This window comes from Bacillus sp. EB600 (genome assembly GCF_024494385.1).
Taxonomy (GTDB): domain Bacteria; phylum Bacillota; class Bacilli; order Bacillales; family Cytobacillaceae; genus JAEVLT01.
In genome coordinates this window covers 57,672-173,014 of the sequence record NZ_JAEVLT010000009.1, presented here as the reverse complement: position 1 = coordinate 173,014, position 115,343 = coordinate 57,672, and the positions used below count along the sequence as shown (strand labels likewise).

At 38.5% G+C, this 115,343-nt stretch carries 104 protein-coding genes, 4 pseudogenes and 2 riboswitches (1 of these 110 only partly in view); of the genes and pseudogenes, 24 read left to right on the top strand and 84 right to left on the bottom strand.

What is annotated here, in order from left to right:
* Positions 1–461: 461 nt before the first annotated feature.
* Positions 462–1,757, bottom strand: a complete 1,296-nt coding sequence (locus JN080_RS12405; protein ID WP_256236322.1) for an ammonium transporter — start codon at positions 1,755–1,757, stop codon at positions 462–464.
* An 82-nt stretch (positions 1,758–1,839) separates the two neighbouring features.
* Positions 1,840–2,175: a P-II family nitrogen regulator gene (locus JN080_RS12400; protein WP_256236321.1), complete on the bottom strand. Its 336-nt coding sequence runs from the start codon at positions 2,173–2,175 to the stop codon at positions 1,840–1,842.
* Positions 2,176–2,326: 151 nt separating this feature from the next.
* Between JN080_RS12400 and JN080_RS12395 the strand changes: the two genes are divergently transcribed.
* Positions 2,327–2,818, top strand: coding sequence for a DUF805 domain-containing protein (locus tag JN080_RS12395; protein ID WP_256236320.1), 492 nt, complete (start codon positions 2,327–2,329; stop codon positions 2,816–2,818).
* A 114-nt stretch (positions 2,819–2,932) separates the two neighbouring features.
* A complete protein-coding gene (locus JN080_RS12390; RefSeq protein WP_256236319.1) occupies positions 2,933–4,072 on the top strand; it encodes a PrsW family glutamic-type intramembrane protease in 1,140 nt (379 codons plus the stop codon).
* A 249-nt stretch (positions 4,073–4,321) separates the two neighbouring features.
* On the opposite strand, the gene JN080_RS12385 is transcribed toward JN080_RS12390, so the two are convergent.
* Positions 4,322–4,909 (bottom strand): hypothetical protein, encoded by a 588-nt coding sequence (locus JN080_RS12385; protein WP_256236318.1) that lies wholly within the window; start codon positions 4,907–4,909, stop codon positions 4,322–4,324.
* Between the two features lie 16 nt (positions 4,910–4,925).
* Positions 4,926–5,852 carry a zinc ribbon domain-containing protein gene (locus tag JN080_RS12380; protein WP_256236317.1) on the bottom strand — a complete coding sequence of 309 codons (927 nt, stop codon included), beginning with the start codon at positions 5,850–5,852 and terminating at the stop codon, positions 4,926–4,928.
* Between the two features lie 371 nt (positions 5,853–6,223).
* On the opposite strand from JN080_RS12380, the gene JN080_RS12375 reads away from it, so the two are divergent.
* Positions 6,224–7,387, top strand: a complete 1,164-nt coding sequence (locus JN080_RS12375; RefSeq protein ID WP_256236316.1) for an ADP-dependent glucokinase/phosphofructokinase — start codon at positions 6,224–6,226, stop codon at positions 7,385–7,387.
* 178 nt (positions 7,388–7,565) lie between these two features.
* On the opposite strand, the gene JN080_RS12370 is transcribed toward JN080_RS12375, so the two are convergent.
* Entirely contained in the window at positions 7,566–7,973 is a 408-nt protein-coding gene (locus tag JN080_RS12370) for a hypothetical protein (RefSeq protein WP_256236315.1), read from the bottom strand.
* Positions 7,974–8,145: 172 nt separating this feature from the next.
* Here JN080_RS12370 and JN080_RS12365 point away from each other — a divergent pair, with 172 nt between their 5' ends.
* Positions 8,146–8,955, top strand: coding sequence for an alpha/beta fold hydrolase (locus tag JN080_RS12365; RefSeq protein WP_256236314.1), 810 nt, complete (start codon positions 8,146–8,148; stop codon positions 8,953–8,955).
* 84 nt (positions 8,956–9,039) lie between these two features.
* Positions 9,040–9,474, top strand: a complete 435-nt coding sequence (locus tag JN080_RS12360) for a hypothetical protein (protein ID WP_256236313.1) — start codon at positions 9,040–9,042, stop codon at positions 9,472–9,474.
* A gap of 262 nt (positions 9,475–9,736) precedes the next feature.
* Here JN080_RS12360 and JN080_RS12355 read toward each other — a convergent pair whose 3' ends face one another.
* The 4 genes from JN080_RS12355 to JN080_RS12340 all read right to left on the bottom strand — a co-directional run bounded on the left by JN080_RS12355 (position 9,737) and on the right by JN080_RS12340 (position 12,373).
* The gene (locus JN080_RS12355; protein ID WP_256236312.1) at positions 9,737–9,916 is read right to left on the bottom strand and encodes a type II toxin-antitoxin system PemK/MazF family toxin; all 180 of its coding nucleotides are present in this window, start codon (positions 9,914–9,916) and stop codon (positions 9,737–9,739) included.
* Complete coding sequence (locus JN080_RS12350) at positions 9,885–10,118, bottom strand: hypothetical protein (RefSeq protein ID WP_256236311.1); 234 nt, start codon at positions 10,116–10,118, stop codon at positions 9,885–9,887. Before JN080_RS12350 ends, JN080_RS12355 begins: the two co-directional genes overlap by 32 nt.
* Before the next feature lie 164 nt (positions 10,119–10,282).
* Positions 10,283–10,840, bottom strand: a complete 558-nt coding sequence (locus JN080_RS12345) for a transposase (RefSeq protein WP_256236310.1) — start codon at positions 10,838–10,840, stop codon at positions 10,283–10,285.
* Positions 10,841–12,373 carry a YifB family Mg chelatase-like AAA ATPase gene (locus JN080_RS12340; RefSeq protein ID WP_256236309.1) on the bottom strand — a complete coding sequence of 511 codons (1,533 nt, stop codon included), beginning with the start codon at positions 12,371–12,373 and terminating at the stop codon, positions 10,841–10,843.
* 669 nt (positions 12,374–13,042) lie between these two features.
* Here JN080_RS12340 and JN080_RS12335 point away from each other — a divergent pair.
* On the top strand, positions 13,043–13,933 hold the full coding sequence (locus JN080_RS12335; RefSeq protein WP_256236308.1) for an ADP-dependent glucokinase/phosphofructokinase: 891 nt from the start codon (positions 13,043–13,045) through the stop codon (positions 13,931–13,933).
* Between the two features lie 194 nt (positions 13,934–14,127).
* Here JN080_RS12335 and JN080_RS12330 read toward each other — a convergent pair whose 3' ends face one another.
* Together JN080_RS12330 and JN080_RS12325 are read right to left on the bottom strand one after the other, a co-directional pair.
* Positions 14,128–14,553, bottom strand: a complete 426-nt coding sequence (locus JN080_RS12330; RefSeq protein ID WP_256236307.1) for a hypothetical protein — start codon at positions 14,551–14,553, stop codon at positions 14,128–14,130.
* A 361-nt stretch (positions 14,554–14,914) separates the two neighbouring features.
* A complete protein-coding gene (locus JN080_RS12325) occupies positions 14,915–15,286 on the bottom strand; it encodes a hypothetical protein (RefSeq protein ID WP_256236306.1) in 372 nt (123 codons plus the stop codon).
* 1,061 nt (positions 15,287–16,347) lie between these two features.
* On the opposite strand from JN080_RS12325, the gene JN080_RS12320 reads away from it, so the two are divergent.
* Positions 16,348–17,121: a hypothetical protein gene (locus tag JN080_RS12320; RefSeq protein ID WP_256236305.1), complete on the top strand. Its 774-nt coding sequence runs from the start codon at positions 16,348–16,350 to the stop codon at positions 17,119–17,121.
* A gap of 89 nt (positions 17,122–17,210) precedes the next feature.
* Here the strand turns inward: JN080_RS12320 and JN080_RS12315 are convergent, their stop codons facing one another.
* On the bottom strand, positions 17,211–18,353 hold the full coding sequence (locus JN080_RS12315) for a M20 metallopeptidase family protein (protein WP_256236304.1): 1,143 nt from the start codon (positions 18,351–18,353) through the stop codon (positions 17,211–17,213).
* A 14-nt stretch (positions 18,354–18,367) separates the two neighbouring features.
* Positions 18,368–18,645 (bottom strand): annotated as a pseudogene (locus JN080_RS12310) (hypothetical protein).
* Between the two features lie 533 nt (positions 18,646–19,178).
* On the opposite strand from JN080_RS12310, the gene JN080_RS12305 reads away from it, so the two are divergent.
* Entirely contained in the window at positions 19,179–19,454 is a 276-nt protein-coding gene (locus JN080_RS12305; RefSeq protein ID WP_256236303.1) for a helix-turn-helix domain-containing protein, read from the top strand.
* Between the two features lie 247 nt (positions 19,455–19,701).
* A complete protein-coding gene (locus tag JN080_RS12300; protein WP_256236339.1) occupies positions 19,702–20,271 on the top strand; it encodes a competence protein ComK in 570 nt (189 codons plus the stop codon).
* 158 nt (positions 20,272–20,429) lie between these two features.
* On the opposite strand, the gene JN080_RS12295 is transcribed toward JN080_RS12300, so the two are convergent.
* Complete coding sequence (locus JN080_RS12295; protein WP_256236302.1) at positions 20,430–20,579, bottom strand: hypothetical protein; 150 nt, start codon at positions 20,577–20,579, stop codon at positions 20,430–20,432.
* Positions 20,580–21,213: 634 nt separating this feature from the next.
* Between JN080_RS12295 and JN080_RS12290 the strand changes: the two genes are divergently transcribed.
* Positions 21,214–22,032 carry a 3D domain-containing protein gene (locus JN080_RS12290; protein ID WP_256236301.1) on the top strand — a complete coding sequence of 273 codons (819 nt, stop codon included), beginning with the start codon at positions 21,214–21,216 and terminating at the stop codon, positions 22,030–22,032.
* 140 nt (positions 22,033–22,172) lie between these two features.
* On the opposite strand, the pseudogene JN080_RS12285 reads toward JN080_RS12290, so the two are convergent.
* From JN080_RS12285 to JN080_RS12275, 3 genes and pseudogenes are all read right to left on the bottom strand, one after another.
* A pseudogene (locus JN080_RS12285) lies at positions 22,173–22,346 on the bottom strand (magnesium chelatase domain-containing protein); the annotation flags it as partial.
* Positions 22,347–22,758: 412 nt separating this feature from the next.
* Positions 22,759–23,016, bottom strand: a complete 258-nt coding sequence (locus JN080_RS12280; protein WP_256236300.1) for a hypothetical protein — start codon at positions 23,014–23,016, stop codon at positions 22,759–22,761.
* Between the two features lie 836 nt (positions 23,017–23,852).
* Complete coding sequence (locus tag JN080_RS12275; protein ID WP_256236299.1) at positions 23,853–25,391, bottom strand: glycosyl hydrolase family 28-related protein; 1,539 nt, start codon at positions 25,389–25,391, stop codon at positions 23,853–23,855.
* A gap of 253 nt (positions 25,392–25,644) precedes the next feature.
* Here JN080_RS12275 and JN080_RS12270 point away from each other — a divergent pair.
* Positions 25,645–26,762: pseudogene (locus JN080_RS12270) on the top strand (IS3 family transposase).
* Here the strand turns inward: JN080_RS12270 and JN080_RS12265 are convergent.
* The 21 genes from JN080_RS12265 to JN080_RS12165 all read right to left on the bottom strand — a co-directional run bounded on the left by JN080_RS12265 (position 26,721) and on the right by JN080_RS12165 (position 49,713).
* On the bottom strand, positions 26,721–26,846 hold the full coding sequence (locus tag JN080_RS12265; protein ID WP_256236341.1) for a hypothetical protein: 126 nt from the start codon (positions 26,844–26,846) through the stop codon (positions 26,721–26,723). The pseudogene JN080_RS12270 and the gene JN080_RS12265 sit on opposite strands and share 42 nt — an antisense overlap.
* A 615-nt stretch (positions 26,847–27,461) precedes the next feature.
* Positions 27,462–28,499: an SDR family NAD(P)-dependent oxidoreductase gene (locus tag JN080_RS12260; protein ID WP_256236338.1), complete on the bottom strand. Its 1,038-nt coding sequence runs from the start codon at positions 28,497–28,499 to the stop codon at positions 27,462–27,464.
* Positions 28,474–29,934, bottom strand: a complete 1,461-nt coding sequence (locus tag JN080_RS12255) for a UDP-glucose dehydrogenase family protein (protein ID WP_256236298.1) — start codon at positions 29,932–29,934, stop codon at positions 28,474–28,476. The genes JN080_RS12260 and JN080_RS12255 overlap by 26 nt, the downstream gene beginning before the upstream one ends.
* 255 nt (positions 29,935–30,189) lie before the next feature.
* On the bottom strand, positions 30,190–31,212 hold the full coding sequence (rfbB, locus tag JN080_RS12250; RefSeq protein WP_256236297.1) for a dTDP-glucose 4,6-dehydratase: 1,023 nt from the start codon (positions 31,210–31,212) through the stop codon (positions 30,190–30,192).
* A complete protein-coding gene (rfbD, locus tag JN080_RS12245) occupies positions 31,209–32,066 on the bottom strand; it encodes a dTDP-4-dehydrorhamnose reductase (RefSeq protein WP_256236296.1) in 858 nt (285 codons plus the stop codon). Before rfbD ends, rfbB begins: the two co-directional genes overlap by 4 nt.
* Before the next feature lie 4 nt (positions 32,067–32,070).
* Positions 32,071–32,631, bottom strand: a complete 561-nt coding sequence (rfbC, locus tag JN080_RS12240) for a dTDP-4-dehydrorhamnose 3,5-epimerase (RefSeq protein ID WP_256236295.1) — start codon at positions 32,629–32,631, stop codon at positions 32,071–32,073.
* A gap of 17 nt (positions 32,632–32,648) precedes the next feature.
* Positions 32,649–33,527 carry a glucose-1-phosphate thymidylyltransferase RfbA gene (gene rfbA, locus JN080_RS12235; RefSeq protein WP_256236294.1) on the bottom strand — a complete coding sequence of 293 codons (879 nt, stop codon included), beginning with the start codon at positions 33,525–33,527 and terminating at the stop codon, positions 32,649–32,651.
* Positions 33,528–34,054: 527 nt separating this feature from the next.
* A complete protein-coding gene (locus JN080_RS12230) occupies positions 34,055–35,482 on the bottom strand; it encodes a lipopolysaccharide biosynthesis protein (protein ID WP_256236293.1) in 1,428 nt (475 codons plus the stop codon).
* 28 nt (positions 35,483–35,510) lie between these two features.
* The gene (locus JN080_RS12225; protein WP_256236292.1) at positions 35,511–36,809 is read right to left on the bottom strand and encodes an O-antigen polymerase; all 1,299 of its coding nucleotides are present in this window, start codon (positions 36,807–36,809) and stop codon (positions 35,511–35,513) included.
* Positions 36,810–36,955: 146 nt separating this feature from the next.
* Entirely contained in the window at positions 36,956–37,960 is a 1,005-nt protein-coding gene (locus JN080_RS12220; protein ID WP_256236291.1) for a glycosyltransferase, read from the bottom strand.
* 67 nt (positions 37,961–38,027) lie between these two features.
* Positions 38,028–39,137 (bottom strand): glycosyltransferase, encoded by a 1,110-nt coding sequence (locus JN080_RS12215; protein WP_256236290.1) that lies wholly within the window; start codon positions 39,135–39,137, stop codon positions 38,028–38,030.
* 35 nt (positions 39,138–39,172) lie between these two features.
* Positions 39,173–40,282, bottom strand: coding sequence for a glycosyltransferase family 4 protein (locus JN080_RS12210; RefSeq protein ID WP_256236289.1), 1,110 nt, complete (start codon positions 40,280–40,282; stop codon positions 39,173–39,175).
* A 4-nt stretch (positions 40,283–40,286) separates the two neighbouring features.
* Positions 40,287–41,486, bottom strand: coding sequence for an ATP-grasp domain-containing protein (locus JN080_RS12205; protein WP_256236288.1), 1,200 nt, complete (start codon positions 41,484–41,486; stop codon positions 40,287–40,289).
* 12 nt (positions 41,487–41,498) lie between these two features.
* A complete protein-coding gene (locus tag JN080_RS12200) occupies positions 41,499–42,155 on the bottom strand; it encodes an acetyltransferase (protein ID WP_256236287.1) in 657 nt (218 codons plus the stop codon).
* An 86-nt stretch (positions 42,156–42,241) separates the two neighbouring features.
* Positions 42,242–42,865, bottom strand: coding sequence for a sugar transferase (locus JN080_RS12195; protein ID WP_256236286.1), 624 nt, complete (start codon positions 42,863–42,865; stop codon positions 42,242–42,244).
* An 18-nt stretch (positions 42,866–42,883) separates the two neighbouring features.
* Positions 42,884–44,116: a DegT/DnrJ/EryC1/StrS family aminotransferase gene (locus JN080_RS12190; protein ID WP_256236285.1), complete on the bottom strand. Its 1,233-nt coding sequence runs from the start codon at positions 44,114–44,116 to the stop codon at positions 42,884–42,886.
* Positions 44,117–44,144: 28 nt separating this feature from the next.
* Entirely contained in the window at positions 44,145–45,026 is an 882-nt protein-coding gene (gene galU, locus JN080_RS12185; RefSeq protein WP_256236284.1) for a UTP--glucose-1-phosphate uridylyltransferase GalU, read from the bottom strand.
* 12 nt (positions 45,027–45,038) lie between these two features.
* Positions 45,039–46,865, bottom strand: coding sequence for a polysaccharide biosynthesis protein (locus tag JN080_RS12180; protein ID WP_256236283.1), 1,827 nt, complete (start codon positions 46,863–46,865; stop codon positions 45,039–45,041).
* A 541-nt stretch (positions 46,866–47,406) separates the two neighbouring features.
* Positions 47,407–48,171, bottom strand: coding sequence for a tyrosine-protein phosphatase (locus JN080_RS12175; protein WP_256236282.1), 765 nt, complete (start codon positions 48,169–48,171; stop codon positions 47,407–47,409).
* 101 nt (positions 48,172–48,272) lie between these two features.
* Positions 48,273–48,977, bottom strand: coding sequence for a CpsD/CapB family tyrosine-protein kinase (locus tag JN080_RS12170; protein WP_305473931.1), 705 nt, complete (start codon positions 48,975–48,977; stop codon positions 48,273–48,275).
* Positions 48,967–49,713, bottom strand: a complete 747-nt coding sequence (locus tag JN080_RS12165; protein WP_256236281.1) for a YveK family protein — start codon at positions 49,711–49,713, stop codon at positions 48,967–48,969. Before JN080_RS12165 ends, JN080_RS12170 begins: the two co-directional genes overlap by 11 nt.
* Positions 49,714–49,935: 222 nt before the next feature.
* Here JN080_RS12165 and JN080_RS12160 point away from each other — a divergent pair, with 222 nt between their 5' ends.
* Positions 49,936–50,724 (top strand): SGNH/GDSL hydrolase family protein, encoded by a 789-nt coding sequence (locus tag JN080_RS12160; RefSeq protein WP_256236280.1) that lies wholly within the window; start codon positions 49,936–49,938, stop codon positions 50,722–50,724.
* A gap of 246 nt (positions 50,725–50,970) precedes the next feature.
* The gene (locus JN080_RS12155; protein WP_256236279.1) at positions 50,971–52,194 is read left to right on the top strand and encodes an alkaline phosphatase PhoX; all 1,224 of its coding nucleotides are present in this window, start codon (positions 50,971–50,973) and stop codon (positions 52,192–52,194) included.
* 305 nt (positions 52,195–52,499) lie between these two features.
* On the opposite strand, the gene JN080_RS12150 is transcribed toward JN080_RS12155, so the two are convergent.
* Positions 52,500–52,661, bottom strand: coding sequence for a hypothetical protein (locus JN080_RS12150; RefSeq protein ID WP_256236278.1), 162 nt, complete (start codon positions 52,659–52,661; stop codon positions 52,500–52,502).
* Between the two features lie 46 nt (positions 52,662–52,707).
* Positions 52,708–52,798: riboswitch (cyclic di-GMP riboswitch) on the bottom strand.
* 633 nt (positions 52,799–53,431) lie between these two features.
* On the bottom strand, positions 53,432–53,587 hold the full coding sequence (locus JN080_RS12145; protein ID WP_256236277.1) for a YwzD family small protein: 156 nt from the start codon (positions 53,585–53,587) through the stop codon (positions 53,432–53,434).
* A gap of 201 nt (positions 53,588–53,788) precedes the next feature.
* On the opposite strand from JN080_RS12145, the gene JN080_RS12140 reads away from it, so the two are divergent.
* Positions 53,789–55,039, top strand: a complete 1,251-nt coding sequence (locus JN080_RS12140) for a C40 family peptidase (RefSeq protein ID WP_256236276.1) — start codon at positions 53,789–53,791, stop codon at positions 55,037–55,039.
* Positions 55,040–55,372: 333 nt separating this feature from the next.
* Here JN080_RS12140 and JN080_RS12135 read toward each other — a convergent pair whose 3' ends face one another.
* Positions 55,373–55,729 carry a DUF805 domain-containing protein gene (locus tag JN080_RS12135; protein WP_256236274.1) on the bottom strand — a complete coding sequence of 119 codons (357 nt, stop codon included), beginning with the start codon at positions 55,727–55,729 and terminating at the stop codon, positions 55,373–55,375.
* A gap of 519 nt (positions 55,730–56,248) precedes the next feature.
* Between JN080_RS12135 and JN080_RS12130 the strand changes: the two genes are divergently transcribed.
* Together JN080_RS12130 and JN080_RS12125 are read left to right on the top strand one after the other, a co-directional pair.
* Complete coding sequence (locus JN080_RS12130; RefSeq protein ID WP_256236273.1) at positions 56,249–57,877, top strand: SWIM zinc finger family protein; 1,629 nt, start codon at positions 56,249–56,251, stop codon at positions 57,875–57,877.
* Complete coding sequence (locus JN080_RS12125) at positions 57,870–61,118, top strand: DEAD/DEAH box helicase (protein WP_256236272.1); 3,249 nt, start codon at positions 57,870–57,872, stop codon at positions 61,116–61,118. Before JN080_RS12130 ends, JN080_RS12125 begins: the two co-directional genes overlap by 8 nt.
* 737 nt (positions 61,119–61,855) lie before the next feature.
* Here the strand turns inward: JN080_RS12125 and JN080_RS12120 are convergent.
* From JN080_RS12120 to JN080_RS12070, 11 genes and pseudogenes are all read right to left on the bottom strand, one after another.
* Positions 61,856–62,470 carry an FMN-binding negative transcriptional regulator gene (locus JN080_RS12120; RefSeq protein ID WP_256236271.1) on the bottom strand — a complete coding sequence of 205 codons (615 nt, stop codon included), beginning with the start codon at positions 62,468–62,470 and terminating at the stop codon, positions 61,856–61,858.
* 51 nt (positions 62,471–62,521) lie between these two features.
* Positions 62,522–62,653 (bottom strand): annotated as a pseudogene (locus JN080_RS12115) (IS1595 family transposase); the annotation flags it as partial.
* 103 nt (positions 62,654–62,756) lie between these two features.
* Entirely contained in the window at positions 62,757–63,635 is an 879-nt protein-coding gene (locus JN080_RS12110) for a nitrilase-related carbon-nitrogen hydrolase (protein ID WP_256236270.1), read from the bottom strand.
* Between the two features lie 147 nt (positions 63,636–63,782).
* Positions 63,783–65,264, bottom strand: a complete 1,482-nt coding sequence (locus tag JN080_RS12105; RefSeq protein WP_256236269.1) for a sodium:solute symporter family protein — start codon at positions 65,262–65,264, stop codon at positions 63,783–63,785.
* The gene (locus JN080_RS12100) at positions 65,261–65,461 is read right to left on the bottom strand and encodes a DUF3311 domain-containing protein (RefSeq protein ID WP_256236268.1); all 201 of its coding nucleotides are present in this window, start codon (positions 65,459–65,461) and stop codon (positions 65,261–65,263) included. Before JN080_RS12100 ends, JN080_RS12105 begins: the two co-directional genes overlap by 4 nt.
* A gap of 136 nt (positions 65,462–65,597) precedes the next feature.
* Entirely contained in the window at positions 65,598–66,833 is a 1,236-nt protein-coding gene (locus JN080_RS12095) for a Zn-dependent hydrolase (RefSeq protein ID WP_256236267.1), read from the bottom strand.
* A gap of 43 nt (positions 66,834–66,876) precedes the next feature.
* The gene (locus JN080_RS12090) at positions 66,877–68,502 is read right to left on the bottom strand and encodes an amidohydrolase (protein ID WP_256236266.1); all 1,626 of its coding nucleotides are present in this window, start codon (positions 68,500–68,502) and stop codon (positions 66,877–66,879) included.
* Between the two features lie 305 nt (positions 68,503–68,807).
* Positions 68,808–69,941 (bottom strand): alanine dehydrogenase, encoded by a 1,134-nt coding sequence (gene ald / locus JN080_RS12085; RefSeq protein WP_256236265.1) that lies wholly within the window; start codon positions 69,939–69,941, stop codon positions 68,808–68,810.
* Between the two features lie 246 nt (positions 69,942–70,187).
* A complete protein-coding gene (locus JN080_RS12080; protein ID WP_256236264.1) occupies positions 70,188–71,528 on the bottom strand; it encodes an aspartate aminotransferase family protein in 1,341 nt (446 codons plus the stop codon).
* Between the two features lie 32 nt (positions 71,529–71,560).
* Positions 71,561–73,018, bottom strand: a complete 1,458-nt coding sequence (locus tag JN080_RS12075; RefSeq protein WP_256236263.1) for a CoA-acylating methylmalonate-semialdehyde dehydrogenase — start codon at positions 73,016–73,018, stop codon at positions 71,561–71,563.
* 150 nt (positions 73,019–73,168) lie between these two features.
* The gene (locus JN080_RS12070) at positions 73,169–74,776 is read right to left on the bottom strand and encodes a PucR family transcriptional regulator (protein ID WP_256236262.1); all 1,608 of its coding nucleotides are present in this window, start codon (positions 74,774–74,776) and stop codon (positions 73,169–73,171) included.
* Positions 74,777–75,239: 463 nt separating this feature from the next.
* Here JN080_RS12070 and JN080_RS12065 point away from each other — a divergent pair, with 463 nt between their 5' ends.
* The 3 genes from JN080_RS12065 (at position 75,240) to JN080_RS12055 (ending at position 77,862) form a co-directional block, all read left to right on the top strand.
* Complete coding sequence (locus tag JN080_RS12065) at positions 75,240–76,151, top strand: hypothetical protein (RefSeq protein WP_256236261.1); 912 nt, start codon at positions 75,240–75,242, stop codon at positions 76,149–76,151.
* A 2-nt stretch (positions 76,152–76,153) separates the two neighbouring features.
* Complete coding sequence (locus tag JN080_RS12060) at positions 76,154–76,933, top strand: SH3 domain-containing protein (protein ID WP_256236260.1); 780 nt, start codon at positions 76,154–76,156, stop codon at positions 76,931–76,933.
* Between the two features lie 131 nt (positions 76,934–77,064).
* Positions 77,065–77,862 carry a zeta toxin family protein gene (locus JN080_RS12055; protein WP_256236259.1) on the top strand — a complete coding sequence of 266 codons (798 nt, stop codon included), beginning with the start codon at positions 77,065–77,067 and terminating at the stop codon, positions 77,860–77,862.
* Between the two features lie 14 nt (positions 77,863–77,876).
* Here JN080_RS12055 and JN080_RS12050 read toward each other — a convergent pair whose 3' ends face one another.
* The 6 genes from JN080_RS12050 to JN080_RS12025 form a co-directional block, all read right to left on the bottom strand.
* The gene (locus tag JN080_RS12050) at positions 77,877–78,671 is read right to left on the bottom strand and encodes a DUF3990 domain-containing protein (RefSeq protein WP_256236258.1); all 795 of its coding nucleotides are present in this window, start codon (positions 78,669–78,671) and stop codon (positions 77,877–77,879) included.
* A 251-nt stretch (positions 78,672–78,922) separates the two neighbouring features.
* Positions 78,923–79,129, bottom strand: coding sequence for a DUF1657 domain-containing protein (locus tag JN080_RS12045; protein WP_256236257.1), 207 nt, complete (start codon positions 79,127–79,129; stop codon positions 78,923–78,925).
* Positions 79,130–79,996: 867 nt separating this feature from the next.
* Positions 79,997–80,551 (bottom strand): YitT family protein, encoded by a 555-nt coding sequence (locus JN080_RS12040; RefSeq protein WP_256236256.1) that lies wholly within the window; start codon positions 80,549–80,551, stop codon positions 79,997–79,999.
* A 151-nt stretch (positions 80,552–80,702) separates the two neighbouring features.
* Positions 80,703–81,209 (bottom strand): undecaprenyl-diphosphatase, encoded by a 507-nt coding sequence (locus JN080_RS12035; RefSeq protein WP_256236255.1) that lies wholly within the window; start codon positions 81,207–81,209, stop codon positions 80,703–80,705.
* 113 nt (positions 81,210–81,322) lie between these two features.
* On the bottom strand, positions 81,323–82,006 hold the full coding sequence (locus JN080_RS12030) for a DUF421 domain-containing protein (protein ID WP_256236254.1): 684 nt from the start codon (positions 82,004–82,006) through the stop codon (positions 81,323–81,325).
* Positions 82,007–82,192: 186 nt separating this feature from the next.
* Positions 82,193–82,471, bottom strand: a complete 279-nt coding sequence (locus tag JN080_RS12025; RefSeq protein ID WP_256236253.1) for a hypothetical protein — start codon at positions 82,469–82,471, stop codon at positions 82,193–82,195.
* Between the two features lie 290 nt (positions 82,472–82,761).
* On the opposite strand from JN080_RS12025, the gene scfA reads away from it, so the two are divergent.
* On the top strand, positions 82,762–82,911 hold the full coding sequence (gene scfA / locus JN080_RS12020) for a six-cysteine ranthipeptide SCIFF (protein ID WP_256236252.1): 150 nt from the start codon (positions 82,762–82,764) through the stop codon (positions 82,909–82,911).
* A 187-nt stretch (positions 82,912–83,098) separates the two neighbouring features.
* Positions 83,099–84,502: a thioether cross-link-forming SCIFF peptide maturase gene (gene scfB / locus JN080_RS12015; protein ID WP_256236251.1), complete on the top strand. Its 1,404-nt coding sequence runs from the start codon at positions 83,099–83,101 to the stop codon at positions 84,500–84,502.
* Between the two features lie 727 nt (positions 84,503–85,229).
* Here the strand turns inward: scfB and JN080_RS12010 are convergent.
* The 7 genes from JN080_RS12010 to JN080_RS11980 all read right to left on the bottom strand — a co-directional run bounded on the left by JN080_RS12010 (position 85,230) and on the right by JN080_RS11980 (position 94,114).
* Positions 85,230–85,907, bottom strand: coding sequence for an LbetaH domain-containing protein (locus JN080_RS12010; RefSeq protein ID WP_256236250.1), 678 nt, complete (start codon positions 85,905–85,907; stop codon positions 85,230–85,232).
* Positions 85,908–86,227: 320 nt separating this feature from the next.
* A complete protein-coding gene (locus JN080_RS12005; RefSeq protein WP_256236249.1) occupies positions 86,228–88,447 on the bottom strand; it encodes an FUSC family protein in 2,220 nt (739 codons plus the stop codon).
* A 362-nt stretch (positions 88,448–88,809) separates the two neighbouring features.
* Complete coding sequence (locus tag JN080_RS12000; protein ID WP_256236248.1) at positions 88,810–89,106, bottom strand: hypothetical protein; 297 nt, start codon at positions 89,104–89,106, stop codon at positions 88,810–88,812.
* A gap of 343 nt (positions 89,107–89,449) precedes the next feature.
* Positions 89,450–90,217: a 3-oxoacyl-ACP reductase gene (locus JN080_RS11995; RefSeq protein ID WP_256236247.1), complete on the bottom strand. Its 768-nt coding sequence runs from the start codon at positions 90,215–90,217 to the stop codon at positions 89,450–89,452.
* A 14-nt stretch (positions 90,218–90,231) separates the two neighbouring features.
* On the bottom strand, positions 90,232–91,680 hold the full coding sequence (locus JN080_RS11990) for an acyl-CoA reductase (RefSeq protein ID WP_256236246.1): 1,449 nt from the start codon (positions 91,678–91,680) through the stop codon (positions 90,232–90,234).
* A 14-nt stretch (positions 91,681–91,694) separates the two neighbouring features.
* Complete coding sequence (locus tag JN080_RS11985; RefSeq protein WP_256236245.1) at positions 91,695–92,804, bottom strand: LuxE/PaaK family acyltransferase; 1,110 nt, start codon at positions 92,802–92,804, stop codon at positions 91,695–91,697.
* On the bottom strand, positions 92,801–94,114 hold the full coding sequence (locus JN080_RS11980) for a solute carrier family 23 protein (protein ID WP_256236244.1): 1,314 nt from the start codon (positions 94,112–94,114) through the stop codon (positions 92,801–92,803). The genes JN080_RS11985 and JN080_RS11980 overlap by 4 nt, the downstream gene beginning before the upstream one ends.
* A 153-nt stretch (positions 94,115–94,267) precedes the next feature.
* Positions 94,268–94,375: riboswitch (TPP riboswitch) on the bottom strand.
* A gap of 336 nt (positions 94,376–94,711) precedes the next feature.
* On the opposite strand from JN080_RS11980, the gene yppF reads away from it, so the two are divergent.
* Positions 94,712–94,939: a YppF family protein gene (gene yppF, locus JN080_RS11975; RefSeq protein WP_256236243.1), complete on the top strand. Its 228-nt coding sequence runs from the start codon at positions 94,712–94,714 to the stop codon at positions 94,937–94,939.
* Between the two features lie 303 nt (positions 94,940–95,242).
* Here yppF and JN080_RS11970 read toward each other — a convergent pair whose 3' ends face one another.
* Together JN080_RS11970 and JN080_RS11965 are read right to left on the bottom strand one after the other, a co-directional pair.
* Positions 95,243–96,514, bottom strand: a complete 1,272-nt coding sequence (locus tag JN080_RS11970; RefSeq protein WP_256236242.1) for an SH3 domain-containing protein — start codon at positions 96,512–96,514, stop codon at positions 95,243–95,245.
* A 495-nt stretch (positions 96,515–97,009) separates the two neighbouring features.
* A complete protein-coding gene (locus tag JN080_RS11965; RefSeq protein WP_256236241.1) occupies positions 97,010–97,654 on the bottom strand; it encodes an FMN-dependent NADH-azoreductase in 645 nt (214 codons plus the stop codon).
* Positions 97,655–97,966: 312 nt separating this feature from the next.
* On the opposite strand from JN080_RS11965, the gene JN080_RS11960 reads away from it, so the two are divergent.
* Complete coding sequence (locus JN080_RS11960; RefSeq protein WP_305473934.1) at positions 97,967–98,200, top strand: AEC family transporter; 234 nt, start codon at positions 97,967–97,969, stop codon at positions 98,198–98,200.
* Between the two features lie 237 nt (positions 98,201–98,437).
* Here the strand turns inward: JN080_RS11960 and JN080_RS11955 are convergent, their stop codons facing one another.
* From JN080_RS11955 to JN080_RS11930, 6 genes are all read right to left on the bottom strand, one after another.
* Positions 98,438–99,343, bottom strand: a complete 906-nt coding sequence (locus JN080_RS11955) for a VOC family protein (protein WP_256236240.1) — start codon at positions 99,341–99,343, stop codon at positions 98,438–98,440.
* Between the two features lie 20 nt (positions 99,344–99,363).
* Positions 99,364–99,843, bottom strand: a complete 480-nt coding sequence (locus JN080_RS11950) for an aromatic-ring-hydroxylating dioxygenase subunit beta (protein WP_256236238.1) — start codon at positions 99,841–99,843, stop codon at positions 99,364–99,366.
* On the bottom strand, positions 99,840–101,108 hold the full coding sequence (locus JN080_RS11945; protein WP_256236237.1) for an aromatic ring-hydroxylating oxygenase subunit alpha: 1,269 nt from the start codon (positions 101,106–101,108) through the stop codon (positions 99,840–99,842). Before JN080_RS11945 ends, JN080_RS11950 begins: the two co-directional genes overlap by 4 nt.
* 21 nt (positions 101,109–101,129) lie before the next feature.
* Positions 101,130–102,134, bottom strand: coding sequence for an amidohydrolase family protein (locus JN080_RS11940; protein ID WP_256236236.1), 1,005 nt, complete (start codon positions 102,132–102,134; stop codon positions 101,130–101,132).
* Positions 102,135–102,176: 42 nt separating this feature from the next.
* Positions 102,177–102,953: an SDR family NAD(P)-dependent oxidoreductase gene (locus tag JN080_RS11935; protein ID WP_256236235.1), complete on the bottom strand. Its 777-nt coding sequence runs from the start codon at positions 102,951–102,953 to the stop codon at positions 102,177–102,179.
* Positions 102,954–103,130: 177 nt separating this feature from the next.
* Positions 103,131–103,961 (bottom strand): alpha/beta fold hydrolase, encoded by an 831-nt coding sequence (locus JN080_RS11930; RefSeq protein ID WP_256236234.1) that lies wholly within the window; start codon positions 103,959–103,961, stop codon positions 103,131–103,133.
* A 368-nt stretch (positions 103,962–104,329) separates the two neighbouring features.
* On the opposite strand from JN080_RS11930, the gene JN080_RS11925 reads away from it, so the two are divergent.
* Complete coding sequence (locus JN080_RS11925) at positions 104,330–105,214, top strand: LysR family transcriptional regulator (RefSeq protein WP_256236232.1); 885 nt, start codon at positions 104,330–104,332, stop codon at positions 105,212–105,214.
* Positions 105,215–105,887: 673 nt separating this feature from the next.
* On the opposite strand, the gene JN080_RS11920 is transcribed toward JN080_RS11925, so the two are convergent.
* From JN080_RS11920 to JN080_RS11870, 11 genes are all read right to left on the bottom strand, one after another.
* A complete protein-coding gene (locus tag JN080_RS11920) occupies positions 105,888–106,325 on the bottom strand; it encodes a MaoC/PaaZ C-terminal domain-containing protein (RefSeq protein WP_256236231.1) in 438 nt (145 codons plus the stop codon).
* A gap of 78 nt (positions 106,326–106,403) precedes the next feature.
* Complete coding sequence (gene mbcS, locus JN080_RS11915; RefSeq protein WP_256236230.1) at positions 106,404–107,993, bottom strand: acyl-CoA synthetase MbcS; 1,590 nt, start codon at positions 107,991–107,993, stop codon at positions 106,404–106,406.
* 96 nt (positions 107,994–108,089) lie between these two features.
* A complete protein-coding gene (locus tag JN080_RS11910; RefSeq protein ID WP_256236229.1) occupies positions 108,090–109,103 on the bottom strand; it encodes a zinc-binding dehydrogenase in 1,014 nt (337 codons plus the stop codon).
* Positions 109,100–109,276 carry a hypothetical protein gene (locus tag JN080_RS11905; protein WP_256236228.1) on the bottom strand — a complete coding sequence of 59 codons (177 nt, stop codon included), beginning with the start codon at positions 109,274–109,276 and terminating at the stop codon, positions 109,100–109,102. Before JN080_RS11905 ends, JN080_RS11910 begins: the two co-directional genes overlap by 4 nt.
* A 344-nt stretch (positions 109,277–109,620) precedes the next feature.
* Positions 109,621–109,926, bottom strand: coding sequence for a hypothetical protein (locus tag JN080_RS11900; protein ID WP_256236227.1), 306 nt, complete (start codon positions 109,924–109,926; stop codon positions 109,621–109,623).
* A gap of 240 nt (positions 109,927–110,166) precedes the next feature.
* Positions 110,167–111,066, bottom strand: a complete 900-nt coding sequence (locus JN080_RS11895; RefSeq protein ID WP_256236226.1) for a LysR family transcriptional regulator — start codon at positions 111,064–111,066, stop codon at positions 110,167–110,169.
* Positions 111,067–111,277: 211 nt separating this feature from the next.
* A complete protein-coding gene (locus tag JN080_RS11890; RefSeq protein WP_256236225.1) occupies positions 111,278–112,189 on the bottom strand; it encodes a VOC family protein in 912 nt (303 codons plus the stop codon).
* 24 nt (positions 112,190–112,213) lie between these two features.
* Positions 112,214–112,699 (bottom strand): aromatic-ring-hydroxylating dioxygenase subunit beta, encoded by a 486-nt coding sequence (locus JN080_RS11885; protein WP_256236224.1) that lies wholly within the window; start codon positions 112,697–112,699, stop codon positions 112,214–112,216.
* A 10-nt stretch (positions 112,700–112,709) separates the two neighbouring features.
* Positions 112,710–113,966 (bottom strand): aromatic ring-hydroxylating oxygenase subunit alpha, encoded by a 1,257-nt coding sequence (locus JN080_RS11880; protein ID WP_256236223.1) that lies wholly within the window; start codon positions 113,964–113,966, stop codon positions 112,710–112,712.
* Between the two features lie 15 nt (positions 113,967–113,981).
* Positions 113,982–114,992 (bottom strand): amidohydrolase family protein, encoded by a 1,011-nt coding sequence (locus JN080_RS11875; protein ID WP_256236222.1) that lies wholly within the window; start codon positions 114,990–114,992, stop codon positions 113,982–113,984.
* A gap of 51 nt (positions 114,993–115,043) precedes the next feature.
* On the bottom strand, positions 115,044–115,343 hold the 3' end of the coding sequence (locus JN080_RS11870) for an SDR family NAD(P)-dependent oxidoreductase (protein WP_256236221.1). The gene runs 477 nt beyond the window's last position; 300 of the gene's 777 nt are visible here — the last part of the coding sequence; its start codon lies off the right edge, out of view; its stop codon occupies positions 115,044–115,046.

The following is a 115,343-nucleotide window of genomic DNA, read 5'->3' as shown; positions in this document are numbered from 1 at the left end:
AGAGCTGGATTTAAGACAACTCTCTGCATCTCTCGAATATATCTGGTCATGACAGGCACCTTTATAATCTCGCTCTAAGCTTTGGCCATATTTCAAACAGTAGGTGTTGCAATACCCACTTCTTCTGCCACTTCCTTGGGAGAGAAAGCTCGTTCATACGGTTGTATATCGCGCCGTATATCGCGCCTCCTTTTCTATTACAGGTTTTTGGATCTATTTTGCAAGTCATATCGCCAAGCGATACGAAACAAAAAAAGAGCCGTTCAGCCCTTTTCTTGAGGAACTCTATTAAGGATGACGCAATTACCTCAACAATGAGGTAATGTATCCGTTTAGTAATAACTTAATCTGTATATTGGATCCAATAGTTTGTAAATAATTCTGGAAATCCATAAAATTCGCATGCTTATTTCGGTCCATCTCACTCACTGCTTATTTCAATTCCATCAACTTATTGGAGTTCATTTTAATTTTTCTTTTGTAATGAGTAGGCTATTTTCTAATCCATCTTTTACAGCCGGATGGTCACTAAATCGTTCTAACTCGTTATAAGCGGGAATCCCATGCAGAGCTAAATCTAAACCAACTTCTTCCTCTTCAGCATTGACTCGCAGCCCGACGGTGACCTTTAATACTTTTGCTAATCCATAACCAATAACAAGCCCCCAAACAGAAATAATGACTGTACCCATCATCTGAATCATCAAAAGATGGGTGTTCCCTGTTACAAACAGCCCGTCCTTCAAATCAAAAAGACCGACTGCGATTGTACCGAATACGCCATTAATACCATGGACGGCAACAGCTCCAACGGGATCGTCAACTTTTAGTTTATCTATCGATAGAGTACCCCAAATTACTAAGACTCCGGAAAATAATCCTATGATGATTGCGGAATAGGAATTTACAAAAGAACATCCAGCAGTAATGGCAACGAATCCTGCTAATACACCGTTCATGGTCATACTTGGATCTGTTTTACCAAATCGGAAAGTATTATAAAGCATCGCCGACGTACCGCCTGCAGCAGCTGCTAATGCTGTATTTAATGCGATGGAAGATAGATTGCTGTCGAAGGCATTCAGTGTGCTGCCTGCATTAAAACCAAACCAGCCAAACCATAGAATAAAAGCACCGGCCGAAGCTAGAGGAATACTACTTGGGGCAAAGACATTTGGGCTGCCATCAGAATTAAATCTCCCTTTCCGTGCTCCCAATACAGTTGCAATAGAAAAGGCAGTCCATCCGCCTAAAGCATGTATCACAGTTGATCCGGCGAAATCCTTCATTCCAAGTTTCGCTAACCATCCATCAGCGTTCCAAACCCAATGCCCGGAAATGGGATATACAATGCCTACCACCAAAAAAACAATAATAATATATGTCTTAAACAACATTCTCTCCGCCACAGCCCCTGATATGATTGAAATCACGGCAATGGCAAATCCGATCTGAAACAATACATAAGCGGAAAGCGGCAGATCTGTTGATAACTTCAAATGTTGCGAAGCCCCCCAAAAATCAAAGCTGATCATTCCCTTATAATCGGGTCCAAACATAATACCAAACCCAATCAAGAAAAAGGACAGTACTCCAATGGTTAAGTCTACAAAAATCTTCATTGTAACGTTTACGGCATTTTTAGTTCGAACAAGACCGGCCTCAAGCAAGCTGAAACCACCTTCCATAAACACCACCATTGCCGCAGCTAATACCACCCAGATTGTATTTATAGCAACATTGGGCTCAACACTCATGATGTAAACCTCCCGGAGGTAATTCTCGTATCCACTTTAAAATGAAGATTACGTATTACCGAATTTTTGATCGAATCCCCTTTTAATCCAAATCTTGAATTTCACCAGTTCTAATACTGTGCATTTCTAGAATGGAAGATACAAAAATTTTGCCATCCCCAGCTTCGCCTGTATGAGCTGCTTTGATTATGGTTTGAATCGCTTTCTCAGCCTTAAAGTCTGATAAAATAATTTCCATCTTTACCTTTGGATGTAGATTTATTGTAAATGATCTTCCTCTATAAACTCCTGTTGAAATTTTTTCATGTCCTCGCCCCTGGACCTGTGTCACTGTAAAACTGGTGACATTGATTTCTTTAAGTTCTTCGATCACTTCACGAAGTTTTTCTGGACGAAAGATAGCTTCTATTTTTTTCATTAGTCTCCTCCGATCATTCCTTAAAAGCCCAGTTTTTTTATTATTATTATTAGAATATCCATTTTCCCATTTATAAACATAATACCCAAATGCTATAATAAATAAGCAATAGTACAAATTTACTAAAAATTACTTATTTGGGGGTTAATTAATGCATTTCTTTTTAGACGCTATGACAAAGCATTATGCTGATTTTAAAGGAAGGGCAACAAGACAAGAGTATTGGATGACTGCTTTATTCATCAATCTGATTGCGCTCGTATTTTTAATTCTGTTAACAACGACGGAATCACTTTTTTGGGGTGTATTGTTCTATATTTATTATTTCGCTATTATCATACCAATGATTTCTATGACTACTCGTAGATTACACGATATTGGGAAAAGCGGATGGTTTCAGTTAGTTCATTTTATTCCTATTATTGGTGCTATTCTCTTACTAATATGGGCATGTACGGATAGTCAACCAAATGACAATCAATATGGACCAAATCCAAAGTCGTTTGAAAATAAAGGCTATGCAAGTAATGGATCACCATTTCAAACAGCTGCAACAACAGAAGAAATATTTTGTGGCAATTGTGGTCAAAAAACGCCAGTCGGAAAATTTTGTGTACGGTGTGGAAAAGAATTACAGATATAATTTTTAAAAGGTTATCTTTTTGATAGCCTTTTATTGCTTTTAACCTATCTATTTAACTATCAATCTTCGACAGATCTCGGGGCGTGACACCGAAAAGGAAAGGAGTAATACGAAATGAATTGTGTACAATGTGGTACTGTGTTACCCAATAAAGCAAAACTTTGCTCTAATTGTGGAAACGCTGTTGTGGTTTATGAGGGACATACAGCGAATGGAGGTCCAGAAAAATCACTTGGTTTAAGTGATATTGCGAACAAAATTAATGCAGTGGCTGGAATTAATACCCCTTTAGATATAAAGTTTAAGGAAATCTTTTCGAATGTTTTTGTAAAACATACCGAAGGGGATGCGGAAGAACTTTTCTTTGTCGGCACTGCCAAGACCACCCCAAATATTGAAAATATTGTAGATAGCTGGCCAAGACCGTGGCTTTTTGCCAGGATTTTTTTAGTGGTGGGATTATTATATTTTGGGCTATATATCGGTGTAAAGTACTTCCAAAACATTAACTTTTTGCCGGGGCTTATAACAATGGGTTCCTTTATGGTTCCACTGACGATGCTCATGTTCTTTTGGGAAATGAACGTACCCCAGAATATTTCCATCTATAAAGTGGTGAAAATTTTATTTGGCGGGGGAATCCTATCTTTAATTACCGCCATTTTTATCTATAAAGGTTTTGCCGATAGCACGAGCGTCATTGTGATCGGTGTTGTCGAAGAGTTCGCCAAATTATTAGTCATTGTTTGGTTTTTACGAAATAGAAATTATAACTATATCTTTAATGGTCTTTTAATTGGAGCAGCGGTAGGAGCAGGATTTGCAGCTTTTGAATCTGCCGGATATGCCCTTAAAGTGGCAATGATAAGCAATATGGACAATATGTACTCAACGATCTTCTGGCGTGGAGTTCTTGCTCCGGGTGGACATATTGTTTGGGCTGCACTCTCGGGAGCTGCTATTTGTATGGTTAAAGGGAACAAGGACTTTCAATGGTCAATGTTAAAGGATATACGATTTTTAAGAATCTTTGTGATTGTCGTTTTTCTTCATGCACTATGGGATGTTCCATGGAGTGATACGATGGGAATTCCGTTTCCGCAGATCATTTTTACCATCGTTTCATGGATCATTGCTTTAGGTGTAATGAATACTGGACTTAAAGAGATTTCGAGTTTAAAAGAACAAACTTTACATCGACATGCTTCTAATTTATCCCCATCAGAAATCGAACAGCTTCATGTTCCGTCATAAATCTCTCAAATGAAGATTGCCTGGTCATTCCAGGCAATTTCCATTATCTTTTGTTCCATACTAAGCTTCCAGCAATCGTATCGTGAAAGGCCTGTTTCTTTCTGATATTTACAATTTGTACAAAAAAGTTTCCTTCGGTTTATATTTTGCTGCCGCAACCGGGGCAAAAATTCATTTCAGGGTATTTTTCTTCCTTTCCTTTGAGTGGCTCTAGGTAATCGTAGAAATAATCATAAATACAGTTGATCCTTACTTATTAAGATCTATTCCGCCCATCACATTAGGCTGTGAATCTGCCAGTTTTGAACCTGCCTTGTCAAAAAGGGTTTCCCCGCCGAAAATGTTTGTCTGGGTTTGCCCGATCATTTCACCGGAGTGGTTTGAAATCGTTTCACCGCCCATAACGTTAGGTTGAGTATGGATTAAGGCTGATCCAGAAGCGTCCATTACATCTTGCCCTCCCATCACATTCGGCTGTGAGTGGGCCACTAAAGCTCCAGTAGAATCATGGAAATCTTGTCCGCCCATCACATTCGGCTGCGTATAACCAACTTTCACACCATTATGATAGTAATCTTGACCGTGAAAAACATTTGATTGGGTATGGAGCTGTTCGAATTTATCAACAACGGAATTGTGTGAAAAATCCGCATGGATATCTTGCAATTGTCCATGGGCAAGCATATCTGTATGGAAATCATTTACAAACGCATTATGCCCCAAATCGTGAAAGTCAAAATCGTGAGTATGGTGGACATCACTATACTCATGGTCATGGTTATCTCCAAAACCAAAATGATCACCTAATAGATGAAAGGGGTCAATATCAAATGGCATCTTTATCATTCCTTTATTATTTAAATAAATTTTTTATTCGGTTTGATACTTGCTTGATTTTTTTTCCTTGGGACTCAACCACATATGATAATGTGTTTTCTACCCTCTCTCCAGCTTGGAGAGTCCAAGTAAACTGATATTGAGTGATTATTTCACTTTGGGGAATTTGAATTTTGTTCATTTCTTCTTCTGGCAATCCGTTTGCACGTAACTCTTTATGTAATAGGTTTAAAGATGGCTCAAAACAAAATGATACCGATAAATTTACAGAACGGAGATACATTTCCTTATTCCCGATATTGTCATAGATCAAAGCTAAATAATAAAAATATTCCCCAATCAAGTTTGAATTCGTTTCCGTATCAATAGCATAGGAAATGTAATGAATCGCACTTAAAAGAAAATGATTCTTTTTATCTAAATCTTCTTTTTGAGATAAATAGAATAAACATTTGCCGATCATTAAAAAGTCTGAAGCAGTCGATTGTTTTTCCATCATTCTTTTTCTGGATAGAGATATTGCTCTCTTCAAACATTGGGCAGGGTCAAACTTTTGATACTCATCATCAAGGGTGTTAAGACCGGCGGAAACCCCTTTCGAAACAATAAAACCAACAGGATTATAAACAATCCGTGCTGTACTTACTCCTTTCCTGATTTTGGAGTGAGTAATAAAGCATTCATAGTAAAAAAGCCAGTATAAGGGATCATTTGGAGTCTGTTTTATTTTTTCCTGAAGAATGGATAGTCCCGATGCTCCCTGGACGGCATCGCTAATTAACGTAAGCAACGGGAGGTTAGAGATCTCTTTTTTTATTTTTCTAGCAACATCCCCTGTATCTGTTTTTTGAGAATGAATGTACGGAACTGTTATTCGATTTCCGCAGTTACCGCAGAAGATTGCATTCTCTTTTAGTTGTTTACCACACTGTGAACAGAACAAAATTGGCCACCTTCATTTTTGATTAAAATTTACTATTATTTTACTATAGATTAGTCTAAAATTTCTATAAAATTAGGTAAATGATCACAAGCCGCCTGTCGTACCCCAAAATTTATCGCAGAATGGCGGTTTTGTAGATTGATTTATAGTGATAAAAGAGAGATTAATATCGCAAAGTTTCGGTGGTGACACAGGCACCGATACTCTGTTTAAATATTGCTTATGATTTGTCCATTCACAGTTCCTGATGCTTAATTTTCCAGGACGAGCTGCAATGTACAGGAAAAGTTGGGGAATCTATAAAGGAATGCATTTTTCCATAAGACAAGCATGGAAAATGGCTAGAGCGAAACGTTATGGGAGGTTTCTTTATGAAAACTATCGCTTGTGGATTTACTGCTAATATTGATCTCATTGCTAATCTTTCACAGGTGTTTTATAAAGAGATCAAGGAACATGCTCGCTTTGGTGCACCAAAGGCTGTCATTCATACGTGGGAGGAATTTTGTTCAGCCATTGACTGGAATGTCCAAAAAGGAAGCGGATCAGAGTATATTGTTACGGATCGGGCCATTTTGGAACTTCTTGAGAAAAATTTACATTGGAGGAAAGCGATCGGCGGGGGCGGCCTGCAAGCAGGTTGTGTGGCAAGCTTTGCAGGATATGGTGCATTGGTGAATGTTCCCATTCAGTCGGAGGAAATAAAAGCTTTAGTGGCAGAATATAAAGGGCTTACCCTGTTATCAGATAAAGAAGGTGAAGTTCCTAAGCATTATATTCTTGAATACGAAGCCAAGGGTTCCTTTAACCGAATCATTTTCCGGAAGGAACATGAATATCCAAGAGATATGATTACTACGGAGTTTGTTAAAAAAGTAAGGGAGCAGGATATCTCCTGGATGTTATTGGCTGGATATAATGCTGTGGATGGAAGTAAAGAAGTGGATTCCCTGTTACAAAAGACGATTCAAATGCTGGAGGAACCGGGATACAAAAAGCCAAACGTTCACCTTGAACTGGCTTCGATTTGGTCAGTGGACGAACAGTGGAAAATCATCCGTACACTTGGAAGCTTTGTCGATACGATCGGGGTAAATGAAGACGAATATCAAGAATTACTCGGATTAAAGGATCCGCTGTTAAGCTATGAAGATCATGTCTTACTAAAAATCATCGAAAATGCTTGCCAGAAACTTGGTGTTGCTCATATGATTCTTCATACCAAGGAGTTTTCAGCCATTCAATCGGCTCAGTATCATACAGCCCAGTGGGCAAATGCATTAAAGAATGGAAATCAGTTTGCCTTTTCCCGAGCTGTAACCGGTAAAATTTGCAATGTGGAGACCATCAGGCAACTAACCGCAAGTGCCGGCTTGAACGCAAGAGGTCAGAATCTGCAAGAATTAACAAAAGAACGGAAAGATATCACGATCATCCCTGCCTATATCGGAAAAACCATTAGCACTACCGGATTGGGTGATACCTTCACTGCCGGGGTATTGGTGGAAGCACCCCTACAATTTCACGGATCCTAACCTTCACTGTGAAACAGCCTAGAAGATATGGGGACGGTTCTTGTGTACCTGAAAAGGTACACAAGAACCGTCCCCATATCACCCAAAACTTTTTCCTGATCGTACACATGCCATTCAAATAAAAATTTTATTCCAACGGTAAATATTATGAAGGGACAAGAACCTGTCCCTTAGCAAATTAATCTCCCTTGTAATATTTCTCTCCCAATTTTGTCGCCCAACCCTCACACCAGAAACGATCATATGGAGGCAAGTGATGCCCTTTTGCCTTTTTGTAGTTCCGATAATGATATCGAATCGCAGAAGGTATATTTATCAAAAAAGGCATAAGTACGCCTAACAGTAAATTTTGAAAACTGTGTCCGTATTCGTGGCGTTTTAATTGTGTGCTGGCACTTTTCTGCACAAAGAAGAAACCGCCGAAGTTAACACCGCCCCAATTCTCCCCTGTTTCAAAATAAATCGCATAGCCGAATTTTTGAGGCATGCTGCCCCTGCATATCAATACAATGGCAATGATTGCTCCTATTATGTTTAAAGGTAAACCCCATGTTAATTGTATAAACCAGTATAAATATGTACGCATTTAATTCCTCTATCTCCTTAATCGAAATATACTGTGAGCGAGGGTCTGACCTCAATGTCCTGGGCATTTTAAATCAATTTTCTTCCTCATTTATCCAATTTGATGTAATATATAAATATTGGAAATTAGCAAAAAATTTACACTACTTTAACAAGTCCAAAGGAATGGAAAAATGAACGGTCATAATTACTTCAATGGATTGTACTACGAGGTGAAGGGAACGGGAGAACCCATTGTGTTTTTGCATGGAATCGGCGGAAGTCATAGTATGTTCCAACCCCAGGTGAGACATTTAGCAAACCTTTACAAGATCATCACCATAGATTTAAAGGGAAATGGAAAATCAACATCAGTCAAAACATTAAACTATTTAACGGTTCATATGGATTCAATCTTAGGTTTAATGGCCCACTTAAACATAGGTCAAGCTCACTTTGTTGGATTGTCTTATGGTGGAATTGTTACTCAATATTTTGCTATTCAACACCCTGAAAAAGTGAAAAAGATGATTCTAATCGATACATACGCCCATACTTTCCCTAAGAGCTATGATGAATTCAAATTATTATTATTAGCTGCTAGTTTGTTAATGGTTTCTTGGGTCCCCAAAAAAATATTAAAAAAATATTTATCCCGATTCTCCCCTTATAAAAATTGGGATTTGGCCCAAAGGGAGTTATTACATATTATCGAAACCTTCCGTCCAAAAGATGTAAGTAAACAGTTAATAGAGGTTTTCAATATAAATTTTTTAAGCGACTTAAATCGATTAGAGATACCAGTATTGATAATGGTGGGAGACAAGTTAAAAACCGTTATGAGAAAATCCAAAGAAATTGCGGACCACTTAGAAAACAGTGATTTGTTCGTCGTCAAAGATTCTTTTGACCCAGCGAACCTATGCCAGCCCGAAATCGTGAATTATGAAATTTTACGGTTTCTAAAGGAAAAGGCGCTTGTCAATGCCAGTATAGTACATTAAAGCAATACAGTATTAATATGTCATTTTTATAGTTTCAAACGATGAGCTGACTATATAAAATATTCAACAAAGAGGATTGATTGTATGAACAACAAAGAATTACTAGTTTCTTTATTTGAAAAGGAAATTGGTGAATTACACTCTGAAAGTGGAGATATTAGTTCGAGCGAATTAGAGTTTGTATACAAAGGTAAAATTACTGTGAAGATATTGCTAATTGAAACTACCCCAAATCATTGGTTTATTTATCATGACCTATCCAAAGAAAATCCGTTTTTACTAAAAAAAATCGCTCGAGTATGCGAAAGGATTCAAAGAATAAAAGGAAACAAGAATACTACCTTTAGACTATCAGGAGATTTGGTTGTAATTCGGAAAGAGCTGTTTGTCAAAACAGCAGTTAAAAGTGCCATTCAAAATGTTTTTACTAAACACTTTACTTTGTTTGGAGACAAGCAAGAAAAAAAAGAAAATATCCATAATACCAATATAAAAGAAGATTTAAGTGAAAATCTCTAAGAGGTAAGTGCTCATTCTCATATTAGGAGGCAAAAAACGTCCCCATATCCATGTCCACATCACCAATTCAATTCATAATATAATGACACAGGAAAATTGAAATCGATTGAAAAAGACTATCCAGAGAAAGAAATAAGTAATCAGCTTGTTTTCATGGCCCCATACCGGGCTTTTTTGTTAATTGGATGTAATTATTAAGAATAGGTTTCTGACAAATCCCAAGTCATTAAAAAAGAACACAAGAACCGTCCCTAGTAATTATTCAGTTTTCTTCCTGGCTAGTGATTGCTAAACAAACATATTTACCATATTGCTTATAATGTTCGTCACTACTAATAATAACAGCAGGCCTTTTTTTAAATCCTGGTTTATCGCTAAAAGGGAATGGAACTAGTACAATATCTTGTTTATTATAGCTTATTGTATGCGTCATCCTTTTCATTGTCCCAATCTTCCTTGAGGGATTTATTTACGATTCCATAATAAAGGCTTTCTTCTTCTTGATGTAATAATTCTTGAACCATCTCTTTTATGCTTATAATCCTATTTGCAAATGCATTTTTTTCTTCATTAGATAATGATTTTATAAATTGATTAAGTGCATCAATTTCATTAAAAATATCTTCCTTCTTGAGTGCAGACATTTTTTACACCTCACAAATAAGTTTTTTATTTATTATACCAGCTAAATGGTTAATATATCCTTTTCAGTGATACAAATTCGTAATGCAACAGGTGAAGTTGGGAAAAAATCCAGCAAGCAAGCTTGTTCCAAACCCCCGGAAGGAAGTGTAAATCCTGTGCCAATTCAATCCTTGCTCACAACCAGTAAACTGCTACAATATTTCTCCCGCTTCTGTTTGATTGTCCCTTCATAATAGTCTAAAAGACTATGTATATTCATAAGATAGGGCACGATTGAGTTTGGATATTTAAATAAATAATAGCTGCTCCAGGGGTTGTTTTCTGGAACCTGTACCATTTTGGCTTTTACAGGATTCAAGTGAATATAACGGCTTATTTCTAGCATTCCTTGTTTATCTTCGATGAATTGATCGTAATAACGTTTTTCAAAAACGTGCCCCGTTAACCGATACTTTGTGTTGTAATAATTGGCATAACGTTTATTAATAAGCGACATAAGTTTGGAAAAAGGAACTTCTGGTGAACGGATTTGAAGGTGGTAATGATTGGTCATTAAACAATAGGAGGCGATTTCAAACGGGATTTTTTCAAACAGCTGGACAAGAATATGGAGAAAAGCTTGAAAATCGGATCTGTTTCGAAAAAGCGGATCGCGGCGGTTCCCCCGGCAGACGATTTGATAATAACGATTAGGCAGCCAAATTCTTTTCTGACGGGACATTTACGTTTCCCTCGCCATACTTTGTTGTTTATGGAGTCCCCATCGTCTTAACGTCATCGCTTCCCAAATGGAAGTGTCTGTAATTTCTTCTTCTCCAGCCAAATCCGATATGGTTCTCGCCAACCGAATCATTTTGATTTGCACCCGGTTGCTCCAGTTCTGTTTAGCTGCTACCTTCATGATCATCGCTTTTTGGTCAGCTGTTAAGGGACTTGTTTCATTTATTATCTCAAATGGGATTTTAGCGTTAGAGATTTCAGTTTGATATCGCTGATATTGAAGTTTCCGAGCCTTTTCCACTCTTCTACGGATTTCAATTGAGGACTCTAGTCTTTCTGCCGGCTTGTCCAAATTGACTGATTTCAGCGATAAAAGGATATCAATTCGATCATAAACCGGTCCTGACAACCGATTGCGATAGGTTTGAATTTGCTTTTGGGAACATGTGCAGTAATGAAGATTGGAGCCAAGGTAGCCACATGGGCATGGATTCATCGCCCCAATTAAAATAAAGGATGAAGGATATGTTACGGTAGAATGAGCTCTGCTGATCGTTACCTCGCCTGTTTCAAGCGGCTGCCGTAACATATCGAGCGTCTTTTTCGTGAGTTCAGCTATTTCATCAAGAAACAATACACCACGATGGGCAAGTGAGATTTCTCCTGGCTTTGGCGTTGAACCTCCTATAATGGCAACTGACGATGCAGAATGATGGGGATGTCGATATGGGATTGTTTGGGGTGACATCCGTTTCTCCCCGGCAAGCTGATAAAGACTAAGCACTTCTAGCTGGGCCTGATTTGTTAACGGAGGTAAGATCGACGGAATTGTTTCTGCCATCATGCTTTTTCCACATCCCGGAGGACCGCTCATTAAGACATTATGTTCACCGGCAGCAGCAATTTCTAATGCCCTTTTTGCTGATTCATGGCCAATCACATGGCAAAAGTCCTTCTGCGGCAACTCCATAAAAAGAGGAACTTGATCCTCAAATGGTAATGTAGGGAAGAAAGATAGACTTTCTTGACCTTCTAGGTGTTGGACTACTTCTTCAATATGGTGCACAACGATACATGCCAAATCCTCAAGCATATTGATTGGTATGCTGGGGTCATAAGGCAGATAAACCCGCTTTAGCCCTAACCTCTTCGCAGATAATAGCGCCGGCAGCATCCCTTCTGCTTTTACAACCGTACCATCGAGGGACAAGGCACCAATAAAAGCATTTTCAATTGGAGTTTTTCCTTTTATTACATTTAGTTCCTTTAATGCTGCAATTGCGATAGCCAGATCAAATAGCGGTCCATTTTTCTTTTCCTCAGACGGTGACAAGTTAACGACCACCTTTTGATCAGTCACATCCACATCAAATACGCTAAGTGCCGCTAACACCCGTTCTCGTGACTCCTTTACCGATGCATCTGGCAGACCTACAATCACCATTGATTCAGTACCGGGAGAGATCCTTACCTCCACCTGGACACGATAGCCCTCAAGACCTTTTAAACCAATACTTGATACCTTTTCCGTCATAGAATAACCTCCTACATAGGTTTAGCTTCTTTCAGAAAAGCAATTACAAATGGCTGGTTAAAATAATACTTTTGATTGGAATTTTCAAAAAAAGATTGTGAAAAAAAGAGAAGAATAATTGTGGCATGATGAGTAGATTGAATACGAGGTATGTAAATAAATTTCTAATAACTTACTTTCTACAAAAACAATCATAATCCTGCAAAATTTTAAAAATCACTAAAAAGTTTGGGTGGTGCCTATTATGACTTCTAAAACAATCTTGACCTTTGAATATGATGAATATTGGTATTGCCTGTCCAAAAGTAGACGGAATAACTGTCCATATATCCAACAAAAAGATACAATTTGTAAATGCAGCAACAGTTAATCCGTACAAAAGGCTCCTACTGTATCTCTATGTCATCCAATCATCCAATTCTACTTGCCTATCAATCTTCGACAAATATCATGCGGCGACACAAGTACTGTTGTCATACCATTAGAAGGACGCGAGCCAAACTAGGACTCTCAAATTCTACAAATCTCGACAAAACTCGGGTGGTGACAGGCACCGAAACTTAACAGAGTTTTTCAAAGTTCTTGATTTTGAAAAAGAATTCAACCCTCTCATCCTACAAATCTCGACATATATCGGGGAGTGACAGGTACCGGAACTAGGCAGGTTGTGTGGCAAGCTTTGCAGGCTTCGGTGCATTGGTGAATGTTCCCATTCAGTCGGAGGAACTAAAAGCTTTAGTGTCAGAATATAAAGGGCTTACCCTGTTATCAGATCAGGAAGGTGAAGTGCCAAAGCATTATATTCTTGAATACGAAGCCAGTGGTTCCTTCAACCGAATTATTTTTCGGAAGGAACATGAATACCCAAGGGATATGATTGCTACGATGTTTGTTAAAAAAGTAAGGGAGCAGGATATCTCCTGGATGTTATTGGCTGGATATAATGCTGTGGATGGAAGTAAAGAAATTGATTCCCTTTTACAAAAGACGATTCAAATGCTGGAGGGACCGGGATACAAAAAACCAAACATTCACCTTGAACTGGCTTCGATTTGGTCAGTGGATGAACAGTGGAAAATCATCCGTACACTTGGAAGCTATGTCGATACGATCGGGGTAAATGAAGACGAATATCAAGAATTACTCGGATTAAAGGATCCGCTGTTAAACTATGAAGATCATGACTTACTAAAAATCATCGAAAATACTTGCCAGAAACTTGGTGCTGCTCATATGATTCTTCATACCAAGGAGTTTTCAGCCATTCAATCGGCTCAGTATCATACAGCCCAGTGGGCACATGCATTAAGGAATGGAAATCAGTTTGCCTTTTCCCGAGCTATAACCGGTAAAATTTGCAATGATGAGACCATCCGGCAAATAACGGCAAGTGCCGGCTTGAACGCAAGAGGTGAGAAACTGCAAGAATTAACAAGAGAGCGGAAAGATATCACGATCATTCCTGCCTATATCGGGGAAACCATTAGCACAACCGGCTTAGGAGATACCTTTACTGCAGGGGTATTGGTGGAAGCACCAGTACTATTCAGCGGATACTGACCTTCACTGAATGAAATGACCTAAATTTCCATGCGCCTTGGATTTTGCTGTGAAAGAAGATTAAAACCAGCAATCCTCATGATTCAGCTAAACTCCTAAAGTCCCATTTTGTGCAAGTCATCGACAAATATAGGGGTGTGACAGGCAACGGAACTAATTAGAATAGAAACGGTAGAACTGTCCTTTTGATCTTTTCAGACTTTTAATAGAAGTTTATCCAATGCACGTACTTGATCATAAGCGTTTAATAGATTGTCAGATACCAGTGTTCTTCCATATTCCCAAGCATTCTCTTCGATTTCTGCTAAAAGCTGTTTCTTTTCTTCTTCTTCACCATAATAGAGAGTCTTTAAAACTCGTGTATTTTTCCTAAATTCCAAATAATAACTGAGCTCATGATAAAGAATAATTTTCACAAAGTTTTCATCTGTTTCTTTAATTTTAAAGTTAATTTTAGCGTTATATCCGTTTATTTGGATATAGTTAAACTTTATCGTATTTGTCGATACGTTATAACTCATTGGTGCAATGAGTTTATCGCTGAATTCGACATTTATATTTAGTTTGAGCTCTTGTAATGTATTTTTAACTATTTCCTCAATATCCCATATATAAAGCATTTACTTTTACACTTCCTAAAAAAACATTTTCATCAATCGCAAGAAAACCTTATCTTTCTTCAATTGAACTCTCGATTCTCGTTAGCAGAAATTGTAGTTATTTCCCGGGAATTTGTTGAAATTTGAAAAATAGTGAATTTGAATAGTAGGAATAAAAAATTGTAACAAAAAATGAACCACCCGTTTGGCTCATTTCGCTTAAACGATCTCCAGTGAATTTCACTTGAGCCTCCGGCTGCCTTTGGTAGATCGCCCGATACATTGGACATATCTTAGTGCTCTTCGAAGCAGGTACCAATATTGTTAAGAGATGAAACACTTTGACCTTTTTGTTTTAATTGATCTATCTTAAACAGGCACCTTATTTACGGAATATGAAAAAAAGTCTCTCCCATTTTCCTTTAGGTTTTTGTATCACTTCTTCTAAACGTTTATTAAAATCATTCTGTGAACGCCATTCTTTTATCTGTTCGTCCTTCATATTTTGTATTTCTTTATGTAAAAATTCGTTTATTTGTTTTTCTTGTTGCAGTAATGTTTCGTAATGGGTCCTTTGTTGTTCAGTTAATCTTTCAATTTTAGCATGAGTTTTTTGCGCTGAATTTGCAATATTGGAACTTATAGCATGGTGATCTTGCTGAAGCCGGGAAACAGTTGTTTTAAGGTGAGACATATCGTTTGTCAGCTGGACATTCATTTCACGTGTGGCTGCAAGTTCATTAACTAAAAACATTAAGATCTCTTTTATTTGATTAGGATCTTGGGGTAAGTTGTCAAATGTATCGGATATCGAAATTTCTGTTTCATTGGATCCTTCTAATTTTTCTTTTTGTTGATTCGCAAGGTCTTTGGCTGTATCGTCCAGAGGCTTGTCCGTATCGCTTAACGATATACATTCTTCGATGTCGGATTGTACAAAGATACGCTGATTGCCATCTTTTAAAAATTGATATCCATTTCGCTCTCAAATTTGGCCAATCCTTCGAACAGCGGGTGGCGCAATCTCCACTTCTTCTGCCACTTCCTTGGAAGAGAAAGCCCGTTCATACGGCTGTATATCACGCCGCATTTCGCTCCTCCTTTTCTATTACATATGAAGGGTTTTGGATCTATTTTCTAGTTATATCGCCCAGCGATACGGAACAAAAAAGAGCCGTGGCTTGCTTCAAGTTTGTTTTTTGTTTAGCTGCATATCGCTTAAATAGATCTCCAATAAATCCCACTTATCATTCAGATGCTTTTGGTAGATCGCCCGATACATTATATGTATTGCCGGGCTCTTCAAAAGCGGCACCAAATTCTGTTAAGAATATCAGAGACATATCGTTTGTTATCATATCGCGTATATATCTCCTTTTCTATTAAATATGAAGGTTTTCGGAAAAATTTGGAAGTCATATCGCCCAGCGATACGAAACAAAAAAAGAGCCGTTCATCCCCTTTCTTTAGGAACTCTATTAAGGATGACGTAATGCCCTAACAATGAGGTAATGCACCCGTTCATAATTAATCTATAAAATTGAAAATCAGCAATACGTTCAATGTATCGCTTTTTTCGGGTAAATTCAGGCATCCAAATTCACCCCTTATTTGACTAAAATTGAAAAAATCTCCCTCAAAAATGATTTTTGGCCGCCATTTTAAACAAAAAATCCTTTTTTTGAGCTCAAAATTCATTTTTGGTGATTCGCTAACGTTTCCCTTTCTTTGTATGGTAAAGGTACCCGGAAATACAGAAACAGCGCGCGATCCTGAAAAGAAAGATTGGAAAAATTGAAAGAGTGGTGCAAACTGATGAATTTAAAAGCTGGCAAGATTGATGAATTTGAGGAGTTTTCACAATTTAAGCAGTTAAAAGAATTTAACCGCCATATGGAGATGTGGCTGCTGGAATATCGAGATGCATTCTCGAAAGGTGAGCTGGTTGCCTTTAAACGACTGGTTCGTTTTTCTGCAAAAATCCCAGGAGTTTGCAATGCAAAAATTGGTACGATGCTGAAGGCCATTCATGATGAGTACAACGGGAACGGCATTTCCCGCTCGACCTTTAAACGGATGATTCTAAAGGCTAAGGAATTAGTAATGATCTCCGTCTATGAAACAGGAAGAAAAAATGGTTCACAAACCGCAAACCTCTATGTTTTCAACCGTTTTCCAAAAAATGAACCACCCAAAAAGGAAGAAATGGACCACCCTAAAGAAACTAGTAATCTTTCTGAAACTAAACATCAAGAGACTAAAGAACGTAAGGAAGAACCGTTCCATTTAGATCACACTTTTACAAGTGACCGAGTACCAAAGCCTTTTGTTCAATTAGTCAAATTCTTTTTTCCAGATGCGAAAACGATTGAGGAATACTGGAAAATGACCGAGATTGCAGCTTACAAGAATGTTTGTGAAGAAAACAAAGAAAAAGCATTGGAAGTCGGCATTCTAGCGTTTAAACAATTAATTACTAAAATGAAATCAACCAACATCAAAAATCCGATTGCCTACTTTTACGGAATCCTGGAGCGAAAATTTGATGAGCTTTTTCATGAAGAACTCTATCAAATGTACATTAAATAATATACACGGGTAATATACACGGGGACGGTTCTTGCGCCCCCAAAAAGGTGCATGAGAACCGTCCCCGTGAACTTACCGTGAAAACTTCTTTACTTATAGTTTTTAACGATTTCAGTTAATAATAGGATGGCTTCTGAAAAAACATCTTCATCAATATCAAATTTAGGATGATGATGGGGATACCTGCTCTTCTCTCCATTCATGCCTACAAAGATGAATGCTCCCGGTTTTTCTTGCAAATAATAGGAAAAATCTTCTGATCCCATTACCGGATTGACTAGCTCAAATACTTCATTGCCGAATATGCTCCGTATAATGGATTCAACAAATTCAGATTCCTTAGGATCATTGACTAGTGGAGGCGTTCCAGTGATAAAATTGACTTTACCTATAGCTCCAAATGCCTTGCAAATTCCTTCTGTAAGTTGAACCATTTGACTATGAATGGTACGAACGGCTTCTGGTGATAATGTCCTAATGGTACCAATGATCTTTGCAGAGTCAGGAATAATGTTATAAGTTGACCCTGATTCAATTTTTCCAACTGAAATCACACTGGGGTCCATTGGATTCACTTTACGACTTATGATACTTTGTAAAGATTGGATCACATGTGTTGCAATATAAATGGGATCAACGGTTTCATGTGGCATGGATCCATGTCCTCCATACCCTTGTATGGTTATCTCAAAGTCATCCACCGAGGCCATCATTGGACCAGGTCTTAAACCGATTTTCCCCTTATCTATTCCTTGCCATAAGTGGATACCAAAAATGGCATCGACATTTTTTAAAATACCTTGCTTTACAAGTTTATCTGCTCCACTCGGTGAAATTTCTTCAGCTGATTGAAAGATAAGAACAATATTCGGTTCAATGTCCTGTGTATTTTTTGATATCCATTCTGCTACAGCTAAAAGAATAGCTGTATGGCCATCATGTCCACACATATGGGCAACTCCAGGATTTTTAGAAATATACGTCTTATCCCCTTCTTCAGTAATGGGCAGAGCATCGATATCCGCTCGTAAAGCAACCGTCTTGTTTCCTTTTGTTCCTTTGACAAAACCAATGAGACTTGGTGGCTGAAAGTCTAAAATTTCAATATTTAACGCTTCTATTCGATTGCGAATAAATTTACACGTTTCATATTCTTCTCCTGATAACTCTGGATGTTGGTGAAGATAACGGCGATCTTCAATGGCTTTTTTTACTAACTGTTCATTCATCATTTAAAATCTCCTTCTTAATAAAACGGTCCATCTTGAATTGCCTGTGCAATAACAAGTGCCATTATCGCAATAACAAATTGTATAAGGAAGAATGGTAAATACCATTTAAACCATTTTCCATAGGAAATACCAGCAACCGCAAGCGCTGCAATACTATTACCTGTTGGGAAATGCGATTTGTCATGCCATCTCCAAACTGATCAGCAAGAACTGCTGTTTGTTTGGTTAAAGGTGCCATCAGTGGCATTGTTAAGGCAGCTTGCCCGCTACCCGATGGTACAAAGAAGTTCATGACTAATTGTAACAAAAACAAGAACCGTCCCCATGTCACCAAAATGTCTAAATTTGTTGACTATAGTCAACATCCCAAAAGACCTATCAATAGTAAAATATACCTATATAAGGTTTTTAAGACGTATCCATCAACTCCCCAGACCTGCTTCCTTGCAAAAATCTTTATTACTCGAGCTTGAGCAAGTTTCCACTTTTCGTTATTCACCATCTGCCGAGTGATGATTTTGGATAACTAGAAAAATTTATTCCCCCAGAAAAACCTTGTATATTCATTTTTTCCAAAAAGTTACGAAACCTTCTAAGGAGGTGCAGGAAAATGTTATGAACCTGGTAATTTTGAGCTTTTAAATGAGAAATAAAGTAAATAAAAAATGATTGTACAAGGTACGGCTTTTCTTCTGGCTTGACGTAGATTAAACGTTGTTTTTACTTAATACTAAATGTTTACCTAAGGAAACATTTGTTGCGTATAGTGCGTAGAAGAAAAGGACTAATCATTATGTAATGTTCTCAAAAAGGAGACTACTACCCTTGAAAGACAAAGAGTCTATTTTCATCGGCAACGTCATTATACGATTAAGAAGAGCAAAGCCAATGAACCAAGAGGAACTAGCTTTTCAAAGCGGACTTGATCGATCATCCATGAGTAAGATTGAAACAAACAAAAGCGAGCCAAGTCTCTGGACCATTTTCTCTCTTGCTAACGCTCTAGGAATGAAACCATCAGAGCTAGTAAAAGAAATTGAGGAAAATGTAGATTTCGATTTTTGTCCAGAAGGGGATCAAAATTTCAAACCAAAGAAATGAAACCGTATAGAGTTCTATTTGTTTTGAAAAAACTGTAGCAAACTATCCTCATTGCTCGTTCTCGTAACAAAGATACGATCAACTAGAATATCAAAATCAGTATCTTTTATTTCTCAGCTTTCTAAAAAAGGCCCTTAAATTGACATTTCTATTTTAGGTACTTAAGCTTGCGGAAATCCTTAGTCATATCAAGATGCGCTTTTCCGAAAATCTTTCAATAAAGCAGATGCAGGAGTTGATCCGTTTGATGATGGAAGATCATTACTTTATTAATCAATTTATGATGTACATGACAGGCTTTTACGACCGGAATGGAAAGACATGTACGCTTGTCAGAGAAGTGGACGGGATTTTTGTTGTGGACAAATCCCCCATCGAAATTCTCGAATTTAGTATTAAAAAGGTCGGTTTTAATTTAAAAGGGGCGATCGAAACCTCCAGATCGACCTTGGGTGATATACATATGTGTCCAATTATGGTGAATCCGCTTAGGAACATTGTTGTTTTTCCAACTCAATCCGCCAAGCGGGACGATGCGATGTGGTTTAATCCTGAACATATTTCGAGAACGTATAGATCCAAATGTATGGATCGAAAAACAACGGTGGAGTTCAAGAATGGACTTACGATTAAAGTGGCTTCTAGATTATCTTCTTTCAACACTAAATTACAGACGGCAGAACAATATGGAAAAATGAAAATTGAGGCAGGAAAAAATCCGATTTCTTTTGTTCTTGACCCGAAAAAGAGGGGAATCCTTCTCAGTTCATTTTTGACAATAAAATGTTTGACGGAATTATTGGAAGTGATTTTTTGATTCAACCGATCATTGCAAACACAGATTCTTTATACTACGGAAAAAAGGATTCATAATTTCGTCGTTTTACCTAATGATGAAACTACTCCATAAAAGGGACGTTTTTACGTCCCTTTTCTTAATCAAACGTTTGATTAAGAAATTTCGAATCATTTTCACTACCAATAGTGATGACAATTTATACGGGACAGTGCATCCGGCAAACCCACAATCACAACAGATTCCGTCCCGGGTTTAATCCTTACCTCCACATGGACATGATAGCCCTCAAGTCCTTTTAAACCAATACTGGATACTTTTACAGTCATTGAATAACCTCCTAAACATAGGATGAATATTTCTGGAATGACAAATCAAATGGTCGATAAAAAAGACAAAATTGATACTTTTGAATAGGAAATTTAAATTAGAATGTGGAAAAAATTAATATATTGAAGAAGGAATGAAGGAATAACAACTTGGCTTGAATAAGAGGTTTTTAAAATAAATTTACTACTATATACCCTTCTACAAAATCTCTCATAATCCTTCAAGGGATATAAATATATTCATTGTTTGTCCCTAGATTTTAAAAAGGTAGTAAAGCATATGATTAGAACTAAATTTCCACTGCAGCCCCTCTTTTCCTGTACTTTGCTGTATTAAAAAGAAAGAAGGCTGACAACCTGCCCCTCCCCAATTCAATTGCACCTCTATATTATCATTTCATCCTTATCTATAAATCTATCAACCTTCGACAAATTTTGTGACAGGCACCGGTACTCACTTTGAAAGAGGCTTTTGAAAAGATGTTTTTTGACAATTTAGTATTTTTTTAAATATTATTGCAATATAAATGCCACGGATGTAACCGATTTATTATCTCCCTGTTCTTTTTCTCAGAAAAATCCATGTTACGATTATAAACAAATAAGCCGGCCGAAGAACATGGAGGAAAAAATAATGTTTAACAAAATGAAAACACTTATAGCTGCTGCGGTACTCTCATTAACTGTAAGTGCTAATGTAGAAGCTGCAACGGTAACAGTACATAAGGGAGATACCCTATGGGATTTATCACGCGTACATAATACTTCAGTAGAAAATATCCAAAAATTGAATCATCTTACAACAGACCTTATTCATCCAGGAGATATATTAACAATTGCATCGGAAAAACATTACACCGTCAAACAAGGTGACACATTATGGGATATAGCCATGGCTCATCACATAAGCGTTTCACAACTTATGGAATGGAACAACTTAATGACCGATCTCATCCATCCAGGATTAAATCTATTAATCTTTGATGACGTAAATACTACTAAAGAGGCTGTAACAGAAAAAGCAACGAAGCCCGCTGCACCAACTGTATCTGTTCCAAGCCCAACACCTGAAGTTGCGCCAGCACCACAACCAGCTGCACCTGCAGCAAAACCGGCAACACCAGCACCACAGCCTGCACCTACAGCAGAAGCTGCACCTACATCAAAGGAAATTACAGTGAAAGCTACAGCGTATACAGCTTCGTGTGAGGGATGTTCCGGCATTACGGCCACTGGAGTTAACATTAAGGACAACCCAAATGAAAAGGTCATTGCGGTTGACCCATCTGTTATACCGCTTGGCAGTAAAGTTTATGTAGAAGGCTATGGTGAAGCAACCGCAGCAGATACAGGTGGAGCCATTAAAGGAAATCGAATTGATATCTTTATTCCTTCTGAACAAGCTGCCGTCAATTTTGGTGTAAAACAATTAAAGGTAACCATATTAAACTAAGATGCCTAAAACCAACATATACTATCTACCTAAGGGGAGCATATCACTCCCCTATTCAATTGCACTTATATATTATCATTTCATCCTTATCTATAAACCTATCAACCTTCGACAAATTTCGGGTGGTGACAGGCACCGAAATTCACATCAAATACGCTAAGTGCCGCTAACACCTGTTCTCGTGACTCCTTTACCGACGCATCCGGCAGACCAACAATCACCATTGATTCCGTCCCAGGGGAGATCCTTACCTCTACCTGTACACGATAGCCTTCAAGCCCTTTTAAACCGATACTAGAATCTTTTACGGTCATAAGATATCCTCCTAACACATAGGTTTAGGTTTTCCCAGAATGACAACTATAAATGGCTGATAAAAACGATACATGATTGGATTTTTAATTCAGACTTTTGAAAAGAAAATAAAGAAGAAGTATTGCAGAATGACGACTAGATTTAATACGAGGGGGGCAAAAATGAATATCTTTAATATAGTAACTTTCTACAAAAACTATCATAATCCTGCAAAATTTTATGGATAATCAAGAAGAAATATTGGTTAGTCCAGACTTGATCACTTAAATCGAGTTGGATCCTAAGGAGCTGGATTTTATGCAACTCTCTAAATCTACATATCTTGAAAATATCGGGGCATGATAGGAATCGGAGCCAAGTGAGGATAAATATTCTTTTCTGCAGTTTTATTGTTAGCGGAAATGAATGTGGTTAACTTAATTGCCTTTTGATGTTGCCAATTTCTCTTTCATTCCGTGCTGTTTTCTCCCGAATAAAATCCTGATCATTTTCAAGTGACTTATAGCGGTCTACTATTTCTTTGTGGCGTTCTTCCCCTCTAGTCTCTATATCTTGCAGTTTATTATGCATATCTTTTTGAACTAATTTCATTTCTTGTTGTTCAGATTGGATATTTCCAACCATCTTAATTAATTGTGATAGCATATTTTCAATTTTATCATCATTCATTCTCTCTCACCTCCTATCAGGTATTATATAACAATCAAATCATTTTACAAATCCATTTTATTCATTTTTCAGTCCTAAGAGCATTTCTCAATTCTCTTATTCTACAAATCCCGACATATATCGGGTCGTGACAGGCATCTTTATTAAAAATAGGAAAGAAGATTGAAAACCTGCCACCCTCACTATTTAGTTGCACTTCTACATGATCATTTCGTCCAAATCTATAAACCTATCAATCTTCGACAAATTCCGGGGCGTGACAGGCACCCAAATATGGGCCTGAAGCTGCCACCTCCTTGCTAAAGGAAAATGGATTTCACTGGTGGGTGGATTGACAGTGCAAAATTGTTTTAAGATGGATCCGTCAAGGACTAGCCGGTGCTTACTCATCAGTATTCGGCAAATTTCGGATTGTGACACCGGAACTAATCAATTGGTAGCGTAGCTTTGGTGAAAGAAAAAGTTGAAAAGAAGAAAAGAAAAAATGAGCGAAAACTAGGGATTATTAAAAAGGGGAAAAAAGGGAACAAGGTCTGTTTAATACCTTATTCTCCTTTTTTCCACTGACAATAAAAAGCAAATGTGAATTTTTTGAATTAATTCAATTTAGTTACTTTTATGCAAGGCCAGTGGTCTGACCCCAATATCCCTGAAGTTTTAATGTCCTTCTTCATTTCTGTTCTGTACTCCCCATAATAACAAATCTAGTCATTTGTCCTGTTGCGGTGCCTGACGCCGTAATTACGTAACCTTTCTACTAATTATAGTATTAAACATTTACATACTCTACTATTTTTTTAAGAAGAAGGTGCATTTTATGACATTAGACTTCTATCTTACACAGCATACAGATGTTTAACTGAGTAATATATTGTTGTGTCTTCCGTTGGTGCTAGTTCTGTTTTAATGACCATACCAGTAGTAGTTAAACTTTCATATGTTGGTTTTAATTTTGGACCACTCAAGAAAACATGATGTGGTGTACTATAGAAAGTTCTTGAAAACGTAACATTTACGAACGTACTACCAGATGTTAGCAAAACACTCCCGGTAAGTTCATGAGTTTTAAAAGAGGTATTGGTCAATCGATTGTTCCTGGACGTAATATAATGGCTAGTATTAAACATCTCATCACTACAAGTATTTCCTTCAAAACGATTTGCTGAGTTACCTGAATTGTCGACTGATTTTACACAGTATCTTGGATTGGAACCAGTGCCGCTAAATTCATTATTTAATATCTTAAGGTTTTCAGCTAAGCTACCTTTATAGGAGATTCCTGCTTCTTGATAAAAGCTAATAGAGTTATCAACTATCTCTGAATCCTGAATAGCATCCACAATATCTATTACTGAATTTAACGATTTACCACGTTGAACAAGATTATTATGGTGTATTTTAATACCCCTAGGAATATCATTGTTGGTGTTCTTTATCCGTATCACAGGATTGTTATTAACACCGTTAGTTGATATATAACTATCTGAAATCTTAAAGTTATCTTGACAGTCAAATGTAATAGGGTTTTCACAATAATCAATCATACATCCAATTAATGTCCCATCGTCACTTGATTTTGCTATAATACCATAAGTACAGCCTAACATTGTTATATTTTGCGCTCTAATACCTGTACTGTATGCCGTTCCATCCCCATCTCCATTTACCGCGTATGTTCCAGAATTGACAATACAGTTTTCTAATTGTGGATTTACACATCTAGTATGATAAAGGAAACTGCTTAAATGACTGTAGCAATCTTTTATAATACCTTCTCGGCATCCATCCATATAAATCCCGTATTTATCAGCCCCATCAATAGATGTAAATTTACACCTAAGAATCCGGTAATCAAAAGAAGTGCTGGAATTAGTCGGTAAAATAAACTGTATTCCTCGTTTACAGTTTGAAAACTCAAAACCCACAATCTCGGTAAAAGCCCTGTTTGATTGGTTGAAAATTACACTATTAGATGTAGAAACGCCTTTCATTGTTGTGTTGTTTCCAACCAAGTGCAACTCAGTTGAAGGTAAATTAAGTGTATGCACAACAAAAGTTTTAGAAGGGAATTCAATTGTTTTAATATTGTTTGAACTTGCGTAATTCATTATTGCTTGAATAGTTGCTGTGTCATCCGTCAATCCATCACCTTTAGGCTTTGTTAATCCTGTGGGTGGATTAGTAACTAATAGCATCGTAATACCTGCCAATTGTTCCTTTAACTCTTCTATTTGATTTGCTTGTTTTATTCCCCAAAATCCGCATTCCTTTTTAAAAAGAAAACAACCTAAAAAAGTCAATATACCAACAAACCCAAATAAGAGGGATCTACGCTCTTTATCATATAATTGCTTAATTGAAAACTTCTTTTTCATATTATTTTCCTCCAGAGATTTTTAATAGTTATATCTCTCCCCTCGGGGCAAGATCCCCTAAAACTCCCAATCCTCCCCCAAATATGGTATAAAGCAGAATGAAGTGATCACTCTGGCTCAAATTAATATTGACAAATACAATCGGCGCATATCGATAAATTTAGATGGTCCACTCTATGAATACATTGTAAAAGACAATGTATAATGGACCCATAAATCTAGACACGAAATAAGGAGATGTTAAAGTAGGCTTATGACAAAAAGAAAACGATATACAACAGATTTTAAATCTCAAATCGTGCTAGAGATATTTAAGGAAGAGAAGTCGTTAAGTGGACTTGCTTCCCACCATGGGATCCATGTGAACCAATTACGGCAATGGAAAAAGGCGGTGTTAGAACAATTGCCGCAGCTGTTTACGAAAGAGAACAAAAAACAGGATCTACTCATTTCCAATTATGAAGATCAAATTCAAAACCTATATGCCGAAGTAGGAAAACTCACCACTCATCTGTCGTGGCTTAAAAAAAAATCTGTCATTGAAGACTAGAATTGAAAGACTAGATCTGCTAGATTGGGATGATTCAGAACTCCCTATTAAAACCTATGCTGAGCTATTAAATCTTAATAGAACCAGTCTCTATTATAAGCCTATGGAGCCTTCCCCAGAGGAGTGTATCATCAAACATCGCATCGATGAACTTTACACGAAATACCCATTCTTTGGTTCCCGTCGTATAAAGGAACATTTAGAAGCAGATGGACTGCTCATTAATCGAAAAGCTGTACAGCGCCATATGAGAGAGATGGGCATTGAAGGTATTCATCCAGGTCCAAACCTCAGTAAACGAAACATGCAACACAGGATCTATCCATATCTGCTTAGAGAGCTTCAGATTGGTCATTATAATAATGTCTGGGGCATTGATATAAAGGACATTCGCTTAGAACGTGGCTGGTGTATTTAGTGGCCTTGATTGATTAGTACTCTCGTTATATAGTAAGCTGTGAATTGGACCAAACCCTTGAGATTGATTTCGTACTAGATGCTGTAAATCGTGGATTTTCCCAAGCTCACCCACAGATTTTGAATAGTGATCAAGGTAGCATTTTACCAGTCCTCAATATACAGATCTAGTAAAGTAAAATGAAATTAAAATTAGTATGGACGGAAAGGGCCGGGCCCTAGATAATATCATAACCGAACGCTTCTGGTGATCTATCAAATACGAAGAAGTTTATCTGAATGAATACACAAGCCCCCGTGAAGCAAGAACGGGAATAGAGCAGTATATTGAATTTTATAACCATACAAGACTTCATCAGTCACTAGGCTGTCAGACACCATTCTCCGCCTACTTTAGCTCTTAATGACTCACCTCCACCTTCTATGCTCGGGAGAATCTTTGCTTTTTTAGCACATTCTTCCAATAGACCTCCCCGTATAAATACCATGTTTCATGAGCACTCCAACGCTCACATTAACACATGATTAAATGATGAATACACCTTAACTTTTAAAAATCCGTGTCTTGACAAGGGGGTCCACTTTAATGCCTTATGAAATTTTATCTTATTTAAGATGTTGTGAAAGTGGGCGTCAAAACATTATATAACAGACATTTAGGTTACGTTAGCAACCGCCAACTAGGCTCGATGCCTGCTTTTATCAAGAAATAAACGAATGTTTTTTCCTCCATTTAGCTTCTGGCAGGAAAGGTTCGGGTGTCCTGCCGGCTGGAAGGTCAGAAGGATTGCGCTGTATTATTATTCGGAAGGAAAAAGGGAAAAGTCAACAATAAATGGCGGCGTAGACCGTAAATGGAACAGGAACCTAAGGAATGACATAATCTCAAACAGAAATTTCCAAACCTTTTTCGAGAACTACATTTTAAAAATGAAAATTGAATTAAAAGGATCAACCAACATTGCCGTGATCACTACCCAGAATACATTAGCAAATCCCTGTTACCTGTTTTAAACCAAATGCATTACAAAGTTCCTTTCATTCCAAGAGCAAACTATTGTAAAAGAATAGAGGAATGGTCAATAACCATCCCCCTAGTACTTTTACTTCACCTGATAGTATTCACAATACCAATCCGCAAACCTCTGCAACCCTTCCTTAATGGAAGTTTTAGGTTTAAATCCAACAACCCGTTCCAACAATTCAGTCGAAGCATAGGTTGCCGGTACGTCCCCAGGCTTAATAGGCTCAAATATCTTCTCAAATACTACAGCTTTGCCAAGAGTATTGCTGAAACACTTTTCCAGTGTTTCAATAAATACCATTAACTTCTCAGGATTGTTGTTTCCAATGTTAAATACCTGATGAGCTACTTTATTACCTCCAACTGGAGGGTTAGAAAGAAGACGCTCAATTCCCTCTACAATATCATCGATATAGGTAAAATCCCGATAAAGGTCGTGTTCAAAATCACCATTGTTAAAAATTTTAATAGGTTTCCCCGCGAAATACTTTTTAGTAAATCCGAAATATGCCATATCAGGACGGCCCAATGGACCATAAACGGTAAAGAATCGCAGTCCGGTTGCCGGTATCTTGTAAAGATGGCTATAAGTATATGCCATTAATTCATTTGATTTCTTCGTAGCAGCATAAAGTGAAACAGGATTATCAACGAAGTCAGTTTCCGAGAAAGGGACCTTTTTATTGGCCCCATAAACTGAACTTGATGATGCATAGACAAGGTGATCTACGGGATTGTTTCTACAAGCCTCAAGAATATTATAAAAACCAATTATATTACTTTGAATATATACATCAGGATTCTCTATTGAATATCGGACACCAGCTTGTGCAGCAAGATTTACTACAATATTTGGCTTGTATTCTTCAAAAGTCTTAGTTACAGTTTCTTTATCAGAGATATCACATTTAATAAATGTGAACCTCTCAAACGGTTTGAGTTTTTCCAAACGAGCGTACTTAAGATTTACATCATAATAGTCATTTATATTATCAATACCTATAACTTTACACCCTTGATCAAGCAATTTCTTTGATAAAAAGTAACCAATAAAACCAGCTGCACCGGTTATAAGGTAAGTTTTGCTTTCATCAAGTGGTTTGTAGTTTTTTGATATCACTTTCGTTCGTCTCCTCTATATGTCTTCCAGTACCTTTTTTCCTTCCAATCGAGTAGTACTCTACCCCTGCTACTTGCATTTCTTCAACATTATAAATGTTTCTTCCATCAAAAACCAAAGGTGTCCTCATTAGTTTCTTATAATCTTTTGGCTCTACTGCTTTTATTTCGCCCCATTCGGTAAAAATAAAGCAAACATTTGCACCTTCTAAAGCTTCCTGAACTTTTTCTACGTAAGTTATACTTCCTTTATCGTTTTTTCCTTCAGGATATTTACGCTTAAAATTGTCCACTCCAACAGGATCATAAGCATAAATATCTGCTCCTTGGGCTAATAATAAAGGTACATTATCAAGAGATGGGCCCTCTCTTAAATCGTCCGTTCCAGGTTTGAACGTCAGACCAAGTACAGCCACTTTTAGGCCGCTAAAGGTTATTAATCTTTTACTTGCTTTTTTGTATAAAATGGTTTTTTGTTCCTTATTAACTTCAATTGCTGCTTTTACTGTCCGAAGTTCATAACCATTTTGACTTGCAAGATATTCTAATGCTTTCGTGTCCTTTGGGAAACATGATCCACCATAACCAATACCTGCATTTAAGAATCGGCTACCGATCCGATCATCAAAAGCCATTCCCCGTGCAACGTCCTGAATATCCGCTCCTACCAGTTCACATAAGTTTGCTATGTCGTTCATATAAGATATTTTAAGTGCAAGAAAATCATTAGATGCGTATTTTATCATCTCAGCTGACCTTCTACTTACGGAAACAATTGGAAGATTAAACGGCTCATATATCTTCATAAGCATCTCTTCTGCCCATTTACTTTCCGTACCAATAATAATTCTTGCAGCATGTAGCGTATCATGAACCGCAGTACCCTGTGCTAAGAACTCAGGGTTAGAAGCTACTTCTACTCTTATCTTCTTACCCGCACCTGCTCCGTTACCAGTATATTTTTTTCCATCATGTGGTAAAAAGTCATGAATAAACTGTTCAACCTTATCATTAGTACCAACAGGAACTGTAGATTTAACTACAACTAGGCAGTCTTTTTCTATTGTTTCAGCTATCTGTCTTGCTACTGTAGCAATATATGAAAGATTTGCAGAGCCGTCAGGCTGCTCTGGAGTCCCTACACCAATAAATATAGCATCTGCATCCTTATAAGCTTGTCTATAGTCAGTAGTGTATGTTAACCTTCCAATTGCATTATTCTTTTGCATAAGTTTCTCAAGACCAGCCTCATAAATTGGGGAAATTCCTTGCCTCATCATATTGACTTTTTTCTCATCAATATCAACGCAGGTAACTTGATGGCCAACTTCAGCAAAACATACTCCAGCAACTAAACCTACATAACCTGTTCCTGCTACTGCTATTTTAAACTTTTTACTGTCTTCATCATTGCTATTAAGAACACCATACATACAATAACTTCCTTTTCTTTTTTTTCTTTACTTATGTCATTCACCATTGAAAATTGTCTATTTTATCAGGATTACTGCATTTAATCTTCTATGTTACTAGCAAATAATCACGGCGTAGACTAAAGACTGACTAATCTTTAAAAAAAAGAGTGTCTATAGCTCAACACCTTCAAATATTTAATTTCATCTTTATTAACATTTTCTCGAAGATTATAGGCTTATCAATCTTTAACAAAATTGGAATAATACATCACATTAATTTAACGAATATTGTTTTTTAAAGTAATTTTGGTATTCCCCACTGATGATTTGCTCCCACCACCATTTGTTGTTAAGATACCATTCAATAGTTTGAGCAATTCCAGTTTCGAATGTATAAGTTGGTTCCCAGCCTAATTTCTCTAATTTAGTGGGGTCTATTGCATAGCGTTTATCATGTCCTAAACGATCTGTTACAAATTCAATTAAGTCTTCAGACTTTCCTAATGTATTAATAATTGTTTTAACGACTTCTAAATTAGTTCGTTCATTATGCCCGCCTACATTATATACTTCTCCATTTACTCCTTCGTGTAAGACCAAATCAATTGCCGCACAGTGATCACGTACATGAAGCCAATCCCTAATGTTCTTACCATCTCCATATACGGGCACCTTTTCATCATTTAGTACACGCGAAATTGTTAATGGTATTAACTTCTCTGGAAAATGGAAAGGACCATAGTTATTGGAACAACGAGTAATATTAATCGGAAGTCCAAATGTTTCGTGATAGGCACGAACCATTAAATCAGATGACGCCTTACTTGCACTATATGGACTATTGGGTTGTAAAGGAGTTTCTTCAGTAAAGAATGTCTTTGGACCAAAATCCAATTCACCATATACTTCATCTGTTGAAACATGAACAAATTTCTTAACATTTATTTGTTTAGCTGCATCTAGTAAGACTTGTGTCCCCATTACGTTTGTCTTAACAAAGATGCCGGGATCTGTAATAGATCGGTCTACATGGCTTTCAGCTGCAAAGTGAACTACATAATCAAACTTTTCTTTTTCAAAAACTGAAAGAATCTTACCACGCTCTGCAATATCTGCCTTAATAAAAAAATAGTTTTCATTGTTTTCTATTTCTCGGTGCTTGGTTAAATCCCCGGCATAAGTTAATAAATCTAAATTAAAAATGTCATACTGGGGGTATTTATTTACCATATACTGAACAAAGTTACCACCAATGAACCCCGCTCCGCCTGTTACAAGTACCTTTTTTTTCGTCATAATTTCACCTCATGTAGTAAATGCTTTATATACCGATTTAATGAGTCCTGCCAGCTAGGTAATAATTCGAATCCATTGTCAATTAACTTCTGCTTTGACATTCGAGAGTTTTTTGGACGTACTGCCCTTGTTAGATATTCATTAGTTGATATAGAATTCACCCTTACTTGCTTACCAGCAAAACGAAAAATTTCACTTGCGAATTCAGCCCAGCTACAAAATTCCTCGTTCGTTGCGTGATAAATTCCATATTTATTAGTTTGAATCATATCAATTAATAATCGAGATAAATCATAAGTATTTGTAGGAGACCCCACTTGATCCCCAACCACATTTAACTCATCATGATTTTCTGCTAAACGAAGCATTGTTTTTACAAAGTTTTGGCCGTTTATGCCAAAAACCCAGGATATCCTTACAATGAACAAATCATTTAGAAGATTTTGAACTACCTTTTCTCCTTCATATTTGGTCAGTCCATAATAACCAACTGGGCTTGGTTCATCAGTTTCTATAAAAGGGGTTTCCCCTTCTCCATTAAAAATATAATCTGTGCTTATATACATAAACTTTGCATTTATTTCTTTAGCTGCACTTGCTAAATGCTTTGTGCCTTCAACATTCACATTCCAGCAGTTTTCTTTATCGTCTTCTGCCTTATCAACAGCTGTATAGGCTGCACAATGAATTATAGCATCGGGCTTGATTTCTTTTACAAACCGATGAACCGAACCTTCATCAGTTATGTTAAAATCTCTCGAGCTCACACCAACCATATCGAAACCTCGGTTTAGTCCTTCATGTACCACATCAAATCCAAGCTGTCCTGTATATCCTGTTACTAAGATTTTCATTGGTTTACTCTCCATAGACAAAATTAATTTCTGCTTCTTCTAACGTAGGTGCTTTTTCATCTTTTGCTGATAACACAGGAATAATATCAATTGGCCAATCAATTCCTATTGTTGGATCGTTCCAGAGGATGCCACGATCACATTCCGGTGCATATAAAGCATCCACTTTATATTGAACTTCAACATCATCCGTTAGAGTCATAAAGCCATGAGCAAACCCTTTGGGTATTAAAAGTTGTTTCTTATTCTCGGCTGTTAACTTAATACCGAACCATTTAGCGAATGTAAGGCTGCCCTTACGAATATCAATAGCAACATCAAAAATAGCCCCTCTAGTACATCTTACGAGTTTTGTTTGTGCTTTAGGGTTTAATTGATAGTGTAACCCTCTTAATGTCCCCTTAGCTGCAGAAAACGACTGATTATCTTGAACAAAATTCAGATGAATTCCTGCCTCTTGAAAAACAACTTCATTATATGTTTCCGTAAACCAGCCACGATGGTCACCGAAAATTATTGGTTCTACAATCTTTACTCCAGGTAAGTTCGTATTTGTAATTTTCAAGTTCTTACACCTCTAAATTAGTATTTAATTGCACCACTAGCAACCTTTAATAAGTATTGACCATAACCCGTTTTTGAGCATTTTTCCCCTGACTCTATTAATTCTTTTTTTCCAATCCATCCATTAATAAAAGCAATTTCTTCGGGAGCAGCAATTTTTATTCCTTGATGTTCCTCAACTGTTTTAACAAAGTTGGTAGCTTCCACTAAACTCTGGTGTGTTCCGGTATCCAACCAAGTAAAACCACGCCCCAAAAGTTCTACCTCAAGTTCACCCATTTGTAAATATGCTTCATTTACTGATGTAATCTCTAACTCCCCACGAGCTGACGGTTTAACATTTTTGGCAATATCTACAATTCTGTTATCGTAAAAGTATAATCCAGTAATAGCATAATTTGATTTAGGCACTTTAGGTTTTTCTTCAACACTTAATACTTTCCCATTACCATCAAATTCTACAACTCCGAAACGTTCAGGATCAGTTACATGGTATCCAAACACTGTTGCACCACTTTCCTTTTGCGCTGCACGTTGAAGAATTTTTCGCATACCACTTCCATAATAAATATTATCCCCTAAAATCATAGCTACAGAATTACTTCCTATAAACTCCTCGCCAATTAAAAAGGCCTGAGCTAATCCGTCAGGACTTGGCTGTACTTTATATTCCAGATGAAGTCCAAAATGAGATCCGTTACCCAATAAGGCTTCAAAACGAGGAGTATCTTCAGGTGTCGAAATAATTAATATATCTTTAATACCTGCAAGCATTAAAGTTGATAATGGATAATAAATCATTGGTTTATCATAAATAGGTAACAACTGTTTGCTTGTTACCATTGTAAGTGGGTATAAGCGTGTACCACTTCCACCCGCTAGTATTATACCTTTCATAAAAAAAACCTTCCTACCTATTTTATTTTAAAATTGGATGTTATACATACTTGCTTCTACTACGAATATCCTTATTGATTCTCTCCTAATTTTCCTCCAAGAACGGTTCAGGATAAATCAGAAAGCTACAAATTGATTCTTAAATTCAACTAAAATCGATATTTAAATCTATCCTGTCCCCAAATGATATACTTTTTCATTTTTCTTAAGCTTTAATAAATAAATGAATGGTTCAAATGTATAATGCCAAATTCCCACTGAAGTTACTTACAATTAACAGAAGGGGAACGTGCGAAAATATAACAATATGCCCCGTAGAAACAGTATCTTTAATGTAAATAATTTTTTAAGCATCATTCGTAAAACTAACAAGCAAGCTAAATGTTAGTTCGTTTACAAAAAGGATAACTATTGGAAGCAAAGTCCACAAATAACTACTTGATTAAATAGACTGATTGGACATGGGTAATACCAAAATTGATTTAATCCCGATGGTTAAGGTAATGGCACAATACCAACCCTTCTAATTAAACTACCTTCCGAAACTTCAATGACAAGGATATACATTGTTTTAATTTCTTTTGGTTTATTAATAGATAAATCATGTAAAAAGCAACAAAAACAATGAATGCCATCGTTGAATTTAAATACCATGAGCAACCCATGAAAACCATAACCAAGATTACTTCTTCAATAATACTTATAACAACGTCTTGACCCATAAGTTTTGCTAGATATAATTCTGATATTATGCTACGAAAGGCAATTGAAACAACCATTGATATAACTACTATATATATGTTATTTAACAAATAACCGCCAATTAAACTTAATACAATACTTAAAACCATAGCTACAATATTATAAGTTAATAGTCGTTTTTCTTCCCGTAACACCTTAAAGTAGGTATTACATAGTAGTTGCATCTTCCCATCAAAAGTACACAAAGGAAGTAGTAATGCCAAATACTGCAAACTTTCCTGATATTGAGGTAACCACAATCCCAATAGAAATTTCATTGGGATATATGCCAAGAATACAACTGGTAAAAACAGACCTAGTAAAGCCCTCGTAGTAGAATAGACTCCTTTTAAACGCTTTTCATCCACTTGACGTAATACTGGAAAAAGCACCATACTTACTTGAGCAATAAATACTAGAAAGAAGTTTGTTAAAGATAATGAAAGTGAGAACTTGCCAAAAGACGTTATTCCCCATATTTTATCTATGACCATTCGGCCGCTCCCGAGGATAAACATACTTCCAATGTTCGCCAACATCAACTTGACACCCACTGACATGTTTATCCACATTTCTTTAAGACTTTCCCTTGTACTGTACCATTTAGCTCTTACAATTTTTCGTCCAATACAAGCGCAATAAATAAACCCACACAGTTTGCTAAATAAGTATGCAATAATAAACGGTTCAAAAGTGTCAACACGAATTACAATAAAAATAATTATGGATACTAACACGAAAGCACGATCAATTATGACCGAAAACGAAAATATCTTTGTTCGATTCACAGATTGGAATATATACCCTATAAACAAAGTAGCATTAGATAACACCAAATAGATTGCTACAAACGCAATTATAAATTTCCTATTTGAATTTTCTACAAGACTACTAGTTACTAATATAACAATGCACGAAAATATGGACTGAAAGATTACTGAAAGTTTAAATTGGGTGCCAACTAACGAGTAATTTAAATTTTCGTACTTATCTCCACCCAATCTAAGATATATTCCGTCATTTAAGCCTAGATGAAAAAAGCCAACGTAACCGACATAAAAAACAAATAGCTGCCAGTAACTGAATTCCTCCATACCCAAAACTTTTGGAACAATCAAAGACATAGTAATGCTTAATAAGAGAGAGATGCCTTGTGCAGTAAAAGCATAAAATATATTTTTAATAATTCTATTCTTAAATATCCTAACTCCCATTGTTCTATTATCCATCCCTAGTTATATTTTACTTAGAACTAATTGACCTCGCTTTATAAATAGAATTATTTTTCCGTGATATCTGTCCCGTATTTTTACCCCTAAAAACAAAGAGGTTTGTTCTAAAAAACACCCAGCCCACCAGAAAATATTGAATCCACGTAGACAATAACGAAATATACTGATCTTCAAAGAACTGCATTACCAACGGATAAACCATTATGGAAAAATAGAAAATGTTAATGGGTTTTTTAGATAACATCATTCTATAAAGTACACCGTGCAATATTCCAACAAAAAACTGAACTATAAGTGCATATATCATTCCAAAGTCTTTTATATAATATTGATAAAAAGTATATACATTTGTACCGTTCTCGCCGTCTATGCTGATAGGATCCTGTACTAATTGCTGTACATGTCCTGTTCCAAACAATCTGTTTATTATGCCATAGAAAAATCTAAAAGTGTTTTGTCCGTATAAGTAGTCATTGGAACTTTCAATAAACTTTTCTAATGCAACCAACGAACCCGACATGTACAATGAAAACTGATTGACTAGCAATTCAGAATTACTTCCATATTGATTCAAATATGCATTTTTCATTATTGCTATTACCGAAAAAAACACTAAAAAAACAATTAGAAACCGTATAGCATATTTTATTATCTTCCTATTGTCAAAATTTTTACAAACAAGAAATGTAATAAACAAGGGGAGAGTTGCTATAAGTATCCCATTCCTTGTCATTACCGTCATGAGGTTTAAGGCTGCTAATATTAATTGTACAATCATTACTTTTTGAAAAAATTTTTTCTGTGTTTCATGAATATTAAAATATATTATCACTACACAAACCGATATTATAGTGATAATGCTTCGAGCATACATCAAATATCCAGGTATCACGAGTGTTTCGGTAGTTAAACCGTGTCTTAAACTTTGATAAATACTTACTATAAAATGACTTCTAACGTATAAATAATTTACGTAATACAAATATACAGTAATTATAATTTCAAAAATAATTAATAATTTAATAATGCATGGTTTAAAATAATAAAATTCTTTAGATTCAATGTATCTTTTCTTTAACTTTGCATTAGCCATAGCTAATACAAAGCCAGTAATAAAAACAATCGCCCCTAACACTATATATGCATATGCAAAACTTTCCGTTGAGTATGGGTAGTTCGACATAGTTAGACCCATTAGACTCAATATCCATGGCAAACAAAAGATAAATGCTGGCGAGAGCACATCCTTAAAAACATATAACGATATAAAAGCAATCACAAACATAATAAAAATATATAAATAAATCACAGAATTCCTCCCTTTTAGTGCATCAAACAAGAATAAATTTACTAAATTCACTAAAAATTACGGAATTATATGCTAATAGCTTTACAAACCGTATATTTATAATCCTATATCCTTTCCTGGCTATTGTTTTAGCATTTTAGAGAGAGTTATTTACCTTTTACCATTTTTAACTGTGTTTTTAAGGCCCAAAGAAAAGTTCCCGCCATCTTATTAATTCCGTAGCAATATGCAAAATCTCCTATTAACATTGAAAAATCGGAATAATAATTCTTATATTTAATTAGCCCTATATACTTGGCAAGACTTCTTGAAGTAAGGAAATCGTACCGTTTTTCTTGCATTTCCCTCGTTTTTGAAATTACCCTCAACTTATAATCTGGTAAACTTTTGTTTGATTGATAGTATTTTAATAAAGCCTTTAGCCATTGAATATTTCCATTTATTGTACTAATTCTTTTTTCAAGACTTGTTGAACCAAAACCAACATTCGCACTAACACCACTGGTATTATTGCTATGAATTCGATATTTTATTACAGGTCTGTCTATTAAATAAGTGCCATCAAGAAGGTTTGCTAATCTACAGGTCTGCGCATCATGACTGAAATTTTTCACATCTAAGTCTCTAATAATCTCTGCAATCTCTCTTGTCAAACACAACGAACAGCCTAATATAGTAATGGTATTAAACTTTTTATTGAAAGGTATCTTTGTTATAATATTTGTATTACAACTTTGAGCGTACCCATGTTTGTTATTAAACACTTGTCCAGAATCATCAATTGTTATTATATTCCCAGCCAAGCACTTAATTTGATCGTTGCATTTCATAGCATTTACCATATGTTCAATTTTGTCATCCAACCATATATCGTCTTGATCACAAAGAAAAATTACATCTCCAGTTGATTTCCCCATTGCTTCAATAAAATTTTTCTGCCAGCCCTTATTTTCTTTATTAACAAACAACATCCAGTTATTTAGACTGTGTTTTACAATAAATTCCTTAACAATGGTGACCGTACTATCACTAGAACAATCATCACAAATGATTACTTCATCTGGGGATTGTGTCTGCTTATATATTGATTTAATTTGTTCATAGATATATTTTTCTCCATTATAAGTCGTCATCACCACTGATACTTTCATTTCTTTCCCTCAATTCATATCCTTTTAATTCTCTAAGGATTTCGCTAATTATAAATCCCTTGATTAACTAACTCTGGATGAGTTGATTCCATTTCGCCATATTTTTAGAAAAAGAAAACCTTTCAGACCATTGGGAGTAAGCAGATTCACTAAATTCGCACCATGTAAAAGTGTCTATAGATAACTTCAAAACTGCATCTATCCATGGTTTTGTGTCTTCGGTGTCCTCAACCAAAATACCGCACTTTTCACCGACGACTTCTTTATTATATCCAACGTCGGATGCCAAAACAGGTAGGCCGGTAGAAATATATTGTACAAGCTTAAATCCACCTTTTCCTCTTGTATATTCATCCTCAATTAACGGCATTATTCCAATGTGCGAACAATATATTTCTTCTTTAGCAATATCTCTCGTCCACGGGATATTTCTAATTACTAGGTTTCTGGTTTTGCAGTCTATTGGCTTATCACAAATAACTGTTAGTATTAATTGTTTGTGAAATTTTTGGAATAATTCCTCACCTGCGGTATCTAGGGAATCTATGACTCGTAGTATGTGTCTAATATTTCCACTTGTAGCTACCCACACTAACCTGACTTCATTTTGAAACGTATTAGTTCTTTCTTTCATGAGCTGAATTGGATCAAATCCTTGTAAGTCCCCATCAGTAGTTGGCATAAGGTGTACTTTATCCTGAAAAATAGGGTTAATCTTCGCCTTCAGAAAGTCATTAGTTACTATAATATTCTTGCTATATACCTCAAGTATTTTCTTTTGACTTTTAGATATTTCACCACTTATAAAAATATAATCATCAAAATCCCAATAGAGTTTTGATCGCTTAATAAGGTTCTTGATCAACCCCAATAAAAACAGTGGACTATATTTTGGACAAAAAGTCTTAGAAAGAATTACACAATCGGGTAATATTAAGTTGTCAACAATTAAATAGAATGATACTCGAAAAAGCATTACTGCATAATACAAAAAGTCAACTATAAACCTTAGAACAGTATTTCTATTTGAAGAATTGCGCTTTAACTTGTAAATTAATTTTGGCGCAATTTCTCGAATAATAACGTTACCCTCAAGCCCCTTTGTATATTGAACTATTCGATAATAACTTGAGGGTGTAAGCTCTTTATTTCTGACATATACTGATATTCTCTTCATAAAATCCCATCTTCCTCAATTTATATCAAAAATAGTTATTGTCCAAAAACAGCAAACAAAACTTTTTGATTAACCTTGTTTATATCAAATTTCTTTTCTGCTAACTTTCTTGATTCGACCCCCATTTTGTCAACAGCCTCAGGATTTTCAATCATCCAACATATTTTTTCTGCCAAATTTTTGGAATTTCTTGGTTCTACTAAAAATCCATTAACTCCATCCTTAACAGTTTCTCGACAACCCGGTGAATTTGTAGTAACAATAGGTCTGCCCATTGACATTGCTTCCAAAACAGCTCTAGGTACTCCCTCTCGATAAAAAGATGGAAAAACAAATACCCTACTTTGCCGAATAAAAGAAGTAACATCATTCGTTGCTCCATGATAAGTAATTATTTTTTGAGAAATTGCTGAGTTAACCTTATCCCAATCAATACTTCCATCTAAATCATCCTTAGGACCTACTAAGTGAAAACTTGAAGATGGATACTTTTCTTTTACCATACTTGCTGCAGCAATAAATTCATGTATGCCTTTTGCCTCAGTAAGTCTTGTTATGAGCAAAAAATTGTTGTCCGGATTCAAGGACGCCACAGAGTAATTTTCTAAATTTACGCCAGATCCATTTGTTCTACGGGCCTTCATTTTAGTTACTAAATTTAACTTAATCATTATTTCATAATCATCTTGGTTTTGAAAAAGAACCGCATCAGAGCAGCTAAACGCGACCTTCAACATAGGGAATGCAATAAAACGTAACAATTTAATCTTAAAATCGTTACTCATAAATAATGTTCCTGCCCCATTAATAACACACACACATCTTTTTACTCCTGCCAATTTAGCTGCAAGAGACATAGATGGAATAATTTTTATTCCATATATGAGAATGTAATCAATTTCACTTTTTTTAAATATTTTTTTTAGTGAATTAATAAATTCTATTTCTCTAACTGGATTCTTGTTACTCCTCAGTGTAAAATTTTTAAGAGGAATGTGCATATCACCGTCTTCATCAGTATATTCCTCATTGATGCTTTGATCTAAAAAACACACAGTATGTCCCATTTCACGTATACTTTTATACAACTCGAAACGATAACCCTTTGCAAACCTGGTTCCCGATTCAGTTATCAAAACATTCATCGAATCAGTCTCCTTCAATAAATACAATATCTATCAAATTCATTGCCTTTTCACAAATTTCAATAGCACCCTGAGCAGTATCGCTCTGTGCTATTACAAATCCAATTCTATCAGAGCTACTGTTAATTGCTTCAACTTTATCACCTATTTTTTTCACAAAGCTAACCTGTTGGACGCCTTCCACACTTTTTGATACTTCTACTCCATCAATAGACTTTAACACACCAGTTTTAGGTCTAAAATAACGGATCGCGGAACTTTTACTGAATTTAGGAACTAAGTATGGTTTCTCTCCAAGTGCAATTTTAATACAGCTCTCAACCATATTTACTCCTGTAGATAATGGTGTCAGATGGGTTGTGATGTTATCTCCACCAAGCCTAGCTCCAATTTCTACAATTTTTGGACCTTCCTCTGTAACCATAATTTCAGTATGAGATGGTCCATTTTCAATTCCAATTGCTTTTATAGCCATAGTTGCCACTTGCTCAATTCTTTCCTTAATTTCATCACTGAAGTGTGTTGGCTGAGAATGCCCCATTTCAACAAAGTGAGGAACTCCTGTAGTTAACTTATCGGTAATTGCAATTACATGTACTTCACCGTCAACACTAAGTGCCTCTACACTAACCTCTTCACCGCTCATATATTCTTCAATGATTATTTCCCCACTTCTGGAAAACTTCTTACTATATTCAAATGCGTGTTCAACCAGCCTTTTATTTTCAAGATCTTCAATTAAGAACACACCTCTACTACCGGAATTATCAGCAGGTTTTACAATACATCTACTTTTGAATTTTTTAACATACTTGGCATAATCATCCTTTGAAGTAACTCTGAAAAATAAAGGTATCGGAACTTCATGTGCTTTCAATGCTTCCCTCATAAAGGCTTTATTTGTTGCCTTTATAGCAGTATCTTCACTGATTCCAGCAATACCCATTTCTTTTGCAACAGCTGCAACAGTCCGCATTGGCATGTCACTAGCCAATGTTATTACACCATCAACTTGAAATTCCTTTGCAGCCTCAACAACCTTTGGTATATCTATAGTACTAATTTCTAGACAAACATGAGCTTCCTTAAATCCTATTGAATTTTTGTCCATATCCACAGCTATTACTCTGAGTCCCATCTCTTTTGCCTTTAAAATGGCGGGTAGTTGTAATATACTAGCACCTAAAATCATGATCTTTTTCATAATAACCACTTCCTACATAAAATCCGTGCTTTTTTTCCCTTCAAGTACAACACTCTTTTGAGGAACCACCACAGAAAATGGTTCAACATCTCTGCCAACAAAAGCTGAGGCACCTATCAAAGAATAGTCATTAATTATTACACTTTCTCGAATAACACTTGCATTTCCAACAAAACAATTATTTTTTATAATGACATGACCACATAGTGAGGCCATACCAGCTATAGTGTTAAAGTTGCCGATTATATCATCATGTGCTATTGAAACTTTATACCATATTAAGTTACAATTCCCTATTTTTACAAAAGGCTCAATTAATGTTTGCTCAAGAATTATATTCCCTTCTCCAATATTTTCTGTTTGGATTAGAGAAGATGAATGAATATAAGAAGCTATTGTGTATCCTTTTTGTTTACAAGAATAATAAATTTTTTTTCGTAAATCATTCATTTTGTTATAACCAATTCCTATCAATATTTCATATTGCTCAGGTGGATACATTTTTTCAATTTCTTCAAAAGCTATAACAGGAAGTCCTTCAAAAACATTTTCTATTATATATTCTTGATCAGCGCAAAAGGCCACTACTTCTCTATCATCATCGTGATCGATATACCATTTTATAAGCTTAGAAAAGTTTGAATTACCAAAAATAATCAATTTTTTCATTAAATAATCACATCCGATTAAAATTAATAAAATAATAGCTTTTGAGAATATTTTATATTTGCCTTTTCAAGTAGACTACCATCTTTTTATTTCTTTACTTTTTTTATGTTTCCATCATTTAAATCACTATTATAAATGTTTTTTCTCCCTAATATACTGGTTAATGTTTTGAAAATTATCTTAATATCAAGCATTAATGAAATATTTTCAATATAATAAACATCATTTTTAAACTTAGTATTCATCTCTATCGAATTTCTAAAATATGCTTGACTGTATCCGGTAATTCCAGGCCGTACTGTAATTTTTTTTTTCTGCTCAATGCTATATTTATTTATTACCTCCGGTAAATCTGGTCTAGGACCAACTATAGCCATGTCACCTTTTATTACATTCAAAACCTGTGGAATCTCATCAATACTTGTCTTTCTTATAAATTTTCCTATAACTGTTAACCTTGGATCTTCCGAAGAATTATAAGTTGAACCATCATTATTTCTTATGTCTGGTGCATTAACTTTCATCGTACGAAGTTTGTACATTTTAAATACTTTTCCGTCTTTCCCCAATCTTTTGCCTAAGTAAAAAACAGAACCTCCATCCTCCAACTTAATTAGAACACCACACACCGTAACGATAATAAGAACCAATGGCATTAATATTAAAGCAAAGATTAAATCAAAAGTTCTTTTCAAATAATTCTTATACAATGAACTTCCTCCTAGAAATTATTCTAGTATACTTTTTAATACATCTGTAACATACTGTACTTCTTCATTTTTTAGTAATGTATGGAGTGGCAAAGTAACTTCGTTACGATACTGTGCAAAGGCATTTGGAAAATCTTTAATTTTGAATCCAAGATTCTTATAAGCTGTATGCATTGGCAGTGGCTTATAATGTACATTTGTTGCAATACCATTTTCAGCCATTTTTTCTATTAAGCTATTTCGGTACATTTCATCTTTTCCAATTAACCTTAATAAGTATAAATGACAACTTGATGAAAAGTTCTCACCAAAGTGCTTTAATGATTCTGTAGCACAGTTTATTAAAGCTTTGTCATACATTTCTATAATTTGTTTTCTTCGTTCCAAAATTAACGAGTATCTTTTCAATTGTGCTAAACCTATTGAAGCCATAATATCAGTCATATTACATTTATAGGCTGTAGAAACGATGTCATATTCCCAAGCTCCAAGCTTCATCTTTGCAAGTGCGTCTTTCGATTGTCCGTGGAGGGATAAAAGCATAAATTGCTTGTAAATATATTCATTATCTATACCTGGAATCTTACGCCAGGTGACTGCTCCACCTTCACCGGTTGTAAGGTTTTTTACTGCATGAAATGAAAAACTAGTAAAGTCTGCTACCCCACCACTCTGTTTACCTTTATATGTTGCACCGAAGGAATGTGCAGCATCCGCTAGAACTATTATTCTGCCAAATGCTTCTTGCAGTTCATTATTAGGATTGAACAGACTTCTTTTTCTTTCAACAATTTCGAACAGTCTATCATAATCACACATTACACCAGCGATATCAACAGGAATAATAACCTTCGTTTTAGGGGTTATAGCTTTCTCTAATTGGTCATAATCTATTTGAAAGGAATTTTCCGCAGTATCAATTAAGACAATTTTTGCACCAACATGATCAATAACACTTGCAGAAGCAGTATAGGTGTACGCAGAGGTAATAACTTCATCGCCTTTACCGATTCCTAATAGTCTTAGTGTTAGTTCCATTCCAGCTGTCCCAGAATTCAAACATACTGCCTTAGATGTATTAGTAAATTCAGCAACTTTCGTTTCGAATAATTTTGTTTTTGGACCCGTAGTAATCCATCCCGACTTTAATGTATCAACGACCTCATTAATTTCAACATCTGTAATGTCAGGAGGCGAAAATGGAATATTTGTTATATTTTTTTTTGGAACTAGAGAATATGAAGTACTCAAGTAGAAGCCACCTTTATTATCTAAAATTTTATTTCACCAATTCACTATCTAAAATTAAAGCGAGATACTCTAACAAGTCTTTTTTTAATTCTTTTTGTTTTAATGCAAAGTCAATTGTAGTTTTTATAAAGCCCAATTTTTCACCAACGTCATAACGTTTGCCCTCAAAGTCATAAGCAAACACTCTCTGTATACCATTTAGCTTCTGAATAGCATCAGTTAATTGTATTTCACCGCCGGCACCTATCTCCTGTTGCTCTAAAAATGCAAAGATTTCAGGAGTTAAAATGTACCGTCCTAAACTAGCCAAATTTGATGGGGCAGTTCTTGTTTCAGGTTTCTCTACAAAACTTGCAACCTGGTAGAGTCGTCCTTCTTGTGAAGCTGGATCAATAATTCCATAACGATGTGTTTCCTCACTAGGAACAGGCTGAACCCCAATAACTGATGAACGTGTTTCTTCATATATATTAATCAACTGTTTGATACACGGAATCTCACTTTGAACAATATCATCCCCTAAAAGAACCGCAAATGGTTCATCACCAATAAAGTTTCGGGCACACCAGACAGCATGTCCCAATCCTTTTGGCTCCTTTTGGCGGATGTAGTGGATATTGGCGAGGCTAGAAGAATATTGAACCCTTTCTAGTAAATCCAACTTTCCCTTTTCGATTAGATTTTGTTCAAGTTCAGGAGCAAAATCAAAGTGATCTTCAATGGCCCGTTTTCCTTTTCCTGTCACAATAATAATATCTTCAATTCCTGAAGCCACGGCTTCTTCAACAATGTATTGAATCGTTGGTTTGTCAACTATCGGCAACATTTCCTTTGGCATAGCTTTTGTTGCTGGTAAAAATCTCGTCCCCAAGCCAGCCGCCGGAATAATTGCTTTACGAACTTTCTTCAAGTCACTTTCCTCCTACTCATTCCCAGCTACTTGATAAATCTGATTCTCCCTCCGATTAGCCAAATTAATAACAAACTCTTTTATCTCATCAGCGTTTAAGCTTTCAAATCGGTTCAATAAAAACTCAATCTCATCCTCTTGATCCAACACAGCCTTCCCAATAAATATCTTAGGATAAACCGGTTCCGGATAGATCTCTTTCTCATTCAACAGTTCCTCAAACATCTTCTCCCCAGGCCGAAGGCCTGAGAATTTAATCCCAATCTCTTCTATTGTATAACCAGATAACTTAATCAAGTTCTTCGCCAAGTCCACAATCTTAACAGGTTCACCCATATCCAGAACAAAAATCTCTCCGCCTTTAGCCAACGACCCAGCCTGAATGACCAAACGCGATGCTTCCGGAATCGTCATAAAATACCGCGTAATATCCGGATGGGTAACCGTAATCGGTCCACCAGCCTTAATTTGTTTCTTAAACAACGGAATCACACTTCCACGACTTCCAAGTACATTACCAAATCTGACAGCAACAAACTTTGTTTTGCTATTCTGTGCTAACCCTTGAATAATCATCTCAGCAATCCGTTTTGTTGAACCCATAACATTCGTTGGATTAACAGCTTTATCAGTCGAAATCATCACAAAAGTATGGACACCGAAGGTATCCGCAGCCTCTGCGACATTCTTTGTCCCAAATACATTATTCTTAACCGCTTCTCTAGGGTTGTACTCCATCAAGGGTACATGCTTATGGGCAGCAGCATGATAGACAACGTCTGGACGATGCTTGTCCATCACTTCAAAGATCCGTTCCCGGTCCTGAACATCAGCGATCACCGGGACAATCTCGATTTCGTTTTGGTATTTACGCTTAAGTTCCATATCTATTTGATAAATACTATTCTCACCATGTCCAACCAAAACAAGTTTACTAGGAGAAAAATTACAGATTTGCCGGCATATTTCTGAGCCAATCGAGCCGCCGGCACCGGTTACAAGTACCGTTTTTCCCGCTACATACTTTGAAATACTCGTAATATCTAATTCTACCGGTTCTCTTCCTAATAAATCCTCAACCTGAACATCGCGGAAAGCATTAACAGACAATTTTCCTGTCATCAAATCCTCTAGCTTCGGAATGATTTGTGTCTTTGCTTTTGTTTTCGCGCACTCTTCAAAAATCCGGTTTAGTTCCTTTTGACCTAATGACGGAATCGCAATCACAATATTATCGATCTGATACTCTTCAACAGCCTGTGCAATAAAGCTTGAGTCTCCAACAACTGGTATCCCTAAAATGCCTAACTTATACTTTTTCGGGTCATCATCGATAAACGCAACCGGCCTTAAGTCAATCTCATGATTATGGAGCAATTGCCGGGCTACCATTGTCCCACCTGAACCGGCACCAATGATTAATGTCTTTTTGATATTTTCCTGCTTACCCATGTAGTTATCACGAAACATCCGCCATGAGAACCTTGAGCCACCAATCAGAAGGACGTGAATCATCCACGTGATCAGCAATGCCCTCACGTAAATATTATCAAACACCATTTTCTGCATTAATCCCGTGATGATCGTTGAGAACGCCACTGCCTTTACAATTGCAACCAATTCCCCTACACTCGCATATTGCCATGCCCGATGATAGAGTTTATAAATCGAAGCAAAAATATGATAGCTGATTAACAGTGTAATTGAAGTAATTAATAGCATAGGGACTTGAAAAATGTGCAAGCTTGGATTTAGCGTCCAATAACTTATGTAGATCCCTAACAAAACAATGACTGAATCGAGTAAAGCAAGTGTGGTCAGCCTTTTCCCATATGTCAACGAACATTCCCCCTTTTTTATATTTTTCTATATTCACAGAACCATCCTTGTCAATAAAGGCGGTGTGAGTGGAGCAAGTCAACACCTAACTTGAACTAAAAATTATTTACTTGGTATTAATTTAGTAATTGTGTTTCGCTTTTGCGTAGCTCCGCCCAAATAAAAAAGGCGGTGTGAGCAGAGCTAAGTTACACCACTTTTCGAGTTATAAAATATATATTTTCCACGATCATTGGATAGCCTGATACCCATTTGCGGAGCTCCGCCCCTTTTCAACAATTAAAAATAAATACCTAATGAAAATGCAAGTGCTTTCACACTTATTCTTTCATTAAGTATCTATTATTTTAGTATTTATCTGGGCATCTAACCCAACCTCACATCATGCTTTTGACGACTAGCGTCTAAGGAGTAAAATCTCCTCTCCCACAGCATGACCGAGTACCCCCATGGATAACGGACAGGATGGCAACGCCGATCAATCTTGATGACTCGTTGTTTCGTACGACCAAAAATCTTTAATTCCTCTCGGTTTAGTAGGTTAGAACAGTTTAAATAGCTTTTTCCTTTTAATTCTTTCCGGAATTTCCTTATATACACTTTTGCCTGCTGCTAAAAGTTCAGCATTTTCTTTAAACATATATTCATAGTCAGTACCAAATTTATCAGCAACAATTTTGTATGCTTCCTGCAGTCTAAACCGTCTTCTTGTCGTATTGTGAGCATCACATGCGACGAAATGCGTAAGATTATATTCGATTAATTGCAGTGAGAAAGCTTTTATCTTTTTACCAAAATCACCACAAAGGCAGCCTGCCGTTACCTGGGTCAAAGCACCATTGTTTACAAACTGATACAACATCTCCGGGTGTTCAATGATTTCCGAATTGCGCTCCGGATGAACAATGACTGGGGTGAGACCATTTTGCTGCAAATCATAGAATAGTTTCTCCGTATAACGAGGCACATGTGCAGACGGGAATTCGATAAACAGATGTGGTGATCCCGCAAGGGTGATCACTTCACCCTTATCGATATTTGCAAGTAAATCACCATCAATGCGCGGCTCTTGGCCGGGCACAATCTGCAAATCAATTCCCGCTGTCTTTAATGCATCATTTAATTCAGCTGTCTTTGAAATGATTGTTTGTTTATTATTTTCATAGACATTATTAATATAATGGGGAGTTGCAACAATGGTATGGATGCCATCAGAAACGGCCTGCTTTGCCATTTCAAGACTATCAGACAGATTTTGTGCACCGTCGTCAATCCCAGGCAATATATGACAATGTATATCGATCATTGTACCCATACCCTTTCCAAAAATCGTAAATTTAAAAGCTCTTTTTTAAGGTTATCACTACCTATGAATCTGGTAAATAGCGAAACATGTCGAATTTCGTCTCACTTCGCTCCATAATAATAGTAATAACTGGAACTATTTATTTCCTGGTGATTTAACACAACTCCGAGCAGCTTTCCTTGCGCAGATTCCAGCAATTCCTTTGCCTTAACAATTGGCTCTTTTTCGGTCTTATGGCTGTAAGCAACAAGGATCGTCCCATCGCACTTATTCGTAAGGATTTGCGCGTCTGTCACGGCAATTACCGGCGGGGTGTCAAACAAAACGACGTCATACGCTGTATAGATATCGATAAAGAACTGATCCATAGCTTTCGATCCTAATAACTCCGCTGGATTTGGCGGTATCGGTCCGCTTGTTAAAATCGTTAGGTTTTCTATTTCTGTCTCTCTGACAGCCTTTTCCAACGACATTTGTTTCGTTAAAACACTTGTAAAACCATAGGTATTTGTTGTATTAAACGTGTAATGAGTTGTCGGTTTCCGCATGTCGGCATCCACAAGCAGAACTCTCTTTCCTTGCTGGGCAAATGCAACTGCCAAATTTGAGACAGTCGTTGTTTTCCCTTCCCCTGGCCCTGACGATGTGACCATAATTGAACGAATCTCCTTGTCAATCGATGAAAATTGAATATTGGTCCGGATCGTCCGGTACTGTTCAGAAATAGATGATTTCGGGTCAATTGCTGTAATCAGCTTTCGTCTCTGTTCCATCGCTGTTGCTTTATGTTTTCGCTTAAGAGCCAACAGATTCACTCCTTACATGTTTTTTGCTATGTGCATGTTTTGATGTTGCTTCCATTTCTGAATCTGAAATGGCTGCGATTACCCCTAAAACAGGCAATCCAAGCAAGCGTTCAATTTCTTGTTCTTTTTTTACGGTATTATCAAAGTATTCTATTAGGAAGGCAATCCCTACACCTGCCATTAACCCAACCACAAGGGCGATTGCAATGTTCATCAGTGGCTTTGGTTTAATTGGAGACTGGTTGTCAGCTACCGTTGCTTTTGCAAGAATACTAATATTATCAACATTCATAATTTTAGCAATTTTTGTTTGGAAAACTTCTGCCGTTTTGTTAGCAATTTTCGCTGCTTGATTAGGATTTGTATCTTGAACAGACACATTTACAACCTGTGAATCCTTTTCACTGGCAACTGTAATTTTTTCATTTAATTGTTGTGCTGTTAAGCCAAGCTTAAGATCCTCTGCTACCTTATCAAGAATCGCCGGGCTTTTAATAATAACATTGTAAGTGTTAATTAACTGCAGGTTTGTCTGAACTTCACTCGAGTTATAAGCACTTTGATCACTCTTTTTTTGGTTGACAAGAATTTGTGTTGAAGCCTGATAGATTGGTGTTATAAAGAAATAGCTAACCACTCCGCTGACAAGCACAGCAGTTATGGTAATAAGGACGATTAACAATAATCGTTTTCGTAGGGTTTCAAGTAACTCTTTTAAACTGATTGTTTCTTCCATAGGATCCTCCCTGTTGCATGTGTATATAAACAATTGATATTATACCATGAAATGCTGTCAAAATTTGTAGGTGATTTACGAAATATCATAGATTTAATATTTATATACACAATTGTAACAGGATTTTTGTAAAAAAATGTTGAATTTTTATAAATGGTATAAATTACACTCCTTTTAGTTTGCTATACTAGTAAAAAGAGAATTATTTGGAGGAAAATGTTTATGAAGTATTTTTTTACCACGGTTTGGGCCATAATTTGCGTGGTTGTCCTTTTCTACGGTCACTCCTATTGGAGCCAGAGAACGGCAGTTAAAGCGGAGACAGACCAGCAGATAAACTATTCAGTCACTCCAGAAACAGCAAAGACAAATGAGCCAAATGTTGATGAAATTCTGGCAAAAGCGCAGAATTGGCCTGAACCTGCCCGCCAGCAGTTCCAGCAATCTGTACAGCAAAACAAACCTTTTAAGATCCTCTTTGTCGGTTCTACTGCATTAGGTACAAAGGACCAGGGCATGCTAAAGGATGTCGTTCAACAGTTAACCGAGTCTTATGGAAAAGACCATATTGAAATTTCCGTCCATACATATGATGTTACCTCAAAGGAATTTTTGGGAAACAATGATCAACAAGAAATCGCCGCCGAAAAAGCACAGCTAATCGTATTTGAACCCTTCCTGCTCAATGATAACGGCAAAGTAGCGATAGGGGATTCACTGAACAACCTCACAAAGGTAATCGAGGAGGAAAAAGCGGCCACCCCTGAGACAACGTTTGTCCTGCAGCCGTCTTACCCGCTGTTTGGTGCGAAGTTCTATCCAGGACAAGTAGCTAAATTAAAGCAATACGCTGACCAAAATAAACTTGCTTATTTGGATCATTGGACCGCTTGGCCTGATTCTGCTAATGCAAAGCTAAAGGACTACCTTTTACCAGATCAAAGTGGGCCAAGTGAAAAAGGAATCCAAGTTTGGAGTCAATATCTAATCAATTATCTCATTCATAAGTAAAAAGCAAAGGGTCAGACCCCTCTACCACACTATATAGCAAAATTTCACTAAGCTTTATGCTATATAGTAAGTTTATAGCGAGGGGCCAGACCCTTTTAAGCTATCCTTTTTTCTACATCTTCGACCGAAAGGTCGTTCTTCTATTAAACCCCTAATTTACCTAATATTTACAGAACCATCAAACACAATCAACATTACTCCCATACAATCGATCATAGTAAGAGATTAAAGGAGTGATAGAAGACGATGAAAAAAGCGAAACAGATTCGTAATGTTGTTCTTGCTTCAGCTGTGATCCTTCCTGCCCTTGGCTTTTCCGTAAACACGTTTGCCCAAAATCCTAGTGAAACAAAAGGAACTTTTCAGTTTACCCCGCTGGCATCCTCCGCTGCTGCCGTTCCCGGCGGCAATCCGGAAAATCCGTTGCTGCTGCCGGCTGACTATCAGCAAACAATCATTGCTTCAGAACCAAGCTATGGCGGTAATCCAGATATGAACACGTTAAATGAAACAGGCCCTGAAGCCGGCCGTTATCTTTACCAAACCCATGAAATTGGCAACGCCTCTGTTTCTGTCATTGACCTGAAAACCAATCAAGTAAAAACATTAGTGCAACGTTCTGATTGGGCCAGCATGGATGGAATCGTTTGGAGTCCGTGGGGAACGCTTATTGCCACCCAAGAAAGAGGCAAATCCCTAGCCTATGAAATCAATCCGAATACAGGGGAAGCCAAACCGCTTCCCGCCTTTGGCGCACGTTCTAATGAAGGCATTCGTTTTGATCAGGAAGGCAATCTTTATGGTATTTCTGAGCAGCATGACGGTCATATTTTTAAATTTGTCCCAGATCAGAAAGGTGACTTATCAAGCGGACAATTATATGCCTTGAAGGTGACTGATGCAACACCGGACCGTACCGGCAACGCAGTCTGGCTTCCATTAGACCGCCAAGCTGTTCAAGTTGATTCCCATGCAGCAGCAACTGCTGCGGGTGCAACAGAGTTTGACCGTCCTGAAGACGTTGAAATTGCCACGAGCACCGGCAACAACCGCGGCGGACAAAACACAATGTATGTCGCCCTGACTGGTGAGGACCGCGTGATCGCGATTGACCTCAACAAAGATACGGCCCAAGTTCGCACCTATGTGAAGGCAGGTGTAAATGCACCGGCTGACTTCAAAATGCCGGACAACCTTGCCCTCGATAAAAACGGCAACCTGTTCATCACTGAAGATCCAGGCGGCGACTTTGCCCATGGCAAAACAACCGGCGATGACATTTGGGTGGCAACACCAGCACAAGGAAACACCGATATGGCAGATTCAACCGTTCGGTTTGCTACCTTAACCGACAGCGAAGCAGAACCAACCGGCATTTATTTTGACAAAAGCGACAAAACCCTCTACGTCAATATCCAGCACCGCGGCGGTGACGGATTAGATAAAACCTTAGCCATTACGAAAAAATAGTTTTGAAGATAGCGAAAGAGGCGGTTATCCTGGGCCGCCTCTTTCCTGCTGTTTCATCCGTTTAAAAAACAAAAGCGTAAGCGCCTGTTTAGCGACGTATGGACTGGAGCACACCGACTGAGATAAAGGAAACACGAAGAGCGGAAGCGATTCGATGTTGACTTATCGTAGGGAGGTGGGCGAAGTACACTAGTCGCTAGGCGCTGGAGCTGGACGAAGATTAAACTTTATTCAAAGTTATCAACAGGTTAATCTTTTATAATTTCATTAGCAATTAAAAAAGCACCCAAAACGGGCGCCCCTACTTAAATAATTTCTCTTAATTTTGATGTATGATAATTAATTTTCCGCTGTAATTTTGCCTTTATGATCGAATCTAGGCAGCATTCTGATAATTCCTCATAATAGATACGCTTGGCTGCATGCCATTTAACCTTTGCTTTTGAAACAACCTCTTTCATTCCCATAAATATCTCTCCTTCTGATTTGGTTATAAATCGTAAGAGTCCTGTATTCGGAAACTGGCGAGCATAGTCATCCCTCGTTGACTTTAGCCCCTATAGCTTTGCGTCACCATTTTTCAATGATTTTGCCATTATCGTACGATCCATGTGGAATATAAGCCTATTATAGGATAAATAACCCAGATTGTATATAATTTTTCCTATCAATCGAATAAAAATATAGGTCATAAGATGCGAAAAGAGGCAGAATGATAGGGCACGTCAATGAGTTTCTGGCAATAATCGTTTTCATGAACTATGTTAAAGCTCCAATTAAAGTTTTTGCCTCCCTGTTGATTGGAGTGGAAGGCGCGAAGACTCCTGCGGGAGTACGGGGCAGGGAAGACCCCACAGGCGCGATAGCGCCGAGGAGGCTCCCCGGACCGCCCGCGGAAAGCGAAGCGCCTGGAGCGCAAATCAACAGGAAAGTTTCAAAGAACGCTTACTTTTAAGGGGACTTTTTCAGTGCCCTCCTGATCGGGTGCCGCTCCTTTTATGTATAGTTTTCTGTCATTCTACCTTCCATTTCAGTCAATCTACCTTACTATTCCTTTCATTTTTCGACAGTGATCGCTCCGTCCCTTATGCCTTTTTCATAGGCTCTTTTCACAATCTATCAAAATCCGACCGCATTTTGTATAGAATTTTTCCTGTTTAGAGAATATAAATAGAGGGCCATAAGATAAGAAAAGAGGCGGAATGATAGGATTCCGCCCCTTTTATGTATAGTTATGTTATTCTACCTTCAATTTCAGTAAATCTAACTTAATATCTTCAATTAATTTTTCAACAGTAATCGTTCCGTCATTTATACCTTTATCATAGGCTCTTCTGACAATTTCCGAAAAGTCAGATTGTAATATATACTCTTTGCTGAGTTTCCTTCCCATGGAAAAAAAATCTCCTCTCATGCCTTTGTTTTGTCTATTCTATTAAATTTTCAATTATTTGTAAATAGATTCGCATGTGAAAATTCTGTTAATTTTTTGTAAAAAGTTTGCCGAGATTTCTATAATTTTGAGGATAATTATGGTAAAATAGCGGAAAGTGCGTTTTTTCACATATAAAACTATTAATAGAGGTGAAAGTAATTGAAGAAAAAAGTCGTATCCGCCCTCACTGCCGCGGCAATTGTATCGGGTGCCTGCGCGGCCGGCGCTTCCGCTAGTACATATACGGTTCAGAAAGGTGATTCTCTTTCCGCTATCGCGACCAACTACCATACGAGTGTCCTAGATTTAAAGAAAGTGAACAATCTTTCATCTGACTTAATCCGGATCAATCAAATGCTGCAATTACCTGAGGCAGGCACCACTGCACAGTCGTTCGCCCAGACTCAGGTGACAGCACCCACTACTGCGGCCTATTACACAATTGTCAGAGGCGACACCTTAAGCGGCATTGCCAGCCGCCATGGCATCTCACTCGCCGATCTCCGCCAATGGAACAACCTGACTGGCGATCTTATTTTTCCAGGCCAGCAAGTGCGGGTTGCGAATGGAACGAGCAGTCAGCCTGATACTGCCCAACCGCAAGCAGCAGCTCCAACATCAACATCTGATTATCAGATCCAAAGCGGAGATACCCTTAGCAAAATTGCCAAAATGTTCGGCACAACGGTCAGCAACTTACAGCAGCTAAACAGCCTCAGCTCTGATCGTATCTACGCAGGAAGCACCTTGAAGGTTAGCGGAACCGTTCAAGCAGCTCCGGCACCAGTGGCTGCTGAGGCAGCCAACAACAATTCAGCAGCTTCTACCTATACCGTTCAACGCGGTGATACACTGAGCAGTATTGCCGCTCAGTTTGGCACGACGGTCAGCAATTTAAAACAGCTTAACGGCCTTTCTTCCGATATGATCTTTGCCGGTCAGACATTTGCAGTTTCCGGACAAGCAACAGTACCCGCAAAAACAGTAGCAGCCCAACCGGCAACAGCAAAAGTTACAACAAATGCTGATACCTCTAATTCTAAGGACGCGGCAGCGGTCACACTTGTCGCTAAAAGCTTACTCGGTACGCCTTATGTATGGGCCGGCAATACTCCTGCAGGCTTTGATTGCAGCGGCTTTATCTATTACGTTTTTAACAAAGCCGGCTTCTCGATCGGACGCTATTCTGCCCAAGGCTATGCCGACCGTTCCTATGAGGTATCCAATCCTGTTCCGGGTGATCTAGTATTTTTTAAAGATACCTACACAACCGGAATCTCACACGTTGGAATCTATCTCGGCAACAACCAATTCATTCAAGCGGCTGACGAGATCCATGGAGTCATCATCTCGTCTTTGACCAACAGCTACTATCAAAAACATTTTGCTAGCTTTGGTCGGTTTTATTAAAAAAAGATTTGTAAAGATCAAGCCAATCTGTGAAAAGGATTGGCTTTTTTATTTCTCTGAGTGAAGGTGATGTAAGATTATTAGAGTTCTTTTTTAAGGAAGATCCAGGTGCCCAGTCAAAAAATTGCTTTTTCAAGCAAAAAATAGTCATGTTTGAACGGGTTTCTTCTATTATATAGATAATATATACAGCGCTTACATTTGATTAAGGGAGGAGATTTATTGGAATCAAAAAAACCAAGCCACCTCATGATGGATCGAGGAACGCTTGGTTTCTTACTTCGAAAAAGTACTTTATTTTTTATAAAAAGGTTTACTCCTTCTCAATTCGCTCTACTTTGTAAACTCAAGTTTAGGATTTGGTCCGTATTGGTTTTCACTTTCCTGACTATCTTGAACCGTGTAGATAAGTAGAATAATAGCACCAATCAGCGGAATAATACTAAGCAGCAGCCACCAGCCGCTTCTGCCCGTATCATGCAGTCTCCGAGCGCCAACCGCTAAGGACGGCAGCAGAACAGCTAACGAATAAATTCCGGTTAGATAAGAACCCAGATGGGTGACTGACTCCACAATTGACAGCACAATCGATACGATGACATTGAACAATACAAACATCCAGTATTCCGTGCGCGCCGCTCTCCCCTGAAACCCCGTGTAATTTTGTAAAACCTTCACATACCATTGCATGGTAAATCCCCCTTTTCATTCAGTTGTTTCGTGTTCGCCTTTAAAAAGAAGTCGCTCCTTGTTCAAATGAAGCTTGGATTCATTATGTATTTATATGAAACAAATTAAGTATGTATTCATTTAAACTTCGAGCCTAGGCGTCACACATTCTACTAATTTTCTACAATTATATCCTAATATTCCACAAATTTCCATTTAATTTGTAACGTTAACCAAGAATTAGAACCCGAAAGGGTGTTTTCACATTCAATTTTGCTTCAACGATCCAAGATCCAAATGAGGTTTTCGGGTGTTCACAGACAATATGGGTACGATTCAGCATGCTCCTCTATGCTCATTTTCCAAGCATTGACTACTGGTTTGAGGGCGGAAGCCAAGGTAGGAAACGGTCTTTTTGTCGGAAAATGAAGCCCAGGTTGATTTTTAAAAAAGAAGAAAATGAGGCGATACTCCTCGAAGTTGGTTTTTTTGGGTATAATATAGGAATATGGATTTTTTTGTGAGCGGAGGGTGAGTTGGATGGCGGTTGATGAGTTGCTGGTGAGTATGGCGGCGGAGCTGAAGGAGCAGTTGGTTCCGCAGGAGTCGGAGGACGTAAGGCTTGTTCAGAAGGCGATGATGTTGTACCGGTCGGGGATGGTGCAGCAGCTGCGGATTGATGAGGCGGCACGGAAGGTGACGGCGACGATTCAGGATGTGGTCCCGGTGAAGGTGGAGCTGGATCTGGACTTTCCGCAGATGAGTGTGTGCGCGTGTCCGGGTATGTGGCCTTGCCGGCATCAGCTGGCAGCGTTTTTCACAGCGTATGCACAGGTGGCGAGTGTAGGTGATTGGGTTGAGGAGTGGCGCGAGCCGGCCCGTGAGATGAAACAGGTGACAAGCTGGGGTCTTAAGCAGGCGAAGGATTTGGTGAAGGCGAATGGGGTTTTAAAGCCGGATTATGAGCGCTGGGTAGAGACGTTGTCGACGAGCTTTGACGCGATTATGAAGTCGAAGAATTATTCAAGCCCGTATGTGGTACCGGAGCTGTTTCAGATTTATGAGCGCCGGGTGCTGGCTGGATCCCCGCAGGATCAAGAGTGGCGTCCGCTCTATGAGCTGATTAGCAACGTGGTTTCGTTTCAAAAGCTGACGAAGCTGAGTGCGGAACTTGGCCATACCGAGGATATGGTGAAGCGCGCGTACCTTCATCTGCTTCATCAGCTGGTCGATGATGCGGAGGAACTGACGGAGAAGATTGGGCAGCGCACCCATCCCTTTGACTTTGATGAGTTTGTCGCGAAATTTTCGGCGGATTGCACCGACACTCTCGTTTGTGCCCAAGGGATTGAGTATGAACGGATTTATTTGTACCGGATGCTGTGGACGAATTTATTTAAAAAGAAAGCCTGGCGTGAAGAGGAAAGCGAGAGGATTAAGGCCCGGTTAAAGCAGCTTGAGGAGTGGCAGAATCCGCTGCCGCTGATGATTGCCGGTATCCACCAATGCCTGATGCTCGAAAATGAGGAGCGGGCCATGGCGATGATGGATATGCTTGAGGAGCGGCAGTTGGTCCCTTATTTGCTGTTTTGGATTGACCATTTTACGGAGATGAAGGCGTGGAAGCGGGCCGAACCTGTCGTCGAGGCGCTGGTCGCCCGGGTGCGCCACTATTTGGAATTCTTGCCCTCCTATCATGCTTGTTCAAGCTTTATCCGGCTCGCGGTGAAGTCGATTTCGCCGTACTGTGCGGAGACTGGCCGGCTTGATCTGTATGAGCGGGCGCTGCTGCAGACGCTGCCGTACAGCTTCTATGAGTATGAGCAGCTGCTGTTCACAAAGGGTCAGTACGACCGCTGGGGCGAACTGTACTCATTTGTCGGGATTCCGTTTTCGGATTTACCGAAGGATCGGGTCAAGGTGGTCGAGAAGGAACAGCCGGAGGTGCTGTTCGCCCTGCTCCATCAGACTGTCCAGCATGAGATTGATTTGAAGAACCGTTCCAGCTATAAAACGGCGGTCCGCCATTTGAAAAAGCTAAGAACGTTATATAAAAAGACGAAGCGCTTGGATGAGTGGCAGTTCTTTTTCAATACCCTGTTGGAAAAAACAAAGCGCCTCCGAGCCTTTCATGAGGAATGTAAAAGGAGCAAGTTGATCGATGCTTAAAACAAGGTTTATTAAACTGTTTACATATACATTAGCGGATGGACGCTATCTGCTGGCCGTCCAGGACGAACACGGCCACTTCTTGCCGGTGGCCGAGTGGAAGGACATCGTGTTCAGCCGCCATGAGGAGAGCTTCTTCGGGACATTGCTTGAAGAAGAGACAATCGGCGGCGTCGCAGGCGTGGTCGTCAGCGGCTGGGCGCTTGTGAGTTTGTTCGGCCGCGAGGCGTTCAACCGGTTCATTGAGTGGGACTGGAGCGAGTCAGCTGAGATATGCTTAGCCGCCTCAGGCGCACTCTATGAGGGAATCATTGAGCAGGATTGGCACCCCGACTTCACCGCCTGGGAGCACGAAGGCTTTCGCTGGCGGCTGCCCGAGCAGGTGGTCAATGAGTTCGCCCCCTCGTTTTGGGAGCAGGAAGTTCGGGAGCATGGGCAGGAGGAGCATGGGCAGGAGCATGGGGACGGTTCTCGTGATCATGGTGCGGTGCAGGGCGAAGTTCATGGGGACGGTTCTCGTGACGAGGCTGGCCGCGGGGTCTTGACGGCGAAGCAGTTTCTGGCACAGCTATACAATGATGCCCTTGATACATATTTGACCCGAAACCCGGCAATGAAGGAACTGTTTGGCCCTAAGCTTCATTTTTTGAAAAGGCAAAATCTCTCTGGAATTGAGCTAGCCCGTTATTTTGATGAAGAGACTTGGCTCGAATGGGTCGGGGTTAAAGAAAATACGGCGCCGTTTACGATCGGGCTGCGGCTGGATGAGCCTCTGGATGGTGAAGGTGATTGGACCCTCGAGGTGTTTTTACGCGACAAGAAAAACATCGATAACATTTATGGGCTAAAGGAAGCCCCTGGGCGATGGCGGCCCTTTTTGGAAAAGGTCGACCGCAAGCAGGAACGCTGGGTACGGTTGATTCCGTGGCTGGGGGAGGAGGATGTAAGGTCGACTGCGACAGGTTCACGGGATGAAATTCCGACTGATGCAGCGCCCCGCCTGAAGTCCGAACTTACCGAGGAAGAAGCATGGATGTTTTTAACCGAGGCAAGTGAAACCCTTGTGGCTTTGAACGTGGAGATTCTCCTCCCTTCCTGGTGGCAGGCAATGAAAAGTGCCAACCTAAAAGTGAAAGCATCCCTGAAAGGAACCGGGAGTCACCGGCCGTCGTTTGTCGGCTTGCAGGCGATGCTCGACTTTAACTGGCGTTTTTCCATGAACGGGGTTGACTTGTCTGAGGCTGAATTCAACAGCCTTGTTGAGGAAAAACGGCGGCTCGTTTATATCCGCGGCCGCTGGGTGAAGCTTGATCCGCAGTTTATCCATCAAATTCAAGACTTGATGAAGCGGGCTGAAAAAGAAGGCCTCCATGTCCGCGATCTGCTGGAACAGGAATTGATTCAGGAGCCTGCTTCAGAAGAGGAGCTGGAAAATCCAAAAGCGTTTGCCCGCATCCAAATTGAACTGAATCAGCAGTGGAAAAAAATGGTCAAACAGCTATCGGAAGTCAATGAAATTCCTGAGCAGCCTGTGCCCGAAGGCTTAAACGGCGAGCTGCGCCCCTATCAGCAGCTGGGAATGAGCTGGCTGTGGTTCTTGCGGCAATACGGGTTTGGGGCTTGTTTGGCTGATGATATGGGCTTGGGAAAGACGGTTCAATTAATTGCTTACTTATTGATGGTGAAAGGGCAAGAAGGAACGGAGGCTGCGGATATGGCGGCTGCCGCTGGAGGGTCGGACCAGGCAGTTGGAACTTTAGCTGATTCGACTGAGACTATGACGGCTGTAAATGTTGAGGCTAGTGCAGAAATCACTCCGGTTGTTGCTGACGGTGCCGACGTGGATACCAATGCAGCGATCGTTCCGGCTGACGGTTCGGCTCCTGTCGAGGACGTTGTGGCTGAAGGCACGAAGGCTAAAGCCGGCGGCAAGCGCCGCAAACAGTCGGCTGATGATGATGCTAAAAAGGTACCTATTAAAGGCTCGCTGATCATCTGCCCTACCTCCGTTCTTGGCAACTGGCAAAAGGAATTGGAGCGGTTCGCACCTGAAATGGAAGTGTATCTGCATTATGGATCCAATCGCTTGAAGGGCGACAATTTTTCCGAAAAAGTGAAAGATGCGGACGTGGTCCTTACCTCCTATGGTATCAGCCATTTGGATACCGAAGAATTTGAGCGTTTTTTCTGGAGTACGATTGCGATTGACGAGGCCCAAAATATTAAAAATCCGCAGACAAAGCAATCAAGGGCTGTTCGCAGGCTGCGCGGCCGCCACCACGTTGCCTTGACGGGAACACCGATGGAAAACCGGTTGTCGGAGCTGTGGTCGATTTTTGATTTTACCAATCACGGCTATTTGGGCAGCATCGGTCAATTTCAGAAAAAGTTTGTCATTCCGATCGAAAAGGATGAAAACAAAGACAAAGTGCGTGACCTGCAGGCGATGATCCGCCCGTTCCTGCTGCGGCGGACGAAAAAGGATGAAGAGGTTGCCCTGAACCTGCCCGATAAACAGGAGCAAAAGGAATACTGCCCGCTTACAGCCGAGCAGGCTTCGCTCTACGAGCAGCTTGTCAAGGATACATTTGCCGAGATCGAAACATTGTCCGGCTTTGAGCGCAAGGGTTTGATTTTGCAAATGCTGAGCCGCTTAAAGCAGCTGTGCAACCACCCTGCCCTTTATTTGAAGGAACAAGCGATGACGCATTTGCTTGACCGTTCGAACAAGATGGAGAAGCTTGTGGAGCTGGTGGGGGCGGTCCTTGAGCAAGAGGAAAGCTGTCTGATTTTCACGCAATACATTCAGATGGGTGAAATGATTAAGGCGCTGGTGAAGAAAAAGTTTGGAGTCGAGGTGCCGTTCTTGAATGGCAGTGTTCCGAAGGCCCAGCGCGATACGATGATCGAGCGCTTCCAGAACCGGGAGTTCCCGGTGTTCTTGCTGTCGCTTAAAGCGGGCGGGACCGGCTTGAACCTGACGGCCGCGAACCATGTCATTCACTATGATCGCTGGTGGAATCCCGCTGTTGAGAACCAGGCCACCGACCGGGCCTACCGAATTGGTCAGCAGCGCTTCGTTCACGTGCACAAGCTGATCTGTACCGGCACCCTTGAGGAAAAAATTGATGCAATGTTGGAGAAAAAGCAATTTTTAAATGATCAGATTATCCAGAGTGAGAACTGGATTACCGAGTTGTCGACGGATGAGTTAAAGGATTTGGTTTATCTGGGAAGGTGACGTGTGCACCTTCCTTTTTTGCGTTTGGCGGAATAATCATGAAGTTTGGCGGAATAAAGTTATTTTTCGCGGAATTATGATAAAGTTTGGCGGAATAATCGTAAGTTTGGCGGAATTCATCGCATTTTTCGCGGAATCCATTATTGAAGAGATCTTTTTATCTAAAATAGCCAGTCCAGGGACTGGCTATAGGTATCTGAATTTGGTTTTTGTGGTTCGGGTCGGGGTTTTTTAGAAAAACCTCTCCGGTTTGATCCGTCGTTTCGGGGTTATGAGCCATTCCGGGGACGTTATGAACCATTCAGGCGGGGTTATGAACCATTTTGCCGTCGTTATGAACCATTTTCGAAGAGTTATGAGCATTTTGCCATTTTTTTGGGTGTATTGTTCCAGAAAAGCTAGTCCGCAGACTGGCTCAGGTATTTGTATTTGGTTACTCGGTCGTTTCAATTACTTTTTTTAGGAAAAATCCTTCTTTCAGACGAAGGGACGGTTCTTTTGTTCCCACTTAGGGAACAAAAGAACCGTCCCCTTAACAAATACTGTCGTACTAACTAAGTCTGCCAAAGCCGGCGCGGCAAACGCAGTATGCAGTCTGAGGAGGAAGGTGCTAAAAAGATACATTTTAGATTGAGAAATAGCTTGGCATTGCCGCCAAGCCATTTTTTATCATCTTGATTATTCATTTTTTAACTAAGTACATGTTAAATGAATAATACAAAGTTTAAAAACCTTTTTTACCAATTCTGCAGATTATTCTTCATTAGAGATGCTACTTGTAGATTATCTTGATTAGAGGTATTTTCCAACTTCTTAATAATTAATTCTTGCCGTTCCAAAGGATGATTTTGACTTAATTTAGCTTTTGCTTCAATTTTTGTGATTTTAATTCTGAATGCTATAATCCCTTTGCTCATTCCTTCGATATATTGGGGATCTACATCGTTTAAATTGTATGGGCTTTCTTGTCTTTCATATTTGTTTACCATATCATTTAAAGAATCAACTATTACTTTTCGATCTTCGATAATCTCCAACTTTCCATATAAATGGATAGACACATAATTCCAAGTAGGTACTACCTTAGTTGTTTCATACCAAGAAGGTGAAATATAACAGTGTGGACCTTGGAAAACCACAAGAACTTGTTGGTTTTCAGCATCCTTCCATTGTTCGTTCGGACGAGCAAAATGTCCATATAAAGCATTTTCGGATTTTTTTAATATCAGTGGAAGATGGGTAGCGTATGGTTCTCCATTATGCCGAGAAAATAAAGTTGCAAAGCTGTACTTTTCGATAAAGTCATAAATAACTTCTTCATCATCGATTTTAAAATGTTTAGGAATATACATTACGGGTTCCACCTCGTATTAAAGTAATGATCTTTTCATTCACATTTTATAGTAACCTCTCCATCCATCTGTGCAAAGGACGGTATCTTTAGAAATCAAGCTGCCGATTACTTTTTCCACTTGAGTCTTTTCGATCCGACCCATACAGTCAACCTTAAAAATTGTATTCTTATTGCAATCTCGAAATCAGCATGAATCTTAAACAGAGTCTATTTAAAAAAAAGAAACCAATCTTCACTTTCAGTGATATGATTTGGTTTCTTTTTTACATACATTTTCTATTAACTCACATGGTAAATGAACCTATTGATTGATAAGGGTCATATTTGGCATAAACCTCTTTTCTTCGTGTTCTATCCTTATACGTAGTCGCTGAACCATTGATCCGATTCTTGTAGAGCTCATCCATGTCGACGATACCCGTAATCACCATTTGTTTATTAAGCTCTGCTTCGGCAATGATACCATTCGCAGGCCAAGCATTGTCACATGGACTTATTATCGATGCCCGCCCAAATCCGGACGGTATGGGATCTCCCGGTTCTCCTACCGTAGGGCAATGAACGAAGTATACTTGATTCTCTATGGCACGTGCATGTGCACAATGACGAACTCTCCAAAATCCCGCTTCAGTAAATGTGAAAGAAGGACAAAAAATAATGTCGGCCCCTTTTACACTTAATATTCTTGAAATTTCAGGTATTTCCGCTTCATAACAAATAGCTATTCCGATTTTTACAGGACCTATTGAAAAAACATCGAGTTCATTTCCCTCTACTGTCTGCCAATTCGCTTCTGCCGGGAAAATATGTGTTTTTTTATGTTCAACATATGATCCATCATGATTAAAAATATAGGCAATATTGAAGTACTGATTGTCGCGACGTTCAAGATGGGAACCCGCAATAATAATCTGCTTTCTCTTTTTAGCAAGGGTACTAAATAGTTCTTTATACTGTGCTGAGTAGTTGTCAATCATTGTTAATGAAGAGAGATCAGCTTGATCAAAGCTGTCGAATAACCCGATTGTGACTAGTTCGGGAAAGATAATATAATCTGAGTCTTCCGGGACCTGTTCCATTAATTCCTCTACCTGTCTTTGAAAGGCTTCAAATGAAGGTGTTTTCTTTATACGCAGCTGGCAAGCAGATATTTTTACATTCAATCGATTACCTCCCTTTTAATCAACATCCCCCTTTTTATGTATTTTCCTTTTTGCTTACATAAAAAGAATAAATGAGCTTGATTCCATTTTAATTTCTATAAAGGCTTGTAATCGTAAGAGATTTTAATATCCTTCTAAAAAAAGCAGTTAATTCGTTTTAATTTCAGACAATTGCTCTTCCTTAACAAACACAACATTCGTAACAAGTGTAACAGCTAACGTTACGACTAGATTTATGATTAATGCAATAGCCCCCGTGCTAATATCATTAATGACGTGAGGGATCGATGGAATGAACGTTGCAAGCTTTACATTGGCAATCGTTGCATATAAAACAATAGATACCCCTGTAATAATTCCGGTTATCGCTCCATATTTGTTGATAAGATTATTCTTTGCAAAGCTAAAGAATAATGCTGGTGCTAGTTGTGTGATAAGACTATAGGACATGATATTCAGGATGGCAAGGGCTTCTCCACCTGTAATGGTGAAAATCAATGCGATAAAGGCAATCAAAATGATAAACAATTTAGAAACGATTAATTGTTGCTTTACCGAAGCTTTTGGAACAAGGACATTGTAAAAGCTTTTTGTTAAACCAACAGATGCAGACATAAGCATAACAGAAGCCGGTACTAATGCTGTCAGTAAGCCTGCTGCACCAATTACACCAATTACCCAAGGATCAAACGTTTGCATGGCTAATCGCAAAAGAGAGAGGTCTCCATCTGCCCCTTGTAAACCTGGAATCTTGATAATAGCTGCAAATCCAATGAAAAAGATGAAAAGCAATAATAATGTGTAGATAGGTAGCATAATCGCATTTTTCCGAAGTGACTTTTCCGCATTTGCTGATAGCACAACGGAGAAAGACTGCGGCAATAAATAAAACCCGACTGCATTCAATAGAACGGTGGAAACAAACCAAGAAGTACTTAGACCCTGATCTGCCAAAGTTAGCATCTCCGGTTTTGCAGATTGCACAGCCTCAAACATTGGCTGGATTCCACCAAAATAATGGTAAGGAATATAGAGTCCTAAAAAGATAACGACGCCAAGAATCATAATATCTTTAATGACAGCCGTCCACGCTGATCCATGTATTCCAGATACAATGACATAAGTTGTAATGATTAGAGCACCGATAATACTTGCAGCAACCGGCGGAATGGCACCATAAGATGCTTCTGCCACAATAATACCTAGACCCTTTAGCTGAATAACAATATAAGGTACAAGAGCTAAACTTCCGATTATGGCTACGATAATACCCAATGTAAGGCTATTGTATTTGGATGCAAAATAGTCAGGCTGTGAGATAATGTTATTTTCCTTTGCATATCTCCAAATTTTCGGTACAAACCAATAGGATAGAACATAAGCCAATACTATATAGGCAGGTACATAAAAGGCCGCTGCCCCTTTTGAATAGGCCCATCCGCTTCCTCCTAAAAAGGTAAAGGTAGTGTAAACTTCACCTGCGACTAACAGGAAAATGAAAAAGGGACCAAATCCTCTATTACCAACAGCAAATTGGGCCATATCCATGGTTTTTCCTTTTCTTGCTCGTATTCCTATATAAAGAGCCAGGACAGCGAATAAAAAAATAATCAATAATGATATATTCATTGGATATCACCTCTCTTATTGTCCGGGTCAAGTTTATAGATAATTAGGAGGATAATAGAAGAAAGCACCATACAAAAGGAAAGCCAAAATAAAAGAAATGGCATTCCTAATACATAAGGCTCGATCCTATTGGCAAGTGGCAGCATAAGAATGATCCCTATAAAAGGTATACAGAGTAAAAGTTTAATATATTTCAAATTACGCCCTCCTAATATGGTTTTATCTGTTCAACTTTTGATAAGGAATTTGAACTGATATTTTTACATTTTAGATATTTGTATAAGAGTATCTTTTACATCATAGTTAGGTTTTTAAGGGTGTGTAATAAGACTGTTAAAGAGTATTTTGTAAAGATATCACCGTTTCAAGTACCACATTTACTCCTTTTTCACAATCCTCCCACAAGGTAAGCTCTTCTTCACAATGGCTTTTTCCATTAATACTTTGAACAAAAATCATTGCAGTCGGAATGTAGCTTGCGATAAACTGGGCGTCATGTCCTGCTCCACTATCCATTCTTCTGTATGGATAACCTAAGGTTTGTGCAGATTTTTCTACTTGATGTACTAATGATTGATCAAACCAAACAGTAGAACGATCCCAAAGCTTATTCACTCTAATTTCACAGCCTTCATTATCAGGAATTTGGGTAAGACCTTGAATAATCTCTTCTACCTTTTGGATAATGGCTGGAATTTTGTGTCTAGCTTCAATTGTGAATACTACTTTATTTGGAATAACAGTCGTAATGTTAGGATAAACATTCATTCTACCCATTGTGAAGACTAAGTCGTCATCCAGTGTCCTTAATTTTCGGCGGGCATCCGTGATGATAGTAGTAGCAGCAAACAGCGCATCCTTCCTCATATCCATCGGAGTTGTACCGGCATGGTCAGATTCCCCTGTCACTTCAATTTCGTAGCACACCATACCGAGTACGCTTTCGACAACTCCTATACTTACTGATTCCCGTTCAAGAATTGGACCTTGTTCTATATGCAATTCTAAAAAGGCTGACGCTTCTTTTAAACGTGATTCGATTTTTCCCTCATACCCAACCGATTGCAGTGCTTGTCCAAATGTAATCCCATCTACGTCCGTACTCTGCAACATGATCGATCTATCAAATCCCCCCGCAAGCACACCAGATGACATGATAGCCGGTTCAAAGCGAGCTCCTTCTTCATTTGTAAAATTAACGATTGTAAGCGGGATATGTGGTACTATTTTATGTTCTACAAGGGTTCGAGCCACTTCCAATCCAGCTACTACCCCAAGTACTCCATCAAACCGTCCGCCTTTTTTGACTGAATCAAGATGCGAACCGAGCACGATTGGCGGCTTGTCTTCAAGACCTGCTAACGTCGCATAAATATTCCCCATATCATCTACCTCAATTGTCATCCCTAATTCTTTACAACAAGAAATGAAATAATCCCTTGCTAAACGGTCCTCATTGGACAAGGCTAAGCGGGTTACCCCATTGTTCTCGGTACGTCCAAAATTGGCAAATTCCTCAAGAGTATTTCTCAGTCTCTCTCCATGGATACGCAACTTTTGTTGTTCCAATCGATTCACGTCCTTTCCTTTATGACGATAAAACCTGAAACTCTTATAATTTCAGGTCCGCTATTTTTTCACTTCGATACAGAATCTCACCGTCAACGATAGTCGTTTCCACTTTCAAGTTTTTAATTTCATTTGGGTTCACTCGTAAAATACTATCATTTAAAACAACTAAATCAGCTAATTTTCCAACCTCTATACTGCCTTTTGTCTCTTCTTCAAAACTTGCATAAGCACCATTCCAGGTGTAAAGTCTAATCGCTTCCTCTACACTAATAGATTGATTGGCACCAATGTCGTTTCCGGATTGACTTTTTCTATTAACCGCAGTATGAATCCCTACTAAAGGATTGTAATCCGTAATAGGAGAATCTGAACCACCCGCTGCGATAATTCCTTTATCCATAAAATCTCGAACAGGATACATATAATTAACACGTTCACCATAATGATAAGTATAGATATCACCAAATTCATAAGGGAACGGAGGATTTGGTACAGGGATCATTCCAAGCTTACGGATTCTATCCTGTAGATCAGGAGTTGAGATTCCTGCATGTTCAATCCGATGACGATGATTTTTCCTGGGCGCTTCTTCTAACGCTCTTTCAACACAATTGATGTACATTTCAATCGCTTTATCTCCTTGAGCATGGACGGTGATCTGATATCCTTTTTTATGTGCTTCACCTAGGACTTGATAGATTTCATCTTCACTATAATAAAGAATGCCTGAATTATTCGGATCACTTGAATAAGGCTCACGTGTTGCAATCGTTGGACCTGTGCTGCTTCCATCAGTAAATAATTTTGCCGGCCCAATTCTAAAGCGATCGTCACCTGTTCCCGTAATGACACCTGCTTTCATCATTTTATCAACAGTGTCAGGACAATCATTTAAAGAAGCAATCATCGCGTAAACGCGAACACGAATATCCTTGCTTTTAACAGCTCTTTGTAACAAACGGATGCTCTCAGGACCATATGCACCAGCTTCATGGATGCTTGTGATGCCTGCAGCTAAGAAGTGATCCGATGCAAGTTTTACGGCTTTCATCAATTCACTCTCTGTATAACTAGCAACCTCGTTCATTTGCATATTTGCTTGTTCAATTAATTTACCAGTCAAATGACCTTCGCTATCTTTTTCATAGATTCCGCCTTGCGGGTCCATAGTAAGTTCATCGATTTCGGCCATCTCCAGTGCCAGGCTGTTCACAACACTCATATGTCCGCAAGTACGAGTAATGATGATGGGGTGATCTGTTGAAATTGAATCTAATTCTTTACGTGTAGGATAACGATTCTCCTTTACTGTCGTTTCATTAAATCCCCATGCACGAATCCATTCGCCTTTTGGGGTCTCGGCCGCCTTTTTCTTTAAAGAATCCAACAATGCTTCTACTGAGTCCATTTCAATAGATTTACAGCTGATTCCTAACTGAAAAACACCGTATAGAATGAGGTGAAGATGGGAGTCAATAAATCCAGGAAGAAGTGTCTTACCTTTTAGGTCAGTTACATTTGTTTCTTCGCCTACGTAACCCATTATTTCGTGATTTGAACCCACTCCTATGATTCGATTCCCTTTTACTGCTACAGCGTCTACGATTGAATTTTGCCTATCTACTGTTATGACTTCTCCATTGATAAAAACAATATCAGCCTTCATAACAACATCCTTTTCAAATTATTTTAACGATCTTATGAACAAAAGAAATCATCCTCCTCTGCAGGCAGAGAATCGTATACCAAGAACTTTACCAAAAATAACATTAACAGAAAAGTGAGTGAATTCAGAATATTTTTCTGCTTTTATCATACATGTCTCATAAACCATTTTCATAAGATACTTAGTAAAATAATCTGTCATACAGCTTTTAAAACTAGTAATACAGTATCTTTTTTTGAATGAATTATACGTGGGCTTATGGGCGGAATGATTTATGATTAGCCCTCTAGTATTTTTGATTTCTATTAATTTTTGACTTTTTCTTTATTCCTTCTACTATTCAAATCTAGGTATGGAAGCTGATGAGCTTCAGCTACTTTTTGGTGGGTAACAAAGCCGTTTAATGTATTGACTCCTTTCAACAATGCCGAATCATCTAGGCAGGCTTTTTCATACCCTTCATTTGCTATTTTCAAAGCATATGGAACCGTAACGTTCGTGAGAGCAATAGTTGAGGTTCTTGGAACAGCCCCAGGCATATTTCCAACAGCATAATGAACCACACCATGTCTCACATATGTTGGGTAATCATGGGTTGTAACTCGATCTGCTGTTTCAAAAATTCCGCCTTGATCGATCGCCACATCCACAATGACTGATCCTTCCTTCATCCTGCTGACCATTTCCTCTGTAACAAGCTTCGGCGCTTTTGCCCCTGGTATTAACACGGCACCAATGACTAAATCAGATTCCGCTACTTCTTCACGAATCGTATAAGGATTCGATACTAGTGTTGTAATTGAGTTATCGAACAGATCATCCAGCTCCCGGAGTCTTGCCGGATTCACATCGAGTATAGAAACATTTGCCCCCAGACCGATTGCGACTTTTGCCGCATTTGTTCCTACAACACCGCCACCGATAATCGTTACCTTTCCTCTCTTTACCCCTGGTACTCCACCAAGAAGAATTCCTTTTCCACCCCATGTTTTTTCTAAAAATTGTGCTCCAATTTGGGCCGACATTCTTCCTGCTACTTCGCTCATTGGCGTGAGAAGTGGCAATGACCCGTCTCTTAATTGAATCGTTTCATAAGCAATGCCAACCACTTTCTTTTTAATTAATTCTTCTGTCAATGTTTGGTCTGCTGCTAAATGGAGGTAAGTAAATAAGATTAAACCCTCGCGAAAATAACGATATTCTCCCGGCAGTGGTTCTTTTACTTTCATGACCATATCAGCCGCCCACGCTTCTTCTGCAGATGCTACTATGATGGCACCTGCCTCCCTGTACATTTCATCAAGAAAACCAGACTGTACTCCTGCGCATCTTTCAACTAGTACTTGATGGTTCGCTTTCGTTAAATTCATGACACTAGCAGGAGTGATAGCGACACGATTTTCTAGAACCTTGATCTCTTTTGGTATTCCTATCTTCAAGTCCTCATCCCCTTAAGTAATTGATCATCGGTAAAGCCTTAGTTTTTCAGTAGCCTCTTATTTCCGAAAACAGCTTTTTTACTATAAGCCCTATTCTGCAAGTTTATTGTTTATAAAGTTTCAACTTTTGTTCCAAAGGACAACTCTGGATTGTTAACACCTGAATTTTAAAGCATTCTTATAGAATTGATAAGTGAGGCAGCCTTTTCAACTTGAAAAGCAACATATTTGCAAAACAGCTTTAATTTAAATAGAACGCAGGCTTTCTTTAAGTGTTTCGACGATAAAAATAAAATCGTCTTCAGTAATGCTAAGTGGAGGGGCAAGCTGCAGAATGTTATTGAAGCCTGCAACAGTGTCCCCATTTTTGCCAATGATCAGTTTTCTCTCCTTGCAGGCACTGATTACTTTATTAACGATTTCCACACTTGCCGGTTTTTTCGATTCTTTATTCTCAACCAACTCAATGCCGATAAGAAGTCCCTTTCCACGGACATCACCTACAAACGGTAGATCTTTTATTTCTTCAAGTTCTCTCAGCAACTGTTCTCCCAAAACCTGTGAGCGCTCAATTAACTTTTCATCCTGAAAAATCTCTAGGTTTTTTAAGGCGAGTGCACAAGCCGCAGGGTTCCCCCCAAATGTATTTACATGTCGAAGGCGATCATATTGTTCATTGCCGCTGTACGCTTCATAAATCTCTCTTTTAACCGCTGTAACAGAAAGCGGCAGATAGGCACTTGTGATCCCTTTAGCCATCGTAATAATATCGGGCTTTACGTCATAATGCATAAAACCAAACGGTTTGCCTGTTCGTCCAAATCCGCAAATTACTTCGTCGCAAATCAAAAGAGCTCCATGCTTTTCACAAATCTCTTTGACTTTTTTCATATAGTTCTGAGGAGGAATTAAAATACCACCGCCTGTAATAATCGGTTCCATGATCATAGCCGCTACAGTCTGGCTTAATTCCCATGTCATTACCCGGTCAACTTCCTGAGCACTTTCAAGGGTTTGCTCATCATTCGGATTACGGTATACATCAGGCGGATTCACATGGATAAAGCCTGGAGCAAGCGGCTCATATTTATATTTTCTCTCAGCCTGACCTGTTGCTGCCAAGGCGCCCATTGAATTTCCATGATAAGCCCGGTAGCGAGAAATAAATTTATACCGTCCATGGTCACCCTTCTGCTGATGGTACTGACGCGCAATTTTAAATGCTGTTTCATTCGCTTCAGAACCGCTATTTGAGAAAAATATGACATATTCATCACCAAGCCATTCGTTTAGCTTTTCAGCCAGTTTGATGGCGGGAACATGACTTTGAGACATTGGATAATATGGCATTTCAAGAAGTTGTTCATAAGCGGCTTCTGCCAGTTCCTTTCTTCCATAGCCGGCATTTACACACCAGAGGCCAGACATTCCATCCAAATATCTATTTCCTTCAATATCCACTACCCAGGCACCTTTTGCTTCTTTAATAATCAAATTTCCTGAAACGGGGGCCGATCCTCTCATTGCATGCCAGATATAACGCTCATCCTTTTGCTGTAAATCCTGTCCTTTTTCTGTAACTTGCATTCTTATCGCCTCACTTTATTAGAATTTGTTCATTAATATCGGGCAGTCAGCATCTTTTTACGGGTATAAAATTCCACTCCATCTTTGCCGTTTGCGTGCAGGTCACCGTAGAATGACTTTTTATAGCCCGAGAATGGAAAGAAGGCCATTGGGGCCGGTACACCAAGATTCACACCAAGCATCCCTGCATCAATCTCTTCGCGGAATGTCCGGATTGCCTTCGCACTGTCTGTATAAAGACACGCACCGTTGGCAAACTCAGATTGGTTTGTTATTTCAATCGCTTCCTCAAGAGTTTCTACACGGACAATGGATAATACAGGTGCAAAAATTTCATCTTTCCAGATTTTCATTTCTGTATTCACATGATCAAAAATGGTTGGACCCACGAAATAGCCTTCCTCCTGTTCACCTTCACCTCTGCCATCACGGACGAGTGCGGCGCCTTCGTTTTCGCCAATTTCAATATATTGAATTGTCCGTTCCTTATGTGCTTTACGGATGACCGGACCAAGAAACACATCATCATCAAGCCCGTTACCAATTTTGATTTCATCAGCTTTTTGTTTAAGCAGGTGAACTAATTCGTCCGCTACTCCTCCAACAGCTACTACAACCGATGCAGCCATGCAGCGTTCACCAGCCGATCCAAAGGCAGCTCCAATAATATTGGTAACAGCATTATTTAGGTCAGCATCAGGCATCACAATTGAGTGGTTTTTTGCTCCAGCCAGTGCCTGCACTCTTTTTCCATTCGCTGCCGCTGTTTTGTAAATATATTCCGCAACAGGCTGTGAACCAACAAAAGAGACTGCTTTTACATCCTTGTGTTCAAGAATTCCGTTTACAACATCATGGGCGCCATGAACAATATTCAAGACTCCATCCGGAAGGCCAGCCTCTTTAAACAGCTCAGCTAAGCGATTGGCCAGAAGCGGAGTACGCTCAGATGGTTTTAACACAAAAGTATTTCCACAAACGATGGCCAGCGGGAACATCCAACAAGGTACCATCATCGGAAAGTTAAATGGAGTAATGCCACCTACCACTCCAATTGGATAACGGTACATGCCAGATTCAATGCCTGTTGCAATATCAGGAATCTGGTCGCCCATCATCAGCGTAGGAGCTCCCGTAGCAAATTCAACGCATTCAATCCCGCGTTGCACTTCTCCATATGCCTCTTTGAAACTCTTTCCGTTTTCAAGTGTAACGATCCTAGCCAGCTCATCCCAATTCTCAACTAGTAATTGCTGATAGCGGAATAGAATACGGGCACGCTGAGGGACCGCTACTTTCTTCCAAGTTTGGAATGCTTTTTTTGCCGCAGAAACCGCCTGATTAACTTCTTCACGTGTAGAGATCGGGAGTTTTGCAATAATTTCACCTGTCGCAGGATTTGGAATTTCTTCTATTTTCTCACTAGCTGATAAAGTCCATTGACCACCAATAAAATTTTTCATTGTTTTTACTTCTTTTGTTACAACCATAAAACTGCCTCCTCATAGGTTCGAAATATTATGAATTTTCTATCTAGTATTATTATATTTATGTAAAAAAATTTTTTCATTAGACAAAGTGTAAATTATATTTGTAAAATCACGTTACATTTTGAGATATTTTTAACTTTTTGCTTACAGTTAGTCTTTCTTTAGAAAGGTTTGTTTCGCCCCTTCTAGATACTCATAAGCCGCAACCGCAAACTCAATTGCTTGCTTCTTATGCGGTTCCATAAAGTCCTCTCCTATTAGCTCATATAGCTTTTCAAGCCGGCGATAAAGCGTTTGCCTCACAATAAAAAGATGCTCCGCTGTTTCTTTTTTTGAACCATTGAATTTTAAATAAAACTTTAAAGTATTCATTAGCTTTGCATTATTTTCATGATCATATAGGATGACAGGCTTTAAATAATCTAAAACAAATTCATATAGAATTCCTTGATCATGAGCAGCGTTAATGATTCTATAAATATGTAAATCTTCATAAAAATAACTAGTTTGTTCATTTGGCATTTTTTCCCTGATAATGGAAGCTTCCTTCGCATATTCATAGCTTTTTTTTATTTCATTCAAATGGTGAACTGGTTTTCCTGCACTAATTTGTAAATGAGGATAAGGTTGATTGGTTAAATATCTCGATTTTAGCGCCTGTTCGATTCCTGCTTCAACTCTTTGTCTGTAATTACTCCGAACCCTGTTATCAATCAAAATTAACACGAGTGAATTTTTTATCATTGCTGGTAATAGATAGAATCCCTGATCCCGAAAAATAGTACGTAAAAATAGCTTTAAATAGGTTAGGTTTGAATCGTCGGGATCTAAATTCACTTTGATGAGGAGTACAACCGCCCTTTCTAGCTTTATACCAGGAACGATCTCTCCAAGGTATTTTTCTATTTGCTCTTCATTGTGTTCTCCATTCAGCCATTTTTTAATCCAATCCGTTTCTTTTGCCTTTCTCCTCTCTTCTGTCCATAATTCACGCAAAATTACTTGAGCAAGAGCTGTTACAGTTCTGTCTAGGAGCAATTTTTCGAACTCTGTTATAGGGTCTGCTTCGTCTATGATTACTAACTCAGCATAATCCTGGTTCAATACATTAACTTTTTGCCGAGCGATAAATTCGTCCTTTCCAATGCTGTTTTCCTTTACTAATTGAAGAAGGCTGTTTTTTTCTTTTTCTCGTTTATTGGAAACAATACTATCATGACCATCCTTTTGTAAGTAAATGACGGGCAATTGTAATTGTTTTTGCAGCATATTCAAAATCATTTCTTTAGGGTCGGCTTCAAGCAAAACTTCATTTAGTTTACGTGAATATTCCTCTAAATCCGATACCATTTGATAATGCTTTTTTATAATTAATGTGTGTATTTTTTCTGTGATATCAACAAACCGTACTTCTCTATTAAAAACAATAATTGGGAAATTATAACGGTCAGCAAGTTGGATTAATTCACTAGGGATTTCATATATATATTTACCCAACTCCACGCAAAATCCAGCTGCCTGACATTCAATTAACTGCTGTACAAGCGAAAGCAATACCTCTTTACTATCTCTCCATCCTATACCAGTTGATAGAATTAATTCATCTCCATTTAATAGGTTACCTACATCAGTAATTTCCATAACATGAACCCATTTTACAGTTCTAGTTATTCCTTTTTTCCCTGCTATTATTTTTGCCGTTTGGAAACTTTCATGTTTTAATATCTCCTGTACTGATAATTTGACTTCTTTATTCATTTCGGTAAACCTCTCTTCTTGAGTTTCATTGTTTCTCTTCAGTTTAAATTTAAATAAATTATTATACGAAAATTCTTTATAAGGTGAATACGCCAACTGAAAAACAAATGAGGTTAATCATTTAAATAAGTTCATTTATACAACTAGTGAGATTTAATAGCACTGAAATATCATATAATTTGGAATTATATGAATAATGTAACACTATGTTACATTATTCCTCAATTCTTTATACTTTCTGTCCTATGAAAGATAAGCTAAAAATATGGAATTTTTAATGAGTTATTTTATATTAATAAATAGCGTTAGCTTAAAAGAAGGTTAAAAATTTAGGGAGGTTCTCGCAAAGAACCTCCCTTTTTTCATTTTTTGCTGATTGGCTGCATAGAATGGTGTCAAGGGTGCTGGTCTTTTTTGAAAACAGTACAAGCTTTGTATGGAATGAACCAGGAGGGGATAAGGGATGAACCTAATTGTTGAAGTGAACGATGTTAAATTTAGTTTTTTGGAGAAACAGCCGGCGTCTTCGATGACACATGCCTTTGTTTATGTGAATCATGCCAACCAATACTGTGCTGTTAAAAATGGGGATCGTTTGTCACGCAGTGAATTACGGATTGGAAAATATAAAAAGGTTTATTCAGTAGATATGCAGCAGCATACGTTCGAATACAACGAAGAGGTCCCTTCTGCAACCAGAGGCAGAAGGTTTTCTGTACATTTGTTTATTGATATTGCCGTCGACCGGCCGGAACTGTTGGTTCAGCAAAATGCGGGAGAAATTGGAATACTGATTTCCAATAATCTGCCCCTCTGGGTGGAATCAGAAGCACGATTTTTTTCGATTGAAGAAGAGCTGGGATTTGCCCGGCACATTGAAGAGTTTTTTCAAACCTCTTCCTTAGTCAAGGTGTTAAGAGAAGCCGGAATTGTTGTACGTGCTGTCCGCGTCTTGGTTCGGCAAGGCTTTCGGGATCAGCGCCATGATGAGGCGATCGCTGATTTGGACCGGAATGCGGAGCTATCCGCCTATCAAGAAGCGCTGGACTTAGAGGAAGCACGGCGAATTTCGGCCACGATCAAAATCTCTCTTGAAGACGGTGATTTTATCACTGCAGGAAAACTTGCTGAAAAGAATGAAATGGCGAAGTTGATCGTAGATTCGGAGTTTAGCCAGAATCAAACCTTCAAACAAGTGGTAAACCAACAACTATTAAACATGATTAACGATCACTCAATTGACCAGGCCGAGGCGGAACAAAGATTAGCAAAATTAAAGAGGCTTTTCCCTTATCTTCCGGTCGATTTGGAAAAAGTAAATGCAAAAAAACGGCCGTTCCGAGAACTTCCATCCTATCCAAATGAAAGAGAATAGCGATGGGAGAATCCATCGTAAATCAGCTGTTTTGGATTTGGGCACCGCTTTCTCTTCTGCCGGATTTGGTGCGTATTTTTGTGGTTCTCTTTGTCGTTCTCCAACTCGCAAGGCTTATTCTAATGAACCTTGTTCCTCCCGCCATTAACTTGTTGTGTCGTTTGTTGAAAAAAATACTTTATTTGATTACGTATCCCGTAATGGCACTGATTAGCACGATGCAAAGAAGTCTTAGGGAAGCAGGCAAAGTGAGCATACCTATTTGGGTTGATTTCATTGAAGAAATGTTTGCCCTGTTTGAAAGATTTTTCAACAAAATCATTGAGCTTTCTACGAAGCGGAAAAGAAATCGGGCAAGGATCAAAAAATGGACCTTTTATTCGGCAACCGCCTTAGCTGTTTTGCTTACAGCGGCGATCTTGAATAATCCAAATGAATGGTTTTCTGTTAAATGGAAGAAAACTGAGACATGGTTAACTCAAGTAAAATTGGAAAAGCAGCTTGGTTTTCACGTTCCTGGTTTACCTACTTCAGTTCAAACAAATGCCGCTCCTCCTAATCCAAAAGAATTCGTCTTAAGCAATCAATTTAAGGATGGCGGGAATATTCGTGAGGCTCCCACATTGACTGCGCGGCGTCTGTATACCATCGCTGTCGGTGAAGCTGTACATTTTCTGAATGAAGAACAAGTCGATACCAGAGGACTTAAATGGCTGAAAGTCGAAACAGCAAACGGACAGATCACAGGATGGATTTCAGCGAGGATCGTTAAAGAAAAATAGGTTTATGGGGACGGTTCTTGCGTCCCCCCGAAAGATACAAAAGAACCGTCCCCATGTTTACCCATGTTTGCAAGGCAGGTTCTCTGTGATTTTTTATGCTCTTTGTGCATATTTTGTATTGGTGATGATAAATGAAAGTAATACAAGTTATTTATGATGGGATTATGAAAAAATTATGTTCAAAACGTTCGGTGGGAAATGGATCATCCGACAACGATACGAAAAAGATCTACAGTCTATCTCCTAACAATTATGTCCCACACCGAGAAAGGTTACATGTCAAGATCATAAAGAGCCTGATGCAAAACACTGATCACATGAAGAACTCTTTAAACCCTGTTGCTATATTAATTGGAGGAGGCAGTGCCACAGGTAAAACAAAACTTCGGGAAAAGGTTATCAAAGAACAAGCAAAAACATCCCCTATAAAGTTCCTTACGGTTGATCCTGATGATATAAAAATCTTTATTCCCGAATATCAACAGTATAAAGAAACCTCCCCGCTAACAGCCGCGTCATTTGTACATAAAGAATCCTGTGACATTAGGGATAGGCTAGTTTTAGGGTTAATAGAAAATCGTATTTCATTTATTTACGAAGGAACCTTGGCAAAACCTAAGAAATATAAAAATTTGATTCGTTATCTTATTCGAGAAGGGTATGCAGTCCATTTATATATATCAGACGTCCCGCTATCTATGGCTAGAATCCGTGCTGAAGAACGTGCCAAAATAACAGGTAGGAGTATCCCGACTAATGTTATAGAAAGCACTCACAAACTAGTACCAAAAACATTTTTAGCAGTGAAGGATCTAGTAGATAGTTATCATATATTTGATAACAGAGAAGATTTTACACTGATCGTTTCAAAGGTGATGAAAAAGAAAGATATGTATGAGAGCTTTCTAAAAAAAAGCTCCAGTTCATGAGTGTGTTGCCTTATTTAATTCCCCATAAGCAGTTTATCTTCATATTCCTGTACCCAAAGTCTGCTGCCGCCTATTAAACTCAACGCCCAGTAATGGGGAGATTCATGCAGTAATATATCCCGGTGAAGTCCGCTTACCCAAGAATTGCGTATTAATGAGTCGGCATGTTCGTTTGTGATCCCATACTCTCTCGTTATGATTTCTTGAACTTCTCCAAGAAGCAAATTATTTTTATCTGCCTTCACAGGTATTCTATATGGGCTAAAAGGAAAGATTCTCATGTTTGTTAAACATCCAATTGCTTTTGTACTATTTAAGGCAAGCTGTTCCTTGGACATTGAAACCTTGATTTTTTTATGGTGTTTAAAATGACCTCCACCAATAGGACCGTAAACAAAATCAAAAGGATGAGGCTCTCCTGCCCGACATTTATAAACGAACTGTTTCCATAGATGATAATAATTTTTCCAGTTTGGATAGTTAGGGAAAGGAAATATTTTCCCATTCAACGTAAGAAGCTTCTGAACGTCAAGTTCAAAGGATAGTAAGACGGGTATCTTGTTGTTGTAATGGTTGAGGTAGGTATCTTGACTGATGTTGAGCTTTTCTAAAATCTTAGGCGAAACCTGTAAATTATTTGCCCGTACGATGGACCATCTTATCGCTTGTTTACTGTTGAAAGTAACATAAAACCCTTTACCAAAATCAGAAAATCTTCGTTGGGCATCTAGCCTTATCCCGTATATATGAATCAGCTGTGCGGAAAACAAGTTGGTTCCATGGTAAACGGTAATGGTATCGTTTGGCACAATAAAACGCTCCTTCATACTTATCGAACTGAACGTTTCATTTTATGAAAATGAGACCAGATGTGTACCTAAACCTGGTTAATACTGTCACTTCTCATTTCCTCCTTGCAATGTCATACACCTATTAAAATTTAGAAATTTTGTCTTTCATGAAACCACCTCGGTGTTTTATCGCAAAAAAGGTCAACATATAATTCTGATATTATAAAAAAGGTTGGTTCACTCAACCAACCTTTTTCTCACCTAATTAATTATTGTTGTTTGTATTGAGGTTCTTCTTGTTCGATTTGTTGAACGCGTGGTTCAATGCTGTCTACAACGGATTGGGTTTGTTTAGCTGCATCTTGGTAAAGCTGCTTTGCTTGTTGATTTTCTGTTTGTAAAGCGAACGTTTCGAAACTTGCTTGAGCACTTTTTAAACCTGCTAATGTCTGCTGAACTTGACTAATTACTGTCATGAATAAGCCTCCTTATTTTTTAAGACCTTTTTAGAATGATGAAAAAGTGAATTTTTTATTCATTGTAATTTTATCTTTCCTTGTGGAACCCTTCTCTTTTCCCCGTATTATCAAGAAACTAGAAAATATAAGCAACAAGGGAAGAAGCTTCCTCTGCTTGTTTCAATTTATTAGTATCCATTTGATTTGCCATGTTTATTTCCTCCTATTTAGTGTTTAGTACAGAAAATAGAAGCTTTCAAAAAAATGTTCTATCCTCATTTCTTAATGACAATTATTTCTTAGCATAATATACGATTTTAACTTGGTATCCAAATAAGAGTTAAACTAAAATAAGAAAACAGTCTAGTCCTAAGACCAAAGTGAAACATAGTATAGATAGAAGTCATTGGAAAAAGTAAAAAATGCATAAGGGGAGTTAGCGTTTTGAAATATTTGGAAAAATGCACAGAAAAGTGTACTTCCTGTGGTAGGTACTTCTGGAAAAGTCAACCCGCATCATTACCAACTCAGAAATACTGTCCAAGATGCTTTCCAGATGTTTTAGAAGAACATAGCAAACTTTATTATAAGTATGAACATTACAATGATACTTTTTTAGATACCTAAAAAATGCATGTGAGTTATACATGCTTTTTTATTGCAATTTCCTGGTGTAAAGAAGTGCTGACTCTAAATATGAGGGTTATAATAGACTTGCATTTAAGTACCAAAAGATGGTGTCCCAATAGCCTTAGCAAAGAAACTTTTTGACACCCGCTCTTAGTGTCGAAAAGTTTCTTTAACAATTGACAGAATAATAGATAAACCTCCATTTGTCCTAACTTTCGTCTCGTTCGCTTATGCTGTGACTTTATTAATGTCAAATTAACTATTCAATGGTCTAGCCATTAGTGAAGTAATAACTCCAATGAAGCAAATCGTTATGCAAGAAAAAAGAAATGCTTGTAATCCTAGTGTTTTAAAAGCTACTGCTGCGATTAAACCATCTATCATCAAAATAGCGACCCCTATCGTTATCGAAAAATATTCGGAGATCATTTGGGCTAACAAATCCGTTCCTCCAGTGCTTGCCTTATATCGGAACATGATTCCTACCCCTATTCCAATAAATGCTCCCCCTAACAACGCACTTGGAAGGATGGAAAGTAAAAACTTTGTTTTCAATGGTTCTAACAAATCAATCATTATAGAAGCAGTGATCAGGCCAAGAAAGCCATTATAACAGAAGTCCCGGTCATAAACCCATGCATATATACATAGAGGAATGCTCAGAAGAAGCATAGTTAACCCTGTTGGATAACCAAAGTAATAATGCAAGATGAGAGCGAGTCCTGTTATCCCACCGTCTAACAATTGATGGGGAACCAAGAAACCATTAATTCCGATACTCAATAGAAGACTACCTACAATTACAGCCATTACCTTCTGAAAAAAAATAAAGCCCACCTTTTTTCGTTTTTTTACTCCTACTATATGTACAAGCGTGAGCTTTCAGAAGAGAACGAAGGGACGGTTCTTTTGTTTCCCTCTAAAAGAAACAAAAGAACCGTCCCCATGCTTATTCCCATGCTTATTTATTTGAAAATTTACCGGTTGTTTTTGCTACTATGATGCTGGTCATGGTGGCGATAAATGCACTACCGATAATATCAGATGGATAATGATGCCCTACCCAAATACGGGAAAAACCCGTCAATACTGATAATACCCACATGATTGAACCAAGGACGCGGTTATAAAGAAAAATAGAAGTAGATATAGCAAACGCAAGGAGAGTATGTTTGCTTGGAAATGAAGAATCCATTTTTGAAGGAATCAGTATGCCGACACGACGTTTCACAAAGGGACGTGGTTTAAAATAAAACAACTTAATCAAAGTATGAATAAACAAAGTAATCCCCGAAGACATCACCGCATTACAAGACACTTTTTTATAAAAATCATTTCTAAACCACATGAAAATCAAAACAAAAATAAACACATAACGAATCTTTTTTGATAAAAAAATCATCAGCAAATCAATCGGAGAACAACGTCCAGAAAGCAGATTAATTGCCTTAAATACTTTGTAGTCCATTAGTATGTCCCCTTACTTTAGATACAAATAAAATTCCCTTTTAAAGAAGAAATATGCGAAGCATAGGGACGGTTCTTTTGTTCCCATGGAAAGGAACAAAAGAACCGTCCCCATTATAAATGATCCTGAAATAAATCAATATATAGGCCCCCAGTTGTTCCTACAACGGCATATGAGATTTCAGAAACGGTAATGTTTCTCTTTTTTAGCTCAGCCAGCAGCCATTCTTCGTCATAGCGCTTTGACAAATTTTGGTGTAGTATCTTTCCATCTATAACTAGTTCTACTGGAATTATGTTGGATGGTGATTCTATATGAAAATCCCGCTTCGTTATCGTTTGGTATTCAGTTTTTTTTAAAATAGACAGGGAGCCATCGATCTCTAAAATGGCATACTCCACTTCCTCAATGTTGAAGATCCCTTTTCCACGCAATAACTGCTTAAGTGAATCTAATGAAAAACCAATACCTTGCATTGATTCTTCGAGGATTTGTCCTTTTTCAATTAAGGTAGTCGGATCTCCAGCTATCCATTTTCGATAGCGCAGATTTTTTAACGCAAGGATATTCAAGATAAAAACAACTGCCGCAATAATAACAAATGAAAGGATAAAATACAGAAAATTAATGTTAATATTAAAGGCTAGATTTCCGGCGATGGTACCAATCGTAATCGAGGCTATGTAAAGGTGATAACTTTTTTGAGCAATCGTCTGTTTGCCGAGCTGATGGACAAATCCCCATAATAATATAAAAGCTAGAAAGGTCCTAAAGATAATCTCTACAAATCCTGGCATTCACTTTTCTCCCTTACAAAAATCAAGACTTCTGTATTCGCAACGAGGGAAGCACAGGGACGGTTCTTTTGTAGTAAAAACTAGAAGCAAAGGAAAGTTAATGAATTTGGTCGATTTCGCGAGGCTTATGAATCATATTCAAGGAATTATTAGCATTCTTAGTATACTTTTCAAGTTTTGTAGACTCTACTTACCCTCGTTTATTTTTCCCTGGAATTGGTTATATTTTTTCATCTCACCGATTGTCTCTTCAATATCGCCTATGTACTTGTCAAATAGATGATCATTCCCTCCTTCACTGAAGTTCTTCTTATCGATCGAATTAAGCAATGCAATGACCGCTTCAAACTTTACATCATCCAACAGCGGAATTTCGCTATCCCCGATGACTTCCCCTTTTACCACAAACTGACCTTTGTCATTTTCCATATTAAATACGAATTTTTGCAGATGATCTAAATTCAACTATTGTCACTCCTTATTGAAAAGCAAAAATACTTATGAAAAGTCCCTTCTAGTAAGCCTCATTACATACTATATCCAAAAGAATCGATGTTACTTGCGGAATTACTCTTTCAAACGATAGCGCAGGGACGGTTCTTTTGTTCCTTCAGCAGAAGGAACAAAAGAACCGTCCCCATGCTTGCATTTTCACAGTATTGTCACACTGGAAATGATTGGGTGAATAGGAAGAGTGTTAAAATTTATCGTGGATAGTACTGTGATAAAAATTTTTTCAAAAGAGGTTGTATGTTATGAAAAGAATTGTAACACTTAGCACTCGTAATCTAAAGGATACTGCTAAACACGGCGGCTGCGGTGCATGCCAGACTTCTTGCCAGTCAGCTTGCAAAACTTCTTGCGGTATAGCTAATCAGAAGTGCGAAAACACAATGAACAGATAAGAAAGAACAAAAGCGCAAGCGCCCGTTTAGCGAAGGACACTAGTCGCTGGGTGCTGGCCGACTAAAAGCACCGCCTTCCGTCGGCACTAGCACGTCCTGTGCGTCGGAGCAAGACGTTGGAAATGTACCGCCCAACTGCTTACAGAGGGGCGGCAATTTTTATGGAAAAAAGGAGCTTGATTACCAAGTGATTCATCAATATAAACTAAATGGATACAATATCGTGCTCGACACCTACAGTGGATCGGTTCATGTTGTCGACGATCTCGCCTATGAAATTATCAAACTTTATGAGAAAACTCGCGCGGAAGAAATCGTGACACTGATGCTGGAAAAATACGCACATAATTCTGAGATCTCCGAGGGAGAGATTCGAGAAACAATCGCGGCTGTTGAAGAGCTAAAAAATGACGGGCAGCTCTTTACTGAGGATGAATATAAGGAGCTCTCAATTGATTTAAGAAATCGTCGGACTTATGTAAAGGCCCTCTGCCTCAATGTCGCCCATACGTGTAACCTCTCATGCGAATACTGCTTCGCCAGCCAGGGGAAATACAACGGTGACAGAGCAATCATGAGCTATGAGGTTGGACAAAGAGCCATCGATTACCTATTGGAAAACTCCGGACATCACCCGAACCTGGACGTCGACTTCTTCGGTGGCGAACCGCTCATGGCATGGAATGTTGTTAAACAGCTTGTCGCTTATGCACGAAGAAAAGAAAAAGAGTACAAAAAGACTTTTCGCTTCACCTTCACTACGAATGGCATGCTGCTCAACGATGAAGTCACTGATTTTTTAAATCAGGAAATGTATAATGTCGTCTTGAGTCTTGATGGAAGAAAAGAGGTCCATGACCGACTTCGCAAAACGGTCACTGGAAAGGGCAGCTACGATCATATCGTTCCAAAGTTCCAGGAATTCGTTCAAAAGCGTGGCGACAAAGAATACTATGTGCGTGGAACTTACACCCACAACAATGTCGACTTCACCAATGATATCTTTCACATGGCAGACCTTGGTTTCGATAAACTTTCGATGGAACCGGTCATCTGTGATCCACGGGAGCCCTATGCGCTCACCGAGGAAGACCTTCCAGAGATTTACAACCAGTACGAGATTCTCGCCAAGGAAATGCTCAAGCGCGAGGAAAACGGCAATGGTTTTACTTTTTACCATTACATGCTTGACCTCTCAGAAGGCCCTTGCATTCAAAAGAGAATCTCCGGCTGCGGCTCAGGAACCGAATATCTTGCTGTTACACCATGGGGTGAGCTCTTCCCATGCCATCAGTTTGTCGGGGATGAAGATTACAGTCTGGGAAACATCTGGGATGGAATCACAAAACCAGAGACGCAAAGCCAATTTAAAGAGAGCAACTGCTACTCGAAGCCGGAATGCCAGGACTGCTGGGCGAAACTCTACTGCAGCGGCGGCTGCCCTGCCAACGCGCTGCACGCAACCGGCTCCCTCAATGGAACCTACAACTTTAGTTGTGATATCTTCCGCAAGCGAATCGAATGTTCGATGATGGTGAAGGTAGCTGAATCCATTCGAGCCATGGATACGAACGAACAAGCAAGTGACTGAATAAAAACAAAAGCAGAAAGCGCCCGTTTAGTGAAGTTACACTAATTGCTGGGCGCTTTCTGACTTAAAGAGCCGCCTTGCTGGTGGCAATAGAACGAAGGGACGGTTCTAATTAGAGACCGTCCCCTTGTTTTCCAGGTTATGAGCCATTCTGAGTAGGTTATGAACCATTCGGAAGTGATTATGAACTATTTTACGAAGGTTATGAACCATTTTAAAGGAGTTATGAGCAATTTGCCATTTATTAGGTGACTTTTTATAGTAAAAGCCAGTCCGCGGACTGGCTTAGGAATTTGTATTTAGTTATCGGTCACTTTAATTACCTTTTTTAAGAAAACCCCTTCTTGAATGGGGATATAGACGAAGGGACGGTTCTTGCATCCCAATAAAGGATGCAAGAACCGTCCCCTTGTATCATATGCTAAAAAATACTTCCCCGCCTATGACAGCCAAAACGATCATAATATCTATTACGATAAGTGCCTTAACCCAAAATTTCATGTAATAAGACTCCTTTCGTTCTTTCTTTAACTTTTACAATTCTAGTCAATCTCGCTCATTTCCTCCAAGAAAAAGGCAAAATAATTTTTACGGACGCAACAAAAAATAACCTGCTCCTTCGTTTACGGACAATCTTTCACATGCCTCAATTGCCACTTTCTATATTATACAAAAAAGAGCCCTCTTCGAAAAGGACTCTATCCAGCATACATTTCATATTTTACTGTTAATCATGAGCAAATCCACAGGAACAACGATATTTCCCACATAACAGGTGATAAGATGCGGGGAATTCCTGATTGACTCGTTGAACTTCATGTGCAAATTCCTTACTATCCTTTGGTACTGGCGAAAGCGCATCGGCTTTTTCCTGAGAGTCAATATGGGCTCCAGGTGGCACGAACCGATTAGGCGGAATTCGAACGCCATTTGTTACGACTGCATTATATGAAATAAACGCGCCCTTCTCTACAATTGCATTATATACAATAGCCTTAAATCCAACAAATACCTTGTCTCCAATATAGCAAGGACCGTGGACAAGCGCGCCATGAGCAATGGTCACTTCATTTCCAATAAATATTGAATACCTTTTTTTTCCAATCGAAATTTTTTTATTCAGTAAACCATGTAAAATGACTCCGTCCTGAAGATTTGTATTTGAACCTATATAAAAAGGTGTCCCTTCATCGGCACGTATACTTACATTAGGAGCTACATATACATTATTTCTAATCGTAACATCTCCTATGACACTGGTAAACTGACTAACAAACGCTGTTTTATCTATTTTTGGATAACGTTGAACGGGATTAAATGAAGTAATTGGACTGGGGCTAATGAATGGTTTGAAACAGTCTGAAGGGTTAGTCGATGATGAATTTGATTCTTTTTTTTCTCCCAAGTAATCATCTCCTTACAATCTGATAGAATTATTTTATGCAAAAAGAGTGCCTGTGGAGTGGACCATCTTTCAGTGAATTGCCTTAACCTACATTCTTTTTCCAGAGGTAGATAGATGGTCATTTTTAATTAAATTACTTGGGGCACTATAGGCCTTCTATGTGACCCCGCATGGTGTATTTTTGTTATTTGCGGCCCGAATACGGTCGATTAATTGCCAGAGGGGGATATCAAATGAAAAGCGGTCGATATGGGGAAGAAAAAGGTCGAAAGGACGGTTCTTGGATCCCTCTGAAGAAATCAAGAGAACCGTCCCTATCTTTATTTTTGTGCGCCCAAATCGCAGGCTAATTCCGTAATTGCTTGATTGATGTTCCATACATAATCAAGATCGTGAATCAATTGGATTTGGGTTACATTATCACTACTACTACCATCAGGAATACGTTCAATCAGTTCTCTATCACTCTCTAATTCCCATACAATAAGGTCTCGCTTCGGGTATTCATTCAGTAACTTGCGTAGTGTGTCGACATTTTTTTCAAAGGTTGTTCCAACATGCTTTATGGTCTGCTTGAGTGTTTCATCGATTAACAGCGACTGATCACGGTTGCTTGAAGCCACAAGATGTTTGGCATAGAAATTAATGGCTGTCAGAACCGTCAATTTTTCTTCGATCCCTGCTCGTGACAAACTTCCCGGCCACCTTTTCATAAGATCTGTCTCATTTTTGATCTGTTGCAGCTTTTGATCCAAACCCAAAGCTTTGCCAGCTAAAGCATCCACTACCCTTACACCATCGAATTTTTTTAAATAGGAATCCACATATTCTTTCAGATTGGATAGAAAATCAATCATTGAACTTCTGATTTTATCTGTTGTTTTATGTGGAAAAAGAAAAGCAGCTGCCGTTGCACTAAGTATGGCACCAATCAACGTATCAATAACGCGTAATACCAATATTTGTTCGATCCCTCCGCCAAGCAACAGCTCAAACGTCATCGCCAACAGCATCGTGACCCAGAAAATAAAGACCGCATAAGACCTGGCCATTAGGTAATAACCCATAAAAATAGACATGATTAACAGCAGCATCGCAATATATGGCTGTCCGGCAACAAAATGTCCAATCACAAAACCGGCGATGGCCCCCGTCACAGTTCCGGCAATTCGTTGGAAGGCCTTGCCGGTGGAGTGTCCGTCCGTTTCCGTACCTAAAATAATCATATTAGCTGAAAGAACCGCCCAATATGGATAATCTGGAGATAAAAAGTGACCGAATACAATCGCAATCACGCTGACTAGTGCAGCCTGCAGTCCTTTTATAGTAGCAGGATGCAGACCATGCCGCTCCTGCTTTCTCGTTGCACTTTTTCGACCGGTTTCATTTTCCTCCGGATTCGAACCTTCCTTTAGCTTCTCATTGTTTTTATCTGCCAGTAAGTGTTCAAGGCGTTTTCGCTGGATTGTCGTTGCCTCATCGATTAGATGATTTCCGATTGATTCAATCCGGCGCAATAAATACAGCCATTTTTTAGACTCGGGGTCTTCCGTTTTTAAAAGATCTAACTCCTCCCTAAACTTCTCAACCGTTTGTTGCAGCTTTTCAAGGGTGTTTGGTTGATTTTCTCCCCGCAGTATTTCTACCTCTCGTAACGATTGAACGATCTGCAGAAGCCAGTAACGGACAGCTGATTTTTCCAAAGCGTGTAAATCCTGCAGTTTTTTCACAGTTGGCGCTAACGTTTCAATCAGCATCGCAGCATCAAAAACATACAGACGCAGTTCATTCGTTTGGATACCGGGCCATACCTTACCTGGGTCAGTGGCTTCAAATTGACCAATGGCCATTCGCGCATACTCATTAAGTTTCTTGATATTTCGGGTTACATTGTTGACCCGCCCAGCATTCGGGTTTGTGTCTTGAATCATCTCAATGATAAGGTCCAGCGTTATATTTGTCTGTTTTTGATAGGACAGCATACTTCGTTTGAGAATCTTGATCGGTTGTTCTTTTGATAAAAAGAAATTTACGATGTAAGCAGACGCAGTCCCCACGAAAATGCCCAAATAATACCAAGGGAGCTGTGCAAATGTGAGACTCTGCAGGTACATAAGCGAAAAGTAGAATGTAAGAAAGCCAATCATCCCAAATGAAAAATACCTGATGCCGAAACGCTGTATAAAGAAGGCAAGAAAAACGATGATCACCAGCATAATGTCTGAAAGATGATAACCAATATTCAAAAATACTGCTGCCAGTGTAATGGAAATGGCACTCGCTAAAGGAAACAGCAAGGTTGTGATTTTTCTAGCCCTTTCTGTTTGGTCATTGACAATCACGTTCGCCTGTAATCCCACTAGACCAGTCAGCATTACAGGTGTAAGATTCCCATGCCACCCCAGCTTACTAAGTAGAAGCATAACAAGGCAGGCAGAAAAGACAGTTAACACAATATTTGCTGCAAATCGAAGCCGAATAAAGCCCGGATCAGATGTAGAAAGACGGGTCTTCCAATATAGAATAGGTTGATGAATCATGACTTTTTCCATAATTCAAATTATAAATGAAAATCGTTATCACAACAAGAAAAACGAAGGGAAAGCGTAGGGGAAAAGCGTAGGGACGGTTCTTGTGTTCCCATGGACGGATGCGAGAGAACCGTCTCCTTTAGAACATGGTGAATTTTCATAAGAGTTATGAACAATCTCAGAAAGAAGACTGCGGCGCTTGATGAAGCAAGGGGGTGGTTCTCTTGTTTTTCCACGAAAAGAACAAGAGAACCGTCCCCATTAACTATAGCTAATCCTTGTTGGAAAACTAAAAGCAGGAGAAAGTGGTTTTCATTTCTGGTCAAATGATTTAAAAAAATGCCCACCATATCGTGGACATTTAATAAAGACTATTTGTTGTTAAATTGATTTTTATTAGGGGCTAATTCCTTTGCAAACTCAGTTAATCCAGCCATATTCAGTTGTTGGACATTTTTTCCTACACGAGTATTATTCATCAAATTTTGAAATGGGGCTAACATATTTTTGTTTTGATTTCTGCTTAATCCATAGGCTGCTGCACTAACACCCAGACCTAGTAAAGATCCCCACCATATCATCCCATTAGTGTTTCTTCTTCTGCCAAACATATTTAAAAGAGGTTGTCTTCTCCCTTTAGTAAACAATGATGTTATCCAGTTATTCAAATGTAAGCACTTCCCTTTTTTAGAAATTCAGAAAGCTTGTTTTTTTCACTTCCCGAACTTTAATTTACACTATAAGGGTTTAAGTTATGTTGGCATTATTTTTTTATTATTTATGAGTCAAAATAATCATAAATATCCTTCTTAAAGCAAATAATGAATAGCAGCACTACACCTGGATAGTTCACTTGTAGGAACACATATCATGAAACTTTAAAAAATAGAAAGCTTCATTCTTCAATAAAAAAAACGCACACGAGATGACGTGTGCATTTCATTGAAATATTTTTGTTTGCACCTCTGAGACAACCCCTGACTCACCATAAACCTAAAATGAAGGAGCTTGTCAGTTCATCACCAATCCACCGTCTACATTGATGCATTGCCCTGTAATAAACGATGCCCATTCAGAGGCGAGGAATAATACTGCCCCGGCAATATCCTCAGGCATAGCCAAACGGCACATCGGGGTTAACTCGATAATTGAATTCCTTACGTCCTCCTTCGTTTCATAGCTGGAATCTGTTGGATAGGTAAGGCCTGGTGAAACCGCGTTGACGGTAATTCCAAACGAGCCTAACTCTTTGGCGAGATTCCTGGTAAAGCCAAGCAGGGCCATTTTCGCTGTTGAATAGTCATGATAGGGAATCACGGGAAAATCAATCAAATTACTGACAATGTTAATGATTCTTCCTGAACAACGGTCTCTCATATATGGCAGCGCAGCCTGGCAAATGTTAAATGCACCGTGAACATTTCCCTGGAGCTGCTCCTCATAGTCTTCCCATTCCATTTCCCATGCTGTTTTCCTTGTTTTCGGATTAAACGTATAGTGGCTTAAGGCATTATTGACCACTACATCAATACCGCCAAATTGATCAATGATTTGCCCCATCATCTCATTTACTTGGTCAGCATTCCGGACATCTGCCTGGATGGCTGCTCCTTGCCCTCCAAGTGATTCGATTTCAGCTACAACGGCCTCTGCTAGGGATTGATTTTTAAAAAAATTTACGACGACAAAAGCACCTTCAGAAGCAAATTTTTTCGCAATCGCGGCCCCGATCCCCCTGCTCGCACCTGTTACTAAGACAACTTTATCTTGTAAATTCATCGTCAGCCTTCTTTCTACTCCACATCAGGATCATACCCTTCAAGATCTTCTTCCACATTCCGCTCAATATCCACCATCCGGACCAAATCAAGTAAATTAAACCTGCCATCATGGTGCCAGCCTGGCTTGGCCCGATTCATTTCACCAATCGAACAAATTCGATTGACACCCAAATCTCCGAGAATTTCTGCCATTCGAAACAGCCGAACAGGTGAAACAGCGATGCCGCATGATTGCAAGTACTGCTCAAATGGCTGAATTTTTTGAAGATCTGCTTCCAATTCTTCCGATGAAGACACATGAATGGTCCGATTTAACGCAGATCCTGCAAAGCCAGGTTCATGGTGATAAATAACCGTCCAGGAAGTGTCATGTTGACTGGCATAGACCGAAACCGCCCCATCCTTAAATGACTGAAGCTCATACTGGTGCCTGTGCCGATGGATGGACATGGCCTCTTCATCGGAAAGCTTTGCTCTTGGCCTTTTTTTATTGTACCGCTCAAGTTCTGCTGCCAGCATTTGTGCAAATTGCCTTGGACTGATGGCTCCTCCTGTTTCAACGAGAACGGATTGTGGAGACATACAGCTTTGCTGGTCATATACGGACATATCTTCAGCCACTTTAAAAATTGTTTCATAATAATGATCTGGTGTTAATGCTTCATTCCCAATAACCGCCAAACTGATTTTGTGGCCATAGTGTAAAAATGTTTTCGAAGATGGGACCATTTTTTGAATCGCGTCAACAGCTTTATCAGACCCGTAGACGATCACTGAGTCCGCGAAACGGATCGCCGCTTCCTCAAGCTCACTCGTCCCGCCTTTCCATGGTAAAATGGCAATCGAATCGGCCAGTTTTTCATCAACTTCTGCCAGTGACCTTACAAACAAGACGGGAAACAGCGGCTCAGAGATGGAAGTCTTGCCAAGATTGGCTGATTTTAGAATAAGTCCCATCAATAAACTCCAAATTTGGACGCCCGGAACATTCCCTGAAAAAACATGAAAGATCGATTTTGGTCCATATGCTCGCGTGAATCCTCCTGATTTTCGAGGACGGAACTCATCAAGTATGGCAGGCTGGTCAAACTCTTCATCAAGAAAGCGCAGCAATTCTTTCTTCCGAAACGTTCGGATATACCTTTTTAATTCAAGCCGGACCATTTCCGCGTCATAGCCGGTGATCTTGGGAATAAGTGCCTCTGCCAGCTTTCGCAGCGGGTAGTCCGGAACGAGCCATTTGGAGACGATCTGATCAATTTTTTCAATAATTTCATTTGTTCCCAGTTTTGCTAAATAGTTGTCCCGGTTCTTTCGCACAGTTCTCCCGATCATTTCAATTTGTTCACCTGTTAAAAGCGGATACTTTAATCGATATGATCCTTCAATGATTTCTTCACGAAATGAGGTTACTTGTACTTCTTTTGGCAGCCAATAAGCTGAAATCTCTTCTATGTCCAAAGTGCCGTTCCCCCTCATTTATTCGCTTCGATTAGCTGATCGACGGCAATTGAGCATCCTCTTGCTTCCGATCCTTGTACTCTTCCAAGTAAAACAAAGCCGTTTTTTGTTTTGTATCCAATATCTTCTGTTAAAATGGCCAGTGAGGAATTCCAATTCGCGAGATCATAGTGAGCAATCACCCCAACCTCGCCATCTTCGACCGGTTCGAGTGTATTCGTATCAAGTACAAGCGTTTTGACCCAGGCAGGGCCAGCTTTATCAACAATAACCTCTCCGCCCAAATAGGATGAAAGAATGGTTTGGTCATACATTTGCGAGCACAGCTCCGTCATCCCGTACATATTGATGCACTTGCTTCTTCCCACCTGAAAAAATTCCGCAAAATCTTCATATAATTTTTCCATTTCCACTTCACGCGATTGACCTTTAAAGCCGCCGGTATCAAAAATACGGCTGCCGCTTGCGAGCTTAAACTGAAGGTTCGCTTCTTTTACATAATCGAGGAAGTGAACATAAGAGAATGTTGCGCCCAGTAACATAACTGGCTCCTTCCGCTCCTCGCATTCCCGCAATGCTTCCGCTAATCCTTTCATATCTAAGCCATTTTCATGAAAGAAAAACCGGCTGTTTTCGGTGCCAAAAAAGGTAACAGCATTGGATAAATAGCGTGACAGGGATGAGTTTTTGTTCAGGTCCTCCGCAGGTGACAAGACAAAGGTGGTTATTTTTTCACAATCTGGCAGAACAAATTGCTTAAATGGATATTTCATGGATCGATCCCAGACTTCAAATGTCGGGTGATAATTTTTTCCCTTTGCATTTGGATTGGTTGTCCCGCTTGTCATAAAAACAGCGTTGACCTCATCTGCCGGCTCACACGATAACGTTAATTCCTTGAATCCTTGAATCGGGATCGGAGGGATTTGGCTCCAGTGTTTCACCGTTAACGGTGTTTTTCGTTTTGCCTGGCAAAATTTTTTATAGGGTTGATTATATTGAAATTGAAATTTAAAAAGCTTTAAAGCGATGTCATTGTACTCTTTTTCAGAGGAATCTTCTTCCTTGTATCGTTCAATAAACGCTCTGATCTCAGTCGTGATTTTTAGCGAATCCTCTCTCATTTGCTTGTCCCCTTTCCGACTAAACGAGGTATTGTAATAAGCACTACCTGAAGGATAATCGATGAGAACGCTGCAATTAAAATGCTATTCGAAAGAAATGTTCCGACTGTTCCTTTCACATCCTTGAAATAGGCCGGAAGACTAATCGCCAGCAAAATAGAAAGCCCAATGATCATATAATTTGTATCTGTTTTTTCAATTTTTCCAATAAGAGAGATCCCGGTAAAGATCAAGCTGGCTGCGGCCGGTAAAAAGATGCCCCCGACCACGGCGTCAGGCGTTAACGCAAGCAATGCCCCTGCCTTTGGAACAAAGCCTAAAATCAAAAAGATGATCCCAGCAATCATAACAGGCTGTCTTGAACCTACACCCGTTAATCGCAGGAGACCAACATTCTGGGCATAAGCAGTCGTTGGAAATCCCCCGATCAGCGAGGATATAAGCGAGCCGCCTGCTTCCCCAGCAAATCCATTCCGAATCCGTTTCGAGTCAAGATCAATCTTCAGCATTTCCGCTGATGCCTCATAAACGCCCATCGCTTCAATCACCGCAACCAGATAAGCAACAAAAAATGGAATAAACGTACTCCAATGAAAGGCTAAATGACCATAAGGAAGAAACTGTGGCAGCCCAAACCAACCTTTATCCGCAATCGCTGAAAAGTTTGTTTTTCCCAAGAAAAAGGCAATGATATCCCCGACCACTAAGGCAATCAGAAAGGAAAAGGATTTTAATGTTCCTTTGCCAAAAAGGGATAACAGGACCACAATCGCTGCTGTTGGAATAGACAGAAGTAACGTGGTTGATTTTGCAAAACTTTCCATTCCAGGTGTTCCGCCTAAAAATTCAAACAGGGTAAAGCTTGATAAGGAAATCCCTACGATAAAGATAACCGTTCCAGAAATAACCGGTGTAAACAAGGTTTTCAATTTTCCAATTACTCCAGTAATAGACAAGATAAAAAAGATAATAGCACTAAGAAAAATACCTCCACTCGCCGCAGCAAGACCGTTCGCCTTCCCGGCAGAAATCATAATCGAGTCGAAGGCGGCAGAAGGTCCTTGAACAATCGGCAGCCTAACAAGTTTTGTTGCTTGGACAAGTGTAACCAAACCCGCTGCGATGAAAATCGAATTCACAATATTTGCGGATAACGACAACGGGAGTCCAATCATTGCCGCAACAAAAATAGGGTCGAGCCATACATTTGAAACAAACACATGCTGTAAACCGTACAAAATCCCTTTAGCCGGCGGTAACTTTGTATCAATTCCAATTTCTAATGAATTACTTACTTTTTCCGTTTCCATTGTTTTTTCCCCCTGTTTATGGGGACGGTTCTTTTGATCACAAAGAAAGATGCAAAAGAACCGTCCCCATGATTTCCCCATGATTTCCCATGATTTCTCCAAAATAAAAAGCCACATCCACAATTGGACCTGGCTTTAATGGTAGAGAAAAAATTTATTTCCCCATTACTTTCCTCCGCTGGTATGTCCAGATCAGGTTCAAAGGGTTGAAAAACAATTTGTTTTTCTCTCAGCCACTAAATGGCACCCCTAGTAGTTATTCACTTTAGTGATCTAATCTTATACCTTACTAAAGATACCTGCAACCTTTAAAAGGATATCAGCGTTCATTTTCGTTCATACTATCTTTAGGTAGATCAAATTACTTTACTTTTTATAGAACAAATTTTAATAAAAATCGACAAAAACATCCTATATTCATACACTTTCTTTAACCTATAACAATGAAATTGTAACAATAAGGGAACAAAACGATGGAATGCTCCGAAGAATGTCGTTAGTTTGAAATTTCAAACAATAAGCTTTCACAAATTCATGTGTTACATTATTTGTAAAGATATACAGTCTAAAAAAGTACTAGTGAAAAGGGTGAGTACTATGTTAGTAGAAAAATTAGCACATGATTTTACAAACGTAAAAAATTATACACCTTCCCATGTAAATGAATTACTAGATTATCTTCAAAAGCGTTATATTTATGGGGAAATAACTATCATTGAATATAAAAAGATTTTTTTCGAATTGGATAAACTTAAGGCTGAAAAGCCAAATGACTTTATTATTAATTCCAAACAATTTAATTTAGAATTTGACAGACCTAGTTAAAAAGGTTTTTTAGAGCCACTGGCTCAGCTGAAAATATGTTTTATCGAACGGGAATCACAAATCCTGAAGCAGTGGTCACTGAAGGCCACAACCAGTATCCTGATCGGGTAGAGGAATCGTTGCTGGCTGTTTAGAAAAGGGTAAAATTCTAATTGAAATGATTGTATAAAACCAGCATGGAATTCCTTGCTGGTTTTATGCTATCTTCGGATTTTTTGGACCATCGCGTAGCGGATTTCGTTCTTCTTCTTGTTTTCCAATGGAAAAGGAGCAAGAGAACCGTCCCCACGACCTACCCACGACCTATTCAAGGGTTAGTAATGTCAGTTGTTGGCCTCTTTTTTCTTGGAGTGTGAGTGTTACTTTTTGCCCTATGAGGTCAAATAATCCGTTTATGGTGTTGCCTGTTGCTTTTGCACCATGGGTTTTGCCATCGGCCGTGATAAACCGAAAAGTTCCTTGAGGGTCTACCCCTGCTATTTGAGCTTCTACCGTTATTTGATTTGGAATAGATGCCACTGTTTCAGGGATTTTGATTTGTTGCCCAATTTTCAACTTTGTTGAGTCTACGGTTGGATTCAGTTCTTGAATCGATCGAACAGTGATCCCTAAAGCTTTACCGATTTTGGTAAAAGTATCACCGCGCTTAATCACATACAAAGATGAACTTGTTTTTGTGCTTGCGTTGTTTTCTTTAAAAATTTTCGTTGATTCACTATTCGTTAAATATGCTTCACTAACAAACGCTGCTTTCCCGTTGAATTGAATCTGTGCCCAACCATTATTAGTTGATATCACTGACACACGTTCATTTACTTTTAACGAACCTACTACAGTACTGCTCGTAGTAGCCGCTTCTCTAACTCTCAATGATGATGCCGTTACGACCATTGTTTTTGCTTGAGATTCCACTTGGCCTGTTGTTGATTCAGCTACTTGTTTTTCAGTAAGGTAATCAGCACTCACAAAACAAACTCGCCCTTTAATCAGAATGCCAGCCCACCCGTTTTTTACGAATGAAACCTTCACAACATCCCCTTTTTTATATTTTCCGATAATACTACTTTCAGTGGTCGGTTGAGATCGAATATTTAGGATTGTGGCCGTAACCGTTTTGTCCTGTACTTTTGGTAAAAGAATTTTTTTACCGTCAATCGAAGATAGTCCATTGGCATCTAGTATTTCTTGGGCTGTTACACCATGTGCGGCAGCGATATTTTCAATGTTTTCGCCACTTTTCACTTGATATGTGTATTCTTGAAGAAATGCTGCATTCGCAGTGATTGAAAAAACACCAAGAACAACGGTAAAAATGCCAGTCACTACAAACTTTTTAACTGGGTTTTTTTGAATCCATTGGTGAACCTGCGAAACATATGTATGCCAATTTGCCCTGATATCCTTTAGGAACTCTTGGACATCTAGTACATTTCGAATATCAAAATGATTTATGCTTTTATAATATTCTCGTTTTTCTATTCTTGAAGTGAAAACTGGTACACTCTTGCTTTTTCCATGTGCTTCTTTCCTGGTTAGTGTTAATTCACCATTTACAAATAATTCTTTCGTCATCATAACCCTTTCACCTAATCCCCTCTAATACCTTCACCATTCATTTCTACTATTTTTAAAATTCAAAATTTACGATTATGTATTATTTCTGTATGTAGTAACGGGAATACGTTTATGGTTGGCACCTAAATCTTTACTTTTTTCTAAATGTCCACCGTCACAAAAGCCCCCCATTCATATTATTCGTTGTCAAGGATGGTTTTCCGACCATATTTGTCATATTTAGTCGAAAATAGATTATACTGGACTATTTACCATATTTAAAAATGAGGAATTCTATGACTGAAAATAATCAATCTGAAGCAGCAAAAAGGAAGAAAGCTGGCAAGGGAAATTAAGTTAGGCAGCGGCGTGAAAACAAACAGAGCCTTACCTCCTTTAGTAAAGACCTCCCCTTAATAAAAAAACTGCCAGCCTAATCCAGTGTTCTGGGCTTAGCTGGCAGTCTGAACAGGCTGTTCATTGACCATATTCCTGTTTTTTTATAATTTAGCTCAATTAAGCTTTAACGGTTAATTCTAGTAAATTTTGTGCAGCAGCTTTTACTTTTTCCATACCAGCAGCAATGATTTCTTGTGCTTGATCAGGTGCTGCGGCATGACCTTCGATGATGACTTCATCGATGATTTGCATACCGAATACGCCACCAAATACGTTGCGCATATAGTTAACAGCCATTTCCATTGGAGCTGCTTCTGGTGATGAGTAAACGCCACCGCGAGCACTTAGGAAAATCGCTTTTTTGTCTGTCATTAATTGAACCATGTGCCCTTCAGCATCATAATTAAATGCGAAGCCTGCAGCGTAGACATAATCCACGAATGTTTGTAATTTAGCTGGGATGGTTAAATTCCACAATGGGAACGCGAATACGATAACGTCTGCAGCTGTGATGGCGTCCATTGCTTTTTGTTTAGCAGCTAAAAGGCGTGATTCAAGCTCTGTTAATTCGCCGCCGTTTTGTACTTTACCGAAAGCGTTGAAGATGTCTTGGCCAAAGTAAGGTGTATCTTCTTCAAAAACATCGTAAGTTGTTACGTTTACGTCTTTACCTTCTAATTCAGCCATGAAAGTTTCGTACATTTTGCTCGAGACTGCTTCGGATGCTGGACGGTTATTTGCTTTTACTACTAATACGTTCATTATTTAAGAACTCTCCTCTATGAATATATATTTCAAATTATTTTATCTCGGAGTTTATTATCTCATATTTGAGATAATTAGCAAACTATTTTGCTCGTGGTGCATGGGGACGGTTCTTTTGCTTCCTTTGGAAGGAAGCAAAAGAACCGTCCCCATGTTTTTTACATGAAAGTCCCGGCATTTTTATGGACTCCCGTAAAAAATGCTTCAAATGCTTTTTTGGCAGTGGCGCTTCTTACACTTGGTGCCCAAAGCGCCTATATCAAAATAAGGCGAATCTCCCTACTATTGTTTCTAAGTTAATTTGGACGACTGATTCTATCTCCCTCCATCGCCTTTATGATTATTTTTATTTTAAAACTGGAAGGAACTACGGGGCAGGCGTTGTTTATTGCAAGCTCTTTCCCGACATCAAGAAACAGTGCTCTTTTCGCTTTAGAATATGGGAATCATCCCGAATTCGCAGCCCAAGTTGTTTTGTTGTCCACTTTATTCAGCATGATGACAGTAACGATTGTTGTATTTTTGTCGGGAATTTTATTCTGATTCTTACAGACTTTTAAAAGAATTCATTGTCTTGTGCCAAGAGAATCCGTCCTTTGAAAGTATATAGAGGTGGTTCTTATAGGGGACACTCGGAAGTTTTGTGCGGAAAGCGGCACATCTAGCGGTATTAGCTGCTGGATGTGCCGTCTTGTATTTCTATATATAATCCTAACGCAAAGTTTTTGATTGCCAGAGAAAAATGAAGTCACGGCCACGGCGCCCGGCGCCGGAACTAGATTACTTTACTATACTATCTAATTTTTTCTCAATTTTTCCTTTAGATGCAAATTCCGGACTAGGTTTCCCGCCCCATCTATCAAGTGTCCATGGACTTGTCTCAAGAAGTCGGGCATCCCTGGCATTATCTTCTGGAAACTCTTCCATTCCGAAACTATATTCCATTGTCATTCCATCCGGATCTAAGAAATAGAAGAAAATGCTTTCAGATGGTTCATGACGTCCTGGACCAAAGGCAATGGGGACCTCACCATTTAAAATGCGGTTTCTGGCAATCCCAATATCATCAATATCCTCAACCATGAAATTCACATGATGCAATTTATTTTCTGTGTTTTTAATCAAGGCAAACGAGTGGTGATAAGGATTTGGGAAGCAGCGCAGCCATGCATTTTCACCTAAGTGATCGGACACAATAAAGTTTAATTTTTCCACAAAAAACTTAATCGTACTTTCAACATCAACGCAATTTAGAACAACATGTCCTAAGCGTTGAATCTTTGTGTGTTTCGGGGCAAAATCCTTGATCATATACATCATTTTGCTGTAAAATTCTAATTCTAAGCCGGTATTCGGTTCAACAATCCGGAAAGATCTCCCTTGTTTAAGCTCCTTTTGTTCTGTTTCAGATACTTCCCTTGGATGTAATCCATTCTTCACAAATTCACTGTAGGCAATTTCAAGCTGCTGATCATTCTCTAGTTGAAAGCCCACTCTTTTGATTCCTGATTCTGTTGAAGGATAAAGAATCACATTATGATGGTCATTGCTGCAGCGAAAGAACGTAAGTCCCTTTTCATTTGTTTCAACGTGCTGCAATCCAACTACCTGTTCGTAAAATTTAGTCGACTTATCAAGATCATTAACATTTAATGCAACATAGCCAATTTTTTTATATCTAAACATGATTATCTCCTCCTGTGATGTTATAAAATAATGCTTACTTTTCCATGTGGCCGCAGGCTATCCAGTTTAAGAATTACTTTCTTTTCCAGAATTTTTAGCTCACCGTTTTCTTCTGCCAATTTGTACTCGTTAACCCCAACATAACAATCAAGCATTTCCCGCTTTGTACGGTATGTTGCAAAATTACACTTTACGGTTACTGCATTTTCTTCAGTATGAATGATTCTTACATTACTGATATTGTGCAGGGTGGTTGAATGCGGATATTCAACATGGGCTTCTTTTTTCAATAACCGCAATGCTCTTTGTTCCAATCGGGCCCGGTCGTCATGAACTAGATAAAGGGATTTGTTTGTGTCTGCGTCAGGATTTCCAATTGGCGGGATCAGATAGCTCCCATCAGCTGAAAAAAGGGCTGCCCACTCTATTAGTTTCCATTCATCGAGAAGCTCTGCCTCATGGTATAATAAATCTTCGATTACTTGACGTGTTACCATCATACATGAACCCTCCCAGCTTCTTTTTTGGACATAACTGCATCCCACTGCCTCCAAAATGCACGCATTTGTTCTTCATCATTAGACTCAGGCTGCTCCCTAATCATTCCTTTGGAAATATCATTCCATTCTACTTCTTTATTGTTTAAAAACCCTTCTTGACACAGTTCAAGTGCCTCGTTATCATCCGGTGTTGCAAAACCACCCGGGCCAAGGAATTCTAGGAAATTATCATTTCGTCTTTGTCTAAATTGATCATTTTCTCCTTTTGGAGCTAGAGCATAGCCGGTAACTTCCATATAACCCGGTTCCGTTGGATAAAAGGTTCTGATTGTAATCGCCATAATGTCGTTGATAACCAGGTTAGGAAAAATGAGCATATTCCGGTTTAGAGTAGTAATTCTATTGGCATGGCCTTCACCAAATTTTTCTACTAATTTGGCTTTGATTTCGTCCGTTTCTTTCTTGCCTTCTTCTCCCCAGGCAGGGATCCACTTTGCCACAGGTCTGCCCCATGGCGCTGTATATTCAACAACTCCATGTCCGTTTCCTAAATCTTTTCCTACCCCTTTTAGATCATCCTTTGATAATTCGCCCCCGCGTGTACCGACAATATCAAAGTACGTTTTATGTGTTGGCATACCATGATAGGAATCCACACTGTTTTCAGCCAACAGCTTCCAGTTTGCTCTTACACTATATTGTTGTGGATCTTGTAAAACTTCCATTCCTGCTTCTGATTGGTCGGCAATCAATGCAAGGTATTCTTTTGCGTTTCCTAAGTACTCTTCTAAAGAAATGGCATTTTCATCAAAATTAACAAAATAGAAGCCTCGGAAACTTTCAAGCCGTACAACTTCGTGAAGATTTTTCGAACCATTACAGTTAAACGTTTCTGGAAAAGCTTCCTTTCCAGGCATTCCAACTAATTCGCCTTGATTATTAAAGCTCCAGGCGTGGTAAAAGCATCTAAATACTTTAGAATTCCCTTTATCTTCACGACAAACTAATGCACCACGGTGTGAACAAGAATTATACAAGGCTCTAATAACGTCATCACTCCCGCGTGTAAACAGGAGATTTCGGCCGCCTACTTTTTTTCGATGAAAATCACCTTTGTTTGCTACCTCTGATTCATGACCAATAAATAACCAACATTTATTGAAGATCTCTTCCTTTTCCTTTTCGAAGATTTCCTTATCAGTAAAAACGCTGCGATGAACTAAAAACTCAGAACTTGATTTATCATCAACCACATATTCTTTCATTCTTTTTCCTCCTAAATTCGATTATTTACTGAATTTTCTGAAAAAATTATCTGCATTTTTGCTCCTAATAGCTTCCTTTACTTCCTGATTTATCTCTAAATCATCAAGCCAATGCCCGGGGAACTTCTCACGAATCACAAACGGGTAATCAGATCCAATCATGAGTTGACTTGGTCCAACGGTTTCTAATAAGTAGTTAAAAGCGTTAATGTCATAAACTAATGTATCGTAATAGATTTTTTTTGCATAATAGCCTGGCGGCTGCGGGCAAACCTTTCTTATTTCCTCCATGGTTTCCCAGCCATAATTTAGCCGGGGTATTATCGCTGAAATTGTTCCCCCTCCATGGCTAACATAAATCTTTAAATCAGGAAACTTTTCTATAATCCCCCCCGTAATGAGCGAAGCAACAGCCAGCGCATTTTCGGTTGGAAATCCAATTAATGCTGACAAAGCAGACGGTCCGACAATTCGATCACTTCCTAAGGGATGCAGTGCATGGATAAAGATAGCGATACCTTCAGATTCTGCTTCTGCAAAAAATGGAGTAAAAAACGGATCACCAATTGATCTTCCATTAATATGTGTGCCTACCTCAACACCTTTAAGTCCAAAATCATTTTTGAGTCGCTTGATCTCTTTTGCCGCCATTTCCGGGTCTTGTAACGGGAGCATCCCCAGCCCCCAAAAGCGATCCGGGTTTGCTGCTATAAATTCTGATAATTGGATGTTTATCTGGCGAGAAAAATCAAGCGTATCCTCTGCATTAAACCAATAGGAAAGCAACTCTGGCATAGGAGATAGTACTTGTATGTCTACTTTCTCATGATCCATATCTGTGATTCTGCGTTTAGGACTCCAGCACTGATCTGTTATCGTCCGAAAATTTTCGCCTGATATCATTACATGTTTATGATGAGATTTACCACAAACACATTTTGTTACCGGCCATTTATTCCCACCAATTCTTCCTGACATTGTTGGCAGTTTTTCCGGGACAAAATGGGTATGAACATCGATTATCAATCTACTTCTCACCTCCCGTCAAATCTATTAATCAAAAAACTCTTATAACATCGTACTTCCACCATTTACACTAATCGTTTGGCCAGTGATAAACCTTGCTTCATCTGTTGCTAAATAGCGTACAAAATCAGCAATCTCTTCCTCATAGGCTCCTCTGCCTTTAGGGATGATACCAATATATTTTTCAGCTAATTCCGGATCATTTTTTCTAATATTCTCTAGAGGTTCTGACTCTACTGCAGGAGGCGCAACCGTATTGATTGTAATATCATACTTGGCAAATTCTCTTGCCAATCCGGTTGCTATGGCATGGACCCCTCCTTTAGCGGCATTGTATGCAGCATGATCCCAGAGACCATTTCGGACAGAGTCTGCACCAATATTAATGATTCTTCCATAATTTTTTTGAACCATATAAGGAAGCACCTTATGACACGACCATACGCAAGTCCACAGGTTCCGATCAATCGTCCTTTTTAGTGTTTCGGCATTTTGCTCAAGGAATGGCAGGATTACGCCGCCCCCGGCATTATTTACGAGAATATCGATTTTATCCCAACGCTGTATTACCTTTTCTGTCATTGCAACCACATTTTCCTCTTTCGAAAGGTCACCAACAAAATAATCGATTTCTGCTCCAGTTTGTTTGGCCACCTCTTCTGCTGCTTGCTTGGTGCGCTCTTCCTCTGTACCAGTAATCAGTACTTTTGCTCCCTCTTTCGAAAGAGTAAGTGCAATCGCTTTTCCAATTCCCCGGGAAGAGCCCGTCACAATGGCAACTTTCCCTTTTAATGCACGAATTTCTGATTGATTTGGCATAGCTGATATCGCCTCTTTCCATTCTTGTTAATCGAGTTGAACAATAAAAATCTTATTAAGATTTATAGGCAACGCTTACATTATCATTTAAAAAAGAGTAATCATGAAGGGTTAATCTTTGATATAGGTTCACTTCGGGTAAAATGAACCTATATCAACTTGAACTGTTACCCTGCTTTATACATTTATAACTGTTTTACGAAGAAAGAAATTTTCACATAATTGGGCAAATTCATCTTTTTTCTCTATTTGGGTCCAATGCCCGCACTTCGAGAAGATATGCAGCTCTGAATTTGGCAGTAGCTCCAAAAATTTCAAACTTGTTTCTTGGTAAGGGACGACGATATCATCTCTTCCGTGAATCATTAACACTTCATTTTCTATTTTTTTCATTTGTTCTTCTGGTAAAGCTAATTGATTCAGTTTTTCCTGGCGCGGTTCTGCAAACATTTTTGAAAAAGCTTCCTGAAGTCCAGGCTGGATACTTGCTTGATAGCGTAATTCAGCTAATTCGTCCGTTGCAAATTCTTGGTTGTAAGCAAAGATTTCTAAAAGCTTTTTCATATTTTCAACACTTGGCTCGTATCCCCATACTTTGTCTAAACCATAGGTCATTTTGAATGGTAATCCGGCAGCACCCATTAATACCATCTTTCCAACTAAATCAGGCCTTTTATTGGCAATATGCAATGCCAGCGCCCCTCCTAATGAGTTTCCAATAATATGAACTTGGCTTTGACCTACTGCTTCGATAAAATTGATAAGGTGATTTGTCCATGTTTCCACACCATATTCAACATTTTCCGCTCTTTCCGTATAACCAAACCCAACGATATCAGGCGCAAATACATGAAAGTTTTCTGCTAATTTCGGAAAAATTAGTCTCCAGTTTGCCCACGCAGTAACCCCTGGGCCTGAACCGTGTATCAATAGGACAGCTTCACCTTGTCCACTTTCATGATAATGTGTTGAAATACCATTCACATCAATATATTTAGAATAATCCATTATAATCCTCCTTATAAACTAGTTGATTAAGAATTGAGAGTTTGCTAACATTCCAAGTATTTATAAATGTAACCGTATACACATATTTGTTACAATAATAGTAGTAAGCTAGCTTCTTTACTTTTTAAAGTATTCATCACTTCCTTTAAGTGAATTGTGAAGGTTTGAAATTTTCTATTAACTATATTTAAATTGTAAGTCCTATTACACTAAAAATCTAATAGAAAAAACTTACCGGAAAGTGGGTTTGTTCAAAGCTTTCCCTTTAGACCTAAATAATTTTAAAATGCTATTTTTATTTCTTTTGTCGATTAAGAGAAACACTAGATTTTTCTACAAACACCGGAATTTACTTGGAGGGACAGCTCATGGACACGATTCAATTAGAAACATTTTTTGCAGTGGTTAAGTATAAAAATTTTTCCAAGGCTGCTGAAGTTTTGAATGTTACCCAGCCTACCGTTTCTGCAAGAATTAAAAATTTAGAAAATGAACTAGACTCTAAACTATTTGGAAAAGATGGAAAAAATGTCGCCCTTTCTAAGGAAGGTAAAGTATTTAGCCATTACGCTGAAAATATACTGTCAATCATGAATCATTCTAAAGAAGCAACCAAACATTCTAAATATCACCATATAAAAGTCGGCTTTTCGCCCGGATTTTCCTATTCATTTATTACACAACTGATCACTTCCATTTTGTCAATTGAGGATATTGAGGTATCCATCTTTGAGGGGAAGGATTCGCTTACATTAAATGAACAAATTGCATCAGGAGAAATGGATTTAGTATTTACCAGAAATCTCACTTCTTATAAACCTTACATCCTATCGGAATTTTTATTTGATGATAAATTAGTCTTAATTTGCGGAAAACAACATCGGCTGGCAAATCTGGATATGATTACACCTGAAGATTTAGAGGGTGAGACACTTATTTGCTACCAGCGTCATGCTCCAATTTGGTCAGAAATCGAGCAGCAGCTGATTGGGATCCCTAATATAAAGAGAATTGAAGTTGGGAACAATGAAATGGTAAAAACGGTAGTTGGAAACGGAGTGGGAGTTGGCATTACAGCCTCTCTTGGAGTCAATGAAATTGAAAAAGATAATTTAGTAGTAAAAGATATGAGAAAAATAGAGACAATTCCTTTTAAGATTTTTGTACAATACAGAAGAGACTCCTTAATTGAAAAACCTGTTAAACAAATCATTTATTCGATTATTAATCATGAAATTAGCAATCACTTTTAAAACACATCGAACTGCAAAAAGCTGTCTTTCTCAATGATTCCCTTAGGTATGCTTAGCCTAAAAGCACCTCATCAACTTTAAAATTGATGAGGTGCTTTTATATTAGAAACCTAATGTTCATATTCTTCTTCTCACTAGTTCTTATCCATTTTATATAGAGTATTCTTTTTTAGCTTGAAAAGGTTTCTGCTTTGCTAGTAATCTGGAATTTATATTTAAGTGAACTTGCAACTAGTGAACAAAATACAATGATGATGATGAATCATTCTTAATTAATTCGTTTCTAACGGGTCACACAAGTATCTTTATATCGAAAGCTCGGGATGTTCATTTGATATATTCTTTTCTTCTTTTTTACCTGGATTAACAAATAGTAAAAATAACATAGAAAGGGTTGCAGCAATTGCAGCCGTAATAAACATTGCAGCATAACCCTGCCTTAAAACCAAAAATCCAGTTAGCGTTGGAGCCACTATAGCTGCAATATTGACAAAAAAGTGTGTAATCCCGCTATGAGCCCCCGCTTTCCACGATCGATAATCTTGTATTTAAATTAAATTTTGTAACAAAGTACCTCATTGAGAAAAACTAATAAAAGTAATATTGGTAATTTTCAGTTATTTTCTCGTAGATTATTTTTAAATCCTTTACAATTAAAGTCCCATAGAAAAAGTTATATTTCGGGTGTTTTTACAACCATCTTCATTACGGCCACCACGACTGTTTCTCCAGTCTGTTTTTTAATCTCCATTTGGGTGACAACGAGCCCGCGTCCGTTATCTTTCTTCTGAATGTCCAAAACTTTTCCTTCCAAATGTATAGTGTCTCCAATAAAGGTAGGGTTGGTAAACCGTACATGGTCCATCCCGTAAAAGGCAACTACCACATCCGGTTCAAGCTGAAGAAGGCCTGTTGCAATTGAAAGAACTGACATCCCATGAGCAATTCGTTGTTCATACGGCGTTTTGGCTGCATACTCCTTGTCAGTGTGTAACGGAAACCAATCTCCGCTGAAAGCCGAAAACATTATTAAATCAGCTTCCGTAATCGTACGTCCTTTAGAGACCCAGGTTTCACCAACACTGTATTCATCAAGATATTTAGAAAACACAATGAACCTCCTCAATACAAAATAATATTTTATCTACTGTTACCTAAAATCAAGTTACAAAGTAAAACCTTTGTTCATTTAAACAAATGATTTTTTTTGTTTTTCCAAATGTCTTAATTCTATACGGCGAATCTTTCCTGAAGTCGTTTTAGGAAGTTCACTGACAAATTCGATTTCTCTCGGGTATTTATAAGGAGCTGTCATGTTTTTCACATGGTCCTGTAATTGATTAACTAATTCTTCATTGGATTCAATTGGATCTTTTAAAACCACAAAGGCTTTTACAATTGTTCCACGAACTTCATCAGGACTCGCCACGACAGCACATTCTCTGACCGCTGGATGTTTGACAAGAGCATCTTCCACTTCAAACGGTCCAATGGTATATCCGGAACTTATAATGATATCATCGGAACGCCCTTCAAACCAGAAATAGCCGTCTTCATCCTTTTTAGCTTGATCCCCTGTTAAGTACCAATCTCCACGGAAAGCCGCAGCGGTACGTTCGGGATCATTTAAATAACCTTTGAATAAAGCAGGAGTGTCACGATGTATGGCAATGTCACCCACTTTCCCAACAGGAACTGGAATTCCATCCTCATCAATAATTTCTATTCGATTGCCCGGAGTGGGTTTTCCCATGGATCCTGGTTTCAATTCCATTCCCATTAGTGTCCCTACCATAAGTGAATTTTCCGTTTGTCCATAACCATCACGCACTTCAACATTAAAATAGTGCTTAAACGTTTCAATGACTTGTCGATTTAATGGTTCCCCGGCGCTTACGGTACTGCGCAGATAAGGGAGTTTGTACTGATCCAGTCCATCTACTTTGGCCATTAAACGGTGTTCTGTTGGGGTACAACATAGTACGTTAACCTTGTATTTTTCTAATAAGCTTAAGTATTTATCGCCGACAAATCTCCCATTATATACGAATCCCGTTGCGCCGCTACCCAAAGTAGCCATAAATGGACTCCAATTCCACTTGGCCCAGCCGGGTCCAGCTGTAGCCCAAACGGTATCATTTTCTTTTACATCAAGCCATAATTTAGCTGCCACGGCTTGGTGTGCAAAAGCCCAACTATGATGATGAATAACCCCCTTTGGGTTTCCTGTTGTACCAGAGGTATAATTAATAAATGCAATTTCATTTGAACGGGTCTGAACGATTTCAAAACTGTCTGATTCAGTTTCCAGCAACTGTTGATAATTCAACCACCCGTCGGCCTCTTTTCCAACAGCAATGAAATACGTTAAGTTCTCTGCTTCCTCACGAATCTGATTAAAACGGTCGATCAATTCCCCATTGCAGATTGTAGCTTTCGCTTGAGAATGCACTGCCCGATAGAGCAAATCTTTGGCCATTAACATCTCTGATCCTGGAGAAATAATTAACCCTAATTTCAGAGCTCCCACATAGATAGAATATGTTTCCGGAATTCGAGGTAAAGTAATAATAACTTTATCTCCTTTTTTTAAACCCATTCTTTTTAATGCATTGGCAAATCGATTGGATTCCTGACGTAATTTCAAATAGCTAATTTCTTGAGTATTTCCATCTTCATCTTCCCATAACAATGCTATTTTTCCCTGGTCATCTGCAAATCTGTCAATGTCCTGCACCATGTTATAGTATTCAGGTGCAATTAACTTCAGTTTATCCATGTTAATCTCTCCCTTTTTCATTCATACATTACAAAATCTCCCCTACTTAATTATGGCTCTAGTTACAAATCTCCTTTAACGAGCGACTACCATGAACTACCCTTCATCAGGAATTTCCAATGTAATTTTGCCAAAATTTTGCCCCTTCTCCATATACAATTGAGCGCTTGTTACGTCTTCAAGAGGATAGGAGCGATCCAAGATCGGATGAATTTGGTGATCTTTAAAAAGCTGAAGCATCTTCTCAAAATCTTGTGGACTTCCCATGGTAGTACCCTTAATATCTAAATGCTTAAAAAATATCCGAGGAAGTGCCAGCTCCGGAATAGGACCGTTTGTTGCCCCATAGTTAACAATACGTCCCGCCGGTTTAGCTAAATTGATCAATTGAATAAAATTCTTCCCGCCTACTCCATCGATAATTAGATCAGCACCACCCATCATGTTTTTTAAGTCTTTCACCCAATTTTCTAAGCGGTAATTCACCCCGCCTACAGCACCTAGTTTTATGGCTTTCTCAATTTTTTCTTCACTACTCGATGTTACAAATACGTTTGCCCCTTTAGCTACCGCCATTTGAAGGGCGAACAATGCCACCCCGCCACCAATCCCGGGAATTAAAACCGTTTCTCCTTTTTGAAGGTTTCCCCTCGTTATCAACGCTCGGTAAGCTGTTAAACCGGCTAAAGGGAGAGCTGCTGCTTCCTCCCATGAAAGGTAGTCGGGTTTTACATATACGTTTTCAGATGGAACCTTTACATATTGTGCATAGGTTCCATCTGATGGCATGCCTAATATAGAAAAGTCAGGTCCATCGAAATTTTGATTATCTCCCCAATTTAAAGCCGGATTGATCATAACAGAGCTGCCTATTTTGATTCCTTCAATATCATCTGCAACGGCCGCCACTTCCCCTGCTCCATCTGCTCCCAAGATTGAGGGTAGCTTTATCCCGGGATACAATCCATGAGTAATCCATACATCCCTTCTATTTAAAGAAGCATGCTTTAAACAAATTAGCACTTCACCCTTTTTTAGTACAGGTATAGCTAAATCTTCATATTGAAGCATTTGAGGTCCGCCTAGTCCTCTTAATACAATTGCTTTCATATCGACCTCTTCCTTCCTATTACTGTTTGCAATGTCCATTCCTTAATTTGTTCTTTCTCTTCCGGACTCGGCTGTCTTCCATTTTTATCAACAAACTTCTCTTCCTGCTGATGAAAAGCCGTATTCATCAACATCGCCAGAATAATCGGTGGGCGATATACCTCAGTTTCCATTATTCCACCTCTATATCCGAATTTTGTGGCGTGTTAAAATGAATGATACGAACCTATTAATTTATGATTAGTCTTTTAACAGTTATGCAGAAATCACCAATCATTGGATTTCATTGGATTCTTCAAGTATTGAAAAATGTAACCGCATACAAATATTTGTTGACAAAAGAATTATCAAGCCCTTCTTTAAACGAAAAGACCATTTTTTGGGGTATTCATCACTACCTTCGAGTTGATTATTGAATATTTATAATTTTCTATTTTCACCTTTTATTGTAAGTCCTAAAATACTAAAAATCTACAGAAAAAACTTAGCATAAAATAGGTTTCTCAAAGTTTTTCCTTTAGAAAATAACCTCATGGGCCGCAGGACAAATAGTATATTTTACAGTTCCTGCATGCTGTCTTAAATAATCGTAGTTTTCAAGGCCAACTGGAAGACCAAAAATTGCATCCTTTTCACCCTGAAAGACTTTGAATTTTGTAAACAGCTTACATTTTTCTTTAAAAAATTGCCCTTCTTGTTCTGAAACTCCGGAAATTGCAAGCAGATTTAAATCTTTATTTAAGATAAAAACCGGTAAATTGCTAATCTTGTTAAGTGAAATAGCAATCGAGGTTAAACTGCTTTCCCGCAGTACTTCCTCCATTAAAATATCATGTACCTCATATGCTTTACTTAGATTATCCCGCTCAACTTTTAATTTTTTGAAAGTAATATCAAGTTCGTCTATGATGCTATTTGACTCATAATATTTTAGCTCTTTATCTACTTCCCCATTCCATTCCTCAATGGTATGACAATTGATAAAACAAGGACGGTTCTTGCGTCCCCAAAAGGGTTCAAGAGAACCGTCCCTATGTTGGCTTCTAATGTCATATTCTTCTCCCTAGTTAGAAGTTTCCATTATAACCTGTCTCAGCATTTGGTGGTTAATAAAAGAATAAACCATTTTCTTTATATAACTTTCTGTTAATGAATTCTTCCGGTAGATGACATACACCTTATTTGGTACTTCACTGATTTCTTTTATTTCCTTTGTTGCAATTTGATCCTTTTCACTTTCATCGATTCCAAGTAAAGGAGAAAAACTTATACCCCAATTATTTTTAACAAATGTTTTTAGCATATCATTATTTTCAACCTCAAGACGGCTAACTTGCTGGAGTCTGGTTAATTTCTGTTCAATACTGGACCATATTGGATGGTCGGGGCTGTAACAAATAAGCGTTTCATAAATCAAATCATCTAGTGTGATGTTTTCTTGATCTGCTAATCGATGATTTTTCCCTGTAATCAGAACAAATAAATCATCAAAAAGATACTCTGTGACAAGATCATCATCATATGAAACAAGATTTCTTACAAAAACAGCATCAATTGAGCCATTTTTTACTTTATTAATGAGAGCAGCAGAATTCTCACCTTCAGTAACATTAACTTTTAACTGATCACTTTTTAAGGTACTAATCGATTCAAGGATAAATGAAGAGGATAATCCTGAGCAGAAACCAATTTTAAGTATCGGCGCTTTCGATTGATCAATCGCATCTTTGGCATTATTCATATAATTTATGATTTTTGAACAATATTCAAAAAATATTTGCCCCTGCGGTGTGACGGTTACATCTTTGCCTTGCCTTTGGAATAAATAACAATTCAATTCATTTTCTAAGTTTTTAATTCTTGCTGTTACTGTTGGTTGTGTTATATTTAGAATTTCTGCAGCCTTAGAAAAACTTTTCAATTCTGCGATCGTTAAAAATGTTTCAAGTTGATTTGTATCCATACTATTCCCCCCTTTAGCTCAAGATAAATTTCTGAATATTTTAATTAATTATATATAATAAACTAAATCCCTTCAAATTTATCCTGTTTAAAGTGGTTTCTATTAATAAGCAAAGGAAAAACACTTTATGATCCTTATGTTTATAGCGCAAACTATTTCCATAAGAACATATAAAGTGTAAGCTAATCCCTTATCGATTACATTCATTCTATTAATTACTTATGCTCGTTTTCACTTTTTCTTCTATTTTTCCCGTCGATGCAAACCGAGGGTCCGGCTTTCCACCCCAGCGGTCCAGTGTAAGTGGTCCTGGTTCTAAGATACGTGCTTCTCTGCCGTTTGTTTCAGGTATTTCCTCCATTCCAAAACTGTACTCTAATGTCATTCCATCAGGGTCAAGAAAATAGAAAAAGATACTTGTTGATGGTTCATGGCGGCCTGGTCCAAATACATCCTGTACTCCGGCATTCAAAATACGATTTCTGGCAATACCAATATCGTCTATGTCCGTAACCATAAAATTAACATGGTGTAATTTCGTTTCTTTATTTTTAATTAATGCAAAAGAATGGTGATAGGGGCTTGGAAAACATCTTAACCAATAGTTATCATCTAGTTGATCGGATACTTTAAAGTTTAAGACATTAACAAAAAATTCGATTGCTTCATCCATGTTGCTTACATTTAATACCACATGACCCAGTCTTTGAATTTTCGTATGTCTCGGAACAAAATCCTTCACCATATACATGATTTTGCTATAGTATTCCAATTCTAATCCTGTATTTGGTTCAATAATCCGAAAAGACCTTCCTTGTTTAAGCTCACTTAGTTCTTCCTTTTCTACCTCCACCGGTTGAAGGCCCCTTTTTACAAATTCACGATAAGCCATTTCCAGCTGTTCATCATTTTCCAGTTGAAATCCAACACGTTTAATTCCTGGTTCAGCATTAATTTGATAGAGGATAACATTATGGTGATCATTGCTGCACCGAAAAAATGATGGACCTCCTTCATTTGATTCGACCAATTGTAAACCTACCATCTTTTCATAATAATCAGTTGATTTCTTTAGATTACTAACATTTAAGGCAACATATCCAAGTTTCTTATATCGAAACATTCTTCATTCTCCCCTTTCAAATGATTATAAAATAACACTGATCTTTCCTTGTGGCCGTAAACTATCAAGTTTAAGAATCACTTTCTTTTCTTCTATCTTCAACTCATCATTCTCTAAAACCAACTGGTATTCCAAAACACCGACATAACTATCTAATTTTTCACGTTTCGTCCTAAATGTTGTGAAGTTACATCTCACTTTGGTTCGATTATTCGTTTCATCTATGTCTTTAATCGAAATATTATGAATATTTCTCACAGTCGTAGAATGCGGAAATTCAACATGAGCCTCTTTTTTTAACAACCTTTTTGCTCTTTGTTCAAGTCTGGCACGGTCATCGTAGGCAAAATAGAGGTGCTGTTTATTATCGGCATTAGGATTTCCAATTGGCGGGATTAAGTACATTCCACTGGATGTAAATAGTGACGCCCATTCTTCCAATTTCCATTCATCCAGAAGTTCAGCTTCATAATATAAAAATTCTCTTATTTCATCATATGTCTTTTTCATAAAAAGCCTCCTAGATTCTTGTTTCTTGTTTTGACATGACGTCACTATATCTTCTCCAAAATGCGCGAATTTGTTCTTCATCAGTTGATTTAGGATCTCGATTCATTCCTTTTGAGATATCATTCCATTGGGCTTCCTTATTATTTTCAAAACCTTGTTGGCACAGCTCAAGTGCCTCATTATCATCCGGTGTGGCAAAACCACCCGGACCAAGAAATTCCAAGAAATTATCATTTCTTCTTTGACGGAATTGTTCATTCTCATTTTTTGTAGCTAAAGCATAACCCGTGACTTCCATATAACCAGGTGTTATTGGATAAAAGGTTCGAATCGTAACAGCCATAATATCATTGATTATGAGATTTGGGAAAATAAAGATATTTCGATTATAATTAGCAATTCGATCTGCTCTTTCGCTTCCAAACCTTTCAGTTAAACTCTTTTTTATTTTTTCAATCTCCCTTTTTCCGTCCTCACCCCAAGCAGGCATCCAACGGGCAACCGGCCTGCCCCAGGCACTTGTGTATTCCATCGCACCATGGCCATTTCCTAAGTCAACACCATATCCTTCATAATCCCCATTTGATAATTCGCCGCCGCGGGTAGCAACGATATCAAAGTAGGTTTTATGGGTTGGGATTCCATGATAGGCATCAATACTGTTTTCGACCAGCAGCTTCCAATTCGCCCGGACACTGTATTCCTGAGGGCTTTCCAATACTTCCATTCCCGCTTCTGATTGGTCAGCAACTAAATCAATGTATTCTTTTGCCTTTCCTAAATACTCCTCTAAAGAAACAGCATAATGATCAAAATTCACAAATACTAAACCTCTGTAGCTTTCCACCCGGTATACTTCCATTAAATCTTTTGAATGATCGCTATTAAAGTCTTTTGGAAATCCTTCCTTGTCCGGGAAACCTACTAATTTACCAGTGCTATCAAAACTCCAAGCATGATAGAAACAACGGAATACCTTAGAATTCCCGCTATGCTCCCGGCATACCATCGCACCTCGATGGGGACAAGAATTATAAAAGGCTCTTATTTCTCCATCACTTCCACGATTAAAAAGAAGTTCTCTCCCTCCTACCTTTTTCCTTTTAAAGTCTCCCTTTTTAGGAACTTCGGATTCATGACCAATGAAAAGCCAGCATTTACTAAAAATCTCCTCCCGTTCTTTTCCCAAAATGTCTTGGTCTGTAAAGACTTTGCGTTTTACCTTAAATGCTAACTTTTCCTTATCTTCAAAAACGAATTTTTCCATATTGACCTCCTAAATTTATATTTTTATAGATGAGATCTGAAAGAATCTCATTGCGTTTTTAAATGTAATCTGTTCCTTTGCTTCTTTACTGATTTCCAATTGGTCCATCCAGTGCCCCGGAAACTTCTCACGAATGGAGAAAGGATAATCTGACCCAATCATCAGCTGGTTAGCTCCAAACACTTTCGATAAGTGTGTTACCGTTTCAAGGTCATACACAAGTGTGTCATAGAAGATTTTCTTTGCGTAATAACCTGGCTGCTTAGGAATAACCTTTTGCATGTCCTCCATTGTTTCCCAGCCATAATTTAGACGCGGCAAAATCGAAGATAATGATCCGCCGCCATGGCTCGCATATATTTTTAAATTCGGAAACCTTTCTAACATACCACCTGTAATGAGTGAAGCGATGGCGACGGCATTCTCATTAGGAAACCCAATTAAATTGGCTAACATTGGAGGACCCACATTCCGGTCACTTCCGAAAGGATGGAGGGCATGAATAAAAATGACCAACTCCTCAGCTTCTGCTTCTGCAAAAAATGGTAGAAAATCAGGATGGCCTATCGATTTTCCATTTATGTTTGTACCGACCTCAATACCATTTAACCCAAAATTATTTTTCATATATTTAATTTCTTTAGCCGCAAGCTCCGGATCCTGCATTGGCAGCATTCCTAAACCATAGAATCGATTTGAATTTTGCGCGATAAATTCCGATAATTGAAAGTTAATATAACGGGAAAATTCAAGCGTATCTTTTGCCGCAAACCAATACGATAACAACTCGGGCATTGGAGATAAAACCTGGATATCCACGTCTTCATCATTCATATCAGCCATTCTGCGGTTAGGGTCCCAGCATTGATTTGTTATCGTTCTAAAACTTTTACCTGAAATCATGACATGTTTATGATCTGCTCCTCCACAGGAACAATGCAATGTAGGCCAAAGGTCTCCTCCGTTTCGATCGGCCATATGTGGCAAATGCTCAGGCACAAAGTGTGTATGGACATCAATTATCAATCCTTCTCTTCCTCCTTCCAGATTGTTATCGAAATTTTCAGTTGAATTTATTTATAACATGGTGCTTCCGCCATTTACACTAATCACTTGCCCCGTAATAAATTTCGCTCTGCCCGTTGCTAAAAACCAAACGGAATCTGCAATTTCCCCCACATAGGCCCCTCTGCCTTTAGGGATAATATCGATATATTTCTTTGCCAATTCAGGATCTTTATCCTTCACTTTTTGCAACGGTTCCGATTCTACAGCAGGTGGAGCAATCGTATTAACGGTAATATCGTATTCTGCAAATTCTCTTGCCAGGCCGGTGGTTAAGGCATGAACTCCCCCTTTTGCCGCATTATATGCCGC

Excerpts from the sequence above, each read along its gene's own strand:
- JN080_RS11950 (WP_256236238.1), bottom strand. The coding sequence starts at position 99,843 with ATGATGGTAACACGTCAAGTAATCGAAGATTTATTATACCATGAGGCA.
- JN080_RS11895 (WP_256236226.1), bottom strand. The coding sequence starts at position 111,066 with ATGGATACAAATCAACTTGAAACATTTTTAACGATCGCAGAATTGAAA.
- JN080_RS11890 (WP_256236225.1), bottom strand. The coding sequence starts at position 112,189 with ATGTTTCGATATAAGAAACTTGGATATGTTGCCTTAAATGTTAGTAAT.
- JN080_RS12365 (WP_256236314.1), top strand. The coding sequence starts at position 8,146 with ATGAACGGTCATAATTACTTCAATGGATTGTACTACGAGGTGAAGGGA.
- JN080_RS12135 (WP_256236274.1), bottom strand. The coding sequence starts at position 55,729 with ATGCAATGGTATGTGAAGGTTTTACAAAATTACACGGGGTTTCAGGGG.
- JN080_RS11900 (WP_256236227.1), bottom strand. The coding sequence starts at position 109,926 with ATGGAGGAAGTACTGCGGGAAAGCAGTTTAACCTCGATTGCTATTTCA.
- rfbB (WP_256236297.1), bottom strand. The coding sequence starts at position 31,212 with ATGACGAAAAAAAAGGTACTTGTAACAGGCGGAGCGGGGTTCATTGGT.
- JN080_RS11925 (WP_256236232.1), top strand. The coding sequence starts at position 104,330 with ATGGACACGATTCAATTAGAAACATTTTTTGCAGTGGTTAAGTATAAA.
- JN080_RS12360 (WP_256236313.1), top strand. The coding sequence starts at position 9,040 with ATGAACAACAAAGAATTACTAGTTTCTTTATTTGAAAAGGAAATTGGT.
- JN080_RS12390 (WP_256236319.1), top strand. The coding sequence starts at position 2,933 with ATGAATTGTGTACAATGTGGTACTGTGTTACCCAATAAAGCAAAACTT.
- JN080_RS12175 (WP_256236282.1), bottom strand. The coding sequence starts at position 48,171 with ATGATCGATATACATTGTCATATATTGCCTGGGATTGACGACGGTGCA.
- JN080_RS11970 (WP_256236242.1), bottom strand. The coding sequence starts at position 96,514 with ATGATGACGAAAGAATTATTTGTAAATGGTGAATTAACACTAACCAGG.
- JN080_RS12120 (WP_256236271.1), bottom strand. The coding sequence starts at position 62,470 with ATGTATATTCCTAAACATTTTAAAATCGATGATGAAGAAGTTATTTAT.
- JN080_RS12125 (WP_256236272.1), top strand. The coding sequence starts at position 57,870 with ATGCTTAAAACAAGGTTTATTAAACTGTTTACATATACATTAGCGGAT.
- JN080_RS12065 (WP_256236261.1), top strand. The coding sequence starts at position 75,240 with ATGAACCTAATTGTTGAAGTGAACGATGTTAAATTTAGTTTTTTGGAG.
- JN080_RS12295 (WP_256236302.1), bottom strand. The coding sequence starts at position 20,579 with ATGACTGTAAAAGTATCCAGTATTGGTTTAAAAGGACTTGAGGGCTAT.
- JN080_RS12070 (WP_256236262.1), bottom strand. The coding sequence starts at position 74,776 with ATGAATAAAGAAGTCAAATTATCAGTACAGGAGATATTAAAACATGAA.
- JN080_RS12275 (WP_256236299.1), bottom strand. The coding sequence starts at position 25,391 with ATGAAAAAGAAGTTTTCAATTAAGCAATTATATGATAAAGAGCGTAGA.
- mbcS (WP_256236230.1), bottom strand. The coding sequence starts at position 107,993 with ATGGATAAACTGAAGTTAATTGCACCTGAATACTATAACATGGTGCAG.
- JN080_RS12255 (WP_256236298.1), bottom strand. The coding sequence starts at position 29,934 with ATGTATGGTGTTCTTAATAGCAATGATGAAGACAGTAAAAAGTTTAAA.
- JN080_RS12385 (WP_256236318.1), bottom strand. The coding sequence starts at position 4,909 with ATGCCATTTGATATTGACCCCTTTCATCTATTAGGTGATCATTTTGGT.
- JN080_RS12290 (WP_256236301.1), top strand. The coding sequence starts at position 21,214 with ATGTTTAACAAAATGAAAACACTTATAGCTGCTGCGGTACTCTCATTA.
- JN080_RS12345 (WP_256236310.1), bottom strand. The coding sequence starts at position 10,840 with ATGTCCCGTCAGAAAAGAATTTGGCTGCCTAATCGTTATTATCAAATC.
- JN080_RS12045 (WP_256236257.1), bottom strand. The coding sequence starts at position 79,129 with ATGACAGTAATTAGTCAAGTTCAGCAGACATTAGCAGGTTTAAAAAGT.
- JN080_RS12040 (WP_256236256.1), bottom strand. The coding sequence starts at position 80,551 with ATGGCTGTAATTGTAGGTAGTCTTCTATTGAGTATCGGAATTAATGGT.
- JN080_RS12060 (WP_256236260.1), top strand. The coding sequence starts at position 76,154 with ATGGGAGAATCCATCGTAAATCAGCTGTTTTGGATTTGGGCACCGCTT.
- JN080_RS11910 (WP_256236229.1), bottom strand. The coding sequence starts at position 109,103 with ATGAAAGCAATTGTATTAAGAGGACTAGGCGGACCTCAAATGCTTCAA.
- JN080_RS12030 (WP_256236254.1), bottom strand. The coding sequence starts at position 82,006 with ATGCCAGGATTTGTAGAGATTATCTTTAGGACCTTTCTAGCTTTTATA.
- JN080_RS12105 (WP_256236269.1), bottom strand. The coding sequence starts at position 65,264 with ATGAATATATCATTATTGATTATTTTTTTATTCGCTGTCCTGGCTCTT.
- JN080_RS12220 (WP_256236291.1), bottom strand. The coding sequence starts at position 37,960 with ATGAAAGTATCAGTGGTGATGACGACTTATAATGGAGAAAAATATATC.
- JN080_RS12325 (WP_256236306.1), bottom strand. The coding sequence starts at position 15,286 with ATGTTTTTAGTTAATGAACTTGCAGCCACACGTGAAATGAATGTCCAG.
- JN080_RS12405 (WP_256236322.1), bottom strand. The coding sequence starts at position 1,757 with ATGAGTGTTGAGCCCAATGTTGCTATAAATACAATCTGGGTGGTATTA.
- JN080_RS11985 (WP_256236245.1), bottom strand. The coding sequence starts at position 92,804 with ATGAGAGAGGATTCGCTAAAAATCACGACTGAGATCAGAGCGTTTATT.
- JN080_RS12355 (WP_256236312.1), bottom strand. The coding sequence starts at position 9,916 with ATGAAAAGGATGACGCATACAATAAGCTATAATAAACAAGATATTGTA.
- JN080_RS11995 (WP_256236247.1), bottom strand. The coding sequence starts at position 90,217 with ATGAATTTACAAGATAAAGTTGTCTTAGTAACAGGTGCGAGCAGGGGG.
- JN080_RS12075 (WP_256236263.1), bottom strand. The coding sequence starts at position 73,018 with ATGGTTGTAACAAAAGAAGTAAAAACAATGAAAAATTTTATTGGTGGT.
- JN080_RS12265 (WP_256236341.1), bottom strand. The coding sequence starts at position 26,846 with ATGGTATTTATACGGGGAGGTCTATTGGAAGAATGTGCTAAAAAAGCA.
- JN080_RS12320 (WP_256236305.1), top strand. The coding sequence starts at position 16,348 with ATGAATTTAAAAGCTGGCAAGATTGATGAATTTGAGGAGTTTTCACAA.
- JN080_RS11880 (WP_256236223.1), bottom strand. The coding sequence starts at position 113,966 with ATGGAAAAATTCGTTTTTGAAGATAAGGAAAAGTTAGCATTTAAGGTA.
- JN080_RS12315 (WP_256236304.1), bottom strand. The coding sequence starts at position 18,353 with ATGATGAATGAACAGTTAGTAAAAAAAGCCATTGAAGATCGCCGTTAT.
- JN080_RS12150 (WP_256236278.1), bottom strand. The coding sequence starts at position 52,661 with ATGGGAATGAAAGAGGTTGTTTCAAAAGCAAAGGTTAAATGGCATGCA.
- rfbD (WP_256236296.1), bottom strand. The coding sequence starts at position 32,066 with ATGAAAATCTTAGTAACAGGATATACAGGACAGCTTGGATTTGATGTG.
- JN080_RS11945 (WP_256236237.1), bottom strand. The coding sequence starts at position 101,108 with ATGAAAGAATATGTGGTTGATGATAAATCAAGTTCTGAGTTTTTAGTT.
- JN080_RS12145 (WP_256236277.1), bottom strand. The coding sequence starts at position 53,587 with ATGGGAAGGAAACTCAGCAAAGAGTATATATTACAATCTGACTTTTCG.
- JN080_RS11935 (WP_256236235.1), bottom strand. The coding sequence starts at position 102,953 with ATGCCAAATCAATCAGAAATTCGTGCATTAAAAGGGAAAGTTGCCATT.
- JN080_RS12205 (WP_256236288.1), bottom strand. The coding sequence starts at position 41,486 with ATGAAAAAGATCATGATTTTAGGTGCTAGTATATTACAACTACCCGCC.
- JN080_RS11980 (WP_256236244.1), bottom strand. The coding sequence starts at position 94,114 with ATGGAAACGGAAAAAGTAAGTAATTCATTAGAAATTGGAATTGATACA.
- JN080_RS12155 (WP_256236279.1), top strand. The coding sequence starts at position 50,971 with ATGAAAAAAGCGAAACAGATTCGTAATGTTGTTCTTGCTTCAGCTGTG.
- JN080_RS12330 (WP_256236307.1), bottom strand. The coding sequence starts at position 14,553 with ATGCTTTATATATGGGATATTGAGGAAATAGTTAAAAATACATTACAA.
- rfbA (WP_256236294.1), bottom strand. The coding sequence starts at position 33,527 with ATGAAAGGTATAATACTAGCGGGTGGAAGTGGTACACGCTTATACCCA.
- JN080_RS12160 (WP_256236280.1), top strand. The coding sequence starts at position 49,936 with ATGAAGTATTTTTTTACCACGGTTTGGGCCATAATTTGCGTGGTTGTC.
- JN080_RS12340 (WP_256236309.1), bottom strand. The coding sequence starts at position 12,373 with ATGACGGAAAAGGTATCAAGTATTGGTTTAAAAGGTCTTGAGGGCTAT.
- JN080_RS12230 (WP_256236293.1), bottom strand. The coding sequence starts at position 35,482 with ATGGGAGTTAGGATATTTAAGAATAGAATTATTAAAAATATATTTTAT.
- JN080_RS11955 (WP_256236240.1), bottom strand. The coding sequence starts at position 99,343 with ATGTTTAGATATAAAAAAATTGGCTATGTTGCATTAAATGTTAATGAT.
- JN080_RS12400 (WP_256236321.1), bottom strand. The coding sequence starts at position 2,175 with ATGAAAAAAATAGAAGCTATCTTTCGTCCAGAAAAACTTCGTGAAGTG.
- JN080_RS12090 (WP_256236266.1), bottom strand. The coding sequence starts at position 68,502 with ATGAAGGCTGATATTGTTTTTATCAATGGAGAAGTCATAACAGTAGAT.
- JN080_RS12215 (WP_256236290.1), bottom strand. The coding sequence starts at position 39,137 with ATGAAGAGAATATCAGTATATGTCAGAAATAAAGAGCTTACACCCTCA.
- scfA (WP_256236252.1), top strand. The coding sequence starts at position 82,762 with ATGAAAAGAATTGTAACACTTAGCACTCGTAATCTAAAGGATACTGCT.
- JN080_RS12375 (WP_256236316.1), top strand. The coding sequence starts at position 6,224 with ATGAAAACTATCGCTTGTGGATTTACTGCTAATATTGATCTCATTGCT.
- JN080_RS11930 (WP_256236234.1), bottom strand. The coding sequence starts at position 103,961 with ATGGATTATTCTAAATATATTGATGTGAATGGTATTTCAACACATTAT.
- yppF (WP_256236243.1), top strand. The coding sequence starts at position 94,712 with ATGTTAGTAGAAAAATTAGCACATGATTTTACAAACGTAAAAAATTAT.
- JN080_RS12035 (WP_256236255.1), bottom strand. The coding sequence starts at position 81,209 with ATGGACTACAAAGTATTTAAGGCAATTAATCTGCTTTCTGGACGTTGT.
- JN080_RS12080 (WP_256236264.1), bottom strand. The coding sequence starts at position 71,528 with ATGCAAGTTACAGAAAAAGGACAGGATTTACAGCAAAAGGATGAGCGT.
- JN080_RS12165 (WP_256236281.1), bottom strand. The coding sequence starts at position 49,713 with ATGGAAGAAACAATCAGTTTAAAAGAGTTACTTGAAACCCTACGAAAA.
- JN080_RS12210 (WP_256236289.1), bottom strand. The coding sequence starts at position 40,282 with ATGAATGTTTTGATAACTGAATCGGGAACCAGGTTTGCAAAGGGTTAT.
- JN080_RS12280 (WP_256236300.1), bottom strand. The coding sequence starts at position 23,016 with ATGAATGATGATAAAATTGAAAATATGCTATCACAATTAATTAAGATG.
- JN080_RS12130 (WP_256236273.1), top strand. The coding sequence starts at position 56,249 with ATGGCGGTTGATGAGTTGCTGGTGAGTATGGCGGCGGAGCTGAAGGAG.
- JN080_RS12055 (WP_256236259.1), top strand. The coding sequence starts at position 77,065 with ATGAAAGTAATACAAGTTATTTATGATGGGATTATGAAAAAATTATGT.
- JN080_RS11965 (WP_256236241.1), bottom strand. The coding sequence starts at position 97,654 with ATGAACGTATTAGTAGTAAAAGCAAATAACCGTCCAGCATCCGAAGCA.
- JN080_RS12395 (WP_256236320.1), top strand. The coding sequence starts at position 2,327 with ATGCATTTCTTTTTAGACGCTATGACAAAGCATTATGCTGATTTTAAA.
- JN080_RS12005 (WP_256236249.1), bottom strand. The coding sequence starts at position 88,447 with ATGATTCATCAACCTATTCTATATTGGAAGACCCGTCTTTCTACATCT.
- JN080_RS11905 (WP_256236228.1), bottom strand. The coding sequence starts at position 109,276 with ATGGAAACTGAGGTATATCGCCCACCGATTATTCTGGCGATGTTGATG.
- JN080_RS12350 (WP_256236311.1), bottom strand. The coding sequence starts at position 10,118 with ATGTCTGCACTCAAGAAGGAAGATATTTTTAATGAAATTGATGCACTT.
- JN080_RS11885 (WP_256236224.1), bottom strand. The coding sequence starts at position 112,699 with ATGAAAAAGACATATGATGAAATAAGAGAATTTTTATATTATGAAGCT.
- JN080_RS12370 (WP_256236315.1), bottom strand. The coding sequence starts at position 7,973 with ATGCGTACATATTTATACTGGTTTATACAATTAACATGGGGTTTACCT.
- JN080_RS12300 (WP_256236339.1), top strand. The coding sequence starts at position 19,702 with ATGATGGAAGATCATTACTTTATTAATCAATTTATGATGTACATGACA.
- JN080_RS12200 (WP_256236287.1), bottom strand. The coding sequence starts at position 42,155 with ATGAAAAAATTGATTATTTTTGGTAATTCAAACTTTTCTAAGCTTATA.